The sequence below is a fragment of the Mesorhizobium sp. WSM4904 genome, assembly GCF_029674545.1.
GTDB lineage: Bacteria > Pseudomonadota > Alphaproteobacteria > Rhizobiales > Rhizobiaceae > Mesorhizobium.
On record NZ_CP121354.1, the window covers coordinates 3,858,565 to 3,973,337 of the forward strand.

The window sequence follows — 114,773 nt, forward strand, 5'->3', positions numbered from 1 at the left end:
CCTGTGATTGGCGCCGAAGAGATCGATCTCCCAGCTGGCGTCGAAGCCCGCCTGATACTGGTCGTAGGTCTCGCTGGCGGTCCCGCCCGAGGTGGTCGCGGCGACCTTGTTGCGCGTGGCGGAGGCCGAACCGTCGGCGGATGGAAACAGCGTCCCCGCGGATTGGCGGTAGGACGCGCGCGCCTCGCGGATCTTGGCCTTGGCCGTCGCCACGTCCAGATTGCCGGCAACCGCTTCCTCGACCAACTGGTTGAGCTCGGGATCGCGGAGCTTCCGCCACCATCGCGACAGCTGCGCCGGCTTGGTCGGCTTCGTCGCCTTCCAGTCGCTCCAGGTCGCCGGCACGACCACCAAGGGCGTCCGATAGTCTGGACCAACGACGCATCCGGAGAGCAGAAGGCCGGCAAAAGCGGGCAAAAGCAGCCCTTTCGCGGTCCGCAGACCGCGTTCGAAACCTGTCATGACGAAACCCTTATTGCTGAGTGGCTGTGGCTGGCGTCCCGCCCCTATCCTGCCCAGAATCCTGCTTGGCGGTCTTGCCCTTGAAGATGCGGCGCACCGTGACGAACAGCAGCGGCACCAGGAACACGCCGATCACGGTCGCCGCGATCATGCCGCCCATCACGCCGATGCCGACGGAATTCTGCGCGCCCGAACCCGCGCCGCTGGCGATTGCCAATGGCGTGACGCCGAGAATGAAGGCCAGCGACGTCATCAGGATTGGCCGCAGCCGTTGCCGCGCCGCTTCCAGCGTCGCCTCGACCAGCCCCATTCCCGCCGCCTGCCGTTCGATGGCGAATTCGACGATGAGGATGGCGTTCTTGGAGGCGAGACCAATCGTGGTCAGCAGGCCGACCTTGAAATAGACGTCGTTGGTCTGCCCGAACAGGCTCGCCGCCAGCAGCGCGCCGAAGATGCCGATCGGCACCGACAGCATGACCGCGAACGGGATGGACCAGCTCTCGTAAAGCGCGGCGAGGCAAAGGAAGACGACGAGCGCCGAGATCAGATAGAGCGACATCGCCTGGTTGCCGGAAAGCCGCTCCTGATGCGAGAGCCCCGTCCACTCATGCGCGTACCCGGCGGGCAGTTGCGCGACCAGCTTGTCGATCTCGTCCATGGCGGCGCCTGAACTCACGCCCGTCGCCGCCGCGCCCTGGATTTCCACGGCCGCCGAACCGTTGTAGCGCTCGAGCCGGGGCGAGCCGTATGTCCAATGGCTGGAGGCGAAGGCCGAGAATGGCACCATCGCGTTGCCGGAATTGCGGACCTGCCATCTGTCCAGGTCTTCCGGCTGCATGCGGAAGTCCGCGTCCGCCTGCAGATAGACCGGCTTCACCCGGCCGCGATCGATGAAGTCGTTGACGTAGTCGCTGCCCCAGGCGGTGGAGAGCGTGTTGTTGATGTCGGAGAGGCCGATGCCGAGGGCGCTTGCCTTTTCCTGATCGATGTCGACCGAGAACTGCGGCTGATCCTCCTGGCCGTTGGGGCGGGTGTTGGCGAGCAGCTTGCTCCGCGCGGCAAGACCGAGAAGCTGGTTGCGCGTCTGGATCAGCGCCTCATGGCCGGCGCCGTTGACGTCCTGCAGATAGAAGTCGAAACCGCTGGTGTTGCCGAAACCCTGGATGGCGGGAGGGGCGAGCGCGAAGACTTGCGCATCCCTGATCTTGGAGAAGGCTCCCATGGCGCGGCCGGCGACCGCCTTCGCCGCCAGGGCCGGTGACGTGCGCTTGTCGAAATCCTTCAGCCGAACGAACGCGATACCGACATTCTGTCCAGCGCCGCCGAAACCGAAGCCGGAAGCGGTGAACACCCCATCGACCGCGTCCTTCTCCTCGTTCAAATAGTGGTCGGTCACCTGGGCGAGCACGCGCTCGGTTCGGTCCTGTGTCGCGCCGACCGGCAGCTGCACGCTGGTGATTAGAATGCCCTGGTCCTCGTCGGGCAGGAACGAGCTTGGCAGCCTGGCAAACATCCAGCCCATGGCGACGACTATGGCCAGGAAAACGACGAGGAAGCGCTTGCCCCGGTTGATGATGCCGTGCGAGCCGTCGCGATAGGCCGTCGTGCCGCGGTCGAAGGCGCGGTTGAACCAGCCGAACGGACCTCTCTGTGTCGCGTGGTCCCGCGGCGGCCGCAGGATCGTGGCGCAGAGCGCGGGCGTCAGCACCAGCGCGACCAGCACCGAAAGCACCATCGCCGAGACGATGGTCACCGAGAACTGCCGGTAGATGATGCCGGTGGAGCCGCCGAAGAAAGCCATCGGCACGAACACGGCCGACAGCACGGTGGCGATGCCGATCAGCGCGCCGGTGATCTCGTTCATCGATTTGCGCGTCGCCTCTCTCGGCGGCAGGCCTTCCTCCGCCATGACGCGTTCGACATTTTCGACCACGACGATGGCGTCGTCGACGAGCAGGCCGATGGCGAGCACCATGGCGAACATGGTCAGCGTGTTGATCGAGTAACCGAAGAAGGAGAGCACGCCGAAGGTGCCGAGCAGCACCACCGGAACGGCGATCGTCGGGATGATGGTGGCGCGCAGGTTCTGCAGGAAGAGCAGCATCACCAGGAACACCAGCACGATCGCTTCTGCCAGCGTCTTCACCACCTCTTCGATCGACAGGCGTACGAAGGGCGACGTGTCATAGGGGTAGACGACCTCGACGCCTTGCGGGAAGGTCGAACTCAGACGGTCGATGGTCGCGCGCACCGCCTCGGCGGTGTTGATCGCATTGGCGCCGGTCGCCAGATTGACCGCGACGCCGGCCGACGGCTTGCCGTTGTAATGGGCGGCCGTCGTGTAGCTTTCGGCGCCGATCTCGACCCTGGCGACGTCGTTGAGCCGAACCAGCGAGCCGTCGGTGTTGCTCTTCAGGATGATGTTGCGGAACTGCTCGGCGGTCTGCAGCCGGCTCTTGGCCGTCACCGTGGCATTGAGCTGCTGTCCCTTGCGCGCCGGCAGGCCGCCGAGCTGGCCGGCGGAGACCTGGGTGTTCTGCGCCTCGATCGCGGTGGCGACGTCGCTCGGCATCAGCGCATATTGGGCGAGCTTGTCGGGATCGAGCCAGATGCGCATGGCATAGCCGGAGCCGAAGAGCTGGGTGGAGCCGACGCCTTCGACGCGCTTCAGCGTGTCGTTGACCGTGCTGTCGACATAGTCGGCAAGGTCTGTCGAGTTCATCTTGCCGTCGGTGGAAACGAAGCCGATGACCATCAGGAAGCCGGTCGAGGATTTGGAGACGGTGATGCCGTTGCTCTGGACGACCTGCGGCAGTTGCGACTGCACCAGCTGCAGCTTGTTCTGGGTCTGCACCTGGGCGGTGTCGGGATTGGCGGCGCTGGTGAAGGTCAGCGTGATCGAGGCCTGTCCGGTCGAGGTCGACGTCGCCGTCATGTAATCGAGATTGTCGATGCCGGTCATGCCTTGCTCGATGACCTTGGTCACCGAGTTCTCCACCGTCTGGGCGTCGGCGCCGGGATAGCTGGCGCTGATGTTCACCGTGGTGGGCGCGATCTGCGGGTATTGCGAGATCGGCAGCGACCGGAGCGCGAGCAGGCCGCCCAGCATGATCACGATGGCGATCACCCAGGCAAAGATCGGGCGATTGATGAAGAAAGTCGACATCGCCTCAGTTCCCGGTTGCGCCAGACGCTGGTTGCTTGGCGGCGCCGGCAGCCTTGCCGCCAGCCGGTTCCGCCGTGGCAGAGGTCTGCTGGCGATCCTTGATCTCGCCGGTCGCCTCGTCGATCGTCACCTCGACCGGCGTCGCGTCGCCACCTGCGCGCACCAGCTGCACGCCTTCAACGATGACGCGGTCGCCGTCGCCGACGCCGGAGTCCACTAGCCAGTTGTCGCCGACGCTGTTGCGCACGCTGAGAGCACGCGACTCGACCTTGCCCTGGGCATTGACCACCATGGCCGTCGCCTGACCTTTCGGGTCGCGGGTGACGGCGCGCTGCGGCACCAGGAAGCTGTTCTGCGCCACACCTTCCTCGACGATGGCGCGTACATACATGCCTGGCAGCAGCAGGCGGTCGGGATTGGGGAACTGGGCTCTGAGCGCGAAAGTGCCGGTGGATTGGTCGACATTGGCGCCGGCGAATTCCAGCTTGCCGGTCCGCGAGTAGATGGTGCCGTTGTCGAGCTTGAGCTTCACGCTGACGTTGGGCCCGCTGACCTTAAGCCGGCCTTCGTTGATCGCCTGGCGCAGGTTGAGCAGATTGGTGCTGGACTGCGTGACATCGACATTGATCGGGTCGAGCGCGCGAATGGTGGTCAGCACCGTCTCCTGATTGGCGGTGACCAGCGCTCCCGGCGTGAGCGTGGATTTGTCGATCCGGCCGGCGATCGGCGCGGTGATCGAGGTGCGGTTGAGGCTGATGCGCGCCGTCTCGACGCTCGCCTTGGCCGATGCAACGTCGGCCTGGGCCTGCGCCAGCGTCGCGGCGGCATCGTCAAAATCCTGCTTCGAGACGACGTTCTGCTTCAGCAGTCCGGAATAGCGGTCGAACTTGGCCTGGGCGGTGGGGAGCGCCGCTTCGGCCTTCTGCCGGGCGGCGACGGCGCTGTCATAGGCTGCCTGGTAGCTCGCCGGATCGATAAGGTAGAGCGGCTGTCCCGGCACCACCTCGGCGCCTTCCTGGAACAGGCGCTGCTGGATGATGCCGTCGACCTGCGGGCGTACCTCGGCGATGAGTGAGGCCGCCGTGCGGCCGGGCAGTTCGGCGGTGATCGCGACCGACTGCGGATGCAAGGTGACAACGCCGACCTCGGGCCGGCCGACGCCGCCCATGCCCGCAGGAACCTCGCTCTTTTCCTGCGAACAGGCCGCCAGAAAGAGTACCGCACACAGCATTCCTGCCCAGGGAGAGAGGCGACGTGGCCTCGTCGGCAAAAGAGAATGACTAGGCTGGATATGCATCGGCTGGATCTTTCGCTGAAGTTGCAGTCGTCGCCTGACCATCGCCGACGCCGGCCGCGACCAGCACGGCGAAGAGGAGAAGATGCCTTTTACGCAATTTTCTGGTCATGATTTTCGGTGCTTGAAGACGACATCGGAAGCGACAGGCGGTAAGCGGCGAAGCTCAGCCGGATCGCCCCTTTTAGCGCCTGCTTCGACAGGATCCGTTGCCTGGCACCGGCGCTGGAGCGGATCGGCAAGGGCGAGCCCAGCGAGGTAAGCAGCCGCAGCATCATCAGGGCTTCCCACATCATCATGCGCTCCACGCTTGACGGCGGTCGCGCGGACGCGTCCGCCAATTCGCAAAAGAACCGGCCGGCCCGTGAACGGGTGGATCAGCGGACCGGCCGGTGCAGACGGTCAGAGTTGCTCGCCATTCCGGGGTAGGGGTGGCTGAAGCTGTCCGTGCGGACCTCCAGGGCCGGCTGCGTCGTCCGACGGATTGCCCCATGGACCGGGGGGCGGGCCGTGCGGCCGATCCGCCGAAGCGAGGATTTCGAGCTGTTCGGGCGTCAGCTTGGTGCGCAGCACGGCGATCGCATCCTTCAGCTTGGCGGCCGAAGCCGCGCGCTTGGTGACTTCGTCGGCCAGTCGCTCCTGGAAGGCGAAGGGATCGCGTTGCCCCTGGTCGGGACCGCCGGGCGTGGGCGGCCCGCCTGCTTCAGAGCCACTGCGAGCGCCGGGGCCATGGTCGAACCGCGGCGGCGCGAGCACCGCCTGCAGCGCGCTGGTATAGTCGCGCCAGGCATCGAGCTGCTCGGTGCGGATGCCGATGCGGGTCTCGAGCGCCGAAAGCCGCGCGGCAAGCATTTCCGGCGGCGGCGGTCCCATGCGGCGGAAGCCTTCCGGCCCCTGCGGCATCGGTTCGTGCCGCATCGGCCCGTGCGGGCCGGGCCAGGGCATCGGGCCCGGGCCCGCATCATCCTGCCGGCCGATCGCCGGCGGTTCGTCACCAGGCGCCGCGGCAGGGTCGGGCTGGGCGGCCAGCACGGGATGGATGGCCGCGACCGAGAACAGGCCGAGCGCCAAAAGTCTGCTTCGCATGACGTGATCCTTTCCTGCATGCTTCGGATGGCGGGAGGATAGGAAGCGTCTTTTGCCGTTTTGCTTCGGCGCGTTGCCGAAGGTTTCCAGAAAAGGGAGATTTGTTTCTGAATGTTTCCGGAGCCTTCCCGGAAACATTCGGTTGCAAATTTCCATGCCGCTCTTTCGGCCGCTCTTCCTATAATCGGTGGCGAACAAGGTGAGATGGGCTGGGAATGCAGGCACAACCCCACATCCTCGTCGTCGATGACGACCGCGAGATCAGGACGCTGCTCGGACGCTATCTCGACGGGCAGGGTTTTCGCGTCTCGGTGGCGGCCGACCGGCGCGAGTGCGAGCAGAAGCTCGGCTCAGGCCAGTTCGACCTCATCGTGCTCGACGTCATGCTGCCCGACGGGTCGGGTCTCGACATCTGCCGCGCCTTGCGCGACCGCAAGCCGCATATCCCGGTCATTCTGCTGACCGCGCTGAAGGAGGATGTGGACCGCATCATCGGGCTGGAGCTCGGCGCCGACGACTATCTCGGCAAGCCGTTCAACCCGCGCGAGCTTTCAGCCCGCATCCGCGCGGTGCTCAGGCGCTCGGCGCCAGAGGAAGCCGCTCCGCCCAAGGTTCGCGTCTACCGTTTCGCCGGTTACAGGCTTGAGCCGGACACGCGCAAGGTGATCGACGCCGAAGGTGCCGCGATCGACCTTACCGGCGCCGAGTTCGACCTGCTGCAGGTCTTTCTCGACCGGCCGGGGCGGCTCCTGTCGCGCGACCAGCTCCTCGACCTGACGCAAGGGCGCGAGCGCGAGCCGCTCGACCGTTCCGTCGACGTGCTGATGAGCCGGCTGCGCCGGAAGTTTGCCGAAGCGGGCGAGGAGAACCTGTTCAAGACGGTACGTAATGGCGGCTACCAGCTCACCGCCCGCGTCGAGACGGCGGAGACCGAGGCATGACCTCGCTGCGCCGGCGGCTGATCATCCTTCTGGTCGTTTCGATCCTGGGCGTGGTCGGGCTCGCCACCTTCGTCGCGGTGAAGGTGCTCGGCGGGCCGTCGCCGGAACTGATCATGGGCCCGCTCGCCCACCAGATCCAGTACATGGTGCAACTGGCTCCCGCCCACGCGCCGAATTCAAGCGATGCACCCGTCATCGTGCAGGATCGCCCGGCCGACGGCTTCGAGGACCGCAAGCACACAAGGGTGTTGAACGAGATCCTGCGCCACAACGGCCTCGATGTTTCGGCCGTGGTCAGCCGCAATGCCGACAGGCCGGGAATGGTCGCTTCGGTCGAGCTGCCCGACCATCGCTGGATGATCGTCGATGTCCCCGATTTCGGTCCGCCGCGCGATGTCTGGTACGGGCTGGCGGGCTGGATGGTGCTGATCGTGCTCGGCGCCACGCCGGTGTCGATCTACTTCACCGGCGTGCTGGTGCGGCCGCTGGAAATGCTTGAGGCCGCCGTCAGCAAAATCGGTTCGGACGGGGTGCTGGCGACGGTTCCTGAAGAGGGGTCGGCCGAAGTCAGGGCCACCGCGCATGCGCTCAACCAGCTTTCGGCAAGGCTCGAGGCGGCGATGGAAAGCCGCATGCGCCTGGTCGCGGCCGCCGGCCATGACCTCAGGACGCCGATGACCAGGATGCGGCTCCGCGCCGAGTTCCTCGACGAGGATCGCGAGAAGTGGCTGAGCGATCTCGACGAGCTCGACCGCATCGCCGACAGCGCGATCCGCCTGGTGCGCGAGGAGGTCAACAAGGATGCGGTAGAACCGGTGGAGCTCGACGGACTGGTCCGAGATATCGAGACCGAGATGGCGGCGCTCGGCCAAGCGGTGACGATCGACCATCTCGATCATGTGTCCGTCAAGGCCGGCGCGCTCGGCCTGCGCCGCGCGCTGCGCAACCTGATCGTCAACGCCGCGACGCACGGCAAAAGCTGCACCGTCTCGCTATCGAGGCAAGGCGGCCGGGCGGTTCTGACCATCGCCGACCGCGGCCCCGGCATCCCGCCAGACCTGTTGAACAAAGCTTTCGAGCCGTTCTTCCGGGTCGATCCGGCACGCACGCAGTTCATCCCGGGCGCGGGACTGGGGCTGGCGATCGCGAAGGAAATCATCGAGCGCTACGGCGGGACGATCCGTCTGGAGAATAGGCAGGGCGGGGGACTGGTGCAGACCGTGGTGTTCGCGGCCGTTTCTTAATGGAATCGACGCTATCGAGGTTGCTTTATTTGACTTGTTCAATCACCGGGGCCGGCGGCTGGTCAGTTGCCGGAGCCAGCGTGCAGTCTTGCCCCTTGCATTCCTGGACAGGGTTATCCTTTGGGGGCAAGCAATTTTGCCCCTCGCAGTGTTTTGCCGCCTGTTCTTGCGTTGCATCACCGTTCGACTGGGCAGGCTGATCCTCGGCGCGGAGGGGCTGCAGTCCTGCCAGTACGGTCATGGCCGCGCACAAGAGCGTTATCCGAAGCAAGTTCATTCTCGCCTCCACGGCTGAGAGCGGGGATAACTTTACACTCTCGGGTCGAGGCCGACATACCGTCACCGGCCAACGAAGTTAACGTCGCGTTTTCGCTCATGCACGATACAGATCTCACGCACGTGGTCGGTTTCATCTTGGCAAGGGAAAGACTTGGTACGCCCAAGGGGAATCGAACCCCTGTTACCGCCGTGAAAGGGCGGTGTCCTAACCGCTAGACGATGGGCGCGCTCAGACGAAGCGGCTTATAATTGCGTTGTTGGCAACCGGCAACCCATGCGCAGCCACATGCGACAACTTTTTTCAAGCGTGGCAAAAAGCACGATTTTGGCCAGTCAGGACACGGTTTGCGGCGCCCGGTTGCTCGTGCATCCTTGGAGATTGGCTGGAACGTCACTCGAGGTCGTCATTCTATGGCGAAGCAAGGAGCGTAGCGACGCGGCGCAGACCATAGAATCCATTCCGTCACCTAGAAGCGTTGCCGCGGTGCAGAATTCTGCTCGGCTGCATTCTTCGACCAAGGTCACGGAATGGATCCTCGGGTCTTCGCGTCCGCTTCGCTCCCGCTCCGCCCGTGGATGACGACGTTCGGAGCGGCTTCGGTTAATCGCCACGTTTGGCACTGCGAGGTTCGTCGCAACGAAGGCGGCGGGCCGCCGACTGTCGAGACTCAGCCGTCCTCGCCGCTGCTGGCGCGCCGGCGGCAGCGCCAGTTCCAGTCGCGCTCGGGGCCGACGTCGACGTGGATCGATTCGGTGTGGCAATAGGTGCCGACGCCGCCGCGGCCGGGCATCGAGCGGACATAGCTCGCCAGCTCCCACTTGGACACGCCAGGCACCTGGATGTCGGCGGCGGCGCAGTACATGTGGAGCGAGTTCTTGGCGCCGTTGGCGCGGCGGTTGCGGGACGGGTCGCGATAGCCGGAGGTGACGATCATCTTGCGGCCGAAATGGCCCTCGATGGTCTTCAGCACGCGCACCAGCGACGGCTTCAGGCAGGCGACGTCGACGCTTTCGTTCTGCTTCAAGAGACCGTTGGGCGCGAGCCTCGCCATGCCGGCGGCGGACGCCACCTGGTAGGAGCCGCCTTCGTCCTCGTTGAGATCGACGTCGCTCTCGTCGTCGATGCCGGACTTGCGCTTGATCTCGAACAGCGCCGTCTGGCGCACGCCAGGCAAGGCATCGGCGCCGGTGATGTGGTTGCTTGGATCGTCTCCGAGGGAAGCGAGCTGCACCGGCTTGTCGCCCGGTGTCGCGGAGGCGAGCGTCACGATCGGCTTGGCCGGTGGCGGCGTGGTCTTGGCCTGCGCGGCGGGCTGGTCGCTCGAACGCGTGTTGATCAAGGGTGCAGGTGCGGCCGAGGCCGGGGTGGTGCTGAACAGCGAGGCGAACAGGCCCTTTTTCGGCGCGGCAACCGGCTGCTGCGCCGGGTCACCCGCCGTCACGTAGACGCCGCCATTGTTCATGACCGGCGCTGTCTCAGCCTGCGCTTGCGACGCGACCGCGGCGGCATCGCCGGCAGCGACCTTCTCGGCGACGGCTTTCGTCTCGTCAGCTGTCTGCGTCGGCTGCACCAGCGGTTGCGGCGTATTGCCGGCAATCGAGGTGGCGCCGGCAGGCACGGCGATCGCAGGGAAGGCGGCTCCCGGCCGTATCTCCGGCACATAGGCGACTTTTTCGGGCAGTGGCTTGTCGCCTTCGCCCATCACGGTCGATGCCGCGTCGGGCGAGGCCGACGCCACTTGCTGCGTCGAATCGGTCGAGGCCGCGGGCTTGGCGGTGGAAGCCGCGCTCATCTCGGTGGTGGTTGAATTATAGCCGGGAGTGACGACCGACATCGTCGGGTCGCCGGTCGAGGTGCAGGAGGCCAGAAGCACGGAGAAAAGCGCTGCCACAATGCTGCGGCTTTCCCTTCGTGCAAGACGCCAACCCACTGGTTTCAAAATAAAATTCCCCCTCGGTATCCGGTCCGTTCATCATCGCCGTGGCGCTCCAGTGCCCCTGGCGATGACCTCCTGTTCCCGAACCGGAAACGGGATCTGTGTCGATCTGCAAGCCTCGGATTTCTTCTGCGTCTGAAGGCGAACTGAGGCTGCGAAAACGATTAACGCCCACCATTTCGCCCTGTTTTGAGGGGCCGTCAACTCACCAGACATTACAGTCCGTTACACACGCACCTTGACGTAGGTGCCCGGCGCATCCCCCAAGGTTTTCATACGCTTGCCCGGTTGGCGGGCGGGTACATGCACATTGTCCTGGCTTTCGATCCAGTGTTGCCAGTGCGTCCACCACGAGCCCGGATGCTCGTGCGCGGTGGCGAACCAGGTGTTGAAATCGCCCACCGGCTTGGCGCCGGTCCAGTACTGGTATTTATGCGCCGCGGGCGGATTGACGACGCCGGCGATGTGACCGGAGCCCGCCATCACATACTCGACGTCGCCGCCGAAAAATCGCGAGCCGAGGAACACGGAAAGCGCCGGCGCGATGTGGTCTTCCTTCGTCGCCAGGTTGTAGACCGGTATCGTGATGTCGGCCAGCGAGACGGTGCGGCCGGCAAGTTCCATCGTGCCGCGCGAGAGATTGTTCTCGAGATAGCAGTTGCGCAGGTAGAAGGAATGGTTTGCCGCCGCCATGCGGGTCGAGTCGGCATTCCAGTAGAGCAGGTCGAAGGGCAGGGGGTCCTTGCCGCGCATGTAGTTGTTGATGACGTAGGGCCAGATCAGGTCGCCGGAGCGCAGCATGTTGAAGGCGGTCGCCATCTTGGTGCCTTCGAGATAGCCCTTCTCGTTCATCGAGCGCTCGACGGCCGCGACCTGGTCCTCGTCGACGAAGACCTTCAGGTCGCCGGCATGGGTGAAGTCGACCTGGGTGGTGAAGAAGGTGGCCGACTTGATGCGGTGGTCGCCTTCCTGCGCCAGAAGCGCGAGCGCCGCGGCCAGCAGCGTGCCGCCGACGCAATAGCCGATCGCGTTGACCTCTTTCTCGCCGGTCGCCTTCTCGACCATGTCGAGGCAAAATTGCAAGCCTTCGCGAATATAGGCTTCCCAGCCCTTGGCGCCGTGGCGCTCGTCAGGATTGATCCAGGAGATGACGAAGACCGTGTGGCCCTGCTCGATCGCCCAGCGGATGAAGGATTTCTGCGGGTTGAGATCGAGGATGTAGTATTTGTTGATCCAGGGCGGGCAGACGAGCAGGGGGCGCCTCAGCACCGTCTCGGTCGTCGGATCGTACTGGATGATCTCGGCGACATCGCTGCGGCCGATCACCTTGCCTGGCGTCGTGGCGATGTTCTTGCCAATCTCGAACGGCGCGTAGTCGGCCTGGCGGAGCTTCAGGTCGCCCCTGCCGGCGGCGATATCCTCGGCCAGCATCTTCATGCCGCGCACGAGGTTCTCGCCGTTGGAGGCGACGGTCTCGCGGAACAGTTCCGGGTTGGTGAGGATAAAATTCGATGGCGCGATCGCGTTGGAGACCTGCTTGACGTAGAAGCTCGCCTTGTGGCGGGTGTGCTCGTCCAGGCCCTCGGCATGCTCGACGAGGTCGGAAGCCCAGCGCGAGGTGACGAGATAGGCCTGTTTCAGGAAATCGAAGAAGGCGTTGCGGCCCCATTCCGGGTCCTGGAAACGCTTGTCGCCACGCTCGGGCTTGACCGCGTCCTCAGCCGTTTCGGCATTGGGGCTGACCTTCTGAATGGCGTTCGCCCAGACCGTCATGTAGCCGGCGAAGAGCCGCGTCTGCGCTTCCAGCGCGCGCTGCGGGTCGGCCAGCCAGTATTCCGAGAGTTTGGAGAAGGTCTTGACCATGTCGACCACGGGTTCGGCGACATGGTCGCGCACCTCACCCTTCTCGCGCGGCTCGGCCCAGGCGGAGGCAGCCTTGCCTGCCTGCTCGATCATGCGCGCCATGTTCAACGCGAAACGCTCGGGATCTTTGACCAGATATTGCTCGACGGTCGAAGGTCCGCCATTTTCCGCTTTGTCCGAATCGGGCGCTTTGGACATGGTTCGCGGGGTTCCTCCCGGAGCGTTTTCTTGACATATTACCATGGGACATCTGACCGGGTCCAACACGCTCTAACCCGGCTGCCAGGAAAACAATATGACGATTAATGCAGGCGGGACTTATTTTCTCGGCGCCGGTTCGATTTGCCGCATCGCCGTCGCGGCGGTAGCGCTGTGCGCGCCGCTGCTTGCGGGCGGCTGCGAGACCAGCAACAACAATTCGGCGCCGACGGCGTTGACCGAGGGCCCGAAAGATACCGGCTCCTATCCGAACCTCAACATTCCGCCGCAGGTGGCCGCCAAGCAGCTGTCCAAGGAAGAGACCGCCGCCAAGCTCGGCGAGCTCAAGGCCGACGAGCAGGCGCAGCTTGCCAAGGGCGGCGGCGTCAAGCCGACCGCCAATCCTGCCGCGCTCAACACGCTCGCCAGAACGCATGGCGACGACACGCTGAAGCAGATCGAAGGCAAATGCGATCCCGCCCTCGACCCTAACTGCAATTAGGTTTATATCGCGCGCCGAAAGCGCCCCCGTTTGATCGTCTGGAACTGAAATGGAAGAATTTCACAAGGTCCGCCGGCTTCCGCCTTACGTGTTCGAGCAGGTCAACCGGCTGAAGGCCAGCGCCCGCTCGCGCGGCGCCGACATCATCGACCTTGGCATGGGCAATCCGGACCTGCCGACGCCGAAAGCAATCGTCGACAAATTGTGCGAAGTGGTACGCGATCCGCGCACCCATCGCTATTCGTCCTCGCGCGGCATTCCTGGCCTGCGCCGCGCCCAGGCGAACTACTACCAGCGCCGCTTCGGCGTGAAGCTCAACCCCGACACGCAAGTCGTGGCGACCCTTGGTTCGAAGGAAGGCTTCGCCAACATGGCGCAGGCGATCACAGCGCCCGGCGACGTCATCCTCTGTCCCAATCCGACCTATCCGATCCACGCTTTCGGCTTCATCATGTCGGGCGGCGTCATCCGCTCGCTGCAGGTGGAGCCCGACGACGGCTTCATCCCGGCGGTCGAGCGCGGCATCCGCCACTCGATCCCGAAGCCGCTGGCGCTGATCCTCAACTATCCGTCCAACCCGACGGCGCTGGTGGCCTCGCTCGATTTCTACAAGGATGTGGTCGCCTTCGCGAAGAAGAACGACATCATCATCCTGTCGGACCTTGCCTATTCGGAGATCTATTTCGACGGCAACCCGCCGCCCTCGGTGCTGCAGGTTCCGGGCGCGATCGACGTCTGCGTCGAGTTCACCTCGATGTCGAAGACCTTTTCCATGCCCGGCTGGCGCATGGGCTTCGCGGTCGGCAACGAGCGGCTGATCGCGGCGCTGACCCGGGTCAAATCCTATCTCGACTACGGCGCCTTCACGCCGATCCAGGTGGCGGCGGCGCATGCGCTGAACGGCGATGGTGCCGACATCGCCGAGGTGCGCGAGGTCTACCACAAGCGGCGCGACGTGATGGTCGATTCCTTCAGCCGCGCCGGCTGGACCATTCCGGCGCCGGCGGCCTCGATGTTCGCCTGGGCGCCGATCCCGGAGCAGTTCCGCCAACTCGGCTCGCTCGAATTCTCCAAGCTGCTCATCGAGCATGCCGACGTGGCGGTGGCACCGGGGATAGGCTTCGGCGAATACGGCGACGATTTTGTCCGTGTCGCGCTGGTCGAGAACGAGCACCGGATCCGGCAGGCGGCGCGCAACATCAAGCGGTTCCTGGCTTCGACCGCCAAGCAGCCCAACAATGTCGTGCCGCTTTCGGCCCGCCGCTAAGCTCACCGCACATCACACCGACCAATCTTTGAGGGGCGTCGCCGGACATGGCTGAAGCGTTGCGTGTTGGAATTGCCGGCCTTGGCACGGTGGGCGCCTCGGTGGCGCGCGTGCTCAACGAAAAGGCGGCGGAACTCACCCGCCAGTGCGGTCGTGACATCCTCGTCACGGCCGTATCGGCCCGCGACCCGAAGCGCGACCGCGGCGTCGATTTGAGCGCTGCCAAGTGGTTCGGCGACGCCGTGGAGATGGCCGAAAAGGCCGACATCGATGTCTTCGTGGAGTTGATCGGCGGCGACGAAGGACCTGCCCACGCATCCGTCAAGGCGGCGCTCGAGGCCGGCCGTCACGTCGTGACCGCCAACAAGGCGCTGCTGGCCAAGCATGGCGTGCCGTTGGCGGAGATCGCCGAGAAGAAGGGCGTGCTGCTCAACTACGAGGCGGCGGTCGCCGGCGGCATCCCGGTCATCAAGACGATGCGCGAGGCGATGGCCGGGAACCAGGTCACCCGCGTCTTCGGCATCCTCAATGGCACCTGCAACTACATACTGACCCGCATGGAGGCCGAAGGCATCTCCTTCGACGCCTGCCTGAAGGACGCGCAGCGGCTGGGCTATGCCGAAGCCGATCCGACCTTCGACATCGAGGGTCACGACACGGCGCACAAGCTGTCGATCCTGACCAGCCTTGCCTTCGGCACAAGGATCGCCGCCAACGACATCTACATGGAAGGCATCTCCAACATCACCCAGGCCGACATTCGCGCTGCGGCCGATCTCGGCTACCGCATCAAGCTGCTCGGCGTCGCCCAGCGCACCGACAGCGGCATCGAGCAGCGCGTGCATCCGACCATGGTTCCGACGGCCTCCGTCATCGCGCAGGTGCACGGCGTCACCAATGCGGTGGCGATCGAGACAGACATCCTTGGCGAGCTTTTGCTCTCCGGCCCCGGCGCGGGCGGCAACGCCACCGCCTCGGCGGTGGTCGGCGACATTGCCGACATCGCCAAGAGCCGGCCGGGCTTCCAGCACGCACCGGTCTTCGGTTGGCCGGCGAGGGAATTGAAGCCCTACAAGAAGGCACAGATGCGCAGCCATGCCGGCGGCTATTTCATCCGGCTCACGGTCCATGACCGCATCGGCGTCTTCGCCGCGATCGCCAAGCGCATGGCCGACAACGACATTTCGCTGGAATCGATCGTGCAGCAGGCGGCCGGTCCGGAAACCCAGGCGCAGAAGACGGTCATCCTCGTCACCCATGAGACGACGGAAGCGGCGGTGCGCAAGGCGGTCGAAGGCGTCACCAAGGACGGCCATCTGACCGACAAGCCACAGGTGATCCGCATCGAGCGGGCCGAATAGTTCGAGTCACATTTCATCTTTAATCGATTGATCTTGCTGCCATTTCAAAAATTGGCATGGCAAGTCTTGCCGTTGTCATGGAGCTTTGCCAGAAGAAGCGCGCCTCTGGCGGGAGGTGTCGAGCAGTAGAGCGGTTCAGAACTGAACCGCCTTCATCAACGAGGAATGCCCATTCATGAACATGGCCCAAAACATCGCAGCCGGCCTCGACCGTATCCTCACCATGGAAGTGGTGCGCGTCACCGAGCGGGCCGCCGTTGCCGCCGCCCGGCTGCGCGGGCGCGGCGATGAGAAAGCCGCCGACCAGGTCGCCGTCGATGCCATGCGCCAGGAGCTCAACCGGCTGGCCATCAAGGGCACGGTGGTGATCGGCGAGGGCGAGCGTGACGAGGCGTCGATGCTCTATATCGGCGAGGAGGTCGGCACCGGCAAAGGCCCGGCGGTCGACATCGCGCTCGACCCGCTGGAAGGCACGACGATCTGCGCCAAGAACCTGCCCAATGCGCTCGCCGTCATCGCCATCGCGGAAAAGGGCAGCCTGCTGTTCGCGCCCGACGTCTACATGGATAAGATCGCCATCGGGCCCGGCTACGCCGAGGGCATCATCGACATCGACGCGCCGCCGGCCGAGAACATCGCCAATCTCGCCAAGGCCAAGGGTGTGGCGGTGTCCGACATCACCGCCTGCATCCTCGACCGGCCGCGCCACGCCAAGCTGATCGACGCCGTGCGCGCCACGGGCGCGGCGATCCGGCTGATCGGCGACGGCGACGTCGCTGGCGTCATCCACACCACCGACCCGGAAGAGACCGGCATCGACATCTATCTCGGCACCGGCGGCGCGCCGGAAGGAGTGCTGGCCGCGGCGGCGCTCCGTTGCACTGGCGGACAGATGCAGGGCCGGCTGATCCTCGACACGCCGGAGAAGGCGGCACGCGCCGCAAAGATGGGCATTTCCGATCCGAAGCGGGTCTATCGCGCGCAGGACATGGCGCGCGGCGACGTGCTGTTTGCGGCAACCGGCGTCACCGACGGCAATCTGCTCGACGGGGTCAGGTTCGGCCGTACCTTCATCACCACCCACACCATCGTGCTGCGCTCGTCCTCGCGCACCGTGCGCGAGATCAAGGCGCGTCACCAGGATCTGGAAAAGTTTTGATTCGTCCTGCCCACTCGTTTGACACAATCGCCGACGGCCAACCGTTCCACAGTTTTCCTGGAGTTGCCGACTTTCCCGGAATTGCTACCGCCGTCGCATATTGATATCTGCCGAAGGATGATCTGCGGACGGCGCGTCGCATGACGGGCGAAAGACGTTTCTTCCTCGATGTCAGGCAGTCGGCGACCGGTGTCTCCTGGGAGCACCGGCTTACCGAGCGGCAGGACATGGCCGCTTTGGCCATCGCGCAAGGCCATGGGGTGCCGGACATCGTCGCGAGGGTGCTCGCCGGACGTGGCGTGACGGCCGAGCAGACCGAGCGCTTCCTCGATCCGACCATTCGCGAGCTTTTGCCGAATCCGGTCTCGCTGACCGACATGGAGAAGGCGGCGGCGCGGCTGGCGGAGGCGATCGTGGCCGGCGAGAAGGTGGCGATCTTCGGCGACTACGATGTCGACGGCGCCGCCTCATCGGCGCTGCTCAAGCGCTTTCTCGCGCATTTTTCGGTACCGTCCGAAATCTATATTCCAGACCGCATCTTCGAAGGTTACGGCCCCAATCCCGAAGCCATGCGCGAGCTCATCTCGCGCGGCGCGAAGCTGATCGTCACCGTCGACTGCGGCACCAACAGCGCAGCATCGATCGAGGCGGCCAAGCAGACCGGCGCCGATGTCGTGGTGCTCGACCATCACCAGGTCGGCGGCGCGCTGCCGGCGGCCGATGCGGTGGTCAACCCGAACCGGGAGGACGATCTTTCGGGGCAGGGGCATCTGTGCGCCGCCGGCGTCGTCTTCCTGTGCCTCGTGCAGACGGCGAAGGTGCTGCGCGAGAAGCTGCCGGACGTCGCGCCGTTCGACCTGCTGTCGCTGCTCGACCTCGTCGCGCTGGCGACGGTTTGCGACGTGGTGCCGCTCACCGGCGTGAACCGCGCTTTCGTGGTCAAGGGACTGCAGATGGCGCGCCAGCAGAGGAACGAAGGGCTGGCGGCGCTTGCGCGGGTTTCGCGCATCGGCGAGCCGATCAACACCTTCCATCTCGCCTATCTGATCGGGCCGCGCATCAATGCCGGCGGGCGCATCGGCGATGCCGCGCTCGGCAGCCGGTTGCTCGCCACCGACAATCCGGTGGAAGCGGCAAGCATTGCCGAGACGCTCGACCGGCTGAACCAGGAGCGGCAGCAGATGGAAATGGAGATGCTGGCGCAGGCGCGTGCCGAGGCCGATGCCGAGCTTACCGGCGGCAATGGTCCTGCCATCGTCGTCACCGCCAGCAATAGCTGGCATCCCGGCATCGTCGGTCTGCTGGCCTCGCGGCTCAAGGACCATGCGCGCCGTCCTGCTTTCGCCGTTGCCTTCAACGCCAATGGCATCGGCACCGGTTCGGGACGCTCGGTCTCCGGTTTCGATCTCGGCCGGCTGGTGCGCGAGGCGGCGGAGGCCGGGCTGATCGTCAAGGGAGGCGGCCATGGCATGGCGGCCGGCATCACCGTCGAGCGCGCCAAGCTTGGCGCGCTGCGGGCCTTCTTCGAGGAGCGCGCCGCGGCGGACGTGTTCCGGCTGCAGAGCGAGGAAAGCCTGGCGATCGACGGCGCCTTAGCCGCCGAGGGGGCGACGCTGGCGCTTCTCGATGCGCTGGAAAAAGCCGGCCCGTTCGGCGCCGGGCACATCGCTCCGGTGTTCGTGCTGCCGCGCCACCGGCTCACCGATGCGCGGCCGATCGGCACCAACCACATCCGCGCCGACCTGCAATCGCAAAGCGGCGGCAACCTCCAGGCAATCGCATTCCGCGCCGTCGACACCGCGCTTGGCGAATTCCTGTTCAAGAACAGGGGCAAGACCGTGCATGTCGCCGGTTCGCTGTCGGGCAATTACTGGAATGGCAACCGGACGGTCCAATTCCGCATCACGGACGCCGCGGTTGCTTGAACTTTGACTGCGGTTTCGGATCAGGCGAGCACCGTCTGCAACCGCGTCAATTCGCTGATCTGGGACATCGTCGCCTGATAGCCGAGGCGGATCGCCTCGTCGGCGCGATGGAATTCGGTCAGGCCGATATGGCTGAGCTTCGGCTGCAGCGACATGTCCGGTGGGTCGCCGGCGAGCCTGGCGCGCGAAATCCGGTCCTGGATGATGTTGAAGGCCTCGACCATGACGCCGGTGATGCCGAGGCGCGTCTGGTGCGGCTGATGCTGAGGGTTGACCTGGCCGGGGCGCGGCGCGTCGCTCTCGACGACGAGCTCACCCGCGCTGTGCTTGATGACCGCGGCACGTCCGAACAGATCGTAATGCAGGTTGACGGCCACCACGAGCGGCTGCTCGTAGGCACGGCAGACAGACACCGGCACCGGATTGACCAGCGCGCCGTCGACCAGCATGCGGCCATTGCAGTTCACGGGCGAGAAGACGCCGGGCAGCGCGTAGGACGCGCGCATGGCGGTGATCAGCGAGCCGTGCGACAGCCAGATTTCGTGGCCGGTGCGGATTTCGGAAGCGACGGCGACGAAAGGCTTCGACAGGTCCTCGAAACGGATACCGTCCACGTGCTCACGCAGACGCGCATCGAGCTTCATACCGCCGAACAGGCCGCTGCCGCGCAGATTGAGATCGAGAAGCCCGAAGATGCGGCGCTTGGTCAGGCTCCTGGCGAATTCCTCCAGCTCGTCCAGCTTGCCGGCAAGATAGCAGCCGCCAACGAGCGCGCCGATCGAGGTACCGGCGATCATCGACACTTCGATGCCGGCTTCGTCCAGAGCGCGCAGCACACCGATATGCGCCCAGCCCCGGGCACAGCCACCGCCGAGCGCCAGCGAAATGCCCGCCTTCCCCGCCGTTTTCGATCCGGGCACGCCACCGGACGATGCAGGGCCGTTGGCTTCCTGAACGTCAGGTCTGCTGCGCAATGACGCCCATTCGAGCATCATGATCTCCCTTGTCCCGTATCCCTTCTACATCAAGGATATTTGAGAATAGTGAATGTGAGTGGTTTGTGAATATTGAATGGTTCACACCGGCTTCCGATACGTCTGTTGCGCATCGAACAGCGGCTTGCTGCCATCGTCGGCAAGCGTCGCCTTGCCGTCGTCGAGCCCCACCGTCCGATAAAAGCAGGAACGCCTGCCAGTGTGACAAGTTGCGTCGTGGCCCAATACTTTGACGCTCAACCATATCGCGTCCTGGTCACAATCCGTGCGCATCTCGACGACGCGTTGGAAGTTGCCCGAGGTCTCGCCCTTCTTCCACAGCGCGTTGCGTGAGCGCGACCAATAATGCGCGATGCCGGTTTCCAGCGTCAGCGCCAAAGCCTCCGCGTTCATATGCGCGACCATCAAAAGCATGCCGTCGCCGGCGTCGGTGACGACGACCGTGACGAGGCCGGCTGCATCGAAGCGCGGAGAAAGGACGGTGCCTTCCTCCAGCGCCTTCTTGTCTGCTGGAGCTTCGGGAAATTGCAGTGCCGACATCGCCGGTCCTTGTTTTGATCCATGCTGATATTCAGCGGAGGCCGGGCCTGCGTAAACGGCGGCTCCTTGCGCTTCCGGTGCTCGCGTACTTCAAATACGCTCCGCTCCGGATTTCGGAAACCACCATTTTCGACTCAGCCTACGCCTTTAGCAGGTGACGGCGGACGCTTAGGCGCGTCGCGATCTTTCAGATTCGCTCCATGCGCTTTAGGTTTTTGATTTTAAGCATGTCTTTATCCCGAAACCGGTTCCCACTTTCGGGAGACATGCTTTAGGCGCGCACCATGGTGACGAAGCGCACCTGCTCCTCGGGCGTGTCCTTGAAGACGCCGGTGAAGGTCGAGGTGAGCGTGGTCGAACCCTGCTTGCGGATGCCGCGCATGGCCATGCACATATGCTCGGCCTCGATCATGACGGCGACGCCGCGCGGATTGAGCACGTCCTGGATGACGCCGGCGATCTGCGCGGTCATCGCTTCCTGCGTCTGCAGGCGATGCGCGAAAATGTCGACGACGCGGGCGATCTTGGAGAGGCCCACGACCTTGCCGTCCGGCAGGTAGCCGACATGCGCCTTGCCGATGATCGGCACCATGTGGTGCTCGCAATGGGAGTGGAATTTGATGTCCCTGACGATGACGAGATCGTCATAGCCGGCCACTTCCTCGAAAGTGCGGCCAAGCTCCTCGGCCGGGCACATGTCGTAGCCGTTGAACATCTCGCGGAAGGCCTTGGTGACGCGCTTCGGTGTATCGACGAGGCCTTCGCGATCCGGATTGTCGCCGGTCCAGCGCAAAAGCGTGCGCACGGCGGCTTCGACCTCAGCCTCGCTCGGGCGATCGGTGACAGGCTTCTCCATATAGGAGGCGGGGGGCATGAGTTTCTTGATGACGGCATCCATAAAGGCGTCTCCCGTAGTCCCACTCAAAGGTGGGACGAGTTGAACGGACCACGACCTTTCGGGTGAAACTCGCCCGGTTTCCAGCCCGTAAGTGGCGTGAACAGATGAGCAATGACAATGGCTTGAGCTTGCCTTGTCGATGCCCGGCTGCCAACATTATATATGGTCGTGCAGAGCGAAAGGAAGACGCAACAGCGGCAAACCCTGTTCGCTTGGCGGCGACGGATTGGAAAAATATGATCGACGACGTCTACAATGCGAAAATTCTGGGCTTCGCTGGAAACATCGCGCGGATCGGCCGGCTCGACCACCCCGATGCGACCGCCAGGGCGCACTCCAAACTATGCGGCTCGACGGTCACCGTCGACCTCAAGATGGATGGCGATATCGTGACCGATTTCGCTCATGACGTGAAAGCCTGCGCGCTCGGCCAGGCATCCTCGTCGATCATGGCCCAGCATGTCATCGGCGCCAACGCCGGCGAGCTGCGCGCGGTGCGCGAGACCATGCTGAAGATGCTCAAGGAAGACGGCGCGCCGCCGGAAGGCCGGTTTGCCGACTTGAAGTATCTGGAGCCGGTGCGCGACTACAAGGCGCGCCACGCATCGACAATGCTGACCTTCGACGCGGTGGTCGACGCGATCGGCCAGATCGAGAAGAAGCGCGCCGGACAGGCGGCTTGAGGACACTCTCCTAAAGCGTGTCGCGATCTTTCAGATTCGCTCCCTGCGCTTTAGGTTTTTGATTTTGCGCATGTCTTTCTCCCGAAACCGGTTCCCACTTTCGGGAGACATGCTTTAGACTAGGCCGCGCCCCTGCTTTGGGCAAATTCGCTCCATATCCAGTCGGCGAAAGCCCTGGCCGGCTCGGAAAGATCCCGCAAATTTCTCGCCACCAGCCAGTAGGCGCCGGACGCGACGTCGATGTCGAAGGGCTTGACCAGCGCGCCGGAGGCGAGCTCGTCGCCGATCTGCAAGAGATCGCCGAGGGCCACGCCATGGCCGAGGAGTGCGGCCTGCTTCGAGAGCGAAGCGTCGGAGAGCATCGGACCGCGCGCCGGCACGGCATCGGCCGGCACGCCGGCCGCCTCGAACCAGCGCGCCCAGCCCTGGCGGTTTTCCTCATGCAGCAGAGTGTAGTGGCGAAGGTCGACCGGCTTCTCAAGGGGAGGGCCGGACGCCAGCAGCGCCGGCGACAGGACCGGTGAATCGACGGTCGAGGCCAGCCGTTCGGCATTGCTGCGCGGCCACGCGGTCGCGTGCGCGCTGAAGCGCAAGGCGAGCTCGGGCTGGTCGCCGCGGAACTCGATCAATCTCGGATCGACGTCCAGGGAAACGTCGATATCGGGGCGCAACTGACGAAACCGGTTGAGCCGCGGCACCAGCCATACCGCTGCAAGCGAAGGTTCGACGCTGACGCGCACTAGCGACTGTGCCGGCGAGCCCGCAAGTTCCGAAAGCAAGCGATCAATGTCGTCGAAGCTTCTAACCAGTTGGTCGAGCAGCCGGCGTCCGGCATCCGTCAGCTCGACGCGACGATGGAGGCGGACAAACAGCGGCTGTCGCAGGAAGGTCTCGAGCTCGCGGATCTGCCGGCTGATCGCGGCCTGCGAAACATAAAGTTCCTCCGCCGCGCGGCTGAAGCTCAAATGCCGGCCGGCCGTTTCGAAACTTCGCAATGCCGTCAGCGGCAGCCGGCCCCGCTTCATATCGCATAACCTCAAGTTATCTGGCGCGGAAATTATACTCGTTTGAGGGTCAAGGCCAGCGGCGGTCTAATCGGACTCGAAGGAGCAACTGCCATGAACCAGTTCCTGGCCATTTTGAGCGACGTCATGCGGATCGCCACCTTTCAGTGGCACGGCGAAGCCCGGCACGGACGCGGCTGCCATGACCATCGGCATATTTCATGTCACCACTCACCGTGGACGGACAGGTATCCTAACCGTCGCTCCAGACCATGAGGGCAAAAGATCATTGCGTTCACGATTCGAAGCCCACATCTATCGCGAAGAAGAACGCTGTGGAGCAAGGTGGTTGGCTGACCACGATGGGCATACGCATGGCGCCCGGCCGATCCGGCACGGGCGCAACTGGCCGGGACCTTGGCGCAAGACTCCGGGACGCATCCTTGGCACGTCGCTGGTGCGCCTTTACCAACTGACGCTTTCCGGCTTCGTCGGCAACAACTGCCGGCATCTGCCGACCTGCTCCGAATATGCGCATGAAGCGATCGCCCGCCATGGCCTGTGGGCCGGAGGCTGGATGGCGCTGTTTCGGGTTTCTCGCTGCGGACCGTTCGGAACGCACGGCATCGACCGCGTGCCGGAGACGCTTGGCGCGCGCTATGTCTGGTTCATGCCGTGGCGCTACTGGCAGCTCGGCGGGAAACGCGGGCAAGCGGAGCGCTGACTGCATCGACTTTCCGCAGGCCGTGTTTACGATCCGGTAGGGTTAACGCCAAGCTGCACAAACACTGCCAATTTGAGACAAAATCGAGACAAGACGCCTCGCTAAGCCGCTTCCCGTAATCCCTTTCCGGAGTGAGCTTCGATGCGCCAAATGGACCGCTATCCCTTCTTTATTGCCATTATTCTGTTCCTTCTGGCCTGGATGCTCGGCCTGCCGATGCGGGCGCAATCGGCACCGCTCGAGGACATCCACTGCACGCTGATCCAGGATTCGGAAAGCGGCGCGACGCTTTACCAGGACGGTGTGTGCGACCGGCGCGTCAGCCCGGCTTCCACCTTCAAGGTGCCTTTGGCGCTGATCGGCTACGATGCCGGAATTTTAAGCGACGCGCACATGCCGAGCTGGGACTACAAGCCGGAATTGAAGGCGGCGAAGCGCGACCGCAAGACCGTCGATCCGACGATCTGGGAACGCGATTCCATCGTCTGGTACTCGCGCGAGATCACGCGGCGGCTCGGCGCCGAGAAGTTCGCCGGCTACGTGTCGAAATTCGGCTATGGCAACAAGGACGTCTCGGGCGATGCCGGCAAGGACAATGGGCCGACGCAATCCTGGATCAATTCCTCGCTCGAAATATCGCCGGTCGAGCAGACGGCGTTCTTGCGACAGCTGCTCGCCGGCAAGATGCCGGTGTCGGCAAAGGCGCATGAGATGACCAGGGCGATCCTGCCGACCTTCGCGGCAGGGGACTGGACGGTGCAGGGCAAGACGGGCAGCACCAGGCTCGGCCAGGACGGCAAGCGCTCGCTCGGCTGGTTCGTCGGCTGGGCCGAGAAGGACGGACATCGCATCGTCTTTGCAAGGCTGGTCGTCGACACGAAACGCACCGACACGCCGAAGGGGCTCGCCACGCGAGCGGCGTTCCTGAAGGATCTACCGCAACTGGTAAAGTAGTTCTCAGACGCTGCGGCGGGCGCGCAGGATGTGCCCGCCAGAATTGCGGCGGCCGGCTTCGGGAGTCCTGGCAAAACGGGCGGCAATGTCGCCGTTGTCGAGATCCTCGATCTCATCGAAGCCGAGATCGGCGAGCGACTTCGCCAATTCATCGGGGACAAAGAAGCTGATCCAGGGCTCGCCGATCGCCGCGACACGCGCGGCATAGAAGGCAAGCGTCGCCTGGCCCGCTGCGTCGCGGTTCCCGGCCGGCTCGCTGTAGTCGAAGACGACTTCCGAACCGGGGATGCCTGCAATGTAGTCAAGCGTGGTAAAAATCGCTTCGCGTGTCAGGTAGGGCACGACTCCCAGCCAGATGAAGAAGCTCGGCTCGGTCGTGTTCAGACCAGCCGCCGCCAATTCGCCTGCCAGACTCTGGCGTTCGAAATTGACCGGCACGAAGGCGGCCCCTGCCGGCTCGGCAAGACCGGCCTCGGCGATGCGTTGGCGTTTCCAGGCCTGTGTGGCCGGATGATCGACCTCGAACACCGTGACGCCCGGATATGGATTGCGCAGCGCAAAAGTGTCGAGGCCGGCGCCAAGCACCACGACCTGTCGCACGCCGCGCCGCACCGCCGCCGCCAGCCAGTCCTCGGCAAGGCGAGCGCGTGAGGCAACGAAGAGGCGCATGCGACGCCCATGCTCGTCTTCCTGCGAGAGTTCCCCGGCGTTCGGCGCGGCCTCGCCCAGAATCGCGAGCGCATAGGGATCGCGAAACAGCGCCGCCTGCGGCGAAAACTGATGAAGGGCCCGCAAGCGCGCGACGCGCAGGGCGGTTCGGCTGGGTGATGCGTCTTCCATGCCTATATAAAAGCTGCGCCGTGCTCCGTTCACAAGCCTGCGCGCCGGCCTGCGACATTGCTCACGACATTTCCTGACGGCCGCTCTTTACCTCGCGCGGCACTGCCTCTAAAACCGCGCCCGCTGCCGGACGCCTCCGGCTAACCCTCTGCATGCCCGCAACGCATCCCGCGGCCTGCATTTCACCACCCGCGCTCGTTTGCGGGACTGGATAGGAGAAGTTTGATGCTGAATTCCGTTTCCCTGACGTTTCCCGATGGTTCGGTCCGCGAGTACGACGCGGCGATGACCGGCGCCGGTCTTGCCGAATCGATCTCGAAGTCGCTGGCCAAGAAAGCCGTGGCCTACAGCCTCGATGGCACCGTGCGCGATCTTTCCGATCCGCTCGGCAAGTCCGGCAAGGTCGAGATCATCACCCGCGAGGATCCGCGCGCGCTGGAACTCATCCGCCATGACGCGGCACATGTGCTGGCCGAGGCCGTGCAGGAGCTTTGGCCGGGAACGCAGGTGACCATCGGGCCGGTGATCGAGAACGGGTTTTACTACGACTTCGCGCGCAACGAGCCGTTCACGCCGGACGATTTCCCGGCGATCGAAAAGAAGATGCGCGAGATCATTGCCCGCAACAAGCCGTTCACCAAGGAAGTCTGGTCGCGCGAGAAGGCGAAGAAGGTCTTTTCCGACAAGGGCGAGCGCTACAAGGTCGAGCTGATCGACGCTATCCCCGAGGATCAGGACATCAAGATCTACGCGCAGGGTGATTGGTTCGACCTCTGCCGCGGTCCGCACATGGCCTCGACCGGGCAGGTCGGCAATGCCTTCAAGCTGATGAAGGTGGCGGGCGCCTACTGGCGCGGCGATTCCAACAACCCGATGCTGACGCGCATCTACGGCACCGCCTTCGCCGACCAGGCGCAGTTCGATGCCTACCAGACGCTGCTCGAGGAAGCCGAGAAGCGCGACCACCGCAAGCTTGGCCGCGAGATGGACCTGTTCCATTTCCAGGAAGAGGGGCCGGGCGTCGTGTTCTGGCATGCCAAGGGCTGGAAGATGTTCCAGAACCTGGTCAACTACATGCGCCGCCGCCTCGACGAGCACGGCTACCAGGAAGTCAACGCGCCGCAGGTGCTGGACAAGAGCCTGTGGGAGACGTCGGGCCACTGGGGCTGGTACCGCGACGCGATGTTCAAGGTCACCGTCGCCGGCGACGATACCGACGACGACCGCATCTTCGCGCTGAAGCCTATGAATTGCCCCGGCCATGTGCAGATCTTCAAGCATGGGTTGAAGTCTTACCGCGAACTGCCCGTGAAGCTTGCGGAGTTCGGCAACGTGCACCGCTACGAGCCATCGGGCGCGCTGCACGGGCTGATGCGCGTGCGCGGCTTCACGCAGGACGATGCGCATATCTTCTGCACCGAGGAGCAGCTCGCCGCCGAATGCCTGCGCATCAACGACCTGATCCTGTCGACCTATGCCGATTTCGGCTTCGACGAGGTCGCCGTGAAGCTGTCGACGCGGCCGGACAAGCGCGTCGGCACCGACGAGGCCTGGGACCATGCCGAGGCGATCATGAGCAACGTGCTGGAGACGATCCGCACGCGCTCCGGCAATCGCATCAAGACCTCGGTCAATCCGGGCGAGGGCGCTTTCTACGGCCCGAAGTTCGAATATGTGCTGAAGGATGCCATCGGCCGCGAATGGCAGTGCGGCACCACGCAGGTCGACTTCAACCTGCCGGAGCGGTTCGGCGCCTTCTATATCGGCTCGGATTCGGAGAAGAAGCAGCCGGTCATGGTGCATCGCGCGGTGTGCGGCTCGATGGAACGCTTCCTCGGTATCCTGATCGAGAACTATTCCGGCCATTTCCCGCTGTGGTTCGCGCCGCTGCAGGTGGTGGTGGCGACGATCACCTCGGATGCCGACGAATACGCGATGAAGGTCGTCGATCGGCTCAAGGCGGCTGGCCTGCTGGCCGAAGCCGACCTGCGCAACGAGAAGATCAACTACAAGGTGCGCGAGCACAGCCTGGCCAAGGTGCCGGTCATCCTCGTCTGCGGCAAGCGCGAGGCGGAAGAGGAGACCGTCAACATCCGCCGGCTCGGTTCCCGTGACCAGGAATCGCTCAAGCTTGCGGATGCGGTGACGTCGCTCGCCGAGGAGGCGGTCTCTCCGGACCACAAGCGCCGCGCGGCCTGATTTTTCCCAAACACTCTTAAAGCGCATCGCGCTGCGACGCGCTTTAAGTTCTTCGTTTTGATGCATGTCGTTTTCCCAAACCGCCGCACACTTTTGGGCGACATGCATCGGAATGGCGGTGGCATGGTCCACCGCCATTTCACACGCCTGTCACGCCAAACCTGTAACGAGCCGCCATGCTCAAGCTGAAACTGCGGGAAAGGCCGTTTCCCGAGCTCTCCTACGCCAACCAGCATCAGCCGGCGCTGACGCGATGGTTCATCCATTCCGTCGAAGGCCTGTCGGGCCGCGACCGGTTTGCCGTGCTCTATGATTTCTGGCGGCGCCAGGTGGCGCCGACCGGTGAGCGCGTGTTCAGCCGCATGCTGGAACTGATCGACGTCAGGGTGCGCAACGCCGGCCATTGGCCGCCGGTGAATTTGCCGGACACGCCGCTGGTTATCGTCGCCAACCATCCGTTCGGCATCGGCGACGGCATTGCCGTGCTGTCGCTCGCCGAGCAACTCGGGCGGCCGTTCCGGGTCATGATCCACAAGGATCTGCTCAAGATCCGCGAGATGGAAGCCTATTCGCTGCCGATCGATTTTTCCGAGACCAAGGAAGCGCTGAAGAACAACATGGCCGTGCGCCACGAGGCGGTGCGGCTGCTGAAGGAAGGCGTCACCATCGTCGTCTTCCCGGCCGGCGGCGTCGCCACGGCGCCGAAGGGTTTCGGCCGGGCGATCGACCTGCCCTGGAAGATGTTTCCGGCCAAGCTCATCCAGGAGGCCAAGGCCTCGGTCATTCCGATGCATTTCTCCGGCCAGAACGGCCGCCTGTTCCATCTGGTCAGCGGCCCCATGAACATGGCCGAGCGCGACAACCGCGTCGCGAAGTTCGTCGGCAAGGCGTCGCTGACGCTGCGCACGTCCTTGCTCATCCGCGAGTTCGCGCGCCTTTCCGGCAAGGCGATCGAGGTGCGCATCGGCGATGTTCTGAGATGGGGTGAACTCGAGCCGCTGCGCGACCGCAAGACGCTGCTCGACCGGCTTTATCGCAGCGTCTTCGACCTCGCGCCGCCGGCTGCGTCGCGCGGGCGCGTGCCGTTCCTGCCGAAGCGAATGCGCAAGGCGGCCTGAGCCTTTTGGCAATTCCGGACCGAAAACCTCAGTCCGCGCCTTCCTCGGGATCGATGGCGGACGATTCGTTGGCCACAACCTCGATCTCCTGGTTCTGGCCGGCCACGACGGTGAAATCCTTCTGGTAGATGCGGTCGCGGTTCTTGGCGATGATGGTGTATTGGCCCTCGGCCAGCACCATCGAGGCGAAGGCGCCGACGGCTTCCTTGATCGGATCGCCGGATTCGTTGAGCAGCGACCATGAGGTGTCGGCGATGGCTTCGCCGCCGGGCTCGCGCACGAGCTTCATCGTCATCTCGGCCGCGCGGTGCTCGACGGTGGCTTCGGTCAGCTTGCCGGCCTCGACTCGGATGTCGGAGCGGATCACGGCGTTGACCGCGCCATAGGTGGAGACGACGTGGTAGGTGCCGGCATTCAGCCGCACCACCGTATTCGGCTCGACGTCGGGGACGATCAGCGCGCGGTCGCCGTTGGTCGCGGCCTGGCCTTCATAGATCGCAAAACGGAGCTTCTTCGGCGGAATATGCGCGCCGCCCGAGGTCACGGCGTCGAGCTTCAGGCCGCCGGCATCGAGGACAAGGTTCTCGCGCTTGGCATCCTTGCCGACGGTGATGCGCTTGGTGGCGCCGGCCCGCCCATAGGAGGCATGGACGAGATAGCTGCCGGGGTCGAGCTGGAACACCGCCGTGCCGCCATGCGCGGACGCCACCATCGGCAGCTTGCCGTCGCTGGCGGGTTCCGGCTTGAACACGCGCCAGACGATGCCGCGGGTGATGTCGGCGCCCTTGTCGGTCAGTTGCGCCGAAAGGGTGATCGCGCCGCCGCTACCCAGCGCCAGCGACCTCTCGCTCTTCGGCGTCGCATAGCTTGAAATGCCGGGCAGCTTGATGTTGCCGACGTCGTTGGCGTTCTGGGCCAGCGCGAACGAAACCGGCACCGCGAACAGCGCGGCGATGAGCCCGATCACGAAAAGGCGCAGAGTCCCCTCAAACATGCCTTGCGTTGAAGCCCAAGGCGGTGGCAATTTCAAGGCTCAAGAGCCTGCCGCCTCCCGCCAGGGCTCTTTATCGGGCGCATAACGCGCCATTGCCCGAGCCGCCCGACCTCCCGATGGCGTGCTTCAGCTCAAAATTGAATGCTTAGGAGACTTGCGCCCATGGCGTCGCCGATCATCGACTTCCTGCTGACCCGCAATTCCGCGCCGATTCCCGACCTCAAGGAGCCGGCGCCGGGCAATGCGGAGATCGCCACGATGATCGCGGCCGCCTCGCGCGTTCCCGACCACGGCCGACTCAAGCCCTGGCGGTTCATCCTCTACCGCGGCGAGGCACGGGTCGAGATCGGCAGGAAGCTCGCGGCCCTTGCCGAGCAGCGCGAGGGGCCGCTGCCCGAGGGGCGGCGCAATCAGGAACTGGCGCGCTTCTCGCGCGCGCCGCTGGTGATCGGCGTGGTGTCGGTGCCGCGGGAGAACCCGAAGATCCCGCAATGGGAGATGTTCCTGTCGGGTGGAATGGCGGCTATGAATCTGATGATTGCGGCCAACGCGCTGGGCTATGGCACCAACATGATCAGCAACTGGTATTCCGACGTCGCGGAGGGCAGGGCGATTCTCGGGCTGTCGCCGCAGGAGCGCGTCATCGGCTTCGTCCATATCGGCTCATACCAAGGGCCAGCGCCCGAGCGGCCGCGGCCCGATCCGGCGAAGCTCTATGCCGACTACGCGGGACCCTGGGCCGGCTGACATGTTCTACGAGCCGTCCAAGGGGCACGGCCTGCCGCACGATCCATCGAAGGCGATCGTGGCTCCCCGCCCCATCGGATGGATATCGACGTTGAACAGGGCCGGTGAGATCAACCTTGCGCCCTATTCTTTCTTCAACGCGTTTTCGACGCGTCCCTTCATCGTCTGGTTCTCATCGGAAGGCGCGAAGGACAGCGCCACCTTCGCTGAAGAAACAGGCGAATTCGTCGCCAATCTCGTCAGCCGCGAGCTGGCCGAGAAGATGAACCGCACGGCCGTGGACGCGCCGCGCGGCGTCAGCGAATTCGCCTATGCCGATCTCGCCATGGCGCCGTCGCGCCTCGTCGCGCCGCCGCGCGTGGCGGAGGCGCCCGCCGCCCTCGAATGCAAGGTGACGGAGATAATCCGGCCGCGGGCGCTGGACGGCACCGAGACCAGCGCCATCGTCGTCGCCGGCGAGGTCGTCGGCGTCCACATAGACGATGCTTATCTCAAGGATGGCCTGTTCGACATCGTCAAGGCCGGCAACGTCGCCCGGCTCGGCTACATGGACTATGCCAGCGTCAACGAGATCTTTTCGATGAGGCGGCCACGCTGGGGAAAAGATTAGCGCGGCGCGCGGTCATCACGGCGCGTACATAGCCTGGCTCGCCGATCCTGATGCTGCCGTCGGGAAGGCCGAGAATGCGGTCGAGCGCGATCTCATAGAGCCTGACGCGCTTTTCCAAGGCTTCGATCGCAACTTCCATGTCGGCATCGCTGCCGCTGGCAAAAGCCTTGGCGATGACGTCGTGCGTGGCCATGCCGAACTGCATGACGATATCGGCGACCCCTTCCGGATCGAAGGTGCGGAACGTGCCGTCCGCGACGCCTTGCCGGATGATCTCCACCAGCACGGGGGAAAACGACGCGCTGGCCGCCAGATTGATGCGGTGGAACAGCACCAGGTTTTCCGGCCGAAACAGCGTTTCGAACAGCGCCCAGGCTTCCGCGGCGGTTTCGATCTTTGCCTGCCGTGATTTCGCCAGAAGCGCATTCAGTCGACCCAGCGGGTCGAGGGCCGGATCGGCGACAATGTCCTCGACGCCGGCGAGCGCCTGTTTCGCAAAGCGCCCGGCCAGCGCTTCCAGCAGCGCCTCCTTGGAGGGAAAGTAGTGGTAGAAAGCGCCCTTCGAGATGCCGGCTGCGGCGATCACGTCGTTGAGGCTCGCTTTGTCATAGCCATGCGTGAGGAACAGGGCCTGGGCATGGTCCAGCAGTTCTTCGCGCCTGAGTTCCGGGTGCTTGACGATACGGGGCATGACGAAACCTTGTGCATGAGACGGCCGTTCCCGTCCAGATGACGACAGTCGACGCTTGAGCTATAGACCGTTGGTTGGTATGATAGACCAGTGGTCGGATTCGACCAATAGCGGCGGGGCATGTCATGGCAGGTGGGTCATGGTCGCGAAATTGATTATCCAGACATTCCTGTGGTTCGGCTTCATGGGCGCGTTGCTCTTCATGTCGGCCGGAACGCTGCATTGGCCGGGAGCATGGGCCTATCTGGTCCTGATGGTGGGGCTCAGCCTGACACTGGGCGTGGCGCTGGCGCGGCGTGATCCCGGCCTGATGAACGAGAGGCTCAGCCCGCCGATCCAGAAGAACCAGACGGCGGCCGACAAGGTCCTGCTCTCCGTTCTGCTCGCCGGCATCTTTGCCTGGCAGATCCTGATGGGTCTCGATTTCCGCTTTGGCTGGTCGGCCGTTCCCGCTTGGCTGCAGGTGACCGGCGCGATCGTGCTGCTGGTCAGCATCTGGATCTGCTACCTGACGATGCTGGAGAACAGCTTCGCGGCGCCTGTCGTGAAGATCCAGGACGAGCGCGGCCAGAAGGTCATCACCACCGGCCCATACAGCTATGTCCGCCATCCGATGTACGCCGGGGCCATCCTGTTCTTCGCCGGCACGGCGCTGCTGCTTGGCTCGTGGTGGGGGCTGGTATCGGTCCTCGCCTTCATCGTTCTGCTCGCCATCCGCACCTTCATCGAAGAAAAGACGCTGCGTACCGGCCTGCGCGGCTATGACGACTATGCAGAGAATGTCCGCTACCGGCTGATCCCGATGGTCTGGTAACGGTTCAGGCGGAAATGCCGGCGGCTTTGGCGCGGGCGAGCAGCCGCTGGGCGAGCCGCAGATGCGGGCGGTCGTACATCTTGCCTTCGATGCCGACGACGCCCGGATTTCCCGCCGCCGCGAAGGCGTCGACGATCGCCTGCGAGCGCTCGATCGCCTCGGCCGACGGTGTGAAGGCGGCGTTGATGACCGGCACCTGCGCCGGATGGATCGCCATCTTGCCGGTAAAGCCGTCGCGTTCGGCCTCGCGGCACTCGGCCTCGAAAGCGGCCATGTCGCGGAAATCCGGAAAGACGGTGTCGATCGCCGCAACCTCGGCCGCGCCGGCTGCCAGGATCGTCAGCGTGCGCGCAAGGCGGAATAGATCGGTATAGCGGCCGCTCTCGTCGCGCGCCGAGCGCGCGCCGATCGCGGCGGACAAATCCTCGGCTCCCCAGGTAAGCCCTGCGAGCCGGGTGCTCGCTCCTGCATAGCTTGCCGCCGCCAACACGCCTGCCGCGGTTTCGGTGATGATCGGCAGGATTCTTATGCCGCCGTCCGGCAATCCGTTTTCGGCCTCGTGCACGCGAAGCTTGGCCGCCAACTGCTGCACATCCTGACCGCTGTTCGACTTCGGCAGCATGATGCCGTCGGGCTTCACCGGGACAAGTGCGGCAAGGTCGTCATCGGTCATGCCGGTCGTGAGGTCGTTGACGCGCACATAGATGGCGGAGCTGATCTGCTGGCTTCTATCCGAGATGAAGCGAGCCGCGACTTCGCGAGCGGCCGCCTTGTTGGCGGCGGCCACGGAATCCTCAAGGTCGACGATGACCACGTCAGCGCCGGCGCCGAAGCCCTTTTCCAGCTTGCGCTCGGAATCGCCGGGCACGAAAAGCAGTGAGCGCATCAGGCCGCCTGCTTCTTCATCATCGCCTGCCTCGTGCATTTGGCGACGAGCACGTCGTCCTGATTGTAGGCGCGGTGCTCGAACTCGACGATGCCGCGATCCGGCTTCGACTTGGATTCGCGCACCGAAACGACCGTGGTCTCGACTCTGATGGTGTCGCCATGGAAGACCGGGTGCGGAAACACGGTTTCCTTCATGCCGAGATTGGCGACGGTTGTGCCGATGGTGATGTCGTTCACCGAAATGCCGATCATCAGGCCGAGCGTGAACAGCGAATTGACCAAGGGCTTGCCCCATTCGCTCTTCGCCGCGAAGTCGAAATCGATATGCAAGGGCTGCGGGTTCAGCGTCATCACCGAAAACAGCATGTTGTCGCTTTCGGTGACGGTCTTGCGCAGCGAGTGGCGGAAGACATGGCCGACGACGAACTCTTCCAAATAAAGCCCGGCCATGGTCGATCTCCTCCGCTTGTCCCTGCTTGATAGGCGTTGGTCGCGGCTCCATCAAGCCGGTTAAGAAACATGGTGAACCGTTCGTAAACCATTGCCAGACTACCGTTCACAACGGGGCCGGGAACATTCCGGCGAGGGCGTAGCTGGTCGGCATGATTGTTTCGCATTTTCTAAAATGGATTGATACGGCAAGGGTCTCCGAGCGCGCCGCCGCCGCGAGCGCGCTGGCCCGCGCCTACATAAACTCCGACCTGCCGTTCGAGGATCGCTGCGCCGCCGAGGCAGCGCTCACGCTGCTGCTCGACGACGTCTCCGCCAAGGTTAGGCAGTCGCTCGCCGAGGCGTTGTCGATGAGCCACCACGCGCCGCCGCAGGTGATCGCAGCACTCGCTTCCGACCAACCTGAAGTGGCGGCGCTGGTGCTGGCGCGTTCGCCTTTGCTTACCGACGCCGATCTCATCGACCGCGTCGCCGGCGGCCAGAAGGCCACCCAGAAGCTGATAGCCAACCGTCCCGTCGTCTCGATGTCGTTGGCGGCAGCCATTGCCGAGATCGGCGAGCCGGAAGCCTGCGCAACGCTCATCGCCAATAGTGGCGCCGACATTGCATCGCTGAGCTTCCGGCGCATGGCCGAACGCCACGGCCATGTGCCGCTGGTGCGCGAGGCGCTGATCGCTGACGCGCGTCTGCCTGCCGATTGCCGGCACATGCTTTTGGTCAAGCTCGGCGAGACGCTGAAAGGGTCGCCTCTGGTCTTGGCGCTGATGGGCGCCGCCCGCGCCGATCGCGTGATGCGCGATGCCTGCGTGAAGGCCTCGGTGACATTGATCGAGGGCACACGCGCCGAGGAGCATGCCGCGCTGATCGAGCATCTGAGGCTGCGCGGCGATCTCACCGCAGGCTTCATCATCCGCACCATCGCGCATGGCAAGGTCGACTTCTTCGGCTCGGCGCTGGTCGCGCTTGCCCAGCAGTCCGAACAGCGGGTGAGGGCGCTGCTGGCCGGCGGCCACGACGTCGCGCTGCAGGCGCTGTTCCGCAGCGCCGGCCTCGCCGCCGCCACGCACGGCATCATCTTGCGGGCGCTGAAGGTCTGGCGCGAGGTCGCCAACGGCAAGCGCGTCGCGGGCGTTCAGGAAGTGAGCTGGCTGATGCTGAAGGAGCTCGGCGGGCAGACGGCCGAGGGCGATCTGGCAGGGCTGGTGAAGTCGATCCATCTCGACGCGCTGCGCGAAAACGCGCGCGGACACGCGCTGGCGATAGCGGCGGCTTAAAGCGCGTCGCGCTGAAGCGGATTCAGGCGATGCGCTTTAAGCTTTTGTTTTGATGCATGTCGTTTTCGCAAAACCGCTGCACACTTTTGTGCGACATGCATTAAGGCGTCAGCCTCGACCTCTCGCGAAGAAATCCGGATAATCCTCCATCGCCGCGGCGATGATGCGCAGCGAGGCCGCGACCTGCAGCATTTCGGGCCGGTCGCTGCGATCGGCGATGCCGGCCGCATATTGCCTCGCCACGGCGACGGTCGACGTCTGCGGCTCGCCATGTCTCCTGAACAGCAATTCCCGCGCCAGGCCCCTCAGGAAATTGCCGATCGATTCCACCGTCTCGTGCGGGATCGCGGAATTCAGCTGCGCGCCGCGCAGCCGCAGCACTTCGAGCCCGACGGTGACGGCGGCGATGCTGCCGCCCAGTATGGGATCGCCCTTCCTGCCTGTCTGCTGTAGTTGCGGCATCAACTGGTTGATCCGGTCATAGGCCAGGCTTTCGAAGGCCGAACGCCTGGGAATGCGCTCATGCAGGCAAAGGCGCGCCAGGTCCTCGCGCATTGCCTGCGAGATGCGCTCGACGGTGACCCAGGGGTTGGCCGGCAGCACGACGATGAAGACGCCGATGGCGATCAGGATGCCGACCAGGATCGACGCCGACCCGGCGAAGAACGGGCCGGGATCATAGGTCATCAGCTGGTGCGGGCTGAGGAAAGCCAAGAAATTGATGGCGAAGGCGGTGGCGACGCCGACATAGCGCGGATTGGCCATGCCGAGCGCCGCCGGCACCATGATGGGCACGACAAAGAGCGTGAACCAGCCGAAGCCGGGGAGTGCCGGGAGAGCGATCTGGCCGACAAGGAAGGCGAAGGGCAGCGCGAGCAGCGTTCCCCTGAAGAAACCCCAGGCGGACTGGACCGGATCGGGCCGTGCCGCGAACAGGCTGGAAACAACGGCAACGAGGATGACGGTGCCTGCGGTCTCCGACCATTTGGTCGTCAGCCAGAAGGCTGCCACCAGAAGCGTGGCGAGTGCGGCGCGCACGGCGTTGCGCCAGGCGGCGTGATAGTCGCGATGCACGACCAGCGCCGGCTGCTGTCGTTCACGAGACGACCTGGAAACCGGCGAGCGAAGCGCATCCAGGCCACGCATCACCTGTTTCAGCGCCTCCGCGAAATCGGCGGCGATGGTGAGGCGGGTGATGGTGCCGACCCTGTCCTCGCCGGGTTCGGCCGGCGTAGCCGGCGCCTCCCGCGCCTTGGTCGCGATCGCGTCGAGCCGCGCAATCCAGGGGCCTGTGTCGTCAAGTGCGCCTGGCGTTGCCGAGAGCTCACCGACGAAAGCCTGCAAGTCGCTGCGCACGGGGAGGAGCGTCGCGTTTTTCGGCGCGGCATGAGTGTGCAGCGCGCGGGCCGCCGACAGCGCCCACAGCAGCTGTCCGATCGTGCGCCGCACCGGATGGGCGCGCGTGGCGAAACTTGGCGCCTCCAGACGCGCATAGGTGCGCATCTCGGCAAGCGTCTGAGCGTCGGTGATCAGCTTGCGCTGCAGGGCCGCAAGGCCAGCCGGGTCTCCGCCGGAAAAGGCGCCGGAGGCATAGTCGGCAAGATCGAGAATGCTGCGCTTCAACCTCGAGATGATGGCGTCCGCCGCCAGCTTCGGCAGGATCAGTCGGCTGGTGACGCCGGCGCAGACGATGCCCAGCACGATTTCGGCGCAGCGCGCAATGGCGAGATCGACGACGAGATGCGGCTGACCGAAGGCCGGCAGGCTGATGATCATCGCGGTGTAGCCGGCAAGGGCGGCACCATAGGCCTCCGGATTGCGCAGCAGCGAGGAGACGAGCGTGCAGACGCCGATCCACAGCGCCAGTGCCGTCACCAGGAGCCATGGATTGATGCCGAACAGCGACGTGATGCCGATCGCCGCAGCGCCGCCGGCCAACGTGCCGAGCAGCCGGTAGAAACCTTTCGCCAGCACCATTCCGGCCACCGGTTGCGCGACGATGAAGACGGTCATCATCGCCCATTGCGGATGGTCGAGCTTGAGGGCGTAGGCGACAAGCAGCGCGATCAGCCCGGCCGAAACCGTGCGCAGTGCGAAGATCCAGTCCGAGCGCGTCGGCTGCGTCAGGCCGCTCAGCGGTGTCTCGACAAGCTCTTTCAGCCGCGTCCAGGTCACGTGCAGGTCTCCGTATCGGAGCCTGTTATGACCGGCAGGTGCTCAGATATCCAGCACGTCGGTCTCGGCGAATTCGGCGCGTTCCTGGATGAAGCGGAAGCGCGCCTCGGGCTTGGTGCCCATCAGCGCGTCGACGGCATCCTTGGTCGCCTCCTCGGCATCGATCACATCGACCCTGAGCAGCGTGCGCTTCCTCGGGTCCATGGTGGTCTCCTTGAGCTGCGAGGCCATCATCTCGCCAAGGCCCTTGAAGCGGCCGATCTCGACCTTGCCGCGCCCGGTGAATTCGGTGCGCAGCAACTCGTCCTTGTGCGCGTCGTCACGGGCATAGGCGACCTTGCCGCCCTGACGGATCGAATAGAGCGGCGGCACGGCCATGTAGAGGTGGCCGCCACGGACCAGGTTCGGCATCTCCTGATAGAAGAAGGTGATCAAAAGCGAGGCGATGTGCGCGCCGTCGACGTCGGCATCGGTCATGATGATCACGCGATCGTAGCGCAGGTCCTCGTCGCGATATTTCGAGCGCGTGCCGCAGCCGAGCGCCTGGATCAGGTCGGAGATCTGCTGGTTGGCGGCAAGCTTGTCGTTGCCGGCGCTGGCGACGTTGAGGATCTTGCCGCGCAGCGGCAGCACCGCCTGGCTGGCGCGGTCGCGCGCCTGCTTGGCCGAGCCGCCGGCCGAGTCGCCTTCGACGATGAAGATCTCGGCCCCCGCTGCGGCGTTCTGCGTGCAGTCGGCCAGCTTGCCCGGCAGGCGCAGCTTGCGCACAGCGCTCTTGCGCGACACTTCCTTTTCCTGGCGCCGGCGCACGCGTTCGTCGGCGCGCGCAATCACCCATTCGAGAAGCTTCGAGGCTTCCTGCGGATTGTCGGCCAGCCAATGATCGAACGGGTCGCGGATGGCGGTTTCGACGATGCGCATCGCCTCGATGGTGGCCAGCCTGTCCTTGGTCTGGCCGACGAATTCCGGCTCGCGGATGAACACCGACAGCATGCCGGCGGCCGATATCATGACGTCCTCGGTGGTGATGATCGAGGCGCGCTTGTTGCCGATCAAATCGGCATAGGCGCGAAGGCCGCGGGTCAGCACATTGCGAAAGCCTGCCTCATGCGTTCCGCCTTCGGGGGTGGGAATCGTGTTGCAGTAGGAATTGAGGAAGCCGTCGCCGCCGAACCAGGTCACCGCCCATTCGAGCGAGCCGTGGCCGCCCTGCTTGTCGCTTTTTCCCGCGAAGACCTCGCGGGTTACCTGGAATTCGTCGCCGAGGGTAGCCTTGAGATAGTCCTTCAGGCCGCCCGGGAAATGGAACTCGGCCTTGGCCGGGGTCTGGTCCTTTTCCTTGATCAGCGACGGATCGCAGGTCCAGCGGATCTCGACGCCGCCGAACAGATAGGCTTTCGAGCGCGTCATGCGGTAGAGCCGGGCCGGCTCGAAGGCGGCGCCCTTGCCGAAGATCTGCTCGTCGGGATGGAAGCGGGTCCTGGTGCCGCGGCGGTTGTGCACCTCGCCGAGATGCTCCAGACCGCTTACCGGAACGCCGCGCGAGAAGCGCTGACGATAGAGCTGGCGGCCGCGCGCGACCTCGACCTCGAGGTGATCGGACAGTGCGTTGACAACCGAAACGCCGACGCCGTGCAGACCGCCGGAGGTCTCGTAGACCTTGGAGTCGAACTTGCCGCCCGAATGCAGCGTCGTCATGATGACTTCGAGGGCCGGCTTCTTGAATTTCGGATGCGGATCGACCGGGATGCCGCGGCCGTTGTCGGTGACGGTGAGAAACCCGTCGGCCGAAAGCTCGACATCGATGAAGGTGGCATGGCCGGCGACCGCCTCGTCCATCGAATTGTCGATGACTTCGGCGAACAGGTGATGCATCGCCTTGTCGTCGGTGCCGCCGATATACATGCCCGGGCGGCGCCGCACCGGTTCCAGCCCCTCCAGCACCTCGATATCGGCGGCGCTGTAGCTCTCGCTTCCGTCGCGCGAGGCCGTCGAGCGCTTCGCGGCCTGTACGATCGGATCCGCGGCGCGCGATGGCGTGCGCACTGGTTGTGGCTGCTGCTTTTCCAGGTCGCCGAAAAGGTCGTTTCTATCGTCCATGCTGGCCCTAGCGTTGGGTACTGCGAATCACTCCTCGATACTGCCACGCTTTTGGCGGGCGAACGAGGTTCCTGTTCCGTTCAGGGATCAAAGTCTCTCTTATTCTAAAACCATTCGATAACCAAGCCGCCGGAAATAGGGCGGTCTTCATACCCTTGGATTCCTGATTCTTTAACAATGACGCCTAGCGTGAGTGGTAACCAACAAAATACCACGGGGCGTCAGGGGTTTCGTTGTGAGGGGCAGGGCCATAACCATGATCGGCATCGCCGCCGTTTTCGGCGCGATCTCGATCTTTGCCGCGGATTTCTGGGTCAAAAGCCAGGCGAAAGCCCAATCCGAGCTGAAGGTGGCGTCGATCGCGGCGCCGCAAGAGCCCAAGGTCGAGTTCAAGACCATAGTCGTGGCGAGCGCGCCGCTGCGTTACGGCACCGAGCTCGATCGGTCGCAACTCACCGAAATCCCGTGGCCGCAGGATTCCTTGCCGCAAGGCGCCTTCCCGACCATCGACAAGCTGCTTGCCGAAGGCAGCCGGGTGGTGCTGTCGCCGATCGAGGTCAACGAGCCGGTACTGCTCGCCAAGCTGTCGGGGCCGAATGGCCGCGCGACGCTTTCCAACATGCTGTCGCCAGGCATGCGGGCCGTCACCATCCGCATCGATGAGATCGCCGGCGTCGGCGGCTTCATCACGCCGGGCGACCGGGTCGACGTCGTGCTGACGCGCGATGCCGGCGAAATCCAGGAAGTGGCCAAGAACGCCCAAGGGGCGGCCGGCTCGACGGTCACGTCCGAAATCGTCGTTTCCGATGCCAGGGTGCTTTCGGTCGGCCAGGGCGCCGACGAGCGCAAGACCGAGCCGCAGGTCGCCAATTCCGTGACCCTCGAGGTGACGAACGAAGGGGCACAGAAGGTCGCGCTTGCCCGCACCGTCGGCACCTTGTCGCTGTCCTTGCGGTCCGCCGCCGACGCCAGCGCCAGCAGCAATGGGCTCACCACCATCTCTTCCTTCGGCGGCTCGGTTGCCGCGCGCGCGGAGGCAAGCGCCGCCTCGCTGGTCAATGCGGTGGCAAAGGAGCCGGAAGGGCCAAAATTCAAGACGGTGATCGTGTCGCGCGGCGAGAAGGTCGAGGAATACAAGGTTCTTTCCAAGCAAGCCGAGGGAGACGTCGTTCCTTCCAAGGAACAAGAACAATAGCCGGTGGGGACCGGCCGGGGACGGGACAATGCCTGTGTTGAACAAAGAACGGACAACCAGAAGGCTGCGCCTTCTGCGCGCGATGGCTGCGGCCGCCTTCCTGGCAGGCGCAGGAACGCTTGCCTTTGGGGCGCCGGCCCGGGCAAACAACGATGTCGTCTACGTCTCGGCGACCAAGAATGCCTCGATCAAGGTCGCCAAGGGCAAGCCCAAGACGATCATGACGAGCGCCGCCTTCTACCAGATCGTCATCGGCGATCCAGAGATCGCCAACGTCAACCCGCTGACCGACAAGTCCTTCTATGTGCTGGGCAACAATCTCGGCACCACCGGCATCGCGCTGTTCGACCAGAACAAGCAGCTCGTCGGCACCATCGACGTCGAGGTGACGCTGGATACCGACCAGCTCGCAAGCACCATCCGCGCCAGCGTGCCGGATGCCAAGATCAGGGTCGGTTCGGCCAACGGCCGCGTGGTGCTGTCGGGTGAGGCCGACGACGCGGTCGCGGCCGAGAAGGCGAGCAAGATCGCGTCGCGCTTCTCGGGCAACGAGGAAGTGATCAACTCGGTCAACATCTCGTCCTCGCAGCAGGTTCAGCTCAATGTCCGATTTGTCGAGATCAACCGCCAGGCGGGACAAGATCTCGGCGCCAAATACGGGGCCAACTTTGCCTTCGGCATGGGCGGCCGTGACGTCATCCTTGATCCCGGCACCGTGCCGACGGCCGGCACCGGCGAGATCATCGGCCGGTTGCTCTCCAACGGCGTTTCGATCGATATCGCCATCAAGGCGCTCGAAGAGCGCGGTCTGGCCCGGCGGCTGGCCGAGCCGAACCTGATCGCCCGCTCGGGCCAGACGGCAAGCTTCCTCGCCGGCGGCGAGTTTCCGATCCCGGTCTCCGAGGACAACGGCAAGATCAGCGTCACCTATAAGAAATACGGCGTCGGCCTGGATTTCACGCCGACCGTGCTCAAGGATGGGCTGGTCAGCCTGGATATCGCGCCTGAAGTGTCCTCGATCGACACTTCTGCCTCCATCCAAGTCAGCAACGGCATTTCCATTCCGGCTTTCATCGTGCGCCGCGCCAAGACGTCGGTCGACCTGAAGAACGGCCAGAGCTTCATGATCGCCGGCCTTTTGCAGTCGCAGAACGACATCACGACCTCGCGTCTGCCGGGGCTCGGCAAGCTGCCGGTGCTGGGCTCGCTGTTCTCCTCGAAGTCCTATCAGCGGCGCGAGACCGACCTCGTGATCATCGTCACACCTTATCTGGTCAAGCCGGTCGACCCGTCGAAGAAGATGGTCGAGCCGACCGACGGAACGCAGCCGCCAAGCAATGTCGACTACTTCCTGAACAACAACGAGGAAGTGAGCGCCTCGGCGCCCAAGCGCCCGGTGGCGTTGGCCGACGGCAGTGTGGCCCGTCCGGCGGCCGCCACGACCTCCGGCCACTTTCTCGATCTGCCGAAGGACTGAGCTCATGCGTCTGGCTCCCTGTATCGCTCTGCTGCTTGCCGGTGCCTTCGCAGGCTGCACCAGCGACGACTACGTGCGCAGCGAAGGCGTGACGACGGCTGCCGGCAACGCCCAGGCGTCGAACACGGTCATGCAGATGGTCGACCCCTGGCAGTACGGCGTCCAGAACACCAGGCTTCTGGTGCCGGCCCAAAGCACGAGCCCCACGGCCGGCGCCGCCGGCGCGAAAGCCGGTTCGGAGTCGGCATCGACGACATCGGCATCGACGACATCAAACTGATTGGCTGGCGATCATGGCATCCGGCACCAAGACAAAGAAGATCCTGCTCGTTTCAACCGACAGGGCGTTCTCGCAGGACACGCGGACGGCTTTCGCAGCCTCCGAGGTCATCGAGCTTTTGACAGTCGAGAGAAGCGTCAACGAGCTTCGCGGTGAAGTCCAGGAAGCCGAGTTCGGTGCCGTCATCGTCGACATGGATGCAGCCAAGCTCGAGGAGATCGAGTCGCTGCAGCGCATCATGCGCCGGCTCGAAGGCCGGGTTCCGGTGGTCGTCGTCACCCAGGAATTCAATGCGGCGGCGGTGCGCATCCTGGTGCAGCTCAAGGTCGCCGACTTCCTGGTCAAGCCGATCACCACCGCAGACCTGGTGCGTTCCGTCATCCGCGCGCTGCAGGGGCCGGGGCGCGAGGAAAACACCGAGTCTCAGATCTACACCTTCATGCCGGCCGCCGGCGGCGTCGGCACCACCACGCTTGCGCTCCAGACCGCCTTCCAGCTGCATCATTCGGTGACGCGCGGCGCCTCTACCTGCGTGGTCGACCTCAATTTCCAGCAGGGCGCCTGTGCCGAATATCTCGATCTCGAGCCGCGCTTCGACATCACCGAAATCGAGAACCAGCCCGAACGCCTCGACCGGCAGCTGCTTGATGTCATGCTCTCAAAGCATGCGAGCGGGCTCTGCGTGCTGGCCGCGCCGACGCGTCCCTCGGAAATGCGTTCGTTCAAGACCGATGTCGTGGTGCGCATGCTCGACCTCGTCTCGGCCTATTTCGACAATGTCGTCATCGACATGCCGCGCACCTGGTTCCCATGGACCGAGACGGTGCTGCTCGGCTCCAACAAGCTCTATATCGTGGCCGAGATGACGGTGCCTTGCCTGCGCCACACGCAGCGTCTCATCCAGGCCATCTACGAGACTGCCGGCAAGGAAGTGAGGCCCAACGTCATCGTCAACCGCTTCGAGCAGAAGATGTTCGACAGCGGCATCAAGCAGGCCGATGTCCAGGACATTCTCGGCGAACATTTCGTCGGCGGCATCTCCAACAACTACCGGCTGGTGCGCGAGGCAGTCGACCGGGGCGTGCCGCTGCACGACATCGACCCCAACGCCAATGTCGTCAACGACCTGAAGAAGATCATCCTGCCTGAGGAGGCGGTGACGACGACGGCAAAATCGAAGTCGCTGTTCGGCCTCGGCAAGGGCCTCTTGAAGAGGAGAGCAGGATGAGCAGCCGCTTCTCCAACCTGCAGAATCGCGACGTCCGTCCGCTGCGCCCGCCCGAACCCGCGCCCGTTGCGCACCATGCCGTGGTCATTCCGACGACCCGCAAGCCGGCTCCGCCGAAGCCGGATGCGGCACCGGCAAAAAGCGCCAACAAGGTGCTTGACGCGCGCGTGCGCATCCACCGCATGCTGCTCGAGGAGATCAACCTCGTCGCGCTGGAGCGGCTGCCCAAGGATGAAATGCGCCGTCAGGTGCATGAGTTCGTCTCGGAAAAGACGCGCGAGGAGCGGATGGCGATCAACACTGCCGAGCTCGACGCCCTGGTCGACGACATCGTCGACGAGATGGTCGGCCTCGGCCCGCTGGAGCCGCTGCTCAAGGACCCCGAGATCAACGACATCCTTATCAACGGTCACCAGAACTGCTTCGTCGAAAAACGCGGCAAGCTGCAGCAGGTTCACATCCCGTTCAAGGACGAAGCGCATCTACTTAGGATCATTAACAAAATCGTCGCTGCAGTCGGACGCCGGGTCGATGAATCGCAGCCGATGGTCGACGCCCGCATGCTCGACGGCTCGCGTTTCAACGCCGCCATCCGGCCGGTCGGCGTCGACGGGCCGCTGGTGTCGATCCGCAAATTCTCCAAGAACAAGCTCGGCCTGCACAAGCTGGTCGAGTTCGGCGCCATCACCCAGAACATGGCCGAGGTGCTGGCGGCGGCCGTGCATGCGCGCAAGACCACGATCATCTCCGGCGGTACAGGTACCGGCAAGACGACGATGCTCAACGCATTGTCGGCCTTCATTCCCGAGGACGAGCGGTTGATCACCATCGAGGACGCGGCCGAGCTGCAGCTGCAGCAACCGCATGTCGCGCGCATGGAAACGCGGCCCGCGAACATCGAGGGTCATGGCGAGCTGAAGCAGCGCGACCTGGTCAAGAACGCGCTGCGCATGCGGCCCGACCGCGTCATCCTCGGCGAGTGCCGCGGCGAGGAGGCCTTCGACATGCTGCAGGCGATGAACACCGGCCATGAAGGTTCGATGGCGACCATCCACGCCAACACGCCGCGCGACGCCATCTCCCGCCTCGAGCAGATGCTCGGCATGACCGGCATGCCGATGACGGTGCAGTCGATCCGCAGCCAGATCGCCAGCGCCCTCGACATCATCGTGCAGCTGACGCGCCTGTCCGACGGCAAGCGCAAGGTGACCAGCGTCGCCGAGGTGACGGGCATGGAAGGCGACGTCATCCAGATGCAGGAGATCTTCCGCTTCGTGCGCACCGGCATGGAGGCCGACGGCAAGATCGTCGGTCATTTCGAGGCGACGGGCATCCGTCCGCGCTTCCTTGAGGACCTGCGCAACATGGGCATAGAATTTCCGGGCAAGTATTTCGAACCCGGCCGGCCGCAGGAGTAGCCGGTGCTCGAGGGGTTCGGTCCGATCTACGCCGTCTACGCCGCTGCTGCGCTCACCGGCATCATGGTCGCCGAAGGCTGCTACCTGCTCTATGCCGGCCGCAGCGACAAGCGCACGGCGATCAACCGCCGCATGAAGCTGGCGGAGAACAAGATCAGCCAGGAGCAGGTGCTGATCCAGTTGCGCAAGGAGCGCGGCGTCGAGGGCGGCGCGTCCCTGTTTTCCCTCGATCGCTTCCGCGCTTTGCGCACGCAGTCCGGCATGATCACGCCGTTGCCCAAATTCCTCATGATCACGTCTGGGGCGGCTTTCGCGCTGGCCCTTTTCGCCATGTGGTACGGCCTGCCCTTGCTTTTCGGGCTGGTCCTGTTCGCCGTGTTGCTGCCGATCCTGCCGGTGATGGCGTTGCGCTTTCTGCGCAAGCGCCGGCATAAGCGCTTCGGCCTGCAACTGCCGGAAGCGCTGGAGCTGATCACGCGCGGCCTCAAGGCCGGCCACCCGGTGCCGGTGGCGATCGCGATGGTGGCGCGTGAGATGGCCGATCCGATCGGCACCGAGTTCGGCGTCGTGGCCGACGAGGTGACCTACGGCTCCGATCTGGTCTCGGCGCTCAACAACCTTTTCGAGCGGGTCGGCCACGAAGACCTGCCGTTGTTCGTCACCGCCGTGTCGATCCAAAGCAGTTCCGGCGGCAATCTGCGCGAGATCCTGGACGGGCTGTCGGCGACGATCCGCGAGCGCGGCAAGCTGCGGCGCAAGGTGCGCGCGATTTCTACCGAGGGCCGCATGTCGGCCTATATCCTGACCGCCGTGCCGGTGCTTTTGTTCACCGCCATCATGGCGCTCATGCCGCAATTCTACCGGGAAGTGTGGGGGATACCGAAGACCTGGTACATGCTGGGCGGCTCCATCCTGTGGCTGCTGCTTGGCAACGCCATCATGTTCAAGATGTCGAATTTCAGGTTCTGAGATGGAGGACATCATCCGCTTCCTTGCCTCGCTCGCGCCGACATCGCTGATGCCGGTGGCGGTGCTGCTGCTGGTGCTGGGCGGCGGCGCGATGGCCTGGCCGCTGGTCGTCGCCAAGGGCGATCGCAACGAGGTCAAGCGCCGGCTGAAGGTCGAGGTGGTCCAGCCGATCGAGCAGGCGGAGCCGGCGGCGCCCAGGAAGAACGCAAACGCCGTGCGCGAGAAGGCGGTGAGGCGGGCGCAGGAATTCTACGCCAAGAGCGACCCGGAGAACGTCGCACGGTTGCGCATGAAGCTCATCCAGGCCGGCTACATGGAGCCGCGCGCCGTCGGCATGTTCTTCCTGATCCGCTTTGCCGCTCTGGTCGGCGTCGCGCTTGGCGCGTTCCTAGTCAACCATTGGGCGGCCAGCGCCGAGTCGACCATGACCAGCCGCTGGACCTTCATCATCCTGTCGGGTGCGGCAGGCTATTTCCTGCCGGGCCTGGTACTGACGCAGAAGGTGCGGGAAAAGATGCGCGAATACCGCAACGGCTTTCCCGACTTCATGGATCTGATGATCGTCTGCTCCGACGCCGGCATGAGCATGGAGGCCGGCATCGAGCGCGTCTCGAAGGAACTGGCAAAGACCTATCCGTCGCTCAGCCAGAACCTGCAGCTGGTGTCGCTGGAGCTCAGGGCCGGCCGCAGCCTCGACGATGCGTTGAAGGCGCTCGCGGACCGATTGAGCCTTGATGAGGTCCGTTCCTTCGCGACGCTGTTGCAGCAGTCCAAGGAACTCGGCACCAGCCTGTCGGGCGCGCTGCGCGTCTTTTCCGACGAGATGCGCCACAAGCGCATGTCGCTTGCCGAGGAGAAGGCGCACGCCCTGCCGGCCAAGATGTCGGTGCCGGTGACGGTGTGCATCCTGCCGGTGGTGCTGATGGTCGCCATCATTCCCATCGTCGTGAAGCTGACGGCGCACTGAGGCATGTTGATATTCAGGTGATGCCGGCCTGCAAGCGGCAGTTTTCTGGCGCTTCCGGTGCTCACGTACCTAAAGTACGTTCCGCTCCGGTTCTCGAAAACCACCACTTTCGGCTCAGCCTGACCTGAATCTCAACATGCCTCAAGCTCCGCGTACTGGTTAACGCATCCCTTGCACGCAACTGAAATTTAGGAGCTTTTCGGCACCGAAGCTTAATCGCTGTGGTTTATGGTCCTTACTGAAGAACGACCCGGCAAATCGGGCGATGGGGCAGGGGCATGCGTCACGGACTTCCCAGGGCAGCAGCGGCGTTGGCAGCCGTCTTGATGATCACCGGCTGCACGACGAGCAGCAACGTCGACACCACCAAGACCACCGCGATCCAACCGACGGCCAAGGACGTCAGCGCCGCCGACCTGGTGGAGGGCAAGGCACAGTTCCGCGAGGCCAATTTCGGCCTTGCCGAGCAGCATTTCCGCAAGGCAGTTGAGCTCAAGGCCGACAATGCCGAAGCCTGGATGGGGCTTGCCGCCTCCTATGACGAGCTTGGCCGCTTCGACTTCGCCGACCGCGCCTATGCCCAATTGTTGAGGGTCGCCGGGCGCAAGCCGCAGATCGTCAACAATATGGGCTACTCGCAGCTGCTGCGCGGCAACAAGAAGAAGGCGAGGGCGCTGCTGCTCGAAGCGAAGGCCGGCCTCGCCGATCAGACCGTCGTCAATGCCAACCTTGCGCTGCTCGACAAGAGCTGATCCGCTTCCACGCTCCTTGCCGTCGCGCATCCGCGCCGGCATTTCAGGCGGCATGTCGACGCTTTGTAAACCCTGTACCGACGTAGCGGCGGGCGCCAGCCGAAAACGGTTTGCGCCGGGCGTCTACAACCTACATTGAGGAAGTAACGAGACTCCCCAAGGCAGACCTTCAGAGATGTTGGATTTCAGCTCGCTCCTGCTCGCGGCGGCGCTGTCGGGCACTTGCCTCAGCATCACTTTGTTCGCGATCTGGTTCACCGCGCCCAGCGCGCGTTTCATTCCCATGGTCGCTTGCGGCATGCTCGTGCTCGTTGCCCATGTGGTCCTGTTCTGGCGCTATACCAAGGATGCCAATCCCTGGCTCTGCCAGATCGTGCTCGCGCTGCTCAGCCTAGGCTTTCTGGCCATCTGCCTGTCGGCCATGCAGTATCTCGGTTTTCGCAACTATCGCCGCGCGGTTCTGCCGACGCTTGCAGCCATGGCCGCCTGCGCCGCTTTCACCTATCTCGGTTTCGACGGCGTCGGCTTCCAGATCACCTACGCGGCTGTGACGGCGCTGCTCGCAGCGATCGGAACGATGTTCTGGATGAAGGGCGATCACGACCGCCGGATCCTGCTCGTCGTCTCGTTCCTGAGCGGAGCCTGCGGCGTGTCTTTCGCGCTTTGCGGCCTGGTGCTGCTCTTCCATGGGCAATGGGTGCTGGGCGCCGCTCCGGACAACTGGGCCGAGAGGGTGAACTCCGTCGTGGCGGTTGCCTGCATGACCGGCCTCGGCGCGCTGGCGCTTTCGCTGCACCATCTGCAGGCGCAGATCGAGCTCAAGGCCGAGACGATGACCGATCCGCTGACCGGCCTGATGAACCGCAGGGCGCTCGGCGAGCTTTACGGCGATCGCAGCTTCGGTCCGTTCATGGCGATCGCGATGTTCGATCTCGACCATTTCAAGGCGACCAACGACGTCTTCGGCCACCCTGTCGGCGATCAGGTCCTTTGCCGCTTCGCAGCAGTGATCAAGAAATATGGCAGGGTCGGGGTCGACGCCTTCCGGCTGGGCGGCGAGGAATTCGCGCTCGTCATCTCGCGCATGACGCCGGAAAAGGCGCATGACATGGCAAGCAGGATCGGCGTCGCCTTCGGCACCGAGATCGTTCCGACCCATCGCGGCCCGCTGCGCAGCAGCGTCAGCGGCGGCATGGGATTTGGCGCCGCCGTCGGCCTGAGCCTGGACGAGGTGCTGGCGGAAGCGGACGCCGCGCTCTATGCCGCCAAGCGCGCCGGGCGGAACCGCGTGATCGCCCAGCACAAGGAAGGCCAGCCCGACAGCGGGCCGGCCCTGAAAACCGCTTGAACGACTACTCGGCGGCGCCGAGATATTCCGTCAGCGGCGGGCAAGAGCAGACCAGGTTGCGGTCGCCGGCGACATTGTCGATGCGTGACACCGGCGGCCAGTACTTTGCCGCCAGATCGACGTCACCCGCCGGATAGGCTGCTTCCAACCGCGAGTACGGATGCGTCCATGCGCCTGCCAATGTCTCGGCAGCGGTGTGAGGAGCGTTGACCAACGGGTTATCGGCCAAGGGCCATTCGCCCTTTGCCACCTTTGCCGCCTCGCCGGCGATCGCGATCATCGCCTCGCAGAAGCGGTCGAGCTCGCGCTTGGGCTCGGACTCGGTCGGCTCGACCATCAGCGTGCCGGCAACCGGGAACGACATGGTCGGCGCATGGAAGCCGTAATCGATGAGACGCTTGGCGATGTCGTCGACGCTGATGCCGGCGCTGTCCTTGAGCACGCGGGTGTCGAGGATGCACTCATGGGCGATGCGATCGCTCCGCCCCTTGTAGAGGAGCGGGAAATGCGGCGCGAGCCGGGTCGCCACGTAGTTGGCGGAAACGATCGCCGTCTCGGTCGCCTGCTTCAGCCCTGCGCCGCCCATCATGCGGATATACATCCAGGTGATCGGCAGGATCGAGGCACTGCCGAAGGGCGCGGCCGCCACGGCATGCGCCGAGCCTTCGGTGACATGACCCGGCAGATAGGGTTTTAGATGCGCCCTGACGCCGATCGGGCCGACGCCCGGGCCGCCGCCGCCATGCGGGATGCAGAAGGTCTTGTGCAGGTTCATGTGGCAGACATCGGCGCCGATGTCGCCCGGGCGGGCGAGGCCGACCAGGGCGTTGAGGTTCGCGCCGTCGAAATAGACCTGGCCGCCGTGCTCGTGGATGAGAGCGCAGAGATGGCGCGCGCCTTCCTCGTAGACGCCATGCGTCGACGGGTAGGTGAACATCAGCGCCGCAAGGTTCCTGGAATGCTCGTTGGCCTTGGCCCTTAGATCGTCCATGTCGATATTGCCATCGTCGGTGCAGCGCACGACGACGACGCTCATGCCCGCCATCGCGGCGCTTGCCGGATTGGTGCCATGCGCGGAGGACGGGATCAGGCAGATGGTGCGATGGCCCTCGCCGCGCGCGCGGTGATAGGCGCGGATGGCGAGCAGGCCGGCATATTCACCCTGGCTGCCTGCATTGGGCTGCAGGCTGACCGCGTCGAAACCGGTGATCTCCGACAGCCAGGCTTCCAAGTCGCCGGCCATGGCGCGGTAGCCCGCCGAATGGCCGGCCGGCGCGAAGGGGTGCAGGTTGGCGACGCTCGTCCAGCTCACCGGCATCATCTCGGCGGCGGCGTTGAGCTTCATCGTGCAGGAGCCGAGCGGGATCATGGCGCGGTCGAGCGCGAGGTCCTTGTCGGCCAGCCGGCGCAGGAAGCGCATCATGTCGGTCTCGGAATGGTTCTCATGGAAGACTGGCTGCGTCAGGAACTCCTTGCCGCGCGGCTTGGCGGGCATGGAGCCGGCTTCCACCGTGCCGGGCTTGGCGCCGAACAGCGCCGCGATCGCCTCCAGGTCGGCTTCCGTCGAGGTCTCGTCGAAGGCGATGCCGACGCGGTCGGCATCGATGACGCGCAGCAGCCTGCCGATCTTTTCTGCGGCGGCGGCAATCGAGCTTGCCTTGCCCTTCACCTCGACCGTCACCGTGTCGAAGCGATGCGCGCCGAGGACTGCTACGCCTGCTGCCTTCAGCCCCGCCGCGAGGCGGTTGGCAAGGGTGTGGGCGCGCTCGGCGATAGCCTGCAGGCCGGCGGGGCCGTGCCAGATCGCATAGGCGGTCGCCATGTTGGCAAGCAGCGCCTGCGCGGTGCAGATGTTCGAGGTGGCCTTGTCGCGGCGGATGTGCTGTTCGCGCGTCTGCAGCGCCAGGCGATAGCCCGGGCGGCCCTTGGTATCGGTCGACTGACCGACGAGACGGCCGGGCATCAGCCGGGTCAATCTGTCGGAGACGGCGCAATAGGCGGCATGCGGGCCGCCAAAGCCCATCGGCACGCCGAAGCGCTGCATCGAACCGACGGCGATGTCGGCGCCGAGCTTCGCCGGAGAGTCGGTCAGCGTGAGCGCAAGCGGGTCGGCGATGAAGACGACCAGCGCGCCGACGGCGCGGGCCTTCTCGATCGCTGCCTTGTGATCGCCATAGACACCAAATGTGTCCGGCCAGGAGACGAGCAGGGCCGCGGTGTTGTCGTCGATCGTCTCGCCGTCGACCTCGGTGCCGAGGGGCTCGGCGCGCGTGCGCACGACATCGAGCGTCTGCGGATGCGGCGCGCCGGCGAGCGCCACCTTGGTGCGCTTGTCGCGGTGATGGCGCAGCGCGATGCCGACCGCTTCGGCGACAGCGGTGGCTTCATCGAGCAATGATGCCGATGCCACCGGCAGGCCGGTCAGCTCGGTGACCAGGGTCTGGAAATTGAACAGCATCTCCAGCCGGCCCTGGCTGATCTCGGCCTGGTAGGGCGTGTAGGCCGTATACCAGGCCGGGTTCTCGAACATGTTGCGCTGGATGACCGGCGGCACAAAGACGCCGTGATAGCCGGCGCCGATGAAGCTCTTGAGCACCGTGTTCTTCGCCATGATCGCCGACAATTCGGCCAGCGCTTCGGCTTCGCTGGCCGCGGGAGGCAGATTGAGCGGCTGATCGAGGCGTATCGATCTCGGGACGGCCTGGCTTATCAGCGTCTCGACGGACGGCACGCCGATGGTGGCAAGCATGGCCCTGACATCGTTGACGCTGGGGCCGATGTGGCGGGCCGAGAAAGGAACAGGTGCTGCGGTCATTTCCAAAATCCTGCTATCAGCCGATATGGGCTTTGTAGGCAGCCTCATCCATGAGGCTGGCGAGCTGGCTTTCGTTGGATAGCTTCATCTTCCAGAGCCAGCCGTCGCCGGTCGCCGCCGAGTTGACCAATGAAGGGTCGGACGACAGCGAGGTGTTGGCTTCGATGATCTCGCCGTCGACCGGCGCGTAGACATCCGAGGCCGCCTTAACGGATTCGACGACCACCGCAGTGTCGCCCTTGGCGAGCTTGCGGCCGATTTCCGGCAGTTCGACGAAGACGAGATCGCCGAGCTGCTCCTGCGCGTAGTTGGTGATGCCTACTGTGGCGACGCCGCCCTCGACGCGCAGCCATTCATGGTCTTCAGTGAAATAGGTGTTTGCCATCGGGAATTCATCCTTTGCGGTAGCGGTGTGGCGTGAAGGGGAGCGAAGTGACGTCGACCGGAATTTTCGTGCCACGGACATCGGCGAACAATCTGGTGCCGGGTCTGGCCAGCGCGGTGTCGACATAGCCCATGGCGACCGGGTGGCCCGTCGAGGGGCCGAAGCCGCCCGAGGTGACGCGGCCGGCCGGATTGCCCTCGGCGTCGACCAGCGCCGCTGCCGCGCGCACCGGCTGGCGACCATCGGGCTTCAGGCCGACGCGCTTCTGCGACGGGCCGCGCTCGAGGATCGAGCGCAGCGCGTCGGCGCCGATGAAGCCGCCGGAGGCGCGGAACTCCTTGGGGATCGCCCACATCAAGCCGGCGCTTGCCGGGTCGATCTCGGGTGTCAGATCCTGGCCGTGCAGGCAGAGCCCGGCTTCGAGCCTAAGGCTGTCGCGGGCGGCAAGGCCGATCCATTGCACGCGCTCGTCCTGCAGCAGCTTCGCGATGAGATCGCGGGCATCCGGTTCCGGCAGCCCGATCTCGAAGCCGTCCTCGCCGGTGTAGCCGGAGCGGCTCATGAACCAGTTTTGCCGGGGCTCGACACCGTGCATGAACAGCAAGGAGCCGGTTTCAATGCCGGCTCGCGAAAGGGCCGCCCAGGCGTCCGGGCCCTGGATGGCCAGGAAGACGCGGTCGAGCGGCTGGACCTTGGCGTCGAAATCGGCCGCCAGCGCGCGGAGGTGCTTTTCATCCTCGACCGCGTTGCCGGCATTGGCGACCACCATGAAACGCTGGTCGCTCAGCCTAGTGACGATCAGGTCGTCGATGATGCCGGCCGCCTCATTGAGGAAGAAGGTGTATTTGGACTGGGAGATTTCCAGCGCGCCGGCTTCGAGCGGGCAGGCGCGATCGAGAAGTGCGGCGGCGCCTGGACCGCTGACCTCGAACAGCTTCATGTGCGAGATGTCGAACAGGCCGGCATGCTCGCGCGTGTGGAGGTGTTCCTTCATCACGCCCGCTGGATAAGTCAGCGGCATCGACCAGCCGGCGAACGCGCCGAAGCGCGCGCCCGCGGCGTTATGCAAATCCTCGAGGGGTAGGTGTTTGGTGCCTTCGCCTGTCATGTCTTCTCCAGAGTCGCACGCAATCGACCGCCATTGGCGGTCCAGTCCGTGCCCCTCTGTCTGAAGCCTGAGAGACTCGCGCCCCGGAACTCTGTCGGCAGCGCTTACACCTTCGGCGCGGGACGAATCCCGACTTTCCAGAGTTGTCTTTCCCGTCCACGGTTCTTTTGCCTGAGAGATTTCGGGCGATTTCCCCTTCGGCGACAGCTTTCGCTGTTCTCTCCCGCAAACAGGTAGGACTCAGTCGCCTGAGTCCCCGACGCGCCATCCATAGCCCGTCGGCGACACCTTGTCACCTCCCAGCGACATCTAAAGCGCTGAGGCGACCCGCTTCGATATTTGTTTGATGCATGTCGTCCTCCCAAAACCGCTGTACACCTTTGGGCGACATGCATCGGCCGACAAGTCTTCGACAACCGCGCGGTTTGCCAAGCTCCAAGACGGAAGCGGCGGCCCGGTTTTTAGGAGCTGGTATTTGCGGAAGAGGACCTTTAAAGGCGGCCTGTCGGCAATCGGTACCAAAGTAGTTGAGCACGTCACAATTCCGCCCGGAGATACAGGGGCTGCGGGCAATCGCAGTCTGCATGGTGGCGGTGTTCCATGTCTGGCCATTCCTGATCCCGGGCGGCTATGTCGGCGTCGACGTGTTTTTCGTCATTTCCGGATATCTCATCACCGGCGTTCTGGTGCGCGAGGCTGAGGCAACCGGGAAAATAAACATCCCAGCCTTCTATTTGAGGCGGGCGCGACGGCTTCTGCCAACGGCGATGCTGGTGCTTCTGGTTGTCGGCGCGCTGACGCCGCTGTGCCTTCCCGCATCACAGTGGGTCGACGGCATGGCCGAAATGGCACTCAGCGCCGTTCAGTTGGAAAACTGGCGTCTGGCTGCGAAGTCTGTCGCCTATCTGGCCAGGGATAGCGCGCCGAGCCCCGTGCAGCACTATTGGTCGCTGTCCATCGAGGAACAGTTCTATGTCGTCTGGCCAGGACTGATCATGGCCGGACTGTCGGCGTCGCGCTTATTCAAACTGTCTTGGCGAGCGATGCTCCTCGCGCTCTTCGGAACCGTAATCATTGCCTCGCTGGCTGCCTCGATGTGGCTGACCGCCGTCGACCCGGCCCCAGCGTATTTCGTCACATTTACCCGTATTTGGGAACTCGCCCTCGGCGGCTTCGCGGCGCTCGAGTTTCCGGCGATCGGCAACGCGAAGCGGCGCATCCTGGGCGTTCTCGGCATCGCGGGCATTCTCGCGGCTGGCTTTCTGTTCTCCAGCAAGACGCCTTTTCCCGGCTATGCCGCGCTGCTGCCGACCTTGGCAACCATATTGGTGATCCTGTCGGGACGGAGCAGCTCACCGCTGAGTGTTTTTGCCTTGCTGAAAAGTCGCCCGTTTCAGTTCGTCGGCGATATCTCCTATTCGCTCTATCTCTGGCATTGGCCCATTGTCGTATATGTCTCCCAGCGAACGGGCGAGACGGTAGGTCCGCTGGCCGGCACAGCCATTTTGCTCGCAAGTGTTGGCCTGGCTGCGATTTCGAAAGTTCATGTCGAGGACCGTTTCCGATCGCCGCGGTCATCACATTCCGTGCGCCGCAGGCTAGGCGAGCTGGCCGCCGCCCTGGTCGTTTTCTCGCTCGTCCCACTGGTCGCGCTTTTTGCCCAACACGCCGGCCTAGCGAGGGAGCGCGCATTCATCGCCAGCCATCCCAACGACTATCCAGGCGCCAGATCGTTGTTTGCCAACGAGCCCGTGCCTGTCGTGACGGCCTTTGCGCCGCCCCTTGCGACAATCAAGCAGGACCTTCCGCCCACCGAAGCATGCCGTGTCACCCTCGATGGCGCCGAACCCCTCCGTTGCCGGTTCGGCGACCCAAACGGCCACTTCAAAGTCTTTCTGATCGGTGATTCGCATGCCGAACAATGGGTGCCGGCGTTTGAAGGAGTGGCTGCGGACCGCGGCTGGAATGCCTCCAGCTTTACCAAGTACGCCTGCCCCCTATTCCCAGCCATGCTGGCGTTGAACGATCGCCCCTATACGAATTGTCTGAACTGGGGGCAGCGCATGCTGGAGATTATCCAGCAGGAGAAGCCGGATCTCATCATCTTGGGGCAGAGGCTCGATCTGCTGCCATATTTCAAGGAAGGCGAGGCGCAGGTACCGGTCCCCGCCACTCTGATACAATTGTGGCGCAGGCTCGAGGCGTTGGGCGCAAAGGTAATCGTGATCGCCGACACACCTTCCTGGGGGGTGAAGCCTGAGAATTGCCCGGACTGTTCCATCCCCTACAAGTCGATTGCCCGGCCCGATCCGCTGATCGCCGCGCACCAGGCCTATGGACGACCGGTGGGTTTATCGATTTCAACGACTTTATCTGCCCTAACGAACACTGTCCTGCGGTCATCGGCAACGTCTATGTATGGCGTGACAAGGATCATTTGACCGCAACCTATTCAAGCTCGATGACCGAGGTCTTCGGCAAGCGGCTCGATGCCGCAATTGCAGCAATCGGAACCGGCAACTTTGCCACAGGGGGACTGTCGACAAGCCTTCGCTAACCACGCCGTTTGCCGGTTTCTCAAGATACTTCCGATATGAAACGACGCACTACAGCGCCGCGTGTCCTCTTGGACGCGCAAAGGACGCCAGGAACCGTGCGGCCGAGGCGCTCGCTCGACGCGCCGAGACGATCGACGCAGGCGAGGCCAGGTGGCTGGCCGAGCGGGTTGGCGACGGCCTACGTCCGCTGCGCGACAACGAACGCGCGCTGCTGACATTGATCAAGCACGCGTAGCCGGAAATCCATCCGGCGCTGAAGCCGCTGCTTGACAAGGTGGCTTGAGGTTATTGCTTCGGCTTTGCCTGTTCCGGCTTGGCGCCGGTGTCGAAACGCGACATCCATTTGAAGCCGCCGAACCAGTAGCGGCGAACACCCGTGATGGTGCCATCGGCGGTGCGCGCGCTGATCCAGTTGTCGACGTATTGGACGAGGCGGACGTCGTCGGGGCGCAAGGCGAAGGCTTCCGGCGTGCGCAGCAACGGGCCGCCCACCAGCTTGAATTTCGCGTCATAGAGCCTGGCCGCCATCTGCGGCGTCGGCGACGTGGCCACCATGGCCTGCGCGTCGCCGCCGATGAGAGCGGCAAAGACGGCGGTCGTGTTGTCGAAGGACAAGATGTCCGCCTTCGGGAAGGCCTCCTTGGCGGCGGCCTCGTCGGTGGAATTGGACAGCACGGCGATCTTGTAGCCAGGCGCCATCAGCGCCTTGTCCGGCCGTTTGCCGAGGCCGGCTATCGACGCGACCATGCGGATGTCGGCGGCGCCGGTGGGATTGGAGAACACCACCTCGCGGGCACGCTCCGGCGTGTTGGCATAACCGGCCGCGATCAGATCGAAGTCGCCCTTGAGCAGCCGCGCCTTCAGGTCGTTCCATGGTACCTCGACCAGCTTCAATTCAACGCCGAGATCCGAGGCGAGCGCGTTTGTCAGATCGACGTCGTAGCCCGCGAACTTGCCGTCGGCCTTTTTGAGGATCCAAGGCGGATTGATTGCCACACCGACCGTCAGCGTCTTCTGGTCGATGACGCGCTTGAGGCTGTCATCGGCGCGTGCCGGCAAAACAGTCAGCCAGGCAGAAAGAGCAAGTATAATCGTCGCGATTACCTTAGCGCGCATGAATATAACCTCGCTGCTGGCCCCTCTGGTTGTCAGATTTACACAGAGGTGCCATTCTGTCGATAGCGGACCCCTGACGGAGATTTGCAAATGTCGGTGCGGATGGCAGTTACCGGTTCGATGATGTTCCTGGCCAGCGCCTTCGGCAATCCGGCAAAACTGTCGCTGCTGCCCGACGCGGCGCAGGCCGCAGGCCCTCAACGCGTGGTCTGCTCCAGCGCGGATTATCGCTATTCCTATTGCGGGGTCGACACGCGCGGGGGCGTGCAACTGACCAATCGGCTGTCGAAGTCGCGCTGCCAGTACGGCAGCAGCTGGGGCTACGACGGCGGCGGCATCTGGGTCGACAAGGGCTGTTCGGCCGAATTCGTGGTCGCCGGGTCCGGCCGCAGGCCGTCCCCGGCGACGCGGCGGCGGCGATCATCGTCGGGGGCATTGTCGGCGCGATCCTCGACAACAACAACCGCCACGGCCACCATTCGGACAATTACTATCCGAGGCCCCAGCCGCGGCGCGACGATCAATGGATCGACCCGACGCCGCAATTCGACAGGGACGGCAATCCCAATTTCGATACCCACGGCAACTATCAGGGATGCCACGGTGTCGGCTGCATGGTGGACGATCCGGACGAATGATCGCGTCGCCAAGGTCTGCGTGCTGAACTCCAGACGCGTCCGGCCGTTGCCTATCGGGGACCCATTGTCATGCAAAGGACGATGTTGGAATGGCCTTCGGGCCACCCGATGAATTCGGCCATACGCTCGAAGCCGGCCTTTTCGTAGAGGCCCGGCGCCTGGAAGTCGTGCGTCGTGACCCACACGCGCCGCGCGCCGCGAGCGGCGGCCTCGGAGACAAAAGCATCGAGCAGCTTCCTGCCATGGCCGACACCTCGGCAGGTTTCCTCGACCCACATCAGCTCGAGCTCGGCGATCCCCGCCCAGGAATAACCGGCGGCGACGCCGACGGCGCATCCATTTTCGTCTCGCAACGCAAAGATCAGGTTCCGGTCATCGTCGCGGCCGACAAGGCGCCGGTTGCCACCGTTCAAGCGCTCCTCGATGGCATCGAGTTCGGTCGGCGCCAGATCATGCTCGGCCAGCAGGCGAGGGGTCATCAAATGCCGCCATACCAGTCGTAGCCATTGTCTTCCCAATAGCCGCCGCGGCCGCCGCCGATATTGGCGAAGCTGTCGACCAGCTCGATCTTGTGAATGTATTTCGGCATCTTGTAGCCGAGCTGGCGCTCGACGCGGACGCGCAGCGGCGCGCCGTTCTCGACCGGCAGCGGCTTGCCATTGAGGCCATAGGCCAGGATGGTCTGCGGGTGGCGGGCGTCGATCAGGTCGATGGTGCCGTAATATTTGATGTCGCCCGACAGGCTTTGCTCGATCGTGTCGAGGCAATGGAACATGACGTAGCGCGCCTCAGGCTTCACCACGGCCTGGTCGAGCACCAGCGACAATGGCGTGCCGGTCCATTTGGCGATGCAGCTCCAGCCTTCGACGCAGTCGTGGCGCGTGATCTGGGTGCGGCTCGGCATGTTCTGCAATTGCTCGCGGGTGAGCGACAGCGGTTTTTCGACGAGGCCGGCCACCTCCAGGCGCCAATCGGCGAAATTGTTGGCGAGCAGACCCTTGTAGGTGTCGTCGTCGGGCGCGGTGACGCCGTTCGGCCGCTGCGGTTGGCGGATATCGGCCTCGGTGAATTCCGGCGCCAGCGCGTCGCGGCCGGCAAGCAGGCGCTGCGCACGCCAGGTCAGGCCATTGGCGTTTTCGAGGAAGCTGCGCAGGCCGCCGCCGATGCCAAGGCCACTGTCGAAGGCGTCGCAGCCCGACAGCGCGATGCCCGACAGCCCCAGGCTGGCGGAGGTCAGGAACTTTCTTCGGTTCATCTGGAACTTGGGGCTGATCTGGAATTTTGCCATGTCAGGCGCTCCTCTCGGTTGGCTGGTCGCGCTTCGTTGGCGGATCGGTCCGGTACCAGCCGGTGATGATCGAGCGCAGCTCGTTGATCGGGCCGGCTGCCATGATCATCAGCATGTGGATGATGAAGAAGAGAACGAGCAGCACCATGATGGTGAAGTGGATGGTGCGCGCCGTCTGCCGGCCACCCAGGATTTCATTGAGCCAGGGCAGCACCGAATCCATGCTCGGCGACATGGCAAGGCCGGTCGCGATCATCAGCGGCAGGAGCACGAAGAGCACGCCGCCATAGGCCATTTTCTGCAGCGTGTTGTAGTCACGCGTGTGATGGAACTTCAGCTTCGCGTGGTCGACGATATCGCGCGGCAGCTTGCGCAGATCATCCAGGCGAGGGGCAAGGTCGCGGCGGATATGGCCGTTGACGAGGCCGGCGACCAGCCAGATCAGCAAGGTGGCGGAAAGCACCCAGGCGAAGAAGAAATGCACGACGCGCGCGGTGCCGAGATCGTAGTAGGACGGTATCGTCGCCCAGGCAGGGAATGCACGCGGCGTCTCCTGTCCAGGAGGGCCCGACCAGCCGAGCACGCCGGTGGTGTCGAAACGGTGACCGAAGACTTCGGTGTAGCCGCGCGGGCCGTTGTCGGTGTCCTCCGCGCCGATCTGGAGGATCGTATTGTTGAACGCGAAGCCGGACTGCTTGCCTATGTAGAGCTGCGGACGAGCGTTGAAGATCTGCAGGCCCGAGAGCAGCATGAAGAACAGCGAGATGGCCCACAGCCAGTGGGTCAGCCGTGTCCAGCGCGACTGCCGGTAGATGAGGGTCGTGTCCTTCGCGTCCGCCTGGGCGGCGGGTTGGCTCGTGCCAGCAGAATCCATTCTATCCTCCGGCCGCATGATCCCACGGCCTCTTCAGGGCATTGTCTTTTCCCCAATACGTCGCGGCGCAAGGCAATGTTTCATGCGATCACGTATTTATTACGGAGCGCCCAGGCTGACCGCGAGATTGACCGCGGCGGCCACGATCACCGTGTTGAAGAAAAACGTCAGGATCGAATGAATGAGTACGACCTGGCGCATGTGCGAGGTCGTGATCGCGGTGTCGGCCGTTTGCGCGGTCATGCCGATGACCGTCGCGAAATAGAGGAAATCCCAGCCTTCCGGCCTTTTGTCACCGGGGAAATCAAGGCCGCCGCCCGGAATCTTCTTGTTGGTTTTCTCGTCGATTTGATCGCCGTCCACCCAATAGACATGCGCGTAGTGCAGCGCCGCCATGGCATGGATGGTGAACCAGCCAAGCGGGATCGACAGCATCGCGAACAGAATCTCCAGCGGATGCGCGGCATCCTTTTGGTTGATGAGCTGAAACAGCGAGCCGATGGCGATACCCACGACGAAGAGCGTGACGGCAAAAATCAGCAGCACCGGAAGGTCAGTGGCGCGCGCGTTCTTGCTGAGATAGCGGCCTGTAAGCCTCGGCATCAGGGCGAGGACCAGAATGATGAAGGTCAAAAAGAACACGTTGGCGCCGATCGAGTAGGGAAGCGGCAGGCGCAAAAGCAGTGCAAGAAGCAGCGCGACGATGCCGATGGCCGCGGCCAAAGCGAACTGCATGTGCCGATGCATCGGCGTCTTGACGGATGTGTCGTCACCCATGGCCGGCCTCTGAAAGGCGTTCGGATCAATCCGGTGTGGCGGATTTGAAGGCCCGCCGCAAGATGCGGTCGAGCTCGCCGAGAAAGTTCGACCTGTCCTTCTGTGTGAAGGCGGCGTTGAAGCCACGGCTTTCGCCGGTCTCTCGCAGATGCTGCTTGAGATCGCGCATCGCCACCGCCATGCCGATGGTCTCGGGCGTGAAGGGGCGGCCTGTAGGCCCCAGCACATGCGCGCCGAGCGCTACCGTGCGCGCGGCAAGCGGGATATCGGCCGTCACGACGATGTCGTTGGGCCTGGCATTCTCGACGATCCAGTCGTCCGCGGCATCCGCGCCCTTGGAGACGACGACGTTGCGGATCATCGGATCGCGCGACGGGCGCAGCCCGCCATTGGATACATAGGTGACGACGACACCATGGCGCTCCGCAACCTTCTCGACCTCGGCTTTCACCGGGCAGGCGTCGGCATCGACGTAGATGATGGGCGCAGGCAATCGTCTTTCCAAATGTACAAGGGGCCAAATGTGCAAGGGGCCGGCGAAGGCCGGCCCCTTGCCTGAAATTTCGGGAATTGTCAGGCCGCCAAGGCGCCTGACTTCTTGGCCGTCCAGGTGGCGATGTAGTCCATCAAGCCTGGGTTGAGGCAGTCATAGGGTTCGAGCCCGATCGACTTCAGCTGGGCGCGGATGCCGGCCATGCGGCTCGGGTCGACGCCGGATTCGATGATCGAGGAGACGAAGGCGGCGAAGCCAGGCGGCGACCAGCCGTCCTCCTCGAAGCGCTCGGGATGGATGAAGGACAGGCCCTTGAAGGGATGGTCGCGCTCGACCGGGCCGTACATGTGCACGCCGCAGCCGGTGCAGGCATGGCGCTGGATCAGCGCCGCCGGATCGACCACCTTCAGCTTGTCGCCGTTCTCGGTGACGGTGACGTCGCTTGTGCCGGCAACCGCCACCACCGAGAAGATCGCCCCTTCCGGCTTCCAGCACTTGGTGCAGCCGCAGGCGTGGTTGTGGGCGATCTGGCCCTTGACCTTCACCCTCACCGGATTGCTGGTGCAGGCGCAGACCAGCGTGCCGCCAGCAAAGGAAGCGCTTTCCTTCGGCAGGCCGTTGTCGATCTTCGGATGCAGTTTCTCCGCCATTTACACTTCCTCCCATGTTGACCACAAAGGGCGCGGGCGGTTCGGGCCGCGGCCTAGCGGCATTGCTTCAGTAAACCACGACACTGCGGATCGACTTGCCCTCATGCATGAGGTCGAAGCCCTTGTTGATGTCCTCCAGCTTCAGCGTATGGGTGATCATCGGATCGATCTGGATCTTCTTTTCCATGTACCAGTCGACGATCCTGGGCACGTCGGTGCGGCCGCGCGCGCCGCCGAAGGCGGTGCCCATCCAAGTGCGGCCGGTGACCAGCTGGAAGGGCCTGGTCGCAATCTCCTGGCCGGCGCCGGCGACGCCGATGATGACCGACTTGCCCCAGCCGCGATGCGAGGCCTCCAGCGCCTGGCGCATCACCTTGGTGTTGCCGGTGCAGTCGAAGGTGTAGTCGGCGCCGCCGATCTGGTCGGCGCCGCGCTTGGTCATGTTGACCAGGTAAGGCACGATGTCGCCGTCGATCTCCTTCGGATTGACGAAATGCGTCATGCCGAACTTCTCGCCCCAGGCCTTCTTGTCGTTGTTTACATCGACGCCGATGATCATGTCGGCGCCGGCAAGCCGAAGACCCTGGATGACGTTCAAGCCGATGCCGCCGAGGCCGAAGACCACCGCGGTCGCGCCCTGCTCGACCTTGGCCGTGTTGATGACCGCACCGATGCCGGTGGTCACCCCGCAGCCGATGTAGCAGATCTTGTCGAAGGGAGCGTCGGGATTGACCTTGGCAATCGCGATCTCCGGCAGCACGGTGAAGTTGGAGAAGGTCGAGCAGCCCATATAGTGGAAGAGCTTTTCGCCATCGACCGAGAAGCGCGAGGTGCCGTCGGGCATCAACCCTTGCCCCTGCGTGGCGCGGATGGCGGTGCACAGGTTGGTCTTGCGCGACAAACACGACGGGCACTGCCGGCATTCGGGCGTGTAGAGCGGGATGACATGGTCGCCCTTCTTGACCGAGGTCACGCCCTTGCCGACGTCGACGACGATGCCGGCCCCCTCATGGCCCAGGATCGCCGGAAAAATGCCTTCCGGGTCGGCGCCCGACAGCGTGAACTCGTCGGTGTGGCAAATGCCGGTCGCCTTCACCTCGACCAGCACCTCGCCCTCGCGCGGCCCCTCGAGGTCCACCTCCATGATCTCAAGCGGCTTTCCCGCACCAACGGCAACTGCGGCTCGCGTTTTCATGAGGCATTCCTCCCAAGACAATCTTCAAAGTTTCGGCTTATGGCAGGCTGTCAGGCCTGCCCGGCGAGGCATGTACCGCCTGCCGTTTATCATGCGCCCACCGCCACCTTATCGGGTTCGAGGATGGCGGCCAACGTCTCTTGCGACGTTTTTCGGCGCGGTTTCCGCAATCGGTATCGGGCGCCGAGGCCAGGGCTGCAGACACTTGAGACGCGCCGGAATTGTCCATAGAACTGGGCGGCTTTGCCGGAGGGACGACATCCGAATGTTCAAGAAGATCCTGATCGCCAATCGCGGCGAGATCGCCTGTCGCGTGATCAAGACGGCGCGCAAGATGGGGATTGCCACGGTGGCGGTCTATTCGGACGCGGATCGCGATGCCGTGCATGTCGAAATGGCCGACGAGGCCGTGCATATCGGGCCATCGCCGGCCGCGCAGAGCTATCTCCTGCCTGACAGGATCATCGCCGCCTGCAAGGAGACCGGCGCCGAAGCGGTGCATCCGGGCTATGGCTTCCTGTCGGAGCGCGCCTCCTTCTGCGAGGCGCTGGAGAGGGAAGGCATCGTCTTCATCGGCCCGAAGCCTAAAGCGATCCGCGCGATGGGCGACAAGATCGAATCGAAGAAATTCGCGAGCCAGGCCACGGTCTCGACCGTGCCGGGCTGGCTGGGCGTCATCGAAAATGCCGACCATGCCGAAAGGATCGCCGGCGACATCGGCTACCCGGTCATGATCAAGGCGTCGGCCGGCGGCGGCGGCAAGGGCATGCGCATCGCCTGGAGCGAGGCGGAAGTGCGCGACGGCTTCGAGCGCGCACGCTCGGAAGCGAAAAGCTCCTTCGGCGACGACCGCGTCTTCATCGAGAAATTCGTCGTCGATCCGCGCCATATCGAGATCCAGGTGCTGGCCGACGCGCACGGCAACGCGCTCTATCTCGGCGAGCGCGAGTGCTCGATTCAGCGCCGCAACCAGAAGGTGGTCGAGGAAGCGCCGTCGCCGTTCCTGGACGCCAAGACGCGCAAGGCCATGGGCGAGCAGGCGGTGGCGCTGGCGAAAGCCGTCGACTACCAGAGCGCGGGCACGGTCGAGTTCATCGTCGACAAGGACAAGAACTTCTATTTCCTTGAAATGAATACGAGATTGCAGGTCGAGCACCCGGTGACCGAGCTCGTCACCGGCATCGATCTGGTCGAGCAGATGATCCGCATTGCCGCAGGCGAAAAGCTCGGCATCAGGCAGAGCGACGTGAAGCTCAACGGCTGGGCGGTGGAAAGCCGTCTTTACGCCGAGGACCCTTTCCGCAACTTCCTGCCCTCGATCGGCCGGCTGACGCGCTACCGGCCGCCGGAAGAGGGCACGTCCGGCGATATCGTGATCCGCAACGACACCGGCGTCGCCGAAGGCTCCGAGATATCGATGTTCTACGACCCGATGGTGGCGAAGCTCTGCACCTGGGCGCCGACGAGGCTGGCGGCGATAGATGCGATGTCCGAGGCGCTGGACAGCTTCGTCGTCGACGGCATCGAGCACAACATCCCGTTCCTGGCGGCGCTGATGCAGCATCCGCGCTGGCGCGAGGGGCGGCTGTCGACCGGCTTCATCGCCGAGGAATATCCGGACGGCTTCGCGCCGGTCGAACCGGAAAGCGAGGAAAGGGCGGTGTTCGCCGCCGTCGCCACCGCGATCGAGCTGCTGCGCCGTGACCGGCTCGACCGTCTCGGCGGCCGGCTGGCGCCGCATTCCGGCCATCTCAAGCGTGACTGGGTGGTGAAGATCGGCACGGATTATCTTTCCGCCAGCATAGTCGACGGCATGGTCTCGATCCCGATGGAGGTCGACCTCTCGATCGATGGCGGCAAGCCGTTGACGGTCGCTTCCGTCTGGCGACCGGGCGACGCGATCTGGCATGGCACGGTCAACGGCAACCGGATCGCGGCGCAGGTCCGGCCGGTGCTGAACGGTCTTCGCATCGCATGGAAAGGCATGTCGGTGACGGCGCGCGCCATGCTGCCGCGGACTGCGGAGCTGGAAAGGCTGATGCCGGAAAAGCTGGCGCCGGACACCTCGAAAATGCTGCTCTGCCCGATGCCTGGCCTCGTCGTGTCGATAGCCGTCGCGGAAGGGCAGGAGGTCAAGGCGGGCGAGACGCTGGCCGTGGTCGAGGCGATGAAGATGGAAAACGTGCTGCGCGCTGAGCGCGACCTCACCGTGGCGAAGCTCAATGCCAAGCCGGGCGACAGCCTGGCGGTCGATGCGGTGATCATGGAATTTGCCTGACGGCTTTGCTGTGCGCAGGCGAAGGCTGGACTCGCATCGCGCGCTTGCGGACAATACATCTCACCCGAATGTTGAGTCCTTTCGAGCGACACGAGCCCCATGGCGGATGAACGACTTCCACGCGACCCGTTGCAGCGCGAGGCAGCGGTAAAGGCTGCTCAACCGGAAGCGCAGGCGCGGACCTTCATCCATCTGCGCGTGCATTCGGCCTATTCGCTGCTCGAGGGCGCCTTGCAGCTCGGCGCCATCGTCGGACATGCGGTCAAGGACGAAGCGCCGGCGATCGCGGTGACCGACACCAACAATCTGTTCGGCGCGCTCGAATTCGCCCAGAAGGCTGTCAAGGATGGTATCCAGCCGATCATCGGCTGCCAGATCGACCTTGCCTTTGCCGGCGAAGCGACCGATGCCCAGCGCGACCGCCGCCGGCATGGCCCCGAGATGTCGCCGATCGTGCTGATCGCCGCCAGCGAGGCCGGCTATGCCAACCTGGTTCGGCTGATCAGCAAGGTTTATCTGGAGACGCCGCCCGGCGAGCCCGTGCATCTGACCAGCGCCATGCTGGAAGGCCATTGCGATGGCTTGATCTGCCTGACCGGCGGCCCGCGCGGCCCGATAGGCAGCGCGCTCAAGGCGGACCGCCGCGACCTTGCCGAGCAGCGGCTGCTCTTCCTCAAGGGCCTGTTCGGCGACAGGCTCTATGTCGAGCTGGAGCGGGTCGCCGGCTATGACCGCATGGTCGAGAAGTCGACGGTCGACCTTGCCTACACCCACGCATTGCCGCTGGTCGCAACCAACGAGGCTTTTTTCTCCAAGCGCGAAGACTATGAGGCGCATGACGCGCTGATTGCGATTGCCGAAGGCTCGGTGGTGGCCGCCGACAACCGCAGGCGGCTTTCGCCGGACAATTTCCTGCGCAGCCAGGCCGAGATGGCGCGGCTGTTCTCGGACCTTCCGGAAGCGATCGATAATACGGTCGAGATCGCCATGCGCTGCGCCTACTATCCGAAGAACCGCAGCCCGATCCTGCCGCGCTTCACCGGCGCCGACGCCGCCGACAAGGACGCGGCCGAGAAGGCGGAAGCGGCGGAACTCGCGCGCCAGGCACGCGAAGGTCTGGAGGCGCGGCTTGCCAAGCATGGGCCGACGCCCGGCTATACGGAGGAGCAGTATCGCGAGCGGCTCGAATTCGAGCTCGGCATCATCGAGAAGATGAAGTTCCCCGGCTACTTCCTGATTGTTGCCGACTTCATCAAATGGGCAAAGGCGCAAGGCATTCCGGTTGGTCCTGGGCGCGGCTCGGGCGCCGGCTCGCTGGTCGCCTATTCCACCACCATCACCGACATCGACCCGCTGCGCTTCTCGCTGCTGTTCGAGCGCTTCCTCAATCCGGACCGCGTCTCGATGCCGGACTTCGACATCGACTTCTGCCAGGACCGGCGCGAGGAGGTCATCCGCTACGTCCAGCAGAAATACGGCCGCGATCAGGTCGGCCAGATCATCACCTTCGGAACGCTGCAGGCGCGCGCCGTGCTGCGCGACGTCGGCCGCGTGCTGCAGATGCCCTACGGCCAGGTCGACAAGCTCTCCAAGATGGTGCCGCAGAACCCGGCCAATCCGGTCAAGCTGGCGGATGCCATCGCCAACGAGCCACGTTTCGCCGAGGAGGCCGAGAAGGAGCCGATCGTCCAGACGCTGCTCGACACGGCGCAGAAGCTGGAGGGCCTCTACCGCCATGCCTCGACCCATGCCGCCGGCATCGTCATCGGCGACCGGCCGCTGTCCGAACTGGTGCCGATGTACCGCGATCCGCGGTCGGACATGCCGGTCACCCAGTTCAACATGAAATATGTCGAGCAGGCGGGGCTGGTTAAGTTCGACTTCCTCGGCCTGAAGACGCTGACCGTGCTGGAAACGGCGGTGAAGCTCATCCGCCGGCGCGGCGTCGACATCGACCTTGCCCGCATTCCGCTCGACGACAAGGACACCTACGCCATGTTGTCGCGCGGCGAGGTGGTCGGCGTGTTCCAGGTTGAAAGTGCCGGCATGCGCAAGGCGCTGATCGGCATGCGGCCGGACTGCATCGAGGACATCATCGCGCTGGTGGCGCTCTACCGCCCCGGCCCGATGGAGAACATCCCGACCTACAACGCCAGAAAGCATGGCGAGGAGGAGATGGCCTCGATCCATCCCAAGATCGACCATCTGGTGAAGGAGACGCAGGGCGTCATCGTCTATCAGGAACAGGTGATGCAGATCGCGCAGGAGCTTTCCGGCTATTCGCTCGGCGAAGCCGATCTGCTGCGCCGCGCCATGGGCAAGAAGATCCGCGCCGAGATGGACAAGCAGCGCGAGCGCTTCGTCTCCGGCGCCGTCGAACGCGGCGTTGCCAAGCCGCAGGCCGACTTCATCTTCGACCTCTTGGCCAAATTCGCCGACTACGGCTTCAACAAGTCGCACGCCGCCGCATACGCCGTCGTTTCCTACCAGACCGCCTATCTCAAGGCGCATTACCCGGTCGAGTTCCTGGCGGCGTCGATGACGCTCGACATGAGCAACACCGACAAGCTGGCCGATTTCCGGCAGGACGCGCTGCGCCTCGGCATCGAGGTGGTGGCGCCATCGGTGATGACCAGTTTCCGCCCCTTCGAAGTCGGCGAAAACAAGATCTTCTACTCGCTGGCGGCGCTCAAAGGTGTCGGCGACGCGGCGGTCGAGCACATCGTGGCCGTGCGCGGCGAAAAGCCATTCAAGAGCCTTGCCGATTTCTGCGAGCGCGTCGATCCGAAGATCGTCGGCAAGCGCGTCTTCGAGAGCCTGATCATGGCCGGCGCGCTGGACTGCTTCGGGCATGATCGCGCCGTGATGATGGCCGGCGTCGAGCGGATGATGGGGCTGGCCTCGCTGGCGCAGCAGAACGCCATCTCCGGCCAGGCCGACATCTTTGGCGCATCGCTTGGGAGCCAGTCGCAGGCGCTCAACCTGCCGGCAACCGAGCCCTGGCTAGCCGCCGACCGGCTGCACCGGGAATTCCAGGTGGTCGGCTTCTATCTCTCGGCGCATCCGCTCGACGAGTACAAGGCAGCGCTCGAGAAGATGCGCGTTCAGAACTGGGCGGAATTCTCGGCCGCGGTGAAGCGCGGCGCCGCAGCCGGCCGGCTCGCCGGCACCGTCACCACCAAGCAGGAGCGCAAGACCCGCACCGGCAACAAGATGGGCGTCGTGCAGTTTTCCGACACGACCGGCCAATACGAGGCCGTGCTTTTCTCCGAAGGCCTGGCGCAGTATCGCGACATGCTCGAGCCCGGCCGTTCCGTGGTGATCACGGTTTCGGCGGAAGACCGGCCGGAGGGTATCAATCTGCGTATCCAGACGGTGCAGTCGCTGGAGGACGAGGCAAGTCGCATCCAGAAGGCGCTGCGCATCTTCGTGCGCGACGCCCAGCCGATCAACATGCTGGCCAACCAGCTTGCCGTGAAGGGCGAGGGGCAGGTGAGCTTCGTGCTGATCAAGGAAGCCGGCCAGGGCGAGGTCGAGATCGAGCTGCCCAACCGCTATCGCATCTCGCCGCAGGTCGCGTCGGCCATGCGCGCGGTTCCGGGAGTGGTGGAAGTGGAACTGGTGTAGAAGCCTGGCGCGATGCGTCGCGGCAAGCCCCACCACCCTGCCAGGCAACTCCGCTCGAAAATATCCCCGAACTGTCGAAAGCCGCAGAGGTTTGCCGAGGCTTGAGCAACCGGCTGGATGGACTTTTTGAGGCAACGTCAAATTCGCAGTGCGACGCCGGCAACTGGCCATGTCGGCATATCCGGATGTGCCGCTCTTGTGACGAGAGCACAAAAATCCCGCCAAGTACTCGCCAAACCATGTCATTCGCTCAACGGTGAATGCTTCTGTATATCATTGACTAACTTGTTCTTGCTAAGGTTGCAGGTAGGCTGCGGAAATGTTGGGGCGTATGTCTGCTTGTCAGTAAGGCTGGCGATTGGGCAGGAGCGGGGCACGATGGTAGACAAGTCGAATTTCGCGACGGTCCAGACCGATCTGGACTCTCTGCGCAGTGATGATGCGGCTGCACCTCTCGTATCGGCCATTATCCCTTGCCTGAACGAAGAGCGCACGCTCGGCATCTGCATCCGCAAGGCGCTTGACGTTTTTGCAAAGCGGGGCCTCATCGGTGAGGTCGTCGTCGGGGACAACGGGTCGAGCGACCGATCGGTTGAGATTGCCGAGTCCCTCGGCGCGCGTGTCGTGCACCAGCGGGTCAAGGGATACGGCGCGGCGATCAGCGCGGCGGCTGAAGCTGCGCGAGGCAAGTACCTCATCATGGCGGATGCGGACGATTCCTACGACTGGAGCAGCCTCGGCGACTTCATCGACGCGTTGGAGGACGGTGCCGAACTGGTCATGGGGGATCGCTTCGCCGGCGGTATCGAGCCCGGCGCCATGCGCCCGCTGCATCGTTATCTCGGCAATCCCCTGCTTTCGACGATTGCCCGCTGGCTTCACCAGTCTCCGATACACGATTTTCATTGCGGCATGCGAGGGTTCACCCGCGATGCGTTCCGCAGGATGGGCGCCCGCTCGCCCGGCATGGAATTCGCCTCGGAGATGGTCATCAACGCGCATCGCGCGGGCCTCGTGATCCGCGAGGTGCCGATCAAGCTCTATCCGGACAAGCGTGGCCGCCCACCTCATCTGCGTTCGTTCCGCGACGGTTGGCGACATTTGCGGCTGATCGTGGCCCATGCACCCAACACCATGTATCTCATACCCGGAGCGACCTTGCTGATGGCTGGCACTGTTGGCCTTGCGGCCCTCGCCGCGGGACCTGTCCGGATCGGTGGGTGGTATTTCGGAATTCACTTCGTCGCGCTCTCGGCAATGGCCACGCTGATTGGCCTTTCGGCGATCCTTTTCGGCATGTTGGCCAAGGTGGCGATCGCTATCTATCACCCGGGCCACGGGGGTCGGATCGTGCCCTGGCTGATGCGCGGCCGCCCGCTGGAATGGCTGGTCTTTTCCGGTGGCGTGCTCGCGGCGGCGGGCTTTGTCGCGGACGTGTTGCTGGCGCTGCACTGGATTTTTGTCGGTGGTCCGATGGAGCAGTCGGTGCACCTGACCTTTGTGATCACCACCGCCTGCGTGGCCGGCATGTCCATGGTGCTGGCCGGCTTTGTGCTCAAGCTGCTGCTTGATAATCTGGATGACAGGCGTGCGTTCTGACCGCCCGACCGGCTTTCAAGCCGAAACTCGAGCAGGTAGCTGTGTGGGCGAAAAACCATTTCTATCCGTCGTCATGCCGGTCCACGAGGGGGCTGCATGGATTGAAGCAACACTTGACTCGCTGGTTGCCGAGCCGACCGGCGATCTGGAGATAATCGTTGTCGACAGCAGCCCGACGAGCGCTACCGCAGCCATCGTCGAGCGATTTGCCCACCGATTACCGCTCCGGCTGCTTCAGCGAAGGGACCTCACGCCTTGGCAGACGAAGACCAACTTGGGCGTCGAGCTAGCGACCGCTGATCACGTCTGCATCCTCCACCAAGACGACTTGTGGCTGCCCGGGCGCGTCGAGGCCGCTCGCCGCTGGCTCGGTGGCTCGCCCGAAGCCGCGCTTCATTTGGCTCCGACCGCCATCATTGACCGCTACGGACACCGAGTTGGGCGCTGGAACTGCCCTTTGCCGGCCGACAAGGTGCTCGGAGCTCAATTCCTGCTGGAGCGGCTGCTTGTGCAAAACTTTGTCTCTGTGCCTGCTCCGGTATTCCGTCGAACCGCATGGCTGGCGTGCGGGGGCATGGATGAGAAACTATGGTATACGGCGGATTGGGACATCTGGGCGAAGCTCGCCGGTACCGGTCCTGTCCTTTATCACGACGAGATCACGACGGCCTTTCGGGTTCACGGCAGTTCGCTGACTGTCACCGGGTCCCGTGACGTCAGCGAGTTCCGGTCGCAAATGCAAATTGTCATGGAGCGCCATCTTCCCGGGCTTCCGGCGAGCAGCCGACGCAGGGTCGAACCTGCCGCCCGGGCGTCGATCAGCGTTAACGTGTCGCTGGCCGCCGCGTCAGGAGGCGACTCGAAGGCACTGCTTCGCGCTGCGCGTGTCGTACTCTCGCTCGGACCAAGCGGCATGAGGCGCTACTTGCGTGACTCGCGGTTGCGGGAGCGTGTCGCATGCCGGCTTCGCGCGAAACTGACAGGGGCTTTCTGACGCCGATGCCTGGTCCAGCCATGTCCACGGACGAGCAGGGCGCGGGTCCCCGCAAAAGACCGCTTGTGGAACGAGGGTGGCGATACACGCTGGTGGGGCTGACATGCGCCATTGCGCATAACGCCATCATGATCGCGGTCGATCGCCTGGGGGGACACTACCTGCTGGGCATCCTGGTTTCGTTCCTGACTGTAACGCCGATCGGATACACATTGCACAGCCGGTTCACCTTTGCCGAGCCACTTCGCTTGAAGGCATTCACGCGCTTCGTAGGAGGCGTGGTAGCGGCTTATCCAATCTCGGTGGCCATGATGGTTGTCCTGTGTTCCGGCTTCGGTCTTGGTGTTGCGATTGCCACTCCAGCCGCCACCATCGTCCTATTCGTCTGGAACTTTGCCGCTGCGCACTGGGCCATCTTACCGCGTCTCTATCTGCGCCCCGCAGCCATGCCGACATCATCCATCCGCCTGGCAAACCGCCAATCAATGAGAAACGAGGAGTAAGAATGCTGGCACCAGGTCAGGTCGCGCGGAAGGTTCTTGGCCGGCATTTTGAGCCGGTTGGCAATGTCTATCGTCGCGTGTTCGTCAATCTCAACCTCATTGCCGATTTTCTTGATCGCGAATTGCCGAATGGCGCGAAGATATTGGACATCGGCGGCGGCGACGGCGCGCTTATCGAGCGGCTCCTAAATCGACGCCCTGACTTGGCGGTTACGATGTGCGATCTAGCTCCTTCAATCGGCACATTCTTGAGCGACGTAAATCGGGCGAGGGTTGAACTTCTGCCTGCGACTGATCTCGCCAGCGTAACCGGGCTTTATGATGCCGTGACAATTTCCGACGTCATCCACCATGTGCCGGTCGATCAACGCGGCGCGTTCTTCAAGTCGCTGGCCGACAGCTGCGAACGCTGGGCTTGCCGGAAGATCATATTGAAGGACATCGAGCCGGGTGGCGTGCGCGCTACGCTCTCACTTCTTGCGGACCGACACATAACCGGAGACAAGCATGTCGTGCTGTTTTCACGCTCGGACTTTGCAGTCATGGCGCGACGGTATTTTCCGAAAGCGCAGAGGGTATCGGCTTTGCCTGACTGGCCGAACTATTGCGAAATGTTGACTTGGTAGTCTCTAAACCGATTGTCCCGCGATCAAAGCCAGCGCCTGTCGGCCTGTGCCGCGGGTGTTAGGCGTGATGTGTGCCGACTTACACGCCAGTCGAATTATTTGATCGCGATGGTGCTGAGCATACTGGCGATCCGGTGACTCTCTGGGCGATCGACAAGCAATTTGTCGATGAACTTGAGCGGGAATGTTAGCGTTAAGACTGCGCCCTTCGCCAACATGTAGCGGGTCCGGTTCTCCCGACCCACAATTACCCCAACGTACTCGGAAAGGATGTTGACGATTGCACTCGTCGGTCCCTGATGCGTTTGAACCTCAACGCTTCCAAACCGCCGAAGAAGCTGCTCGATTCCGTCCTTCGTGAAGTTGCAGTAATGAGCGGGGTAGCCATGATATGGAAACAGGAACGGGTTGATGCACAGCAGCTTGCCTCCTGGCCTCAGGACGCGCATCACTTCATCGACCACCGCAGCCGGATTGGGAACATGCTCGATCACGCTATCCAGAATGACGTAATCGACTGAGTTGCTCGGAAGGGGGGTGTGCTCGATATCCGCGACGAGATCGACATTCGGTGCGGGGAACAAGTCTATATTGAGCACGTCGGAGCGGATGCGCCGAGCGCCGGAGCCGAACTCAATGACTATAGCGTGTTCAGGCACCGATGCTAGAAACGAGTTCAGCGTGTCGTGCGGTGAATACTCGCTTGTGATGAGTCGTTTCAGCGAATTGTAGAGGCGGGCGCGGGTGCTGGTGCCGGCATACGCCTCTTCATGGAAGCTGGCGTCGAAGCCTTGCCTTACCGGTGGCTCGGCAAAGAACGGAATGCCCTGTCGTATGGGATAGATGGCGGAGCAAGACTTGCATGTTAGGGTAACTGGGCCGGCCGCAAGCTCAGCATAGCAGGTTGGGCAGACAAAGCCCGACGTGAATTTGGATTGCAGCACGCGCTGTCCTTTCAAGTCTCCACATTATTTGGGAGAGCAGGTTATCATGCATGAATATAGGCATTTCTTAACGGCAGAAGGCTAACAGTTGTTAAAGTCCGCTCGATGCAAGCTAAACGGGCGGACTCGGCAAGAACCCACTATCCACATGCGCGACCAAGATAACGCAACGCGGTTTCGGCACGGTGTTCGGGCAAATAACCACGTCGAGACCGAGGTGAAGTTGCCCTCCTCAAATTCGCTGTTTGCGGGCGGGGCGGTAGCGATCGGGGGCGCAGCCGGCGGTACGCGGGTGGCTCTGTCTGAGCCAGGGGTCGGGGGTATCTTGGACACGCGAGCACTTGCACACAGATCAAGCCTGCTGTTCGGTTTCGGGCAGCGCCAAGCAATGATTTTTCTGAGCGTCCTGATTGCGCTCAAGATCATTTTGCTCTTCACCTTGGCTTGGAACGCTCGCTTTGTCATGGACGAATTCGTCCAACTCGGATGGGCCAAGTATTTCTCCAATGGCCTGTTCGGCACGATTTGGCATGCCAAGGCGGTCGGCTATGCGGTTTTCTACGAGATCGCCCACCAGGTTGGCTGGGATGCCACGTCGATTCTGCTTGCCGGCCGTATGCAGACTGCACTGCTGGCGTGCGGGACCATTGCTTTCGTTTATGCATGCGCCCGCGCCCTTGGCGAAGACCGCGTGCGTGCCTTGATCATCGTCCTTCTCCTCCTGTGCTTCTCGAATTTCATGGAGCGCATCTTTCGCACCATCGCCGAACCGCTGGCGGTGTTCTTCGCCGTTGCGTCGCTGCTGGTCGTTTTGCGGGCGCGTGAATTGAGGGGATGGCAGCTGGTCGCCGCCGGCGTACTAAGTGGCCTGTCGTTTCTCGCTACTCAGAAATCGCTCTACTTCAATCTTGCGCTCGGCCTTGGTCTGGTCGTTGACGCAGCGTTGATGAGACGCTACGCGACAGGCATCGTCCGCGGCGTATGGCTCGTGCTGGGGTGGACCGTTCCCATAGTTGCCTATTGCTTCATCTTCGGCGGCACCGATCCTGTTCCGATTGCCAGGAACCTCATATTCGGCCCTCTTGAAATCGCGGCGCGCGGGGGCGGTGACTACGGGGGGCTGAGGCGCTTCGTGGTTCAAACGCTGGCGCGGAACTATGTTCTTTACGTCTTCTGTTTCGCCGGCATGGCTCTGTCCCTGACGCAGATCATGAAGCTCGATGAACGGAGGCGGATTGCGCTGATCTTCTCCGTCGTCATCACGGTGCTGGTTTTCGCGCACGACCAGCCGTGGCCATACGTGTTCATCATGGCGTTGCCGTTCATGTCGCTATGGTCATTGACGATGCTCGACGGTATCGCAACCCGTACGCGTTACCTGCGCCTCGCGTGGATAGCTCTGGCCACGGCGATGGCCATAAGCTTCGTTGCCAATCTGCTCTACCTTCGCTTCGACAATGCGGCTCAACTTGAACTGGTGGCGCGCGCGGAGTCGTTGCTTGCACCGAATGAGCGGTACTTCGACGGCGTGGGAATGCTGCCCAACCGGATGGAGCCGACCACCTTGTGGCTCGACAAACACTATGTGCTCAAGACTTTGCGGGAAAGCGGGCGCTCCGAGGCGTACAGCGTCCTGAGCAAATCTCCGCCGAAGTTGATCCTGTGGTCCTATCGGATGGACTATATCTATCCAGTGGTCGCGCCCGTGATCTTGAACAGCTACGTCCGTGTCGCGCCAAATCTCAGGATCGCCGGTGCTCGCCTTCATCCCGGTGAGCGGAAGATCTTTGAGGTTCCGATCGCTGGAAGCTACGCGCTCTACGGCGCCGATGGAACACCGTTGCCGGGCCAGGTCGAAATCGACGGCGCCGTGCTTGATCCGCCATTTCAGCTTACGACCGGACCGAAGACTGTAGTATTGCGCAACGGCGCAGGCGAAGCCTTGCTGCTGCCGACGGGCTTGTACGCCGGACATTTCAAGGCCGGCGGTGACAACGAATTTCTATTTGATGGCGTCTACGACTGAGCGCTGCTGTGGACGCGGCGGCTGAACCAGGCGACCGACCAGTGAATGGCTTGTAGCTACGAGGCGGCGACTTCGGCCGTCTGCGGCGCCTTCTTCTGCAGGTTGAGCAGGTTGCCGGCCAGGATCAGCGCGGCGCCGCCGGCGGTGAAGACGTCGATCTGTTCGTGATAGAGCAGCCAGCCGATCAGCGCCGACAGCGGCACGCGCAGGAAATCCATCGGCGAAATGACGGTCGCATCGGCGTGGCTGAGCGCGCGGGCCATGCAGAAATGCGAAGACATGCCCGTGAAGGCGACCACCAATATCGACGGCCAGAGTTCGACCGCCGGGCTGCGCCAGACGTAGAGCGCCGGAACGAGGCCGACCGCGGACTGGATGATCAGCATCCAGAAGATGATGCGCACGACGCTGTCGGTGCGCGTCAGCGACTTGACCATGACCACCGACACGCCGAAGCACATCGCGGCCCCCAGCACGACGAGGTGACCGGGATCGATGGAGCCGACGCCCGGACGCACGATGATCACCACGCCGATCAGCCCCAGCACGATCGCCGTCAGCCTTGGCCGCGACAGCCTTTCGCCGAGAAAGCTCACCGCCAGGATCGCGGTCCAGATCGGGGTCGTGAACTCGATCGAGATCAGCACGGCCAGCGGAATCAAGGTCAGCGCATAGAGCCAGGCGGCCTGGCCGGCATAATGAACGACGTTGCGCGCGAGGTGGGCGAGCGGGCGCTCGGTGCGCATCGCCTTGAAGCCGCCGCTCGTCATCACCAACGGCAGCAGGATGAAAAAGCCGATCACCGAACGCAGCTCCAGCACCTGGAAGACATTGAGCGCGGCCGTCGCCGTGCGGCCGGCGACCGACATCGCCAGGAACGAGGCGATCGACAGCGCCATCCAGAGGGCGGCCTTGGTGATCGAGGGAGCGGGTGCCATGGCGCTATTTCGCAAGCCGGACCTTCGACTGCAACCGCTAGTCGACGCATTCGACTGGGCCAGTCCGGGCCGCGCCGGGGCGGCGTTAAAAAACAGTCACGATGAAGGCGGAACCTGCGGCCGTCGCAGGCGTTCGAGTCGTCATATTCGCAGCCTTTCGATGCTGGGGGAGATTCCGATGAAATCGATGATGTTGTGTCTGCTCGCCGGCTGCCTGACGGCGGCGACGGACGCACGTGCCGACGATGCCGATTTCTTGCGCTCGTTTCAGGGCAGCTTCGCCGGCAACGGCACCTACAAGGTAAGCGCCAGCGCGCCGACGGTGAATATCTCCTGCGACTTCAAATCCGGCGCTACCTCGACCTCGCTGTCGCTCGACGGCAAATGTCGCGGGCTCATCCTGATGACGCGGGAGATCAGCGCGGATCTGAAGGCCACCGGCAGGGGCTATAGCGGCGTCTATATCGGCTCGCGCACGGGACCGGCGCAGTTGAACGGCAGCCGCTCGGGCAATGCGCTCAATCTCGGCATCCGCTGGGCAAAGGAGGTCAATGGCGACCGCAAGGCGCAATTGACCGTCGAAAAGACCGGCAGCGACGGCATGCGGCTGACCGTGACGGATGTCGATCCGAAAACCGGCAAGACCATGGTGACGAGCCGGATCGACCTGAAGCGCACCTGACCACCGCTGCACTGCCGGCCGGCTTCAATCCTCAAGCGGCTCGGGCGGATTGGCGCTGCGGCCCTTGCCGAACGTATAGCCTGTCTCGACGGCCTTTCTGCCGAACTTGTCGCGCAGCTCGTCGATGGCCGTTTCGGCCAGCGCGCGCTTGCGCGACTGGAGGTCGACCAGATCCGGCGGGTCGGCCTTGCCGTCGTCGGAGAGATCGCTGACGCCGATGCCGAGCAGCCGGAACTTCGTGCCGTCGGCCTCGCGTCGCAAGAGATCAAGCCCGGTCTGGAAGATGCGGTCGGCAAGTCGGGTCGGATCGCCGAGCTGGCGGTTGCGGGTACGGAGCTTGAAATCCTGCGTCTTCAGCTTCAGCACCACTGTGCGTCCAGCAATGCCGGATTTCTTCAGCCGCGCCGAGACTTTCTCCGACAGCCCGCGCAGCACCGGCGCCAGTTCCGCCAGGGAGCCGATATCGTTGTCGAAAGTGGTTTCGGCCGACACGCTCTTGGCGTCGCCGTCCGGGTCGACGCGGCGGTCGTCCTCGCCGCGCGAAAGCCGGTAGAGCCGGTCGCCCATAACACCGTAGCGGCGCATCAGCTCGCCGCGCTCCATGCGCTGCAGCTGGGCGATCATGCGGATGCCGTCGCGCTCCAGCGTCGCGGCCAGCGCCTTGCCGACGCCCCAGATCATTGTCACCGGCTGCGCCGCGAGGAAGCTTGGCGCTTCGGCTTCGCCGATGACCGAAAAGCCGCGCGGCTTGCGGAAGTCCGACGCGATCTTGGCCAGGAATTTGCAGTAGGAAAGGCCGGAGGAAACGGTGATGCCAAGCTCCTTTTCGACGGTCTGCGCGAAGCGGGCCAGCACAAGCGCCGGCGGCATGCCGTGCAGCCGCTCGGTGCCGGCGAGGTCGAGAAACGCCTCGTCGATCGACAGCGGCTCGACCAGCGGCGTCAGCGCCTGCATCAGCGCGCGCACCTGGCGGCCGACGCCGACATATTTTTCCATGTTGGGCGGAATGACCACGGCTTCGGGGCAGGCCTCGAGCGCCTTGAACATCGGCATCGCCGAGCGCACGCCCTGGATGCGGGCGATGTAGCAGGCGGTGGAGACGACGCCGCGCCTGCCGCCGCCGACGATCACCGGCTTGTCCTTCAGCGCGGGATTGTCGCGCTTTTCGATCGCCGCGTAGAAGGCGTCGCAGTCGATATGGGCAATATGCAGCCGGTAGAGCTCGGGATGGCGCACGAGCCGCGGACTGCCGCAGCGCTCGCAGCGGCGCGTCTCGGCGCGCTGCAGCGCCAGGCAGTCGCGGCAAAAACCGTGTTCGGGATTATTGACAGGAGCCGCCATCGCTGCGAACATAAAGAGAACAAACGCAATGGTACGACAGCGCAGGGCCGGCAACAAGCTTGGCCTGGGGAGAATGCATGAGCACGACCATAGCACCGCTGACGCCTGAGCGCTGGGTCGACTTCGAGGACCTCTTCGGCAAGCAGGGCGCCTGTTACGGCTGCTGGTGCACGCATTTCCGGCTGACGCCGGCGGAGCGCCGGGCCAGCAACCGCGAACGCAACAAGGATCATATCAAGGCGCGTATCGAAGCCGGCCCGCCGCCGGGGCTTCTGGCTTTCGAGGACGGCAAGGCGGTCGGCTGGATGCAGATCGGCCCGCGCGCCGACGTGCCCGAATGGAACAATCAGGGCAGGGGTTCGGCGCCGGTAGATCCTGCCGATGCCGGCGATCCGAACGTCTGGGCGATCTCCTGCTTCTTCATCCGCGTCAAGGCGCGGGGCAGGGGCATCACGCACCGCCTCGTCGATGGCGGCATCGCCTTTGCCCGCGACAACGGCGCCAGGCTGCTGGAGGCCTGCCCGATCGACCTGTCGCGCGATTCGCGCTCGATCGGGCTGTTCGTCGGCTCGTCGCGGGTGTTCGAGAAGGCCGGGTTCGAGAGGCTTCTTGAGCGCAAGCCCGGCAGGCCGCTGATGCGGCTGGTGCTTTAGCGGCATGAGCTTTTGGCGTACAGTCGTCGTCTTGCGGCTGTAACGCATCTTTCCTACCAGAAGCACGAAACGATTTTCGCCTTCCGAGAACGGAGAACCGACGTGAAGCGTATTTTGCCAATTGTTGCGGCTCTTGCGGTCAGCGTGCCTGCTGTGGCCCAGACGGTCGACAGTCAGGGCGCCAAGCAGCTTTCCGACAATCTGGCGCGCTACTTCGGCAGGCAGGCGTTCGACAAGGGCGTGCTCAAGGTCTCGGTCGAAGGCGGCGCCTACAAGATCGCGCTCGACATCAAGGCGCTGGTCGATGCCATGCCGAAAGAGAAGCCGCTGAGATTCGATCTCGCGCCCTATGCCTTGATGGTGAAGCCGCGCAGCGACGGATCCTGGGACGTCGCCTCGGATTTCTCGCAAAGCATGGCCTTCGAATTCAACGGGCCGGAGGGCCCGCAAAGCATGCAACTCGCGGTCAAGGACGGCAAGGGCACCGCCGTTTACGATCCGAATCTCGCCGCTTTCACCAGCGGCGCGAGCTCAATGGCCGGCATGACGATGACATCGCGGGAAGCCAAGCAGCAGGCGGACGTCACCGCTGGCGCCGGCACCGCGACCATTACCGCCACCAAGTCGGCCAATGGCGGCGTCGACTTCACGGCGACGCAGAAGGTCTTGAGCTTCGTCGAGACGATCAAGATCGACGATCCCGACAATGGAATGAGTTTTCCGCTGACGCTGAGAACGCCGGAACTGTCGGTGGATGCGAAGGGCAAGGGCGTGCGGACGAAGCCGCTGCTCGACCTGCTTGCCTTTGCCGTGGCCAATGAGGACGAAGCCAAGCTCAAGGCCAACCAAGCGGAGCTCAAGACGCTGCTGCAGGCCGCGCTGCCCGTGTGGGAAAGGATAGACGGCAACTATGGCTTCAAGGATCTCGAGGTGGAGAGCCCTGTCGGCAAGTTCGGGGCAAAGCAGTTCAGCACGACGGTCGGCATGGACGGCGTCTCCCAGAGCGGCAAAGTCGACTACGCCATCAAGGCCTCCGACCTGACGATCCCGCAACAGACGCTGCCCGGCTGGAGCATCGCGCTGCTGCCGACGGATGTCGACCTCAATTTCGGCGGCGCCAATATCGATCTCGACACCATGGCGAAGAAGGCGATCGAGGCCTTTGATCTCAATAAGAATCCACCGCTGTCGGATGAGTTCGGCGACGCTCTGGTCGCCGATTTCCTGGCCAAGACGCCGAAATTGGTCCTCGGGCACAGCACGGTAAAGAACGGCAGCATCGAGGTCGCGATGGAAGGCGAGATGACGTTTCCGGGCAAGAAGCCGGATGCAACCGTCACCGTCGATGTCGCGGGCTACGACAAGATCGTCGAGGCCTTGCAGGAGGGTGCCAAGAGCGATGCGCAATTGGCGCAGGCGTTCCCCTTCGCGCTCGCCGTCAAGGGTTTTGGCAAGACACTGCCGGATGGCCGGCTAGAGTGGGTGATCAATGCCAAGGCCGACGGCTCGGTCAAGGTCAATGGCGCCATGCTGAAGCCGGCCGATGCGGTTCAGGACGACGGCTCGGGCCAGGATGACAATGGCGGGGCAGGGGCGAAACTGCAGCCCTGAACGCTCAAGTCATAGCCCCAGCGCGCCCGCGATCTTCGGCGCAGCCTCGCGCCAGTTGTCGACAGCGGTGATGTCGTCCGGCGTCGGCGGCAGGAAGGCGCGCAGCGCATTGTCGGCCATCAGGTGGAAGAGGTGCGCGTCGGCGACCGAGTAGCGCGCCGACATCAGATTGGAGGGCTGGTCGTCGACGAAGGCGACGGGCCTTCCCTTGGCGCCGCGCAGCCTGGCGATGGCCGGTCCTTTCGCCATTTCCGTGGTCAGCAGCGGGTAGTTGAGGCCGAGTGCGTCGAGATGCGCGCGGCGCACGGCACGATGCTTGTGCGGCATCGCGGTCAGGAGCACGATCTCGGCGCGCCGCCCGAGCGACGCCAGCGCTTCCGCCGCACCGTCGGTGATGCTTTGCCAATCGGCCTGGGCATCGAAGAAATCGCCGAGAAGGGCCGTGACCTCGGCCTGCTCGATCAGCCGGCCGGACGCCGTCTCGGCGATGTTGCCGGTGAGCCGGAAGGAGGCGAGCGTCAGCCGGAAGCCGCGCGTCTTCAGGAAATGCGGGAACGGCCGGACGAATTCGAGCACGACGTCGTCCACGTCGAGCACCAAGAGCGGCCGGTCGTCGGCGGCAAGCTCCTCGATCTGGCGCGCGGTCTCGGGATCGTCGCTCATGTCGAACGCTCATGGTCGTCATTGCCGAGCGGCAGCGCCCGCAAGGCCTTGCCGACGGCGGCCGGCGGCGTGCCGGTCTCCTCGGCGAAGCGTAGGAGCGTCGGCTCGTGGGCGAGGATGAACTGCAGCACCCCGGCAAGAAAGCCCGGCTCCTCAGCCGCCTTGCGGATCGAGTTTGCCTCGATCCCGGTGACCGCCAGGAAGCGGGGCAACAGCTCCGGATCGCCGGCGATGAAGCCCAGCGCCCTGACGGCAAGGGTTTCCGCCTCCTCGCGCATTGACGCTGCGTTCGCCATCGCTACCTTTGCTGATGTGGATTTTGAGTCTTCCATCCGAAGTAATGGCAAGCGTCGCCTGCGGCAAGCCTCAGCCGCTTCGGCCCTGCACCCGCAAGCGGAATCGGTGTGCTTTTCCAACGGCTGATTTGCGTTTCGTCAATGATATTGACGTAAGGTACGTGCGGGTTGGGTGCGATCCGGCAAGGACGCATGACGGCGGTCTTCGGTTCCGGGGACAGTCGGGACGGGAAATTGATGGCTAAGAAGGTCATGATCGTCGAGGACAATGAGCTCAACATGAAGCTCTTTCGGGACCTCATCGAAGCCAGCGGTTACGAGACGGTTCGCACACGCAATGGCCTGGAAGCGCTTGATCTCGCGCGCCAGCATCGGCCCGACCTGATCCTCATGGACATCCAGTTGCCCGAGGTTTCGGGCCTGGAGGTGACCAAATGGCTGAAGGAAGACGACGAATTGCATTCTATCCCGGTCATCGCCGTCACCGCCTTCGCGATGAAGGGCGATGAGGAGCGCATCCGCCAGGGCGGTTGCGAGGCCTATATCTCCAAGCCGATCTCGGTGCCGCGCTTCATCGAGACGATCAAATCCTATCTGGGCGATGCCTGATGCCGAGCCGGAGCCTTTGAAATGACCGCGCGGATCCTCGTCGTCGATGACATTCCCGCCAATGTGCGGCTGCTGGAGGTCCGGCTGCTCGCCGAATATTTCGAGGTGCTGACGGCCGGCAACGGCCCGGACGCGATCGAAACCTGCGAAAATGGCAAGGTCGATGTCGTGCTGCTCGACGTTATGATGCCCGGCATGGACGGCTTCGAGGTGTGCAGGCGGCTAAAGAGCGACCCGGCGACCTCGCATATTCCCGTGGTCATGATCACCGCGCTCGACCAGGTGTCGGACCGAGTGCGCGGCCTCGAGGCCGGCGCCGACGATTTTCTCACCAAGCCGGTGAACGACCTGCAGCTGATGACGCGGGTGAAGAGCCTGGTCAGACTGAAGTCACTGACCGACGAATTGCGGCTGCGCGCCTCGACCACGCGCAACATCGGCATCGAGGAGCTTTTGAGCCGCAACTTCGCCACGGAAGACACCAAGCCCAGCGTGCTTCTGGTCGACGAGCGCAAGTCGTCGATCGAGCGCATCCGCAAGATGCTGCGCGGCAGCGCCGAGCTCGACGTCGCCACCGATCCGAATGCCGGCTTCTTCCAGGCCGCCGAAACTTCCTATGAGTGCGTGCTGGTCTCGACGGCCTTCTCCGATTTCGATCCGCTCAGGCTCTGTTCGCAACTGCGCTCGCTCGACCGCACCCGCTTCCTGCCGATCATCCTTTTGGCCGATGAGGGCGAGGAGGGGCGCATCATCCGGGGCCTCGAGCTCGGCATCAACGACTATCTGACGCGGCCGATCGACCAGCACGAGCTGACGGCGCGCCTGCGTACGCAGGTGCGGCGCAAGCGCTACAACGACCAGCTGCGCGCCAGCGTCACCCAGACCATCGAGATGGCGGTGACCGATGGGCTGACGGGGCTGCACAACCGCCGCTACCTCGACAGTCATCTGCAGACGCTGTTCGACCGCGCCGTGGCGCGGCGGCGGCCGCTGTCTGTGATGATCACCGATCTCGACCGCTTCAAGTCCGTCAACGACGCTCACGGCCATGACGGGGGTGACGACGTGCTGCGCGAGTTCGCGCGGCGGCTGCGCAAGAACGTGCGCGGCATCGACCTCGCCTGCCGGTTCGGCGGCGAGGAATTCGTCGTGGTCATGCCCGACACCGATGGGCTCGTCGCCGAGAAGGTGGCCGAGCGAATCCGCGCCGAGATCGCACAGGTGCCCTTCGCAGTCGGGACCGACGGCAAGACGATCGACGTGACGGTCAGCGTCGGCGTGTCGTCGGTGCTTAAGGGATCTGATACGGTCGCGGCGCTGATGAAGCGTGCCGATCTTGCGCTCTACGAAGCCAAGAGCGGCGGCCGCAACCGGGTTGTCGCCAAGGCTGCCTAGGCGCGTCGCGCTGAACGGATTTGGGCGACGCGACTTAGGTCTTTTGATCTATGCATGCCGTTTTCTCAAAACCGCCACATACTTTTGAGCGACATGCGTTGGTGGAAGCAGCGAATATCGGATCATCCAGCAAGGTTAGGAATTTACCTTAACCCAAGCGATTCGCCAGCCGTGGTTAAGAAATGGTTGATTTTCATACGTTCTTGCGCAAATCTGCGTCGCATAGACCGAAGACGAAGCCGGCACGAGGGTAGACTGCCCGGCTCGATCCGAAAAATACCCCATGATGCTCAGGTCCGCCGCATCTCCTGGGTCCGTGGGGTCGGCCGGCCGGCGCTGGCACATAGTGGCCTCCTCGTACCGCTGCCAACCGCCGACCGGCCCCCATTTCCCGCAAATATGTTCAACCTCGCGCACAAACGGGCTGGAACCGTTTTCGCCCTGGGCCCTCGGCCACGGGCAGGAAACGGCCCATAGATCCGTTGGCTAAGCGCGTCGCGATCCTTCGGATTCGCTCCCTGCGCTTTTAGGCTTTTGATTTTGCGCATGTCTTTGTCCCGAAACCGGTTCCCACTTTCGGGAGACATGCTTTAGCTCCGGTGCACGGCGGTCTAACGACCGGTCGCAGCGCCCATCGCTTCATCATCGCAGGGTTTCCGCGACGCCACTTCGCGGCTTGCTCCGCCTGGGATGAAACGAACACTGGATCTTGGCCGCCAGTTCAAACAAAAACGCCGCCCAGTGGGCGGCGTTTCGGCATTTCCAGGATGACCAGATTACTTGATCTTGGTTTCCTTGAACTCGACATGCTTCTTGGCGATCGGGTCGTACTTGCGGAACGACAGCTTGTCCGTCTTGGTGCGGCTGTTCTTGCTGGTCACGTAGAAGAAACCGGTGTCGGCGGTCGACAGAAGCTTGATCTTGATGTTTGCGGCTTTGGCCATGATGTTCGTCCGTTAATGTTCGTGGAGTTTTGGCCGCTGGAGCACGGGGAAACACCCGGACGCGGGAAACTTGGCGCGACACATAAAGAACGCGCCCGGAAAGTCAAGCCCGCGAGGGCTTTCGCGATCGTTTCGGTTCGGGTGCCAACAGCGGGCCATGGAAGTATGGACGGCTGATCGATCACCCAAAGCCAAGTCCCGTCGCCTTGCCGGTGGGCAATTTCCACAGTCACCGTGCCATCGGGAAGCCGCGTGGAGGTGAGCGCCAAATCTCCGTTGACGATGGCCGGACGCTGATCTCCAAGCTCAAATCTTTGCCCCGCGGCCACCAGCTTGGCGTAGAAGCTGCGGATGGCGTCCCTGCCGCGCGCCAACTGTGCGCCGCCGGTGTGGAGGACGGCATCGGGCTCGTAGAGAGCCGCCATGCCTGCCGCATCTCCCGCCTGCTGGCGAGAAACCAACAGCCGCGCCAGATCCTGAGGGTCGTATGCAGGCTTACGGGTAGCCTCGTCACTCATGGCGCGACTTCGTTCATCGGGCGATTTCCCAGTTCCGGCATCACTCCGCCGCGACCTTCCAGTCGCCGGTCGTGTTCCACCAGCGGTTCGGATTGGCTCGATCGTCGAGGCCCTTGGAACGGCTGGCCAGCAGCGGCTGGATGCGGATGACCGGCTCCTCGTAGGAGTGCGCCTGGAATATGGCCTCGGCGACGCGCGCCGCAAGGGCCTGGTCGTCCGGCAGTTCGAACGAGACCTCGACCGTGCCCGGCCGCCGGCGCAGCTCGATCTCGGCGCCCGCGGCAGCACCTTCCAGCGTCCGGTAGCGCTCGACGCCTTGCGCCGACTGATAGGCGTTGCCGTCATACTTGCCCATGCGCAGCGGCGTGATCGCCACGACCGCCTCCATGATGCGCTCGACATCGGCCGCCGGCGCCTGGAAGCTGACAAGCAGAAGCAGTTCCATCCTGAGGGATTTGGTTTCAAAGCCGCTGTCGATCATTGCTCTATCCTCGCTCTTCCTGCGTTGGAGCGAGGTATAGCAGGGGTCCTGCTGACACGGTGATGTCAGCAGGCCAAATCTTCCGCGGACATTTTCGGCTAGAGAATCTTTCGCACCAAACGGACGCAGACCAGCAGCATATAGGCGGCAAAGAACAAGGCCAGCGACCAGCCGAAGCCCGAGGGACCAAATGCATCCATGCCGATGCCGATCGCCTGCGGGCCGATCACCATGCCGACGCCGTAACAGAGCACGAACGCGGCGTTGGCGGAGGCAAGCTCATGACCGGAGAGCTGCGAGCCGAGATGCGCCAGCCCGATCGTGTACATGGCGGCGACCACGCCGCCCCAGACGAACAGAAGTGCCGCCATCAGATGCCAGTTCTGGGCGAAGAATGGCATGAACACGGTGCCCGCGAGACCCACCGTGGCGCAGGCTAGAAGCAGGTAGCGGCGGTCGGAGACGCGGTCGCTGATCATGCCGATCGGGATCTGCAGGAGCACGTTGCCGAGGCCGATCATGGTGAGCAACAGCGCTGCGTCGGCCTCCGAATAGCCGATGCGGTTGCCATAGACCGGGAACAGCGAGAAGCCACCGGTTTCCACGGCGCCGAACACCAGCACAGCGAAGGTCGCGGTCGGCACCATCCAGATATAGCGCAGGAAATGGCTGGTCTCGCCGTCGGCGACGATCGCCGGGCTCTCGTTGCGGGCGGCCAGAACCGGAATGGCCGCGAGCGTCACCAGCGCTATGGTGACGCCGAACGGTAGGAAGCCGCTCGAGCCGAGATGCGCGAACAACCAGGGGCCTGCGGCGAAGCCCAGCGACAGCACGGTGGCGTAGATGCCGAGCACGAGGCCGCGGCGATGCGGCGGCGCCGAGGTGCTGATCCAGAATTCCGACAGGATGAAGAGCACCGTCAGCGAGATATGCAGCGCGACGCGGAGCGGAAACCACATCCAGAAGTCCGGCGCGAAATGGAAGCCGACGAAGGCAAGCGCGCCGGCGGCAATCATCAAAAGCATGGTCCAGGCGACGCCGAGCCGCGTGGCAAGCGGCGTGGCGAGCGGGGCCCCGGCGATCGAGGCGAGGCCGGCGACCGCCGTGTTGAGGCCGATCATCGAGGCCGAGTGGCCGCGCGTTTCGAGGATGACGCTGAGCAGCGGCATGCCGAGGCCGATGGCGATGCCGACCACGCTGATCGAGGAGATCGCCGCGACCATCGGCAGCCAGTGTACGCGTTCGTCGCCCTTTTGCTGGGTATCGACCGTCATGGGATATGGATGCTCTGCTTCTAAAGGACTTCGCGGACGAAGCGGTTTCGGATGAGCCGGAAGAACGGCACGGCACCGCCAGGGCACAGCAAGGGATCGTGGGCGAGCCGCTTTTCCAGTTCTTCCAGGATCATGCGGGTGATGTCGGGAATATCGGCCTTGCGCGCCTCGGCGAGCGGCAGCCAGACGAGCTCTTCAAGCTCGTTGGTCGGACCGCCATCCGGCAACTCCACGGCGACGTCATCGCGCCAGGCGCTGAAGAAGCGCGTATCGAAACGGCGCACGCGGTTGGGTGGAGTTATCGCGCGGGCGATGAAGCGCAGGGCGTCCAATGACGGCGTCACGCCGTGTTCGACGAAACCCTGCCAGTCGCGCTTGGCGGTCGCGAACGGGCCCTTGCGGCCGATGAGCAAGCCGGCCTCCTCGTAAGTCTCACGGATCGCCGACAAGGCGATGGCACGCGCCCGGGCAGTGCTCGCGCGGCCTGGACCGCTGGCAAGCCTTGCCTCTTCCTCACGGTGTAACGGGGCAGCGACGGGAATACGGCTGTCGGCGGGATCGGTGCGGCCGCCGGGGAAGACGAATTTTCCAGGCATGAAGGCATGCCCGGCATGGCGCCGGCCCATCAGCACCAGAACGTCGCTGCCGCTGCGGTCAAGCAGGATCAAGGTTGCGGCGTCGCGCGGACGAAGCGGCCGGCCGCCGTGCACGGCCAAGCCTTTATCGAGTTTATCGACATCCGCCTTGGTCATTCCTTCCATGCGCTCGACCTAGCGGAAACTTCTCGAATGCGAAAGTGGCTTGCGCATTCGGGTCCTTGCACCAGCCCCGGACGAAAAGTCGCTGCTGGAGCAATTCCAGGAAAAGTGCGCTGCGGCTTTCCGTTCAAAATTGCTTAAAAACAGATGCTTGGCGCGGGACTGCGTTCTACCCGAACGTTGAGCCGCGGCCTGAGCCTAGGGATGCGGCTCAAACTCGTCCTTCTCGCCGCCGAAGCCATGCATATAGAGCGCCCATTGCAGGCCGATGACGGCGCCCTTGACCGGCTGCAACAACGCGACGGCCAGACCAAAGGTCAGGGGCACCCAGATCAGCGCGTGCTGCCACAGCGTGAGCGTCGAGGTCGCCTCCACGCCCATGAAGGCGCCAACCACGATGTGGCCGACGATGACGATCACCAGATAGGCGGGCAGGTCGTCGGCGCGGTGGTGATGCAGCTCCTCGCCGCAAACGCTGCATTTGTCGACGGACTTGGTGAAGGCATAGAACAGCTTGCCTTCGCCGCAATGCGGGCAGCGGCCAAACAGGCCGCGCTTGATCGCCGTCCACAGCGGACGCGCGACGCGGCCCGAATGATGCTCGCCGCCGAAAACCTGTTCTTCCATCACCTTCTCCTGCCGCGGGGCCCGAAGCGCGACTGCGATGCGCGGGCGCGGCCCTTGGCTTTGTGGAACGACCGTCTCGAGCCTGGCAGCGGCTTCGGATCGCTCAGCATCTCGAAACGCATCGCGCCGGCCATCGGCGCGACCTCGAGCAACCGAACCTCGACGCGGTCGGCAAGCTGATAGCCCTTGCCGGTGCGTTCTCCGAACAGGGATCGAGCGGTTTCGTCGTAGATATAGTAGTCGCCGCTCAAACTTGACACCGGGATGAAACCATCCGCGCCATATTGCGGCAATTGGACAAAGAGTCCCGCCTTGGTGACGCCGGAGATGCGCGCGTCGAAGGTATCGTTGATGCGCTCGGCGAGATAGGCGGCGATCAGCCGGTCGACAGTGTCGCGTTCGGCGGCCATGGCACGGCGCTCCGTGGCAGAGATCAGCGCTGCGACCTCCTCCAGCCGATCGGCCTCCTGCTGTGCCAGGCCGCCGGGGCCGAGGCCCAGCGCGGCAATCAGGCCGCGATGCACGATGAGATCGGCGTAGCGGCGGATGGGCGAGGTGAAATGCGCGTAGCGCCTCAGGTTGAGACCGAAATGGCCGATGTTCTTCGGCGAATATTCGGCCTGGCTCTGCGAGCGCAGCACAACCTCGTTGACCAGCGCCTCGTTGTCGGCGCCGCGCACGCGCTCCAGAATACCGTTGAACTGTCCCGGCCGCATCTGCGCGCCACGCGCCAGCGACAGGCCAAGCGTGTGCAAGAATTCCCGCAGCGATTCCTGCTTGGCCAGAGAAGGCGCGTCATGGATGCGAAAAACGAGAGGTTCTTTCTTGCCTTCAAGCGTCTCGGCGGCTGCGACATTGGCCTGGATCATGAACTCTTCGATGAGCTTGTGGGCGTCGAGGCGCTCCGGCACGACGACACGGTCGACGGTGCCGTCGCCCTTGAGAAGGATCTTGCGTTCCGGCAGGTCGAGCTCCAGCGGCTGGCGGGCGTCGCGGCCGCGCTTCAGCACGGCATAGGCATCCCAGAGCGGCTTCAGAACGCTATCGAGGATCGGCCCGGTCTTGTCGTCCGGCGCGCCGTCGATCGCCGCCTGCGCCTGCGGGTAGGCGAGCTTCGCAGCCGACTTCATCATGACACGGTGGAAGGAGTGCCTGAGCTTGCGGCCTTCCGCGGAAAAGGTCATGCGCACGGCGATGGCCGGTCGATCCTCGCCTTCGCGCAATGAGCAAAGGTCGTTGGAGATGCGCTCCGGCAGCATCGGCACGACGCGGTCCGGGAAATAGACCGAGTTGCCGCGCTTCAGCGCCTCGCGGTCGAGCGGCGTGCCGTAGCGGATATAGGCCGCGACGTCGGCGATCGCCACGGTGGCGATGACGCCGCCGGGATTCTTCTCGTCGGTATCGGACGTGGCGAAGACGGCATCGTCATGATCCTTGGCGTCGGCCGGATCGATGGTGACCAGCGGCAGGTCGCGCCAGTCCTCGCGGCCGGCAAGCATTGCCGGTTTCATCGCATCGGCTTCGGCAATCACATCGGCCGGAAAGACGTGCGGAATGTCGTGGGCGTGGATGGCGATCATCGAGACCGCTTTCTCGCTGGTCAGCGAGCCCAGCACCGCCAGCACCTTGGCGCGCGGCAGGCCGTAGCGAGAGGCGCGGGCCGGCTCGACCTCGACCAGGTCGCCGTTTTTGGCGCCGTTCTGGAATTCCTTGTCGACGATGAGCTCGGGCTGGCGCCGCTCCACCGGCTCGATCCGAAAGCTGCCGTCCTTCAGCACGCGGAAGACGCCGAGCACCGCTTCGCTGCGCTTCTCGAAGACCTTCATCACCCGCCCGGTGTAGGCGGGGCCGCCATGGACGGCACTTGCATCGTCAGTCGGGAAGGTCTTGGCGAGCACGCGGTCGCCGACGCCGGGGACGGGGCCGCTGGCGCCGCGCGAAATGCGGATGGCAATGACGGGCGGCGAGCCGGGACCGGTATATTCGCTCGGATTGGCCAGCAGCACGCCGTCGGCGTCGCGACCGACAATGTCGAGCACGGCGACATGCGGCACGGCGCCGGCGCGGGTGTGGCGTTTGCGGTCCTTCGTCAGTAGGCCCTCGTCCCGCAAGTCGCGCAGCAGGTCCTTCAGCCAGATGCGGTCCTCGCCACGCAACGCGAAAGCCTTGGCGATCTCGCGCTTTCCGGAGCGATCGGGATTCTCGGCGATATAGCGCAGGATTTCGTCACGCGAGGGCCGGTAGTCGTCCTTGACACTGGCCCTGGTGTCGGCGCTGCGCGGATCGCCGTGGCTTCTTCCGGAGATCCTGCGCGCCACGTCCTGCTATCCTTTCTTGGCTGCCCTGCGGAACGGCTTCTTGCCGCCTCCGCCCTTGGCTTCCTTTTCGGCGATCAAAGCGAGCGCCTCTTCCATCGTCACCGACTGAGGGTCCTTGCCCTTGGGCAGCGTCGCATTGACCTTGCCGTAATTGACGTAAGGCCCATAGCGTCCGTCGCGGACGACGATCTTGCCGCCGCCGTCGGGGTGGTCGCCCAGTTCCTTCAACGCCGCCGGCGTGGCGCCGTTGCGGCCGGCCTTGCCCTTCTGCTGCTTCTCGGCGATCACCGAGACGGCGCGGTTCAGGCCGATCGAGAAGACGTCCTCGATGCTTTCCAGATTGGCATAGGTGCCGTCATGCAGCACAAAGGGCCCGTAGCGCCCAAGGCCGGCGGAGATCATCTTGCCGGTCTCCGGGTGCTTGCCGACGTCGCGGGGCAGGGCCAGCAGGGCCAGCGCCTTTTCATGATCGATCGACTCGGCGGTCCAGCCCTTGGGCAGGCTCGAGCGCTTGGCGTCCTTGCCTTCGCCGCGCTGGATATAGGGGCCGAAACGGCCGCTGCGCAGCGTGATCTCCTCGGCAGTGTAAGGATCCTTGCCGAGAAGCTTGACCCCGTCCTCGCCATTGCCATTCTCGCCATTGGGATTGGCGGCGTCGCCAAGCTGGCGGGTGTAGGAACATTCCGGATAGTTCGAGCAACCGACGAAGGCGCCGAACTTGCCGAGCTTCAGCGACAGATTGCCTGAGCCGCATTTCGGGCAGATGCGCGGGTTCGAGCCGTCCTCGCGCGCCGGGAAGACCAGCGGCGCCAGTTCGTCGTTGAGCGCGTCGAGCACGTCGGTGACGCGCAGTTCCTTGATGTCGTCGACCGCGCCGGAAAAATCCTTCCAGAAGTCGCGCAGCACATCCTTCCAGGCGAGCTTGCCGTCGGAGATCTCGTCGAGCTTTTCCTCGAGCGAAGCGGTGAAGTCATATTCGACATAGCGCTCGAAAAAGCTTTCGAGGAAAGCCGAAAGCAGCCGGCCCTTGGCCTGCGGCACCAGCTTGCGCCGGTCGATGGCGACATAGTCGCGATCCTCCAGCGTCTTCAGGATCGCCGTATAGGTCGACGGCCGGCCGATGCCGAGTTCTTCAAGCTTCTTGATCAGAGATGCCTCGGAATAGCGCGGCGGCGGCTCGGTCGTGTGCTGGGTGGCGTTGATCGCCTCGCGTGCAAGCTGCTCATTGGCTCGGATCTCGGGCAGGCGGCGGCTTTCCTCGTCCTCGGCGTCCTCGTCCTTCTGGTCGGTGTAGGCGGCGATGAAGCCGTCGAAGCGGATGACTGAGCCGACCGCGCGGAGCTCCGCCGTGCGGGCGCCGTTGACGGCCTCGATCTCGACCGTGGTGCGCTCGATCTCGGCCGGCTGCATCTGGCTGGCGATGGCGCGCTTCCAGATCAGCTCGTAGAGCCGTGCCTGGTCGGCATCGAGATATTGCCGGACCGATGCCGGCGTGCGCTTGAAATCGGTCGGGCGGATCGCCTCATGCGCTTCCTGGGCATTCTTGGCCTTGACCGAATAGTAGCGCGGCTTTTCGGGCAGGTACTTTGCGCCGAACTCGTTCACGATGGCATCGCGCGCGGCATCGATCGCCTCCGGCGCCATCTGCACGCCGTCGGTTCGCATATAGGTGATGAGGCCTGCTGTCTCGCCGCCGATGTCCATGCCTTCGTAGAGTTTCTGCGCCACCTGCATGGTGCGGTTGGCCGAGAAGCCGAGCCGCGAGGAGGCGGCCTGCTGCAGCGTCGAAGTGGTGAAGGGCGGTCCGGGGTTGCGCTTGGTGGGCTTGGCTTCGACCGACAAGGCCTTGAAGGTCGCGCCTTCCAGCATCGCCTTGATGTCGTCGGCCTGTGCCTTGTTGGCGATGTCGAGCTTCTGCAGCTTCTTGCCGGCATAGGCAGTCAGCCGCGCCTCGAAGCTGTCGTTGCGCGGCGTGTTGAGGATGGCGGCGATCTGCCAATATTCCTCGCGGATGAAGCGCTCGATCTCGGATTCGCGATCGCAGACGAGGCGCAGCGCCACCGATTGAACGCGCCCCGCAGAACGGGCGCCGGGCAGCTTGCGCCACAGCACCGGCGAGAGCGTGAAGCCGACCAGATAGTCGAGCGCGCGGCGAGCGAGATAGGCGTCGACCAGCGGCGCGTCGATCTGGCGGGGATTGGCCATGGCTTCGAGCACGGAAGACTTGGTGATGGCGTTGAAGACGACGCGGCTGACCGGCTTGTCCTTCAGCGCGCGCTTCTGCCGCAGCACTTCCAGCACATGCCAGGAAATCGCCTCACCCTCGCGATCCGGGTCGGTGGCGAGGATCAGCCCGTCGGCGTCCTTGACCGCCTTGGCGATGTCGGCGAGACGCTTGCCGGAGGCGGTGTCGACCGACCAGGACATGGCGAAGTCCTCGTCCGGGCGCACCGAACCATCCTTGGCCGGCAGATCGCGGACATGGCCGAACGAGGCCAGGACCTTATAGTTCTTGCCCAGATATTTGTTGATTGTCTTCGCCTTGGCCGGCGATTCGACGACGACGACGTCCATGAGGTCTCTTATCAGCTGTGAGGCGGCGGAAGAACTCCGCGGCGCACGACGAAATCCCACTCTTTTCGTCGCTCACATGGCCGCGCTTTTGCAATCGGTCAAGGGGAAGGACCCAATTTGCGGGCCCGCCGGGGGCGATACACTCTTAGAGTGTATGGCGAAGATCACATTTTTTGGGAGGAAGGTTCGTATCTCGGAGCACGGAAGAATCGGGTCACCGACGCATGTCGACACACAAGCGACATCGACGCAGGCGCGCCATCAGCGACGCAACCAGGCGGGCGCCGAAAGATATCCGGCAGCCCACCCGGATAAAAATCAGTCGGCCGCGACAACGTGCCATGCGCCGGCGACGCCTTCGCCGGTCACGTCACCGGCCTTCTTGTCCTTAACGTAAGTGTAGACCAGCTTACCGTCATAGGCCCACATCTTGGTGCCGTCGGTGCGCTCCACGATCGTCCATTCGTCATCCGCCTTGGCACCGGCCTCGGCGTTCAACGGCGGCCAGTTGGCGGCGCATTTGTCGTAGCAGTTGGATTTACCCTTCTCGTCCTTGTCATAGGTGTAAAGCGTCATGCCCATGGCATCGGTATAGATCTTCTTGCCGCCGACTTCGGCCTCTTTCCATGCCTCGGCGGCGTGGGACGCGGCGGTGCCGAGCAACAGGGCCGCGAGCCCGAGTGCAATCGATTTCATGGCAATCTCTCCCTGAGAACAAGCACGCGGCAATCGCGCGCTGCCCAATCAACGCACGGGGAAGGCCATTTCTTCCTCGGCCGGGCGACCGCGTGCCACACAATGGTGATTGGCATGGAGGCCTGCGCATCGCTATATCGGCGCCAGCACAATCGGGGCCAGATGAAATGGCATTGGACATCGGCTATGTCAGCGCGGTCGGGGCAGGGGCGATCTCGTTCCTGTCGCCATGCGTGCTGCCGCTGGTGCCGCCCTATCTCTGCTACATGGCGGGCGTGTCCGTCGACGATTTCCGCGGCAATCGGGGCGTGACGGCACGGGAAGGCGCGCGCGGCGCGCTGCTCTATGCCTCTTTTGCCTTCGTGCTCGGCTTCTCGACCGTCTTCGTAGCGCTCGGCGCGGGCGCCTCGACCATTGGCCGTCTGCTGCGCGTCTGGCAGGAGCCGCTGGCGATGGTGGCGGGCGCGCTGATCATCGTCATGGGGCTGAATTTCCTCGGCATCCTGCGCATCCCGCTGCTGTCGCGCGAGGCGCGCTTCCAGTCGCAGGGCAAGCCGGCCAACATGGTCGCCGCCTACGTCATGGGACTGGCCTTCGCCTTCGGTTGGACGCCTTGCATCGGCCCGGTGCTCGGGCCGATCCTGACGCTGGCCGGCGGCCGCGAGACGGTGGGCGAGGGTGCGTTGCTGCTCGCCGCCTATTCGCTCGGCCTCGGCATTCCTTTCCTGATCGCGGCGCTGTTTTCCGGCGCCTTCATGCGCTTCCTCGGCAAATTCCGCGTCCATCTCGGCCGTGTCGAGAAGGCGATAGGCGCGCTTCTGGTCGTCGCCGGCGTGTTCTTCCTGACCGGTGGCGTGCAAAGCGCGTCCTATTGGCTGCTGGAGAATTTTCCGATGCTGGGGAGGTTGGGGTAAGCCGGGTTCAGGAACGGGCGCGAGCGTTCGCGTTGATGAAGCCGAATCCGCGGACTTTTCGCAAAGGAGCGATGTGGGCGAGATGATATCCAGGGCGGACGCCGAGACGTTCTTCAAGACGTATGCGAAGGTCTTCAACGACGCAATTGCCGGCGACGTCGGTCTGGACGACGTTGCCGCGATCTACTCAACCGGCTTTGTCTCGGTGACGCCGGCAGGTGTCATGGTCGGCGAGAATGGCCAGCGATTGAAGGAGGTCATGAAGAAGGGCTTCGAGGCCTATCGGGCGATCGGCACGAAGAAAATGACCTGCGGAGGCGTTACGGTGATGCCCATCGACCAGGACCATTGCGTGGCCAAAGTGCAATGGTCAGGCGACTACGAGCGCAAGAACAAAGATCGCCTTACCATCGACTTCGAGGTCAGCTATCTCGTCGAGAGGCGCGATGGCGATCTGAAGGTCTTTGGCTGGATTGCAGGTGACGAACAGGCTGAATTCAGAAAGCACGGCCTTTTGTAGTCGCCGCCGGAGACCTGCCAATTAAGCGTGAACTGCTCGTTGGTCTCACCGGAATTTAACCGCATTGGTACAGCATCACGCCGCTGTTAGCATGCATTGATTCAGCTTTCATATGGTTGCCCTTTCATGAGCCAGACATCCTGCCTGTCCGTCATCCTCGCCGCCGGCGAAGGCACGCGCATGAAAAGCGCGATGCCCAAGGTGCTGCACGCCATCGCCGGGCTGCCGATGGTGGCCCATGTCGTGAAAGCCGCCGAAGCCGCAGGGGCAACGGGTCTCGCGCTGGTGATCGGCCATGGCGCGGAGGAAATGCGCAAGGCGGCGCAGAAATTCGCGCCGAAAGCCGAGACTTTCGTCCAGGAGGTACGGCTCGGCACCGCGCATGCCGTGCTTGCCGCGCGCGAAGCGATCTCAAAGGGTTACGACGATATTCTCGTGATGTTCGGCGACACGCCGCTGATCGATGCGGGCGCGCTCGCCGCCGCGCGGCAGAAGCTGGCGGAGGGTGCTGCGGTCGCGGTGATCGGCTTCCGCCCGCCCAATCCGACCGGCTACGGCCGGCTGATCGAAAAGGGCGGTCAGTTGGTCGCCATCCGTGAGGAAAAGGACTGTTCCGAGGCGGAAAAGAAGATCGGCTTCTGCAACGCCGGGATGATGGCGGTCGCGGGCAAGCATGCGCTTCGACTGCTCGACAAGGTCGGCAACGACAACGCGAAAGGCGAGTTCTATCTCACCGACATCGTCGAGATTGCCGGCGCGGAGGGCCTCGACGTGGTGGCCACCGAGGCGGAGTTCGAAAATGCGCTCGGCATCAACAACCGGGCTGAACTCGCCGAGGCGGAAGGCATCTGGCAGGCGCGCCGGCGGCGCGAGGCGATGCTTGCGGGCGTGACGCTGATTGCGCCGGAAACCGTCTATTTCTCGCACGACACCGAAATCGGCGCCGATACGATCGTCGAGCCGAATGTCTGGTTCGGGCCGGGCGTCAAGATTGCCACCGGCGCCACGATCCATGCCTTCAGCCATCTCACGGGCGCCACCATCGGGGAAAACAGCGAGGTTGGGCCGTTCGCGCGACTGCGTCCCGGTGCCGATCTCAGAAAGAGGGCCAAGGTCGGCAATTTCTGCGAGGTCAAGCAGTCGACCGTCGAGGAAGGCGCCAAGGTCAACCACCTGACCTATATCGGCGACGCGCGCGTCGGTGCCGGGGCAAATATCGGCGCCGGCACCATCACCTGCAACTATGACGGCTATTCGAAATTCTTCACCGACATCGGCGAGGGCGCCTTTATCGGCTCGAACTCGTCGCTGGTGGCGCCGGTCTCGATCGGCAAGGGCGGCTACATCGCCTCGGGCAGCGTGATCACCGAGAGCGTGCCCGACGATGCGCTTGCCTTCGGCCGCGCCCGCCAGAAGACCCTGCCCGGCAAGGGCAAGGAACTGCGAGAACGCTTCGCCTCGGTCGCGGCGGCAAGGAAGAAGGCTGCGGAGTAGCGCCGGCACGTAGTTTAGGCGGCTTTGCCGAAGGCCGCCGCGGCCGTGATCTGAGCCAAGGGATGAACGATCGGAAACCAAGGCTCTGAGAAGCCGAGCAATTCGAGTAATGGGATTGCAACGACGGCCTGGCATGGTGCATCGGTCGCAAAACCGTTCCGGCTGACACGGAACGAAACGCAAAGTGACTTTCGCGGCAGTCCGGCAATCCCTAGATAACGCTGGGTTTCCGCATGAAATCGGGGGCAGGGCATGTGCGGTATCGTTGGAATTGTCGGCCATTCGCAGGTCGCGCCGCTGATCGTCGATGCGCTGAAGCGGCTCGAATATCGCGGTTATGACTCTGCCGGCGTCGCCACCATCGAGAAGGGCGAGCTCGGCCGACGCCGCGCCGAAGGCAAGCTGATCAACCTCGAACGCCGTCTGAAGGAAGACCCGCTCGACGGCACGATCGGCATCGGCCACACGCGCTGGGCGACGCATGGCGTGCCGAACGAGACCAATGCGCACCCGCATTTTTCCGACGGCGTCGCCATCGTCCACAACGGCATCATCGAAAACTTCGCCGAGCTGCGCGACGAGCTCTCCCGCGATGGCTACAAATTCTCCTCGCAGACCGACACCGAAGTCGTCGCGCATCTGGTGGCGCGGGAACTCGCCAAGGGGCTGAAGCCGGTCCAGGCCGCGCATCAGGCGCTGAAGCGGCTCTCCGGCGCCTTCGCGCTGGCGATCATGTTCAAGGGCGACGAGGACCTGATCGTCGGCGCCCGCAACGGTCCGCCGCTCGCCGTCGGCCATGGCGACGGCGAGATGTTTCTGGGCTCGGACGCCATCGCGCTGGCGCCTTTCACCAACGCGGTCACCTATCTGGAAGACGGCGACTGGGCCGAAGTGCGTCGAAACAGCGTCACCATTTATGACATCGACGGCAACAAGGTCGACCGCAGGCGCCAGCAGTCGCTGTCGACCAGCTTCATGGTCGACAAGGGCAACCGCCGGCATTTCATGGAAAAGGAAATCCATGAACAGCCGGAGGTGATCTCGCACACGCTGGCCCATTACGTGGATTTCGTCGCCGGCGTCTCGAAGCCGCTCGAGCTGCCCTTCGACTTCGCCAAGATCGGCCGGCTGGCGATCTCGGCCTGCGGCACCGCCTATCTCGCCGGGCTGATTTCGAAATACTGGTTCGAGCGCTACGCGCGGCTGCCGGTCGACATCGATGTCGCCTCGGAATTCCGCTATCGCGAGATGCCGCTGTCGGCGAGCGACGCAGCCTTCTTCATCTCGCAGTCGGGCGAGACCGCCGACACGCTGGCCTCGCTGCGCTATTGCCGCAAGGCCGGCATGAAGATCGGCGCGGTCGTCAATGTGCGGGAATCGACCATGGCGCGCGAATCCGACGTCGTACTGCCGACGCTTGCCGGCCCGGAGATCGGTGTCGCTTCGACCAAGGCCTTCACCTGCCAGCTGTCGGTGCTGGCTTCGCTGGCTGTGCGGGCCGGCGTGGCGCGCGGCTCGATCTCGCGCGACGAGGAAAAGCAGCTGGTGCGCGAGCTTTCCGAGGCGCCGCGCTACGCCACCCAGGTGCTGAAGCTCGACGAGCAGATCGAACGCATCTCGCGCGAGCTCTCCCGCTACAAGGACGTGCTCTATCTCGGTCGCGACACCAATTTCCCCCTCGCCATGGAAGGGGCGCTGAAGCTCAAGGAAATCTCCTATATCCATGCCGAAGGCTATGCCGGCGGCGAGCTGAAGCACGGGCCGATCGCGTTGATCGACGAGAACATGCCGGTGATCGTGATCGCGCCGCATGACCGCATCTTCGAAAAGACGGTGTCGAACATGCAGGAAGTGGCGGCGCGCGGCGGCAAGATCATCCTCATCACCGACGCCAAGGGTGCGGCGCAGGCGGGCATCAAGGCGATGGAGACGATCATCCTGCCCGATGTGCCGGAAATCATCGCGCCGATCATCTACGCGCTGCCGATCCAGATGCTCGCCTATTTCACCGCCGTGTTCATGGGCACTGACGTCGACCAGCCGCGCAATCTGGCGAAATCCGTGACGGTGGAGTAGGCTTCGCCAGCGGTGGACCGAAACGCACCTTCGTCATCCACGGGCGGAGCAGGAGCGGAGCTCCTGCGCAGACCCGAGGTCCATTCCGTGACCTTACAAAGAATGCAGCCCATCAGAATGGTCGCTTGATCATCCATCCGTTATACTTCGTGCATGACGGGTTATGTTTATATGACTGCGAGCAAGAAGCGCGGCACCATCTACATCGGAGTAACAAACGATCTGGCCCGTCGAGTGCCAGAGCATAGGTCCGGCGAAGGCTCGCGCTTTACCGGGCGTTATGGCGTGCAGCGCTTGGCTCTGGTACGAGGAATATTTCGACATCCGGGATGCCATCCAGCGCGAGAAGTCGCTGAAACGCTGGCCGCGCCAATGGAAGATCGAACTGGTCGAATAGACCAATCCGGAGTGGTTTGAGCTTTTTCGCGGCACCGGGTGGTAGCGCCTATTCTGCACCGCTTCTATCCGGCCGAAGCGTCACGGAATGGATCCTCGGGTCTGCGCGCGTCGCTTCGCTCCTTGCTCCGCCCGTGGATGACGAGGGGAAGGATGTTTCGGCTAATCGCGAACCTAAGCAGCTTTCATTTGGAGCGTTGAAAGCCGTTACCTTGCAGTTGGCTTTGTACCATAGCATGATACATGCTGGGAGGCGCGCTCGCCCTAACCCTTTGAGGATACCGAGCTATGCTCAAGTTCGCACGCCCTATCCATCCTGGGGAATTCCTGCGCGAGGAGTATCTTGTTCCCCTTCGCATGAGCGCCGGCGCATTGGCGCGGAAGCTCAACCTGCCGCGTACTCGTATCGAGCGTATCGGAGGTCGGCCTTACTCCCGATACAGCCCTTCGCCTTGCCAGATTCTTCAACACCACACCCGAGTTCTGGATGAACTTCCAGAAGGCCTACGAGCTTGAGACCGAGGCGAGAAAGATCGCGGCGGAACTCGAAAAGATTGTGCCGCTGGACGCAGCGGCATGACCAACGCTCTTTAAAAACTTCGCAGTTCCAAACCGGCTCGCGGTTCACTAATCTCGGCGCTGCAACCTGCGCCGCGGTGAACCTATGTCCGATGCTCTGAAGACCTCTGGCATGACCCGGCTCAGGAATTATTTCCTGACCGGCTTCATCGTCTGCGCGCCGCTGGCGATCACCGCCTATATCGCCTGGTCCCTCATCGGCTGGGTCGATTCCTGGGTGAAACCTTACATCCCCGCCCGCTACAATCCCGACACCTATCTGCCGTTCCCGGTGCCCGGCTTCGGGCTGATCGTGGCTTTGGTGCTGATCACGCTGATCGGCTTCCTGACGGCAAACATCGTCGGCCGCGCCATCGTCAATTTCGGCGAGCGGCTGCTCGGCCGCATGCCGCTGGTGCGCGGCATCTATGGCTCGCTGAAGCAGATTTTCGAGACGGTGCTGTCGAACAAGGGCGATATGTTCCGTCAGGTCGGCCTGGTCGAATATCCGCGCAAAGGGGTCTGGTCGCTGGTCTTCGTGGCCAGCGAGAAGGAAACCGAGATCAACCAGAAGCTCGACCAGGAAGGCGATCCGCTGATCGCGGTGTTCATGCCCTGCACGCCGAACCCGACCACCGGCTTCCTGATGTATGTGCATAGATCCGAGATCGTGCTGCTCGACATGACGATCGAGGACGGCGCCAAGCTGATCGTTTCGGCCGGCATGGTGGCGCCGGAGGTCAAGGCCAAGCTGGTGACGCTGAACGGCGAGCCTGTCGAGGGGGCGCTCGCCAACCCGGCGCTGGGTGCCGCTCAGCCGGCGCGCAGAAGCCGCACGGCCTCGTCGCGCCCGAACAGATAAAGCAGCAGCCGGAGCGCCTGGCCGCGTTCGGACTGCAGTTCCGAATCGCGCGACAGGATCAGCCGGGCGTCGTCGCGCGCGGCCTCGAGCAGATCGGCATGGAACTCGATGCGCGCCACCTGGAAGCCTGGGGTGCCGGACTGGCGGGTGCCCAGCAGCTCGCCTTCGCCGCGCAGCTTGAGGTCCTCCTCAGCGATGCGGAATCCGTCCTCGGTCTCGCGCATCACCGACAGCCGGCGCTTCGCCGTCTCGCCGAGCGGATCCTTGTAAAGCAGCACGCAAGAAGAGGGCCGGTCGCCGCGCCCGACCCGGCCACGCAACTGGTGCAACTGCGCAAGCCCGAAGCGTTCGGCATGCTCGATGACCATGATCGTCGCGTCCGGCACGTCGACGCCGACCTCGATGACGGTGGTCGCTATCAGGATGCGCGTCTCGCCCTGCTTGAAGGCGCGCATCGCCTCGTCCTTCTCCGCACCCTTCATTCGGCCATGCACCAAGCCGATCCGGTCGCCAAACAGCGGTTTCAGAGACGCGAAACGGTCCTCCGCCGACATCAGCTTGATCTCTTCGGATTCCTCGACCAGAGGGCAGATCCAGTAGATTTTCTGACCTTCGGCGACGGCATCGCGCATGCGCCCGACCAATTCGTCCAGCCGCTCCATCGGCAAGGTGACGGTGCGGATCGGCTGCCGGCCGGCCGGCTTCTCGGTGAGCTTCGAGACGTCCATGTCGCCAAAGGCGGTCAGCACCAGCGTGCGCGGAATGGGGGTCGCCGTCATCACCAGCATGTCGGGCGCATCGCCCTTGGCGGTAATCGCCAGCCGCTGGTGGACGCCGAACCGGTGCTGTTCGTCGACGACGGCAAGGACGAGGTCGTGGAACGTCACCGTCTCCTGGAACAGCGCATGCGTGCCGACGACGATGTCGATCGCGCCACTGGCAAGGCCTTCGAGCGTCTCAGCGCGCTCGCGGCCTTTTTCGCGGCCGGTGAGGATGGCGACGCTGAGGCCGGCTTTCTCCGCGAGCGGCTCGATCGTCGCCAGGTGCTGGCGCGCCAGGATTTCGGTCGGCGCCATCAGCGCCGCCTGCCCGCCGGCCTCTACCGCGCGCCCCATGGCGAGCAGCGCGACCACCGTCTTGCCGGAGCCGACGTCGCCCTGCAGCAGGCGCAGCATGCGCTCGGGATCGGCGAGGTCGGCATTGATTTCGCCGAGCGCGAATTCCTGGCTGGGCGTAAGCTTGTAGGGCAGGGCAGCGCGCAGTTTCTCGACGACGCGGCCGTCGCCGGTGAGCGGCCGGCCCGAAAGACGGCGGATTCTGGCCCGCACCAGCGCCAGCGACACCTGGCCGGCCAAGAACTCGTCGTAGGCAAGGCGTCGCCAGGCCGCGCCCTCGACGGCAACGTCGATGGGGTCCTTCGGGTAATGGATGCGGCTGAGCGCATCGCCGAAAGACGGAAAGCTGTGCCGGCGCATGAAGGCCTCGTCCTGCCATTCCGGCAGCTCCGGCAGGCGGCCGAGCGCCTGTCCGATGGCGCGGCGCAGCACTTTTGCCGACAGGCCGGCGGTGAGCGGATAGACGGGCTCGACCAGCGGCAGGCCGTCGGCCTCGTCGATCGGCGCGATATGGTCGGGATGAACCATGGTCGGGCGGCCGTTGAACCACTCCATGCGGCCGGAGATCACGACACGTTCGCCCTCGGGAAGCATCTTCTGCAGATAGGCGGCATGGGCATGGAAGAAGGTCAACGCGACTTCGCCGGTGTCGTCATGGGCGTAGACGCGGTAAGGCACGGACCTGTTGCCGCGGGGCGGCGGCTGATGGCGGTCGACCCGCACCTCGAGGGTCACGATCTGGCCTTCGGCCGAGAGCGCGATGCCCGGCCGGTTGCGGCGGTCGATCACCGTGTTGGGCAGCACGAACAGCAGATCGCCGGCGCGCGCGGCGCGATCGCCGAGATCGGCCGGCACGACCCGCTCGATCATGGTCGCGACTTTCGGGCCGATGCCGGCGAGCGAGGTGATCGGGACGAACAGGGGATCGAGGATGGAAGGACGCATGGTGTCAGCTTATGTCGCGACGGCCGCAGCGCAAAGGCTGACACCGGTCGCTATCCACGCTATATGCGCCGCTTCGAACAGGGATACGGCGCGATGACCGGAACACAGCGATCAAGCGAGGGGTTGGATGCCCGCCGCCGCAAGCTCCTGTTCCGCTCCTGGCATCGCGGCATGCGCGAGATGGACCTCATCCTCGGCTCCTTCGCCGATGCCGAGATCGGCGCCTTGACCGGCGACGAAATCGACCAATATGAAATGCTCCTCGAAATCCCCGATACTGAATTCCTGCCGATGATCATCGGCGAACGCCCGGTTCCGCCCGATATCGATTGCGCGGTGCTGCAAAAGATCCTGGCGTCGCGCCGGACCGTGACATTTTGAAAAACGCATAACCCATGAGCCTCATTCCTTCCATCGGCCTGCCCAAGGGCCGCGCCGGTCAATTCATCGTCGACGGCGTCGCCGACGGCTACGAAGCCTTCGCGCTGGTGCGGACGGCGCAGGAGATCGCGCCCGACAAGCCGGTGCTGTTCGTCGCGCGCGACGGCCAGCGGCTGCCGGCGATCATCGATGCGCTCGCCTTCGCGGCGCCCGGCCTGCCGGTGCTGGAACTGCCTGCGTGGGATTGCCTACCCTACGACCGTGTCTCGCCGGGCGCCGATGCCGCCGCGCGGCGGCTCGACGCGCTTTCCGCCCTCATTGCGCTCGCCAAGAAGCCGCATCGCGCCGTGGTTCTCACGACGGCCAACGCGCTGCTGCAACGCATTCCGCCGGCCGGGCTGATCGAAGCGCAGACATTTCATGCCAAGCCCGGCAACCAGATCGATATGAACGTGCTGATCGCGCGGCTGGAGACTTCCGGTTTCGAGCGCGTGCCGACCGTGCGCGACGTCGGCGAATTCGCGGTGCGCGGCGGCATCCTCGACCTCTTCGCACCCGGCTGGAGCGAGGCGCTGAGACTGGACTTTTTCGGCGATACGCTGGAATCGATCCGCGTCTTCGACGTGGCGACCCAGCGCACCACCGGGCAGCGCAAGTCGATGGCGCTGCAGGCGATGAGCGAGGTGGCGCTGACGCCGGAGACGATCAGCCGCTTCCGCCGCGCCTACATCGAAGCGTTCGGCGCGCCGTCGCGCGACGACGCGCTCTACGCTGCCGTCAGCGAAGGCCGGCGCTTCGCCGGCATGGAGCACTGGCTGCCGTTCTTCTACGAGCGGCTGGAGACGGTGTTCGACTATCTGCCGGATGCGCCTGTCATCTTCGACCATCTGGCGCATGAGGCACTGGCCGAGCGTCACACGCTGATCCTCGATCACTACGAGGCGCGCCGGAAGCAGGCCGACGGCTCGCTGAAGGATGCGGTGCCCTATAAGCCGGTGGCGCCGGACCTGCTCTATCTCTCGCCGGAGAATCTCCGCGCTTCGCTCGGGCCGCGCGAAGACATCGACTTCACCGTCTTCGATGCGCCCGATGTCGGCGGCAAAAAAGTCTTCCACGCCGGTTCACGGCAGGGCCGCAGCTTTGCCGAGGAGCGCGCCGACCCCAACATCAACGTCTTCGACATCGTGGTGAAGCATATCGCCGATGAACGCGCCGCGCGCCGCCGCGTCATCGTCGCCGGCTGGACCGAAGGCTCGCTCGACCGGCTTGGCCAGATTCTGGCCGAGCATCATCTCGGCAATCTGAAGCCGGTCGCGATGCTTGCCGAGGTCGAAAAGCTCGAGCCGGGGCAAGCGGGGCTCGCCGTGCTGCCGCTCGAATCCGGCTTCGAGACCGACAGTATGGTCATCGTCGCCGAGCAGGACATTCTCGGCGACAGGCTGATCCGGCGTTCGAAGCGCAAGAAGAAGGCCTCCGACTTCATCGCCGAGGCGTCCTCGCTGTCTTCCGGCGACATTGTCGTCCACGCCGACCACGGCATCGGCCGCTTCGTCGGACTGCGCACCATCGAGGCGGTCGGCGCGCCGCATGACTGTCTCGAAATCCACTATGCCGGCGACGACCGGCTGTTCCTGCCGGTGGAAAACATCGAGCTTCTGTCGCGCTACGGTTCGGATTCGGCGGAAGCGACGCTGGACAAGCTCGGCGGCGGCGCCTGGCAGGCGCGCAAGGCAAGGCTGAAGCGGCGCCTGCTCGACATGGCCGGACAACTGATCCGCATCGCCGCCGAGCGGCAGATGCGTGCCGCGCCCACGATGATCCCGGCCGAAGGCCTCTATGGCGAGTTCGCCGCGCGCTTCCCCTATGAGGAAACCGACGACCAGCAGACGGCGATCGATTCCATCATGGACGACCTCGGCGCCGGCAAGCCGATGGACCGGCTGGTTTGCGGCGACGTCGGCTTCGGCAAGACGGAGGTGGCGCTGCGTGCCGCTTTCATCGCGGCGATGGAAGGCTTCCAGGTCGCGGTCGTGGTGCCGACGACGCTGCTGTCGCGCCAGCATTTCAAGACCTTCTCGCAGCGCTTTTCCGGCCTGCCGATCCGCATCGCTCAGGCCTCGCGCCTAGTTGGTGCCAAGGAACTGGCCGAGACCAAGAAGGGGATCGCCGACGGCACGGTCGATATCGTCGTCGGAACGCATGCGCTGCTCGGCAGCTCGATCTCGTTCAAGAATCTCGGCCTGCTGATCATCGACGAGGAGCAGCATTTCGGCGTCAAGCACAAGGAACGGCTGAAGGAGCTGAAGAACGACGTGCACGTGCTGACGCTGTCGGCAACGCCGATCCCGCGCACGCTGCAGCTGGCGCTGACCGGTGTGCGCGAGCTGTCGCTGATCGCCACGCCGCCGGTCGACCGCATGGCGGTGCGTACCTTCATCTCGCCCTTCGATCCGCTGGTCATCCGCGAGACGCTGCTGCGCGAACGCTATCGCGGCGGCCATTCCTTCTATGTCGTGCCGCGTATCAGCGATCTTTCGGAAATCCATGATTTCCTGAATGAATCCGTGCCGGAGCTGAAAGTGGCGGTCGCCCACGGGCAGATGCCTGCCGGCGAACTCGACGACATCATGAACGCCTTCTACGACGGCCAGTACGACGTGTTGCTGTCGACCACCATCGTCGAATCCGGCCTCGATATCCCGACCGCCAACACGCTGATCATCCACCGCGCCGACATGTTCGGGCTGGCGCAGCTCTATCAGCTGCGCGGCCGCGTCGGGCGGTCGAAGGTGCGCGCGTATGCGCTATTCACGCTGCCGGCCAACCGCAAGCTCACCGACACGGCCGAGCGCCGGCTGAAGGTGCTGCAGTCGCTCGACACGCTCGGCGCCGGCTTCCAGCTCGCCAGCCACGACCTTGACATCAGGGGCGCCGGCAATCTGCTGGGCGAAGAACAGTCCGGCCACATCAAGGAGGTCGGCTTCGAGCTCTATCAGCAGATGCTGGAAGAGGCGGTGGCCGAGGTGAAGGATTCCGGAGAGGTGCAGGACGGCGGCTGGTCGCCGCAGATCGCGGTCGGCACCGCGGTGATGATCCCGGAGAGCTACGTGCCGGACCTGCAGCTCAGGATGGCGCTCTACCGCCGCCTCGGCGACCTCGAAACCACCGAGGAGATCGATGGTTTCGGCGCCGAGCTGATCGACCGGTTCGGGCCGCTGCCGGAGGAAGTCACGCATCTCCTGAAGATCGTCTTCATCAAGGCGCTTTGCCGCAAGGCCAATGTCGAGAAGCTCGATGCCGGCCCCAAGGGTGTCGTCATCCATTTCCGCAAGCGCGAGTTTCCCAATCCCGTCGGGCTGGTCAAGTTCATCGGCGAGCAGGGCTCTCTGGCCAAGATCAGGGCTGACCACAGCGTGGTCTTCATCCGCGACTGGCCGAATGCCGAGAAGCGCCTGGCGGGCTCGGCCGTGGTGATGACGCAACTGGCGCGGCTGGCCGACAAAGCCGCCTAACGGCTTCAACACGACGCTCCGGTGGCCCAAGTCATTCGCCACCACTGAAAAACCCGGCTAGAATAGGCAATCGGCTTCGTGTAAGGAGCCGCCACCTCATACCGGGGCTGAAATGGCGAGCGAGGGCGTTCGCCGGTTTGTTTGACGCAATTCCGGAGGGCGGGCTACGGCGAAGTCGCCGAGCCTAACCGCTTCGCATTTCCGGGAATTGCTCTGAAAGGGCGTTTGGGTGCAGCGATGACGAAATGGTCGCCGAATTCGTGGAGAGCAAAGCCGATCAAGCAGGTCCCGGCCTATCCGGACCTTGCGGCACTGCAGGCCACGGAGGCCCGGCTCGCCACCTACCCGCCGCTGGTCTTTGCCGGCGAGGCGCGCAAGCTGAAGAAGCAGCTGGCTGCGGTCGCCGCCGGCGAAGCGTTCCTGCTCCAGGGCGGCGACTGCGCCGAGAGCTTTGCCGAGCACGGCGCGGACAACATTCGCGACTTCTTCCGCGTCTTCCTGCAGATGTCGGTGGTGCTTACCTTCGCCGGCGCGCAGCCGGTGGTGAAGGTCGGCCGCGTCGCCGGCCAGTTCGCCAAGCCGCGCTCTTCCGACAGCGAGACCAAGGGCGGCGTGACGCTGCCGAGCTACCGCGGCGACATCATCAACGGCATCGAATTCGACGCCTCCTCGCGCATCCCGGATCCGGCACGGCAGGAGATGGCGTACCGGCAGTCGGCAGCGACCCTCAATCTGCTGCGCGCCTTCGCGCAGGGCGGCTATGCCAGCCTGGAGAACGTGCATCGCTGGATGCTGGGCTTCGTCGCCGACAGCCCGCAGGGCGAGAAATACGAGTCGCTCGCCAACCGCATAACCGAGACGATGGATTTCATGCGCGCGGTGGGCATTACCTCCGAGACGAATTTCGCGCTGCGCGAGACCGATTTCTACACCAGCCACGAGGCGCTGCTGCTCGGCTACGAGGAGGCGCTGACGCGCGTCGACTCGACCTCCGGCGACTGGTACGCGACCTCCGGCCACATGATCTGGGTCGGCGATCGCACTCGCCAGCCCGACCATGCGCACGTCGAATATTGCCGCGGCATCAAGAACCCGCTCGGCCTGAAATGCGGTCCGTCGCTGACGCCGGACGGCCTGCTCGAACTGATCGACCTGCTCAATCCCGAGAACGAGCCCGGCCGGCTGACGCTGATCGCGCGCTTCGGGTCCGACAAGGTCGCCGAGCATCTCCCGAAGCTGGTGCGGGCGGTGAAGAAGGAAGGCCGCAACGTGGTATGGTCGTCCGACCCGATGCACGGCAACACGATCGAAGCGGCCGGCTACAAGACGCGGCCGTTCGACCGCATCCTGAAGGAGGTGCAGACCTTCTTCGAGGTGCATCGCGCCGAGGGCACGCACCCCGGCGGCATCCATGTCGAGATGACCGGCAAGAACGTGACCGAATGCACGGGCGGCGCCCGCGCCATCACCGCGGAAGACCTGCAGGACCGCTACCACACGCATTGCGATCCGCGGCTCAACGCCGACCAGGCGATCGAACTGGCCTTCCTGGTCTCGGATCTACTCAAGAAAAGCCATCCAGTCCAACACAAGCAGGCCGCCAACGCCTGAAAGGTTTGCCGGCAATCGGACCAGGCGCCGGAGAGATCCGGCGCTCGTTTCGTTTTAGGGCTCGGTCGCGAGGCGCCATCCGCCAAACCTTACGAAAATTTATAGTTCCACGACCATCGCGAGACCAAGATTGAGGTGGAGGTGTCGCCGCCGCGGCCGAGAAAGCCGCGCACACGGCACAGGTTCCACCATGCGGCACGAGCATGCCATCATCCATCACCGCGCGATCGACTTCTGGTCGGCGCGGGCGGCGGTGCTTGTCGTCATCTGCCTGCAGCTTCTCGTCATCAACGATCTGTCTTTCGGACCGCGCTGGCTCGCGCCCGCGATCGAGGCGGCGCTGCTCGTGCCTTTGTCGATTGCAACGGCCTGGACGCAAATGGCGACGCACAAGGCCGTCGACCACGAGCATTGGTACGCGATCGGGCGGTTCCGCGTCTTCATCCGCCGCACCGCCTTGGTCATGACCGGCGTCATCAGCATCATGAATTGCGGCTCGCTGGTCTTTCTGGTCCAGAAGCTGCTCGAAGGCCATGCCGGCGCCGGCACGACGCTGCTGGTCGATGCGCTCAACATCTGGGTCACCAACGTCATCGTCTTCGCGCTGTGGTTCTGGAGCACGGATCGAGGCGGCCCGCCGACCTGCGGCCTGGTCAAGCGCGCGCATGCCGATTTCCTGTTCCCGCAGATGACGCTGCCCGATCGCGAAACCCGCGACTGGCTGCCCGGCTTTGTCGATTACGCCTTCCTGGCGTTCACCAACGCGACGGCGTTCTCGCCGACCGACACCTTGCCGCTCAGCCAGCGCGCCAAGCTGTTGATGATGGCCGAAGCGATGATCTCGCTGCTGACGATCGCGCTGGTGGCCGCGCGCGCCGTGAACATCTTGGCATGAGCCTTAAAGTCTTTGCTCCTATGCATGTCGTTTTCGCAAAACCGCTGCACACTTTTGCGCGACATGCCTTAACGCCCGCGCTCCCAGCGCATGTTCGCCAGCCTGGGATCGGCAAAGGCCGTCCTTGAGAATTCGAGCCGCTTGTCCGGGAATTCGCAGATCGCCTGGACGCCGCGCGAGCCGATGCGGATGCGCCAGGTGTGAGGTTCCAGCGGCTTGGCCTTGGCAAAGCCCCTGCACGTCAGAAGCGCGATGTTGGCGCCCTTCGGGTCGCGCGCCGAGCGGTAGCGGATCGCCTGCATCTCGGCCTCGCGCGCGACATCGGCGATGGCCTGGCAGGCGGCATAGTCGGTCGGATGCGTCCATGCCTTCTCGTCGCGGTCGAGCGGCGGCCTGGTGAGGTCGATGGCCTTCTCGCATTTGATCGAAGCGGCAAAGGCTGTGTATTCGGCGGCGTCGTTCGGCCATTGCGTCTGCGGCGATTCGGCGAAGAACAGCAGGCGATAGAAGGCCATCTCCGCCACCGCCGTCAGCACCGTCTCGGCGGCATAGTAGACGCCCTTGGTCTTGCCGGCGCGGCGGAAGCGCGAGCCGTACGGATAGACCGAGCCGTAACGGAAGGGCGTCGCCAGAAGATAGTGGAGATGGCGGCATTCGAGCGGGATCTGCGGCTTGGTCTCCTCGATCAGGTCCTCCAGCAGGCCCTGCTCGTCGAGCGTGTCGATGAGCTTCAGGGTCGAGACGCGGTGCTGCGCCTCGACCATCCGCCAATACTTGCCTTCGAGCCTGACGGCCTCAGACGAGAGCGCGTCGGGAGTCCAGGTAGGCGATGACATCGACAAGTCCGGCAATGGTCAGGATTTTTTCGAGCGGCGTGCCGTCGAGCGCCGTGTTCGGGTTCTTCAGCCATACCCGGGCGACGGTCTCGTCGCCGCCGACGATGGCGTCGAGCGAACGGAACAGCCGGACGAACAGCACCGCAAGCTCGAACGGCTTGGTGCCGCGCTCGAGCAGGAATTCCTGCTTGCGCATGCGCGAGACGGTCGCTTCCGAGACGCCGATGACCAGCGCCAGCGTTCTCGCGGTGATGTCGAGCAGGTCGGCCGCGCGCAGCGTGGCCTTGGTGATGACGGCATTTTCCGCCGCCGTCGCGGCGGCGACTGGACGTTGCATTTAGCGCACCCATTCATTTCTGTGGAAAATATAGTCCACAAAAATTCATTTGGAAAGGGATTGGGTCGAATGCGTGCGCCGAAATATCAGTCTTTCTTGTAGAGCAGCCAGCCCTTGCCGGCGCGACCGGCCATGGTGGAATGCCTGGTCACGCGGTTGCGGCCGCTGACCTTGGAGCGATAAAGCGCGCGGTCGGCCTTGGTGTAGAGGTCTTCCGGGCTGTCGGCCTCGGAAGCCATGCAGATGCCCATGGAAACCGTCACCGTGCCGTAGTTCATGCCGGTCTGGCTGCTGGTGAAGGGCGTCTGTTCGATCAGCACGCGGATGCGCTCGGCAATCTGGTAAGTGGCGTCCTCGCTGGCACCTTCGACGATGAGCGCAAACTCCTCGCCGCCGGTACGGGCCACGAACATGTCGGCGCGAATGCTGCTTTGAAAGATCTCGGCGACGATCTGGATGATCTTGTCGCCGACCGGGTGACCGTAGCGGTCGTTGATGTCCTTGAAGCGATCGATATCGGCAAGGATCAGCGCGTTGAACAGGATGCCGCGGTTGCTGTTGTAGATGCGCGTGATTTCTTTGTCGAAGGCGCGGCGATTCCAGATCTGCGTCAGCGGATCGGTATCGGCGAGCCGCTTGTATTCCTCGAGCTTCGATTTGACGCTCTCGAGCTCGGCGGTCTTTTCGCTGAGCGTGCTGGAGATCTGGCGGTTGTGATCAAGCGTCGAACTGGTGGCGGCCGACATGGCGCCGGCGATCTTCTGCAGCAGCTCCTGCGAAAGCAGGCTGCGATTGCTGAGGCCGCTCGACGTCTCGTCGAGGATGCGGCCGTACTTCTCGATGTGCGAGCGCTCGCTGCGCAACAGCGCGGCGATGTCCTCGAGCTCCTTGGCGACCATCTCGCGGGCGTGCTCGACGATGGCGGGCCCGTGGTGCTGCGGGAAGAAGGTGCGCCCGATGCCGTCGAGCTCCTCCTGCGTCGGCCGGTTGCTCAACGAGACGACGGCGAGGCTGAGCTCGTGGTTGCTGCCGCTCAGCGCCTCGTAGAAGATTTCATAGTTGCGCGGCAGGCCGAGCACGCCGAGCTGGCGCATGGTCGCCACAACGGTGCTGGCGATGTCGCCATTTCGGTCGGTCGGGACGGCTGCCGGTTGCATAGTCTTTCACTACCCTTCAGTGCGACCGGAGACCTGCCACCGCCGGGAGTCGCCTACGCGGGGATTTGAATGAGAATTGCGAATGCGACGGTGCGTCCCCAACGCGACCTTCGCTTGCAGGAATCATAGATGCAGTTGCGCTAAAGTTTCCTTAATGGCCTGCATTTCCTCATTGTCTCTGCTACCACAGGCTGCAATTCGCTGCGGGCGTGGCTTTTGAAAGGCGCCTTTTCGGTGTCGCATTTGCCTGCGCCCGGCAGCCGCAAAACTGGAATCTTGTCTGGCACGATCGAGGCGAACGACGTCGAAGGAGGCCGGGATGGACGAAAATCACAGTGGATCATGCCTGTGCGGGGCGGTGCGCTTCAGGACGAGGGGCCCGTTGCGCGGAGTGGTCTATTGCCATTGCTCGCAATGTCGCAAGCAAACCGGCCATTTCGTTGCCGCGACGTCCTCGAGAGACGCCGACATCGACATAGAGGGGGCCGACACGCTCGCCTGGTACGGCGCTTCGGACGTTGCGAAACGCGGCTTCTGCCGCAGCTGTGGCTCCGTGCTGTTCTGGAAGCATAACGAACTGGACACCATCTCGATCATGGCCGGCTCGTTCGACAAGCCGACCGGCCTTTCGGCCGAAAGCCACATCTTCGTCGGCGACAAGGGAGATTACTACGCGATCGACGACGGACTGCCGCAATTCGAGAAGTCGACACCGTCGATCAAGGTCGCGGACGAATGACTTTTGGAGTGACTGCCTTATTCCCTTGATCCGGCCGTTGCGATAATCCCCTGACGGTGATTCGAAACGGGGCTGGGCATGCAGCGGCTTATCGACGCTTTCATCAATTCGGTGCGGGCCTTCCGCAAGCTGGCCGCCCACGAAGCGGCATTCCAGCAGGAACTGCTGCTGCTCGCTCTTGCCCTGCCGGCCGGCTGGTTCATTTCGGTGTCATGGCGCGGCTATGCTTTACTGATCGGCGCGGTCCTGCTGATGATCATGGTCGAGGTCATCAACACGGGCATCGAAGCCGCGTGCGACGCCATTTCCCGCGAATTCCACATCGAGATTCAGCTTGCCAAGGACTGCGGCTCACTGGCCGTGCTGATTTCGATCGTGATTGCCGCCGGTGTCTGGGGTATCGCTCTGATCGAACGCATCGTCGGGGCGCCGATCTGAGCTTGCCGGCATAGGCTTAAGACGGGCGATCCAACTGATCGCCTTCCGCGTCCTTGGCACGTTCCCTTCCGGCAACGCGGTGCGCGACCAGCCACGCGAGAATCGCGACGCCGAGGCCGACCGCAAGCGCAACGAGCAGGCGCTCGTGGCGAATGAGCGCCTGGCCGATCAAATGCTCCGCGCTGAGGCCGAAGACGTAGCCGAGGGTGCCGAACAGCGCGGCCCAGACTGCCGACGAGACGGCGTTCAGGATGACGAAGCGTGGCAGCGACACGGTCGACAATCCTGCGGCGATGCCGCCGACAAGGCGCATGCCATAGATATAGCGGTTGGTCAGCACGTAAATGTTGGGATGGGTGTTGAGCAGCCGGTAGGCGCGGCGGAAGCCCGGCCGCCGGCGCATCTTGCGTACGTAGGGATGATCGGCGAAGCTGCGGCCGAGGATGAAGAAGAAGGTGTCGCCGGCGAAGGCGCCGAGAAAGGCGGCGGCGAAAGCCTGCCAGAGCACGAAGACCTGCTGGTGCGCGAAGAAACCGCCGAGGATTGCGGCGCTTTCGCCCTCGGCGACGCAGCCCAGGAAGACCGCGACAAGTCCATACTGCTCGATGAGACGGTGGATGGTCTCGGTCATCAGCTTGGCGACCGTGCCGAGAGCTTCTCGTCGATCCGTCTGATCTGCTCGGCCATGCGCAGGATCTCGTCGCGCATGGCGATGATCTCGCTGTGGCGCAGCTCATCGAGCTTCTCATGCAGTGCCATGATCTCGATCTCCGCCTTCAGGTTGACCTCGTAGTCGTGTGCGGCGTCGATGCGGTCGCGCTCGGTCTGGCGGTTCTGCGACATCATGATCACCGGCGCCTGCAACGCGGCAACCATGGAGAGCACGAGGTTCAGGAAGATGAAAGGATAGGGGTCGAAGGCGTTGCGCGTGAGTAGCCAGACATTGCCGAAGGTCCAAAGAAGCAGGAAGGCGATGAAGCCAAGGATGAAGGACCATGAGCCGCCGATCCGGGCGATGGTATCGGCGATGCGATCGCCATAGGTGGAGTGGAAAGCAACGGCCTTGTTGGTGTCCCTGGTGATGGTGGTGCGGTCGAGCGCGCTCTGCAACACTCTGCTCTCGAGGGCCGTGAGGCCGTCGGGCTTTCGCTTCAGCCAGCGGTTTGCCAGATCGTCGATCGTCTTGTTCATGGTCCCTCCATCCCTCAGTCTGTCATCTGTTGCCGCACAATTCCGGATGGAAACTGCAACACACTTTTAGTGGAATGCTCTTGTTCTCACGCAATTCCTACGGAAAACCGTGCGTAATTTTTCCTGGAATTGCTCATAGAGGTAGAGGCTACCGAGCCCGACGGGAAGTGATAGATTGATTGGAACAGACGAGGGCGGAGATGGCCGATTTCCAGAAAATTCGTGCCCGGGCGGCAAAGCGCAAGGGCGGTGAAGAAGCGCTGGCGTCGTTGCTTGGACCGATGCCCGACAACGCGGCCGTGGCGAAAGTTCCCGATGACCGCATCCTCTCCACCATGGCCGAACGCATCTTTGCCGCCGGCTTCGTCTGGCGCGTGATCGAGCAGAAATGGCCAGGTTTCGAGGAGGCGTTCCTTGGCTTCGAGCCGAAGCGGCTCCTGTTCCAGCCGGACGATTTCTGGCACGAGCTGGCGTCCGACAAGCGCATCGTGCGAAACCCGCAAAAGATCAAATCGGTTCGCGACAATGCGGCCTTCGTCGACCGCGTCTCCAAGGAGCATGGCGGCTTCGGCAAGTTCCTCGCCGAATGGCCGGCCGACGATCAGGTCGGGCTGACCGCCTATCTCGGCAAGCATGGCAGTCGTCTGGGCGGCAACACCGGCCAGTACTTCCTGCGCTGGCTGGAGTGGGACACCTTCATCGTTTCCGCCGACATGGCTGCGGCGTTGCGCGATGCCGGCCTCGACATCGCCGAAAGCCCGACCTCGAAGCGGGATCTCGACAAGATCCAGGCGCAGCTCAACCAGTGGTCGGCCGAAACGGGGCTGCCGCGGCGGCACATCTCGCGCATCCTGGCGATGTCGATCGGCGAGAACCATTCGCCGGAGACACTGCGCGAATATATGGGC

General features: G+C 63.9%; 100 protein-coding genes, 1 tRNA gene, 2 pseudogenes and 1 riboswitch (2 of these 104 only partly in view). Of the genes and pseudogenes, 53 read left to right on the forward strand and 50 right to left on the reverse strand.

What is annotated here, in order from left to right; translation table 11 throughout:
* From QAZ47_RS18405 to QAZ47_RS18425, 5 genes are all read right to left on the reverse strand, one after another.
* Positions 1–462: the start of an efflux transporter outer membrane subunit gene (locus tag QAZ47_RS18405; RefSeq protein ID WP_278230305.1), read on the reverse strand. Its footprint begins 1,032 nt before the window's first position; 462 of the gene's 1,494 nt are visible here — the first part of the coding sequence; the start codon lies at positions 460–462; its stop codon lies off the left edge, out of view.
* 10 nt (positions 463–472) lie between these two features.
* Positions 473–3,628: an efflux RND transporter permease subunit gene (locus tag QAZ47_RS18410; RefSeq protein ID WP_278230306.1), complete on the reverse strand. Its 3,156-nt coding sequence runs from the start codon at positions 3,626–3,628 to the stop codon at positions 473–475.
* A 4-nt stretch (positions 3,629–3,632) separates the two neighbouring features.
* On the reverse strand, positions 3,633–4,925 hold the full coding sequence (locus QAZ47_RS18415; RefSeq protein ID WP_278230307.1) for an efflux RND transporter periplasmic adaptor subunit: 1,293 nt from the start codon (positions 4,923–4,925) through the stop codon (positions 3,633–3,635).
* Between the two features lie 89 nt (positions 4,926–5,014).
* Entirely contained in the window at positions 5,015–5,200 is a 186-nt protein-coding gene (locus QAZ47_RS18420; RefSeq protein ID WP_278230308.1) for a hypothetical protein, read from the reverse strand.
* A gap of 124 nt (positions 5,201–5,324) precedes the next feature.
* Positions 5,325–6,008, reverse strand: coding sequence for a hypothetical protein (locus QAZ47_RS18425; RefSeq protein WP_278230309.1), 684 nt, complete (start codon positions 6,006–6,008; stop codon positions 5,325–5,327).
* Between the two features lie 215 nt (positions 6,009–6,223).
* Between QAZ47_RS18425 and QAZ47_RS18430 the strand changes: the two genes are divergently transcribed.
* Both QAZ47_RS18430 and QAZ47_RS18435 read left to right on the forward strand, forming a co-directional pair.
* Positions 6,224–6,949 carry a response regulator gene (locus QAZ47_RS18430; RefSeq protein ID WP_278077640.1) on the forward strand — a complete coding sequence of 242 codons (726 nt, stop codon included), beginning with the start codon at positions 6,224–6,226 and terminating at the stop codon, positions 6,947–6,949.
* Entirely contained in the window at positions 6,946–8,193 is a 1,248-nt protein-coding gene (locus QAZ47_RS18435; RefSeq protein WP_278230310.1) for an ATP-binding protein, read from the forward strand. Before QAZ47_RS18430 ends, QAZ47_RS18435 begins: the two co-directional genes overlap by 4 nt.
* Positions 8,194–8,624: 431 nt before the next feature.
* Here the strand turns inward: QAZ47_RS18435 and QAZ47_RS18440 are convergent.
* From QAZ47_RS18440 to phaC, 3 genes are all read right to left on the reverse strand, one after another.
* A tRNA-Glu gene (locus QAZ47_RS18440) sits at positions 8,625–8,699 on the reverse strand.
* 441 nt (positions 8,700–9,140) lie between these two features.
* On the reverse strand, positions 9,141–10,364 hold the full coding sequence (locus QAZ47_RS18445) for a D-Ala-D-Ala carboxypeptidase family metallohydrolase (protein ID WP_278230311.1): 1,224 nt from the start codon (positions 10,362–10,364) through the stop codon (positions 9,141–9,143).
* A gap of 270 nt (positions 10,365–10,634) precedes the next feature.
* The gene (gene phaC / locus QAZ47_RS18450) at positions 10,635–12,470 is read right to left on the reverse strand and encodes a class I poly(R)-hydroxyalkanoic acid synthase (RefSeq protein ID WP_278230312.1); all 1,836 of its coding nucleotides are present in this window, start codon (positions 12,468–12,470) and stop codon (positions 10,635–10,637) included.
* 97 nt (positions 12,471–12,567) lie between these two features.
* On the opposite strand from phaC, the gene QAZ47_RS18455 reads away from it, so the two are divergent.
* From QAZ47_RS18455 to recJ, 5 genes are all read left to right on the forward strand, one after another.
* Entirely contained in the window at positions 12,568–12,972 is a 405-nt protein-coding gene (locus tag QAZ47_RS18455; protein ID WP_278230313.1) for a hypothetical protein, read from the forward strand.
* A gap of 49 nt (positions 12,973–13,021) precedes the next feature.
* Positions 13,022–14,239: an LL-diaminopimelate aminotransferase gene (locus QAZ47_RS18460; RefSeq protein ID WP_278230314.1), complete on the forward strand. Its 1,218-nt coding sequence runs from the start codon at positions 13,022–13,024 to the stop codon at positions 14,237–14,239.
* 47 nt (positions 14,240–14,286) lie between these two features.
* Positions 14,287–15,600 (forward strand): homoserine dehydrogenase, encoded by a 1,314-nt coding sequence (locus QAZ47_RS18465; protein WP_278230315.1) that lies wholly within the window; start codon positions 14,287–14,289, stop codon positions 15,598–15,600.
* A 175-nt stretch (positions 15,601–15,775) separates the two neighbouring features.
* Positions 15,776–16,759: a class II fructose-bisphosphatase gene (glpX, locus tag QAZ47_RS18470; RefSeq protein WP_278230316.1), complete on the forward strand. Its 984-nt coding sequence runs from the start codon at positions 15,776–15,778 to the stop codon at positions 16,757–16,759.
* A gap of 140 nt (positions 16,760–16,899) precedes the next feature.
* On the forward strand, positions 16,900–18,684 hold the full coding sequence (gene recJ / locus QAZ47_RS18475; protein WP_278230317.1) for a single-stranded-DNA-specific exonuclease RecJ: 1,785 nt from the start codon (positions 16,900–16,902) through the stop codon (positions 18,682–18,684).
* A gap of 20 nt (positions 18,685–18,704) precedes the next feature.
* Here the strand turns inward: recJ and QAZ47_RS18480 are convergent, their stop codons facing one another.
* The 3 genes from QAZ47_RS18480 to folE all read right to left on the reverse strand — a co-directional run bounded on the left by QAZ47_RS18480 (position 18,705) and on the right by folE (position 21,117).
* On the reverse strand, positions 18,705–19,676 hold the full coding sequence (locus tag QAZ47_RS18480) for a patatin family protein (protein WP_278230318.1): 972 nt from the start codon (positions 19,674–19,676) through the stop codon (positions 18,705–18,707).
* Between the two features lie 84 nt (positions 19,677–19,760).
* Entirely contained in the window at positions 19,761–20,219 is a 459-nt protein-coding gene (gene hisI / locus QAZ47_RS18485; RefSeq protein WP_278077630.1) for a phosphoribosyl-AMP cyclohydrolase, read from the reverse strand.
* Positions 20,220–20,490: 271 nt separating this feature from the next.
* Positions 20,491–21,117 carry a GTP cyclohydrolase I FolE gene (folE, locus tag QAZ47_RS18490; RefSeq protein WP_040969653.1) on the reverse strand — a complete coding sequence of 209 codons (627 nt, stop codon included), beginning with the start codon at positions 21,115–21,117 and terminating at the stop codon, positions 20,491–20,493.
* Positions 21,118–21,353: 236 nt separating this feature from the next.
* Here folE and QAZ47_RS18495 point away from each other — a divergent pair, with 236 nt between their 5' ends.
* Positions 21,354–21,800: an iron-sulfur cluster assembly scaffold protein gene (locus QAZ47_RS18495; RefSeq protein ID WP_278230319.1), complete on the forward strand. Its 447-nt coding sequence runs from the start codon at positions 21,354–21,356 to the stop codon at positions 21,798–21,800.
* Between the two features lie 119 nt (positions 21,801–21,919).
* Here QAZ47_RS18495 and QAZ47_RS18500 read toward each other — a convergent pair whose 3' ends face one another.
* Entirely contained in the window at positions 21,920–22,825 is a 906-nt protein-coding gene (locus tag QAZ47_RS18500; protein ID WP_278230320.1) for a LysR substrate-binding domain-containing protein, read from the reverse strand.
* Between the two features lie 328 nt (positions 22,826–23,153).
* On the opposite strand from QAZ47_RS18500, the gene yidD reads away from it, so the two are divergent.
* Positions 23,154–23,528 carry a membrane protein insertion efficiency factor YidD gene (yidD, locus tag QAZ47_RS18505; RefSeq protein ID WP_278230321.1) on the forward strand — a complete coding sequence of 125 codons (375 nt, stop codon included), beginning with the start codon at positions 23,154–23,156 and terminating at the stop codon, positions 23,526–23,528.
* Positions 23,529–23,669: 141 nt separating this feature from the next.
* On the forward strand, positions 23,670–24,482 hold the full coding sequence (gene blaOXA, locus QAZ47_RS18510; protein ID WP_278230323.1) for a class D beta-lactamase: 813 nt from the start codon (positions 23,670–23,672) through the stop codon (positions 24,480–24,482).
* 3 nt (positions 24,483–24,485) lie between these two features.
* On the opposite strand, the gene QAZ47_RS18515 is transcribed toward blaOXA, so the two are convergent.
* Entirely contained in the window at positions 24,486–25,322 is an 837-nt protein-coding gene (locus tag QAZ47_RS18515; protein WP_278230324.1) for an SAM-dependent methyltransferase, read from the reverse strand.
* A 225-nt stretch (positions 25,323–25,547) separates the two neighbouring features.
* Between QAZ47_RS18515 and thrS the strand changes: the two genes are divergently transcribed.
* Positions 25,548–27,521, forward strand: coding sequence for a threonine--tRNA ligase (gene thrS / locus QAZ47_RS18520; RefSeq protein ID WP_278230326.1), 1,974 nt, complete (start codon positions 25,548–25,550; stop codon positions 27,519–27,521).
* 176 nt (positions 27,522–27,697) lie between these two features.
* A complete protein-coding gene (locus QAZ47_RS18525) occupies positions 27,698–28,639 on the forward strand; it encodes a GNAT family N-acetyltransferase (protein ID WP_278230327.1) in 942 nt (313 codons plus the stop codon).
* A 28-nt stretch (positions 28,640–28,667) separates the two neighbouring features.
* Here the strand turns inward: QAZ47_RS18525 and QAZ47_RS18530 are convergent, their stop codons facing one another.
* Positions 28,668–29,633 carry a hypothetical protein gene (locus QAZ47_RS18530; protein WP_278230328.1) on the reverse strand — a complete coding sequence of 322 codons (966 nt, stop codon included), beginning with the start codon at positions 29,631–29,633 and terminating at the stop codon, positions 28,668–28,670.
* A gap of 162 nt (positions 29,634–29,795) precedes the next feature.
* On the opposite strand from QAZ47_RS18530, the gene QAZ47_RS18535 reads away from it, so the two are divergent.
* Positions 29,796–30,380 carry a nitroreductase gene (locus QAZ47_RS18535; RefSeq protein WP_278230329.1) on the forward strand — a complete coding sequence of 195 codons (585 nt, stop codon included), beginning with the start codon at positions 29,796–29,798 and terminating at the stop codon, positions 30,378–30,380.
* Between the two features lies 1 nt (position 30,381).
* Positions 30,382–30,990 (forward strand): flavin reductase family protein, encoded by a 609-nt coding sequence (locus QAZ47_RS18540; protein WP_278230331.1) that lies wholly within the window; start codon positions 30,382–30,384, stop codon positions 30,988–30,990.
* Here QAZ47_RS18540 and QAZ47_RS18545 read toward each other — a convergent pair.
* Entirely contained in the window at positions 30,944–31,681 is a 738-nt protein-coding gene (locus QAZ47_RS18545; protein WP_278230332.1) for a TetR/AcrR family transcriptional regulator, read from the reverse strand. The two genes, QAZ47_RS18540 and QAZ47_RS18545, sit on opposite strands and share 47 nt — an antisense overlap.
* 139 nt (positions 31,682–31,820) lie before the next feature.
* On the opposite strand from QAZ47_RS18545, the gene QAZ47_RS18550 reads away from it, so the two are divergent.
* Positions 31,821–32,495 (forward strand): isoprenylcysteine carboxylmethyltransferase family protein, encoded by a 675-nt coding sequence (locus QAZ47_RS18550; protein ID WP_278202170.1) that lies wholly within the window; start codon positions 31,821–31,823, stop codon positions 32,493–32,495.
* Positions 32,496–32,499: 4 nt separating this feature from the next.
* On the opposite strand, the gene QAZ47_RS18555 is transcribed toward QAZ47_RS18550, so the two are convergent.
* Positions 32,500–33,381: a CoA ester lyase gene (locus QAZ47_RS18555; RefSeq protein WP_278230334.1), complete on the reverse strand. Its 882-nt coding sequence runs from the start codon at positions 33,379–33,381 to the stop codon at positions 32,500–32,502.
* Positions 33,381–33,833, reverse strand: a complete 453-nt coding sequence (locus QAZ47_RS18560) for a MaoC family dehydratase (protein WP_278202172.1) — start codon at positions 33,831–33,833, stop codon at positions 33,381–33,383. Before QAZ47_RS18560 ends, QAZ47_RS18555 begins: the two co-directional genes overlap by 1 nt.
* A gap of 152 nt (positions 33,834–33,985) precedes the next feature.
* On the opposite strand from QAZ47_RS18560, the gene QAZ47_RS18565 reads away from it, so the two are divergent.
* Positions 33,986–35,107: a DUF2336 domain-containing protein gene (locus tag QAZ47_RS18565; RefSeq protein WP_278230335.1), complete on the forward strand. Its 1,122-nt coding sequence runs from the start codon at positions 33,986–33,988 to the stop codon at positions 35,105–35,107.
* 108 nt (positions 35,108–35,215) lie between these two features.
* Here QAZ47_RS18565 and QAZ47_RS18570 read toward each other — a convergent pair whose 3' ends face one another.
* Together QAZ47_RS18570 and parE are read right to left on the reverse strand one after the other, a co-directional pair.
* Positions 35,216–37,282: an FUSC family protein gene (locus QAZ47_RS18570; RefSeq protein WP_278230336.1), complete on the reverse strand. Its 2,067-nt coding sequence runs from the start codon at positions 37,280–37,282 to the stop codon at positions 35,216–35,218.
* 42 nt (positions 37,283–37,324) lie between these two features.
* Positions 37,325–39,382, reverse strand: coding sequence for a DNA topoisomerase IV subunit B (gene parE / locus QAZ47_RS18575; RefSeq protein WP_278202175.1), 2,058 nt, complete (start codon positions 39,380–39,382; stop codon positions 37,325–37,327).
* Between the two features lie 256 nt (positions 39,383–39,638).
* On the opposite strand from parE, the gene cpaB reads away from it, so the two are divergent.
* The 9 genes from cpaB to QAZ47_RS18620 all read left to right on the forward strand — a co-directional run bounded on the left by cpaB (position 39,639) and on the right by QAZ47_RS18620 (position 49,016).
* Complete coding sequence (gene cpaB / locus QAZ47_RS18580) at positions 39,639–40,577, forward strand: Flp pilus assembly protein CpaB (protein WP_278230337.1); 939 nt, start codon at positions 39,639–39,641, stop codon at positions 40,575–40,577.
* Positions 40,578–40,659: 82 nt separating this feature from the next.
* Positions 40,660–42,054, forward strand: coding sequence for a type II and III secretion system protein family protein (locus tag QAZ47_RS18585; RefSeq protein ID WP_278233822.1), 1,395 nt, complete (start codon positions 40,660–40,662; stop codon positions 42,052–42,054).
* Between the two features lie 4 nt (positions 42,055–42,058).
* Positions 42,059–42,334 carry a hypothetical protein gene (locus QAZ47_RS18590; RefSeq protein WP_278202177.1) on the forward strand — a complete coding sequence of 92 codons (276 nt, stop codon included), beginning with the start codon at positions 42,059–42,061 and terminating at the stop codon, positions 42,332–42,334.
* A gap of 13 nt (positions 42,335–42,347) precedes the next feature.
* Entirely contained in the window at positions 42,348–43,562 is a 1,215-nt protein-coding gene (locus tag QAZ47_RS18595; protein ID WP_278202179.1) for a response regulator/pilus assembly protein, read from the forward strand.
* Positions 43,559–44,980 carry a CpaF family protein gene (locus QAZ47_RS18600; protein WP_278202180.1) on the forward strand — a complete coding sequence of 474 codons (1,422 nt, stop codon included), beginning with the start codon at positions 43,559–43,561 and terminating at the stop codon, positions 44,978–44,980. The genes QAZ47_RS18595 and QAZ47_RS18600 overlap by 4 nt, the downstream gene beginning before the upstream one ends.
* Before the next feature lie 3 nt (positions 44,981–44,983).
* On the forward strand, positions 44,984–45,949 hold the full coding sequence (locus QAZ47_RS18605) for a type II secretion system F family protein (RefSeq protein WP_278230338.1): 966 nt from the start codon (positions 44,984–44,986) through the stop codon (positions 45,947–45,949).
* A 1-nt stretch (position 45,950) separates the two neighbouring features.
* On the forward strand, positions 45,951–46,916 hold the full coding sequence (locus tag QAZ47_RS18610) for a type II secretion system F family protein (protein WP_278202182.1): 966 nt from the start codon (positions 45,951–45,953) through the stop codon (positions 46,914–46,916).
* Between the two features lie 278 nt (positions 46,917–47,194).
* The gene (locus QAZ47_RS18615) at positions 47,195–47,668 is read left to right on the forward strand and encodes a hypothetical protein (protein WP_278077609.1); all 474 of its coding nucleotides are present in this window, start codon (positions 47,195–47,197) and stop codon (positions 47,666–47,668) included.
* 175 nt (positions 47,669–47,843) lie between these two features.
* Positions 47,844–49,016, forward strand: coding sequence for a GGDEF domain-containing protein (locus QAZ47_RS18620; RefSeq protein ID WP_278230339.1), 1,173 nt, complete (start codon positions 47,844–47,846; stop codon positions 49,014–49,016).
* Positions 49,017–49,020: 4 nt separating this feature from the next.
* Here the strand turns inward: QAZ47_RS18620 and gcvP are convergent, their stop codons facing one another.
* The 3 genes from gcvP to gcvT are packed head-to-tail and all read right to left on the reverse strand — an operon-like array spanning position 49,021 to position 53,324.
* Complete coding sequence (gcvP, locus tag QAZ47_RS18625; protein ID WP_278230340.1) at positions 49,021–51,831, reverse strand: aminomethyl-transferring glycine dehydrogenase; 2,811 nt, start codon at positions 51,829–51,831, stop codon at positions 49,021–49,023.
* 16 nt (positions 51,832–51,847) lie between these two features.
* Positions 51,848–52,216, reverse strand: a complete 369-nt coding sequence (gcvH, locus tag QAZ47_RS18630; protein WP_278230341.1) for a glycine cleavage system protein GcvH — start codon at positions 52,214–52,216, stop codon at positions 51,848–51,850.
* Between the two features lie 7 nt (positions 52,217–52,223).
* The gene (gene gcvT, locus QAZ47_RS18635) at positions 52,224–53,324 is read right to left on the reverse strand and encodes a glycine cleavage system aminomethyltransferase GcvT (RefSeq protein WP_278230342.1); all 1,101 of its coding nucleotides are present in this window, start codon (positions 53,322–53,324) and stop codon (positions 52,224–52,226) included.
* A 149-nt stretch (positions 53,325–53,473) separates the two neighbouring features.
* Positions 53,474–53,560: riboswitch (glycine riboswitch) on the reverse strand.
* A gap of 348 nt (positions 53,561–53,908) precedes the next feature.
* Here gcvT and QAZ47_RS18640 point away from each other — a divergent pair.
* Entirely contained in the window at positions 53,909–55,765 is a 1,857-nt protein-coding gene (locus QAZ47_RS18640; protein ID WP_278230343.1) for an acyltransferase family protein, read from the forward strand.
* A gap of 402 nt (positions 55,766–56,167) precedes the next feature.
* Here the strand turns inward: QAZ47_RS18640 and QAZ47_RS18645 are convergent, their stop codons facing one another.
* A complete protein-coding gene (locus tag QAZ47_RS18645) occupies positions 56,168–56,998 on the reverse strand; it encodes a transporter substrate-binding domain-containing protein (protein WP_278202188.1) in 831 nt (276 codons plus the stop codon).
* Positions 56,999–57,237: 239 nt separating this feature from the next.
* Between QAZ47_RS18645 and QAZ47_RS18650 the strand changes: the two genes are divergently transcribed.
* On the forward strand, positions 57,238–57,636 hold the full coding sequence (locus QAZ47_RS18650) for a hypothetical protein (RefSeq protein ID WP_278202189.1): 399 nt from the start codon (positions 57,238–57,240) through the stop codon (positions 57,634–57,636).
* Positions 57,637–57,686: 50 nt separating this feature from the next.
* On the opposite strand, the gene QAZ47_RS18655 is transcribed toward QAZ47_RS18650, so the two are convergent.
* From QAZ47_RS18655 to QAZ47_RS18685, 7 genes are all read right to left on the reverse strand, one after another.
* Positions 57,687–58,115, reverse strand: a complete 429-nt coding sequence (locus QAZ47_RS18655) for a GNAT family N-acetyltransferase (RefSeq protein WP_278202190.1) — start codon at positions 58,113–58,115, stop codon at positions 57,687–57,689.
* A complete protein-coding gene (locus QAZ47_RS18660; protein WP_278202191.1) occupies positions 58,115–58,924 on the reverse strand; it encodes a molybdopterin-binding protein in 810 nt (269 codons plus the stop codon). The genes QAZ47_RS18655 and QAZ47_RS18660 overlap by 1 nt, the downstream gene beginning before the upstream one ends.
* A 1-nt stretch (position 58,925) precedes the next feature.
* Positions 58,926–59,798, reverse strand: coding sequence for a cytochrome b/b6 domain-containing protein (locus QAZ47_RS18665; protein ID WP_278202192.1), 873 nt, complete (start codon positions 59,796–59,798; stop codon positions 58,926–58,928).
* A gap of 99 nt (positions 59,799–59,897) precedes the next feature.
* Positions 59,898–60,575: a DUF1345 domain-containing protein gene (locus QAZ47_RS18670; protein WP_278230345.1), complete on the reverse strand. Its 678-nt coding sequence runs from the start codon at positions 60,573–60,575 to the stop codon at positions 59,898–59,900.
* A 25-nt stretch (positions 60,576–60,600) separates the two neighbouring features.
* A complete protein-coding gene (locus tag QAZ47_RS18675; RefSeq protein WP_278230346.1) occupies positions 60,601–61,068 on the reverse strand; it encodes a YaiI/YqxD family protein in 468 nt (155 codons plus the stop codon).
* A gap of 80 nt (positions 61,069–61,148) precedes the next feature.
* Positions 61,149–61,718 (reverse strand): S-(hydroxymethyl)glutathione synthase, encoded by a 570-nt coding sequence (gfa, locus tag QAZ47_RS18680; protein WP_278230347.1) that lies wholly within the window; start codon positions 61,716–61,718, stop codon positions 61,149–61,151.
* Positions 61,719–61,785: 67 nt separating this feature from the next.
* On the reverse strand, positions 61,786–62,913 hold the full coding sequence (locus tag QAZ47_RS18685; protein WP_278230348.1) for an S-(hydroxymethyl)glutathione dehydrogenase/class III alcohol dehydrogenase: 1,128 nt from the start codon (positions 62,911–62,913) through the stop codon (positions 61,786–61,788).
* Between the two features lie 265 nt (positions 62,914–63,178).
* On the opposite strand from QAZ47_RS18685, the gene QAZ47_RS18690 reads away from it, so the two are divergent.
* The 6 genes from QAZ47_RS18690 (at position 63,179) to QAZ47_RS18715 (ending at position 72,540) form a co-directional block, all read left to right on the forward strand.
* Positions 63,179–65,191, forward strand: a complete 2,013-nt coding sequence (locus QAZ47_RS18690) for an acetyl/propionyl/methylcrotonyl-CoA carboxylase subunit alpha (RefSeq protein WP_278230349.1) — start codon at positions 63,179–63,181, stop codon at positions 65,189–65,191.
* 99 nt (positions 65,192–65,290) lie between these two features.
* Positions 65,291–68,818, forward strand: a complete 3,528-nt coding sequence (gene dnaE, locus QAZ47_RS18695; RefSeq protein ID WP_278230350.1) for a DNA polymerase III subunit alpha — start codon at positions 65,291–65,293, stop codon at positions 68,816–68,818.
* Positions 68,819–69,196: 378 nt separating this feature from the next.
* Positions 69,197–70,417, forward strand: a complete 1,221-nt coding sequence (locus QAZ47_RS18700) for a glycosyltransferase family 2 protein (protein WP_278230351.1) — start codon at positions 69,197–69,199, stop codon at positions 70,415–70,417.
* Positions 70,407–71,411 (forward strand): glycosyltransferase, encoded by a 1,005-nt coding sequence (locus QAZ47_RS18705; protein WP_278230352.1) that lies wholly within the window; start codon positions 70,407–70,409, stop codon positions 71,409–71,411. The genes QAZ47_RS18700 and QAZ47_RS18705 overlap by 11 nt, the downstream gene beginning before the upstream one ends.
* 128 nt (positions 71,412–71,539) lie before the next feature.
* Positions 71,540–71,914 (forward strand): GtrA family protein, encoded by a 375-nt coding sequence (locus QAZ47_RS18710; protein ID WP_278230353.1) that lies wholly within the window; start codon positions 71,540–71,542, stop codon positions 71,912–71,914.
* A 2-nt stretch (positions 71,915–71,916) separates the two neighbouring features.
* Positions 71,917–72,540 (forward strand): class I SAM-dependent methyltransferase, encoded by a 624-nt coding sequence (locus tag QAZ47_RS18715; RefSeq protein ID WP_278230354.1) that lies wholly within the window; start codon positions 71,917–71,919, stop codon positions 72,538–72,540.
* 95 nt (positions 72,541–72,635) lie between these two features.
* Here the strand turns inward: QAZ47_RS18715 and QAZ47_RS18720 are convergent, their stop codons facing one another.
* Entirely contained in the window at positions 72,636–73,499 is an 864-nt protein-coding gene (locus QAZ47_RS18720; protein ID WP_278230355.1) for a methyltransferase domain-containing protein, read from the reverse strand.
* 310 nt (positions 73,500–73,809) lie between these two features.
* Here QAZ47_RS18720 and QAZ47_RS18725 point away from each other — a divergent pair, with 310 nt between their 5' ends.
* A complete protein-coding gene (locus QAZ47_RS18725; protein WP_278230356.1) occupies positions 73,810–75,510 on the forward strand; it encodes a hypothetical protein in 1,701 nt (566 codons plus the stop codon).
* Between the two features lie 56 nt (positions 75,511–75,566).
* Here the strand turns inward: QAZ47_RS18725 and QAZ47_RS18730 are convergent, their stop codons facing one another.
* Positions 75,567–76,448 (reverse strand): DMT family transporter, encoded by an 882-nt coding sequence (locus QAZ47_RS18730; RefSeq protein ID WP_278230357.1) that lies wholly within the window; start codon positions 76,446–76,448, stop codon positions 75,567–75,569.
* A gap of 178 nt (positions 76,449–76,626) precedes the next feature.
* Between QAZ47_RS18730 and QAZ47_RS18735 the strand changes: the two genes are divergently transcribed.
* Positions 76,627–77,130: a hypothetical protein gene (locus tag QAZ47_RS18735; protein WP_278202205.1), complete on the forward strand. Its 504-nt coding sequence runs from the start codon at positions 76,627–76,629 to the stop codon at positions 77,128–77,130.
* Between the two features lie 24 nt (positions 77,131–77,154).
* On the opposite strand, the gene QAZ47_RS18740 is transcribed toward QAZ47_RS18735, so the two are convergent.
* Complete coding sequence (locus tag QAZ47_RS18740) at positions 77,155–78,483, reverse strand: DNA polymerase IV (protein WP_278202206.1); 1,329 nt, start codon at positions 78,481–78,483, stop codon at positions 77,155–77,157.
* A gap of 65 nt (positions 78,484–78,548) precedes the next feature.
* On the opposite strand from QAZ47_RS18740, the gene QAZ47_RS18745 reads away from it, so the two are divergent.
* Both QAZ47_RS18745 and QAZ47_RS18750 read left to right on the forward strand, forming a co-directional pair.
* On the forward strand, positions 78,549–79,124 hold the full coding sequence (locus tag QAZ47_RS18745; protein ID WP_278230358.1) for a GNAT family N-acetyltransferase: 576 nt from the start codon (positions 78,549–78,551) through the stop codon (positions 79,122–79,124).
* 102 nt (positions 79,125–79,226) lie between these two features.
* Positions 79,227–80,735 (forward strand): hypothetical protein, encoded by a 1,509-nt coding sequence (locus tag QAZ47_RS18750; protein ID WP_278230359.1) that lies wholly within the window; start codon positions 79,227–79,229, stop codon positions 80,733–80,735.
* 9 nt (positions 80,736–80,744) lie between these two features.
* Here the strand turns inward: QAZ47_RS18750 and QAZ47_RS18755 are convergent, their stop codons facing one another.
* Together QAZ47_RS18755 and QAZ47_RS18760 are read right to left on the reverse strand one after the other, a co-directional pair.
* Entirely contained in the window at positions 80,745–81,398 is a 654-nt protein-coding gene (locus tag QAZ47_RS18755) for a hypothetical protein (RefSeq protein WP_278230360.1), read from the reverse strand.
* Complete coding sequence (locus QAZ47_RS18760; RefSeq protein WP_278230361.1) at positions 81,395–81,694, reverse strand: DUF3572 domain-containing protein; 300 nt, start codon at positions 81,692–81,694, stop codon at positions 81,395–81,397. Before QAZ47_RS18760 ends, QAZ47_RS18755 begins: the two co-directional genes overlap by 4 nt.
* A gap of 237 nt (positions 81,695–81,931) precedes the next feature.
* Here QAZ47_RS18760 and QAZ47_RS18765 point away from each other — a divergent pair, with 237 nt between their 5' ends.
* Together QAZ47_RS18765 and QAZ47_RS18770 are read left to right on the forward strand one after the other, a co-directional pair.
* Positions 81,932–82,303: a response regulator gene (locus tag QAZ47_RS18765; RefSeq protein ID WP_027166515.1), complete on the forward strand. Its 372-nt coding sequence runs from the start codon at positions 81,932–81,934 to the stop codon at positions 82,301–82,303.
* 21 nt (positions 82,304–82,324) lie between these two features.
* Positions 82,325–83,698, forward strand: a complete 1,374-nt coding sequence (locus QAZ47_RS18770; RefSeq protein WP_278230362.1) for a PleD family two-component system response regulator — start codon at positions 82,325–82,327, stop codon at positions 83,696–83,698.
* A 776-nt stretch (positions 83,699–84,474) separates the two neighbouring features.
* Here QAZ47_RS18770 and rpmG read toward each other — a convergent pair.
* The 9 genes from rpmG to QAZ47_RS18815 form a co-directional block, all read right to left on the reverse strand.
* Positions 84,475–84,642 carry a 50S ribosomal protein L33 gene (gene rpmG, locus QAZ47_RS18775; RefSeq protein WP_040995604.1) on the reverse strand — a complete coding sequence of 56 codons (168 nt, stop codon included), beginning with the start codon at positions 84,640–84,642 and terminating at the stop codon, positions 84,475–84,477.
* Entirely contained in the window at positions 84,576–85,160 is a 585-nt protein-coding gene (locus tag QAZ47_RS32115) for a nuclear transport factor 2 family protein (protein ID WP_347567152.1), read from the reverse strand. Before QAZ47_RS32115 ends, rpmG begins: the two co-directional genes overlap by 67 nt.
* Positions 85,161–85,200: 40 nt before the next feature.
* Complete coding sequence (locus QAZ47_RS18785) at positions 85,201–85,641, reverse strand: hypothetical protein (RefSeq protein WP_278230363.1); 441 nt, start codon at positions 85,639–85,641, stop codon at positions 85,201–85,203.
* A gap of 98 nt (positions 85,642–85,739) precedes the next feature.
* Positions 85,740–86,915, reverse strand: a complete 1,176-nt coding sequence (locus QAZ47_RS18790) for an MFS transporter (RefSeq protein ID WP_278230364.1) — start codon at positions 86,913–86,915, stop codon at positions 85,740–85,742.
* Positions 86,916–86,935: 20 nt separating this feature from the next.
* A complete protein-coding gene (locus QAZ47_RS18795; RefSeq protein ID WP_278230365.1) occupies positions 86,936–87,676 on the reverse strand; it encodes an NUDIX hydrolase in 741 nt (246 codons plus the stop codon).
* Between the two features lie 195 nt (positions 87,677–87,871).
* On the reverse strand, positions 87,872–88,300 hold the full coding sequence (locus QAZ47_RS18800) for a DUF983 domain-containing protein (RefSeq protein WP_278230366.1): 429 nt from the start codon (positions 88,298–88,300) through the stop codon (positions 87,872–87,874).
* Positions 88,300–90,618: a ribonuclease R gene (gene rnr, locus QAZ47_RS18805; protein WP_278230367.1), complete on the reverse strand. Its 2,319-nt coding sequence runs from the start codon at positions 90,616–90,618 to the stop codon at positions 88,300–88,302. The genes QAZ47_RS18800 and rnr overlap by 1 nt, the downstream gene beginning before the upstream one ends.
* A 6-nt stretch (positions 90,619–90,624) precedes the next feature.
* Positions 90,625–93,192 carry a type I DNA topoisomerase gene (gene topA / locus QAZ47_RS18810; RefSeq protein ID WP_278202218.1) on the reverse strand — a complete coding sequence of 856 codons (2,568 nt, stop codon included), beginning with the start codon at positions 93,190–93,192 and terminating at the stop codon, positions 90,625–90,627.
* 318 nt (positions 93,193–93,510) lie between these two features.
* Positions 93,511–93,888: a hypothetical protein gene (locus tag QAZ47_RS18815; RefSeq protein ID WP_278230368.1), complete on the reverse strand. Its 378-nt coding sequence runs from the start codon at positions 93,886–93,888 to the stop codon at positions 93,511–93,513.
* Between the two features lie 167 nt (positions 93,889–94,055).
* Between QAZ47_RS18815 and QAZ47_RS18820 the strand changes: the two genes are divergently transcribed.
* The 7 genes and pseudogenes from QAZ47_RS18820 (at position 94,056) to QAZ47_RS18850 (ending at position 100,708) form a co-directional block, all read left to right on the forward strand.
* Complete coding sequence (locus tag QAZ47_RS18820) at positions 94,056–94,802, forward strand: cytochrome c biogenesis CcdA family protein (protein WP_278202220.1); 747 nt, start codon at positions 94,056–94,058, stop codon at positions 94,800–94,802.
* Positions 94,803–94,884: 82 nt separating this feature from the next.
* Complete coding sequence (locus tag QAZ47_RS18825) at positions 94,885–95,322, forward strand: nuclear transport factor 2 family protein (RefSeq protein WP_278230369.1); 438 nt, start codon at positions 94,885–94,887, stop codon at positions 95,320–95,322.
* A 126-nt stretch (positions 95,323–95,448) separates the two neighbouring features.
* Positions 95,449–96,816, forward strand: coding sequence for a bifunctional UDP-N-acetylglucosamine diphosphorylase/glucosamine-1-phosphate N-acetyltransferase GlmU (gene glmU / locus QAZ47_RS18830; RefSeq protein WP_278230370.1), 1,368 nt, complete (start codon positions 95,449–95,451; stop codon positions 96,814–96,816).
* A 252-nt stretch (positions 96,817–97,068) separates the two neighbouring features.
* Positions 97,069–98,892, forward strand: a complete 1,824-nt coding sequence (glmS, locus tag QAZ47_RS18835) for a glutamine--fructose-6-phosphate transaminase (isomerizing) (protein ID WP_278230371.1) — start codon at positions 97,069–97,071, stop codon at positions 98,890–98,892.
* Between the two features lie 153 nt (positions 98,893–99,045).
* A pseudogene (locus tag QAZ47_RS18840) lies at positions 99,046–99,289 on the forward strand (GIY-YIG nuclease family protein).
* Between the two features lie 287 nt (positions 99,290–99,576).
* A pseudogene (locus QAZ47_RS18845) lies at positions 99,577–99,868 on the forward strand (HigA family addiction module antitoxin).
* Positions 99,869–99,952: 84 nt separating this feature from the next.
* A complete protein-coding gene (locus QAZ47_RS18850; protein WP_278230372.1) occupies positions 99,953–100,708 on the forward strand; it encodes a DUF502 domain-containing protein in 756 nt (251 codons plus the stop codon).
* Here the strand turns inward: QAZ47_RS18850 and recG are convergent.
* Positions 100,660–102,768 carry an ATP-dependent DNA helicase RecG gene (gene recG / locus QAZ47_RS18855; protein WP_278202227.1) on the reverse strand — a complete coding sequence of 703 codons (2,109 nt, stop codon included), beginning with the start codon at positions 102,766–102,768 and terminating at the stop codon, positions 100,660–100,662. The two genes, QAZ47_RS18850 and recG, sit on opposite strands and share 49 nt — an antisense overlap.
* Before the next feature lie 93 nt (positions 102,769–102,861).
* Between recG and QAZ47_RS18860 the strand changes: the two genes are divergently transcribed.
* The 4 genes from QAZ47_RS18860 (at position 102,862) to QAZ47_RS18875 (ending at position 109,167) form a co-directional block, all read left to right on the forward strand.
* The gene (locus QAZ47_RS18860) at positions 102,862–103,149 is read left to right on the forward strand and encodes a succinate dehydrogenase assembly factor 2 (protein ID WP_278230373.1); all 288 of its coding nucleotides are present in this window, start codon (positions 102,862–102,864) and stop codon (positions 103,147–103,149) included.
* Positions 103,150–103,163: 14 nt separating this feature from the next.
* Positions 103,164–106,661 carry a transcription-repair coupling factor gene (gene mfd, locus QAZ47_RS18865; protein ID WP_278230374.1) on the forward strand — a complete coding sequence of 1,166 codons (3,498 nt, stop codon included), beginning with the start codon at positions 103,164–103,166 and terminating at the stop codon, positions 106,659–106,661.
* 237 nt (positions 106,662–106,898) lie between these two features.
* Entirely contained in the window at positions 106,899–108,272 is a 1,374-nt protein-coding gene (locus tag QAZ47_RS18870) for a 3-deoxy-7-phosphoheptulonate synthase class II (RefSeq protein WP_278230375.1), read from the forward strand.
* Positions 108,273–108,462: 190 nt separating this feature from the next.
* Complete coding sequence (locus QAZ47_RS18875; protein WP_278230376.1) at positions 108,463–109,167, forward strand: hypothetical protein; 705 nt, start codon at positions 108,463–108,465, stop codon at positions 109,165–109,167.
* 68 nt (positions 109,168–109,235) lie between these two features.
* Here the strand turns inward: QAZ47_RS18875 and QAZ47_RS18880 are convergent, their stop codons facing one another.
* The 3 genes from QAZ47_RS18880 to QAZ47_RS18890 form a co-directional block, all read right to left on the reverse strand.
* On the reverse strand, positions 109,236–110,003 hold the full coding sequence (locus QAZ47_RS18880; protein WP_278202233.1) for an RES family NAD+ phosphorylase: 768 nt from the start codon (positions 110,001–110,003) through the stop codon (positions 109,236–109,238).
* A complete protein-coding gene (locus tag QAZ47_RS18885; protein ID WP_278230377.1) occupies positions 109,963–110,340 on the reverse strand; it encodes an antitoxin Xre/MbcA/ParS toxin-binding domain-containing protein in 378 nt (125 codons plus the stop codon). Before QAZ47_RS18885 ends, QAZ47_RS18880 begins: the two co-directional genes overlap by 41 nt.
* A gap of 86 nt (positions 110,341–110,426) precedes the next feature.
* Positions 110,427–111,497 (reverse strand): GGDEF domain-containing protein, encoded by a 1,071-nt coding sequence (locus QAZ47_RS18890; RefSeq protein ID WP_278230378.1) that lies wholly within the window; start codon positions 111,495–111,497, stop codon positions 110,427–110,429.
* A 319-nt stretch (positions 111,498–111,816) separates the two neighbouring features.
* On the opposite strand from QAZ47_RS18890, the gene QAZ47_RS18895 reads away from it, so the two are divergent.
* Positions 111,817–112,236 carry a GFA family protein gene (locus QAZ47_RS18895; protein WP_278202235.1) on the forward strand — a complete coding sequence of 140 codons (420 nt, stop codon included), beginning with the start codon at positions 111,817–111,819 and terminating at the stop codon, positions 112,234–112,236.
* A 78-nt stretch (positions 112,237–112,314) separates the two neighbouring features.
* Complete coding sequence (locus QAZ47_RS18900) at positions 112,315–112,674, forward strand: diacylglycerol kinase (RefSeq protein WP_278073989.1); 360 nt, start codon at positions 112,315–112,317, stop codon at positions 112,672–112,674.
* Positions 112,675–112,690: 16 nt separating this feature from the next.
* On the opposite strand, the gene QAZ47_RS18905 is transcribed toward QAZ47_RS18900, so the two are convergent.
* Both QAZ47_RS18905 and QAZ47_RS18910 read right to left on the reverse strand, forming a co-directional pair.
* Positions 112,691–113,305 (reverse strand): DedA family protein, encoded by a 615-nt coding sequence (locus QAZ47_RS18905; RefSeq protein WP_278230379.1) that lies wholly within the window; start codon positions 113,303–113,305, stop codon positions 112,691–112,693.
* The gene (locus QAZ47_RS18910; RefSeq protein ID WP_278230380.1) at positions 113,305–113,865 is read right to left on the reverse strand and encodes a DUF1003 domain-containing protein; all 561 of its coding nucleotides are present in this window, start codon (positions 113,863–113,865) and stop codon (positions 113,305–113,307) included. The genes QAZ47_RS18905 and QAZ47_RS18910 overlap by 1 nt, the downstream gene beginning before the upstream one ends.
* Before the next feature lie 200 nt (positions 113,866–114,065).
* On the opposite strand from QAZ47_RS18910, the gene QAZ47_RS18915 reads away from it, so the two are divergent.
* Positions 114,066–114,773, forward strand: partial view of a DNA-3-methyladenine glycosylase I gene (locus QAZ47_RS18915; RefSeq protein WP_278230381.1) — the 5' portion only. It continues 12 nt past the right edge of the window; only the first 708 of its 720 coding nucleotides appear in the window; the start codon lies at positions 114,066–114,068; the stop codon falls past the right edge of the window.

Coding starts and splice junctions, on each gene's coding strand:
- QAZ47_RS18615 (WP_278077609.1), top strand. CDS start 47,195: ATGCGTCACGGACTTCCCAGGGCAGCAGCGGCGTTGGCAGCCGTCTTG.
- QAZ47_RS18860 (WP_278230373.1), top strand. CDS start 102,862: ATGACCGGAACACAGCGATCAAGCGAGGGGTTGGATGCCCGCCGCCGC.
- QAZ47_RS18655 (WP_278202190.1), bottom strand. CDS start 58,115: ATGACCCCTCGCCTGCTGGCCGAGCATGATCTGGCGCCGACCGAACTC.
- QAZ47_RS18790 (WP_278230364.1), bottom strand. CDS start 86,915: ATGACGGTCGATACCCAGCAAAAGGGCGACGAACGCGTACACTGGCTG.
- QAZ47_RS18795 (WP_278230365.1), bottom strand. CDS start 87,676: ATGGAAGGAATGACCAAGGCGGATGTCGATAAACTCGATAAAGGCTTG.
- QAZ47_RS32115 (WP_347567152.1), bottom strand. CDS start 85,160: ATGAGTGACGAGGCTACCCGTAAGCCTGCATACGACCCTCAGGATCTG.
- QAZ47_RS18495 (WP_278230319.1), top strand. CDS start 21,354: ATGATCGACGACGTCTACAATGCGAAAATTCTGGGCTTCGCTGGAAAC.
- QAZ47_RS18565 (WP_278230335.1), top strand. CDS start 33,986: ATGATTGTTTCGCATTTTCTAAAATGGATTGATACGGCAAGGGTCTCC.
- phaC (WP_278230312.1), bottom strand. CDS start 12,470: ATGTCCAAAGCGCCCGATTCGGACAAAGCGGAAAATGGCGGACCTTCG.
- QAZ47_RS18870 (WP_278230375.1), top strand. CDS start 106,899: ATGACGAAATGGTCGCCGAATTCGTGGAGAGCAAAGCCGATCAAGCAG.
- QAZ47_RS18435 (WP_278230310.1), top strand. CDS start 6,946: ATGACCTCGCTGCGCCGGCGGCTGATCATCCTTCTGGTCGTTTCGATC.
- cpaB (WP_278230337.1), top strand. CDS start 39,639: ATGATCGGCATCGCCGCCGTTTTCGGCGCGATCTCGATCTTTGCCGCG.
- gfa (WP_278230347.1), bottom strand. CDS start 61,718: ATGGCGGAGAAACTGCATCCGAAGATCGACAACGGCCTGCCGAAGGAA.
- QAZ47_RS18535 (WP_278230329.1), top strand. CDS start 29,796: ATGGCGTCGCCGATCATCGACTTCCTGCTGACCCGCAATTCCGCGCCG.
- mfd (WP_278230374.1), top strand. CDS start 103,164: ATGAGCCTCATTCCTTCCATCGGCCTGCCCAAGGGCCGCGCCGGTCAA.
- QAZ47_RS18425 (WP_278230309.1), bottom strand. CDS start 6,008: ATGCGAAGCAGACTTTTGGCGCTCGGCCTGTTCTCGGTCGCGGCCATC.
- QAZ47_RS18900 (WP_278073989.1), top strand. CDS start 112,315: ATGCAGCGGCTTATCGACGCTTTCATCAATTCGGTGCGGGCCTTCCGC.
- glmU (WP_278230370.1), top strand. CDS start 95,449: ATGAGCCAGACATCCTGCCTGTCCGTCATCCTCGCCGCCGGCGAAGGC.
- thrS (WP_278230326.1), top strand. CDS start 25,548: ATGCTGAATTCCGTTTCCCTGACGTTTCCCGATGGTTCGGTCCGCGAG.
- gcvT (WP_278230342.1), bottom strand. CDS start 53,324: ATGACAGGCGAAGGCACCAAACACCTACCCCTCGAGGATTTGCATAAC.
- QAZ47_RS18525 (WP_278230327.1), top strand. CDS start 27,698: ATGCTCAAGCTGAAACTGCGGGAAAGGCCGTTTCCCGAGCTCTCCTAC.
- QAZ47_RS18910 (WP_278230380.1), bottom strand. CDS start 113,865: ATGAACAAGACGATCGACGATCTGGCAAACCGCTGGCTGAAGCGAAAG.
- recG (WP_278202227.1), bottom strand. CDS start 102,768: ATGCGTCCTTCCATCCTCGATCCCCTGTTCGTCCCGATCACCTCGCTC.
- QAZ47_RS18670 (WP_278230345.1), bottom strand. CDS start 60,575: ATGGGTGACGACACATCCGTCAAGACGCCGATGCATCGGCACATGCAG.
- QAZ47_RS18740 (WP_278202206.1), bottom strand. CDS start 78,483: ATGTTCGCAGCGATGGCGGCTCCTGTCAATAATCCCGAACACGGTTTT.
- dnaE (WP_278230350.1), top strand. CDS start 65,291: ATGGCGGATGAACGACTTCCACGCGACCCGTTGCAGCGCGAGGCAGCG.
- parE (WP_278202175.1), bottom strand. CDS start 39,382: ATGGACGATAGAAACGACCTTTTCGGCGACCTGGAAAAGCAGCAGCCA.
- QAZ47_RS18875 (WP_278230376.1), top strand. CDS start 108,463: ATGCGGCACGAGCATGCCATCATCCATCACCGCGCGATCGACTTCTGG.
- QAZ47_RS18890 (WP_278230378.1), bottom strand. CDS start 111,497: ATGCAACCGGCAGCCGTCCCGACCGACCGAAATGGCGACATCGCCAGC.
- QAZ47_RS18755 (WP_278230360.1), bottom strand. CDS start 81,398: ATGAGCGACGATCCCGAGACCGCGCGCCAGATCGAGGAGCTTGCCGCC.
- QAZ47_RS18645 (WP_278202188.1), bottom strand. CDS start 56,998: ATGCGCGCTAAGGTAATCGCGACGATTATACTTGCTCTTTCTGCCTGG.
- folE (WP_040969653.1), bottom strand. CDS start 21,117: ATGGATGCCGTCATCAAGAAACTCATGCCCCCCGCCTCCTATATGGAG.
- QAZ47_RS18815 (WP_278230368.1), bottom strand. CDS start 93,888: ATGAAATCGATTGCACTCGGGCTCGCGGCCCTGTTGCTCGGCACCGCC.
- QAZ47_RS18825 (WP_278230369.1), top strand. CDS start 94,885: ATGATATCCAGGGCGGACGCCGAGACGTTCTTCAAGACGTATGCGAAG.
- QAZ47_RS18585 (WP_278233822.1), top strand. CDS start 40,660: ATGGCTGCGGCCGCCTTCCTGGCAGGCGCAGGAACGCTTGCCTTTGGG.
- QAZ47_RS18850 (WP_278230372.1), top strand. CDS start 99,953: ATGTCCGATGCTCTGAAGACCTCTGGCATGACCCGGCTCAGGAATTAT.
- glpX (WP_278230316.1), top strand. CDS start 15,776: ATGAACATGGCCCAAAACATCGCAGCCGGCCTCGACCGTATCCTCACC.
- QAZ47_RS18555 (WP_278230334.1), bottom strand. CDS start 33,381: ATGCGCTCACTGCTTTTCGTGCCCGGCGATTCCGAGCGCAAGCTGGAA.
- QAZ47_RS18455 (WP_278230313.1), top strand. CDS start 12,568: ATGACGATTAATGCAGGCGGGACTTATTTTCTCGGCGCCGGTTCGATT.
- QAZ47_RS18735 (WP_278202205.1), top strand. CDS start 76,627: ATGAAATCGATGATGTTGTGTCTGCTCGCCGGCTGCCTGACGGCGGCG.
- QAZ47_RS18700 (WP_278230351.1), top strand. CDS start 69,197: ATGGTAGACAAGTCGAATTTCGCGACGGTCCAGACCGATCTGGACTCT.
- blaOXA (WP_278230323.1), top strand. CDS start 23,670: ATGCGCCAAATGGACCGCTATCCCTTCTTTATTGCCATTATTCTGTTC.
- QAZ47_RS18410 (WP_278230306.1), bottom strand. CDS start 3,628: ATGTCGACTTTCTTCATCAATCGCCCGATCTTTGCCTGGGTGATCGCC.
- QAZ47_RS18465 (WP_278230315.1), top strand. CDS start 14,287: ATGGCTGAAGCGTTGCGTGTTGGAATTGCCGGCCTTGGCACGGTGGGC.
- QAZ47_RS18745 (WP_278230358.1), top strand. CDS start 78,549: ATGAGCACGACCATAGCACCGCTGACGCCTGAGCGCTGGGTCGACTTC.
- QAZ47_RS18620 (WP_278230339.1), top strand. CDS start 47,844: ATGTTGGATTTCAGCTCGCTCCTGCTCGCGGCGGCGCTGTCGGGCACT.
- QAZ47_RS18560 (WP_278202172.1), bottom strand. CDS start 33,833: ATGGCCGGGCTTTATTTGGAAGAGTTCGTCGTCGGCCATGTCTTCCGC.
- QAZ47_RS18530 (WP_278230328.1), bottom strand. CDS start 29,633: ATGTTTGAGGGGACTCTGCGCCTTTTCGTGATCGGGCTCATCGCCGCG.
- QAZ47_RS18785 (WP_278230363.1), bottom strand. CDS start 85,641: ATGATCGACAGCGGCTTTGAAACCAAATCCCTCAGGATGGAACTGCTT.
- gcvP (WP_278230340.1), bottom strand. CDS start 51,831: ATGACCGCAGCACCTGTTCCTTTCTCGGCCCGCCACATCGGCCCCAGC.
- QAZ47_RS18480 (WP_278230318.1), bottom strand. CDS start 19,676: ATGCTCGAATGGGCGTCATTGCGCAGCAGACCTGACGTTCAGGAAGCC.
- QAZ47_RS18660 (WP_278202191.1), bottom strand. CDS start 58,924: ATGGCAAAATTCCAGATCAGCCCCAAGTTCCAGATGAACCGAAGAAAG.
- QAZ47_RS18895 (WP_278202235.1), top strand. CDS start 111,817: ATGGACGAAAATCACAGTGGATCATGCCTGTGCGGGGCGGTGCGCTTC.
- gcvH (WP_278230341.1), bottom strand. CDS start 52,216: ATGGCAAACACCTATTTCACTGAAGACCATGAATGGCTGCGCGTCGAG.
- hisI (WP_278077630.1), bottom strand. CDS start 20,219: ATGTCGGCACTGCAATTTCCCGAAGCTCCAGCAGACAAGAAGGCGCTG.
- QAZ47_RS18770 (WP_278230362.1), top strand. CDS start 82,325: ATGACCGCGCGGATCCTCGTCGTCGATGACATTCCCGCCAATGTGCGG.
- QAZ47_RS18415 (WP_278230307.1), bottom strand. CDS start 4,925: ATGCATATCCAGCCTAGTCATTCTCTTTTGCCGACGAGGCCACGTCGC.
- QAZ47_RS18905 (WP_278230379.1), bottom strand. CDS start 113,305: ATGACCGAGACCATCCACCGTCTCATCGAGCAGTATGGACTTGTCGCG.
- QAZ47_RS18665 (WP_278202192.1), bottom strand. CDS start 59,798: ATGGATTCTGCTGGCACGAGCCAACCCGCCGCCCAGGCGGACGCGAAG.
- QAZ47_RS18550 (WP_278202170.1), top strand. CDS start 31,821: ATGGTCGCGAAATTGATTATCCAGACATTCCTGTGGTTCGGCTTCATG.
- QAZ47_RS18460 (WP_278230314.1), top strand. CDS start 13,022: ATGGAAGAATTTCACAAGGTCCGCCGGCTTCCGCCTTACGTGTTCGAG.
- QAZ47_RS18500 (WP_278230320.1), bottom strand. CDS start 22,825: ATGAAGCGGGGCCGGCTGCCGCTGACGGCATTGCGAAGTTTCGAAACG.
- QAZ47_RS18690 (WP_278230349.1), top strand. CDS start 63,179: ATGTTCAAGAAGATCCTGATCGCCAATCGCGGCGAGATCGCCTGTCGC.
- QAZ47_RS18715 (WP_278230354.1), top strand. CDS start 71,917: ATGCTGGCACCAGGTCAGGTCGCGCGGAAGGTTCTTGGCCGGCATTTT.
- QAZ47_RS18540 (WP_278230331.1), top strand. CDS start 30,382: ATGTTCTACGAGCCGTCCAAGGGGCACGGCCTGCCGCACGATCCATCG.
- QAZ47_RS18590 (WP_278202177.1), top strand. CDS start 42,059: ATGCGTCTGGCTCCCTGTATCGCTCTGCTGCTTGCCGGTGCCTTCGCA.
- QAZ47_RS18885 (WP_278230377.1), bottom strand. CDS start 110,340: ATGCAACGTCCAGTCGCCGCCGCGACGGCGGCGGAAAATGCCGTCATC.
- topA (WP_278202218.1), bottom strand. CDS start 93,192: ATGGACGTCGTCGTCGTCGAATCGCCGGCCAAGGCGAAGACAATCAAC.
- QAZ47_RS18760 (WP_278230361.1), bottom strand. CDS start 81,694: ATGGCGAACGCAGCGTCAATGCGCGAGGAGGCGGAAACCCTTGCCGTC.
- QAZ47_RS18600 (WP_278202180.1), top strand. CDS start 43,559: ATGAGCAGCCGCTTCTCCAACCTGCAGAATCGCGACGTCCGTCCGCTG.
- QAZ47_RS18730 (WP_278230357.1), bottom strand. CDS start 76,448: ATGGCACCCGCTCCCTCGATCACCAAGGCCGCCCTCTGGATGGCGCTG.
- glmS (WP_278230371.1), top strand. CDS start 97,069: ATGTGCGGTATCGTTGGAATTGTCGGCCATTCGCAGGTCGCGCCGCTG.
- QAZ47_RS18820 (WP_278202220.1), top strand. CDS start 94,056: ATGGCATTGGACATCGGCTATGTCAGCGCGGTCGGGGCAGGGGCGATC.
- QAZ47_RS18710 (WP_278230353.1), top strand. CDS start 71,540: ATGATCGCGGTCGATCGCCTGGGGGGACACTACCTGCTGGGCATCCTG.
- QAZ47_RS18515 (WP_278230324.1), bottom strand. CDS start 25,322: ATGGAAGACGCATCACCCAGCCGAACCGCCCTGCGCGTCGCGCGCTTG.
- recJ (WP_278230317.1), top strand. CDS start 16,900: ATGACGGGCGAAAGACGTTTCTTCCTCGATGTCAGGCAGTCGGCGACC.
- QAZ47_RS18610 (WP_278202182.1), top strand. CDS start 45,951: ATGGAGGACATCATCCGCTTCCTTGCCTCGCTCGCGCCGACATCGCTG.
- QAZ47_RS18545 (WP_278230332.1), bottom strand. CDS start 31,681: ATGCCCCGTATCGTCAAGCACCCGGAACTCAGGCGCGAAGAACTGCTG.
- QAZ47_RS18420 (WP_278230308.1), bottom strand. CDS start 5,200: ATGATGCTGCGGCTGCTTACCTCGCTGGGCTCGCCCTTGCCGATCCGC.
- QAZ47_RS18800 (WP_278230366.1), bottom strand. CDS start 88,300: ATGGAAGAACAGGTTTTCGGCGGCGAGCATCATTCGGGCCGCGTCGCG.
- QAZ47_RS18595 (WP_278202179.1), top strand. CDS start 42,348: ATGGCATCCGGCACCAAGACAAAGAAGATCCTGCTCGTTTCAACCGAC.
- QAZ47_RS18430 (WP_278077640.1), top strand. CDS start 6,224: ATGCAGGCACAACCCCACATCCTCGTCGTCGATGACGACCGCGAGATC.
- QAZ47_RS18640 (WP_278230343.1), top strand. CDS start 53,909: ATGGTGGCGGTGTTCCATGTCTGGCCATTCCTGATCCCGGGCGGCTAT.
- QAZ47_RS18880 (WP_278202233.1), bottom strand. CDS start 110,003: ATGTCATCGCCTACCTGGACTCCCGACGCGCTCTCGTCTGAGGCCGTC.
- QAZ47_RS18765 (WP_027166515.1), top strand. CDS start 81,932: ATGGCTAAGAAGGTCATGATCGTCGAGGACAATGAGCTCAACATGAAG.
- rpmG (WP_040995604.1), bottom strand. CDS start 84,642: ATGGCCAAAGCCGCAAACATCAAGATCAAGCTTCTGTCGACCGCCGAC.
- QAZ47_RS18685 (WP_278230348.1), bottom strand. CDS start 62,913: ATGAAAACGCGAGCCGCAGTTGCCGTTGGTGCGGGAAAGCCGCTTGAG.